This window comes from Leisingera sp. CC-HEC093 (assembly GCF_059429195.1).
This window is the reverse complement of sequence record NZ_JCAIJR010000001.1, coordinates 835074-950416: the sequence shown is the minus strand read 5'-3', so window position 1 is coordinate 950416 and position 115343 is coordinate 835074. Positions and strand designations below refer to the sequence as shown.

Genomic DNA, 115343 nt, shown 5'->3' with positions numbered 1-115343 from the left:
ACCGTATCGAGTTCGGCCCGGGCATCACAGAAGCGGACCTGACCTTTACCGCACTGGAACAGGATCTGTTGGTCACGCTGAAAGCGACTGGCGAGACGCTTGTGGTTCTGCAAGGGCTGGGAGCCGCCTCGGATCAAGTTGAAAGTTTTGTATTTGCCGACGGTTCCAGCCTGACACTTGCGGATGTGCAAACCCGGATTTTGCTGGGCCGCAGCAATGCAGGCATGGATCTGATTGATGCAACCGAACTGGATGCCAGCTTGGGGATAGAAGCCGGTACCGGGTTTGACACGCTGCGTATGGGGCCGGACACGAAGGCCATTTTCCGTGCAGGTGATGGCATCGACCGGATCATTCTTCCGCAGACCGCAGGCGAGGCTGAACTGAGCTTTGACGGGTTTGATCCTGCAGCGGTGCGGGTGCGCGTCTTGGGACTTGATGGTCAGGATCTGGCGATTACCTACCCTGAAACCGGGGACATGGTGATCCTGGAAGGCGGGCTGTCGGCCCCGCATCTGCCGGTAATCCGATTTGGCGCATCTGTCGAATGGAGCCGAGAGGATCTCCTGGCCGCTGCTGTGGCGGGGCAGGAATCCGATGGCGACGACCTGATAAACGCGACATCCTTGGCGGACACCGTCGAAGGCGGGCGCGGCGATGACGATCTTCGCGGCGGGGCTGGGGATGACGAATACGTCTTCCGCCGCGGCGACGGCCGCGATGTGATCGCCGACACTAGCGGCAGCGATACATTGCGCCTCCTGGGCTATTTGCCGGATGAAGTCAGTGTGTCCCGCCCGGTTTCTGACCGCAATGAACTAGTGCTGACCTTCGAAAACAAACAGGACGAAATCGTTTTGCGCTATGACGATGCGCTGAACGGAGTGGATATGGTCACCTTCAGCGACGGTACTAGCTGGAGCCGTGATCAGTTGTTCGCGCTGACCGCGGGCCAAGGCACCGAATTTGCCGACAGCCTGACCGGAACCAACAATGATGAGACCTTGGCAGGCGGCGCTGGCGACGACACTCTCGACGGGTCTGGAGGTGACGATCAATACATCTTCCGCAGTGGCGACGGCTACGATGTTATCGACGAGTCCGGGTCGCGCTATGACGACAACCGCCTGATCCTGCGGGATCATGTCGCTGCAGATGTATCGGTGATGCTGGCTGAAGGCAGCACCCGTGACGTTCTTCTTCGGCTCGGCAACGGCGATCAGGTCCTGCTTGAAGATGCGCTCTACCAGTACGGCGGGCGGGTGACCGAGGTCGAATTCGCTGATGGCTCGGTCTGGGCCCAAAGTGATCTGGAAGCCGCGATACAACGTTTCGCGGCGCCGGTGGAACCGTTCGTTTTGCGCGGAACGACAGGCAACGACACGCTGACCGGTACCAGCGCCTCGGAAGTTTATAACGGCACAGGCGGTTCCGACACTTTTGTCTATGCACGCGGTGGCGGTCACGACCAGATCAATGCAAAACCGGGCTTCGGAGTGGTCAACACGCTGCGGCTTGAAGGTTATGACCTAGCCGACGCGCGTTTTGCACAGTCTGCTGCCAATCCCGAGGACCTAGTGATTGCTTTCGAAGGCAGCAATGACCGGCTGGTTATTGCTGATGCCTTCTTCGATGACATGAGCGGACCGACGGGCTTGCCGCGCGCCATTCGTGACTTCGTTTTTAACGATCAAACCGTAACGGTTGAGGAAATTGCTTCTGATCTCCTAGCTGAGAGAGTTTCCAGCGGAGACGATGTCATTGAAAGCACTCCGTTTGAAGAAACAATCGCAGGCGGCGAAGGCAACGACGTTCTGATTGGTGGCGACTACCCACGTGCCTACCACTCCGACCGATTCGTGTTTGCCCGTGGCGATGGGCAGGATCTGATACTGAATCCGCATTACCGCTCTGATAATGTGTTGGAGATCCAGGGCTACACGCCTGAGCAGGTCACCATCCTACGGCATCCAATTGATGCGCAAGGGTATACCCTTACATTTGAAGGTACAGAAGACCGGATCGAGGTGCGCGGATACCAGCGGTCTGGCGAGACAGCTGTAAATCAAATTCTGTTTGAGGGAGGAACCGCTTGGAGCCGTTCCTGGATCAACTCCCGCATTCCAGACTTGTCCGCATCTGCACCCGAACCAACTGAACAGAATGATGTCGTTTTGGGCACTGATGGCCAGGATACCCTTGAAGGGTTGGGCGGGGATGACCTGCTGCACCCCGAGGACGGGCTGGACACAATCGTTTATTCGCGTGGTGATGGCGTCGACTCGATCCTGGAGCGTCCGACGCTGGTCGGAAACCTTGACTACCGGCTGAAGCTCGAGGACCTCAATTCGGCGGATGTTGTTCTTGTGCGCTCCCCGCTGCCAAAGGAATTCAGCGACAACCCGGCTGAAGGCGAACTGCGTGTCATCGGCAGCACCGACCGGATTTGGTTGGGTTCAGCTGAACAGGCGCTCCAGGAAATTGAGTTTGCCAACGGCGAGGTCTGGAGCAAGACCGATATCGACGCAGCCTGGCAAAGCTACGCGCCGCCTGTCGGAGGCGTAGTCGAAGTCGAGGTGGATCCGTACAACGGTATCGCCACATCGACCGAAGCCAATGAAGCCTTTGTCATCCGCGGCGAGGTCGAAGGTGCTCCTAATGTAGTCTATAACTATTCCCGCGGAGGCGGTCATGATCAAATACTTACTTGGGGCGAAAACCGCTTGGTGTTCGACGACATCGCCTCGACCGATCTGACAGTCCGGCAATTGCCCTTTACGATCCGGGGCGGATGGGACGATTCTGACTTGCTGCTGACTTTCGGAACAGAAAGCGACAGTGTCCGCCTGACCGTTTCCGACTTCGGGCCAGAACCACCAGTTTTCGAGGCGGAATTCTCGGATGGGGTCACTTTGACGCTCGACGACCTGCTGGCATCCGCCGCGGCCGCCGAACTGGCTGATCCGCGCAGTTTCGAAGGTAGCTTCACCTTCGAGCGAGGGATCCACATGGGCGCCTACGCTGTCGGACCGGAGCCGTTTGACGGGCCGTTCCCGTTTCCGGATGAAGAGAACACAAACTATGCGGCCGCTGACTTCCCCTGGTCCGAGAACCTTTTCGATCAGGGATTGCTAGAGTTCAGCAATGGCCAGTTGTTCATGGTTTATCCGGAATCCGCGCCGGGAACCGGGGACGCCAAGCAAATCCTGGTGGGCGGGGAACCGGACATCCGGGACTTCCGGATTGAGTTCAGCAACGGGCAGACCATCTTCTTCAACTTGCCTTTCCAACTGCTTTTGGCATGGGAGCAAGGCACCGTTTCGCAACAGGACTTTGACTACCTCTTCGAAACCTACGATCTCGAGCTTCTGACCTTTCCCGGCGAAAAGACACTGACATTGAGCGGTGTTCAGGCTGATGATATTTCTTTCGAAATCCGGGCTGGCGAAGCGATCCTGCATATTGCAGCCGAACAGTCTGACGGATCCGGCGCAGCAGAGATTTGGCTTGGCGATCAGAACAACCTGATCCGGACCACCATCATTCTGGATACCGAACTGCTGACCGGTCCTGAACTTGTCGATCTGGTGGGCCCGGTCAGCGGCACGGCGGGCGACGACCTGCTCGACATGTCCGACACTGACAAGCCGGTGACAATTCAGGGCCATGAAGGCGATGATGCTATCATCGGCCGGGAAGAGGTGACGCTTGTCTACAGCCGCGGCGATGGCAATGACGTCATCAGCCTGGTGAATGAGGAGTTTCTTGAGCCGCGGTCGGTGCTGGACCTACGGGGCATTGCACCCGAAGACGTAACGGTGTTTTCGCACTCCCGCGATTTGCTGGTGCGGATCGCCGAAAGCAGCCCTGGCGCCGGCGATGGCGGTGTCTTGCGGTTCGTCAACGGCTTCCAGATGCGGTGGACGAGCGAGGCATCCGGTCAACGGCCGGTTCTAAATCAGATTGTGTTCGACAACGGCCAGGTCTGGGATCACGGCGAAATCTCGGCGCAGGCGGCGCCGCGGATCGCCACAGACGGCGATGACTATGTCGGCAGTGCCAATGCCAGCGGCGAATACGATATGGGCCGTGGCGACGACGTCGTGGTGATCGACGATGCTCCCGGCTTCTTTGAGTACAGCAACGGTGATGGCCACGACACCTATGTCAAAACCGGTTCTGTTGCTGAGGGAGCACCGCAAGGGGCCATCAGCTTCACCGGGCTTGCGGAAGCGGATCTGACCTATGAACGCCTGCGTCAGGATCTGGTGATTGTCATTGCAGAAAACACTGAAACCGGTGTGCAGGTGGGCAGCATCACCATTGCCGATGCTTTCCTGCACACCGCAGCAAACCAGACTCTGATTCCGGTGCTGAACTTTGAAACCGGCGATCCTGTGCAACTGGCTGATGTTGTTGCGGCATTGGTGGCCGATGCCGCAACGGACCTGAACGATGTTCTGGAGGGCAGCAATTCTGCCGATACCCTGAGGGGCGGTCTTGGCGATGATATTCTGCGAGGCGGCGACGGGAATGACCGTTACGTCTATGCGCGCGGTGACGGCAACGACGAGATCCTTGAAGAAGGCAGCAGCGAAACCCGCGACGAGGTCGATGAAATCTTCCTCGAGGACATTGACGCTGGAGACGTCACCTACGAGGTGACGCCGGCGGGCCTGATCTTGCGCATCACCGAAAGCACCTCAGGCGCAGGGGATGGCGGCTCGCTTCTGATCCACGGCCTGATGGCCGAAGGTCGCGGCGCGTATAACGGTGATGACGATGGTGTGGGCATCGAGCGGATCATTTTTGGTGACGGCTCGGAAATTGCTCTTGGTGCGGTAACAACGCAGCTGCTCGCATCCCGTTCCACGGTTTTTGATGATCTTCTGGCTGGCGCCCATGGCAACGACACCATTGAAGGCCACGGTGGCGACGACCTGATGCAGGGCCGGGCGGGGGCCGATACCTATGTCTACAGCCGCGGCGACGGGTTCGACCGGATTGCGGATGACGCTTTCGAACAGGGCGATATCTTGCTGTTGCGCGGCATCGACCCGGCAGATGTGATCCTGCGGAAGGGCTTTGAAGACGATCTGGAAATTCTGATTTCGGAATCCGCCCCTGGGGCAGGAGACAGTGGCCGTGTCACAGCGCGTTGGAGCGCCCATAGCACATCAACCCGCGGGATCGAGCTTATCCGCTTTGATGACGGTATCGAGTGGAACCGGACTGAAATGGTTGCACTGACCACGGCTTCGGCAGCCACCGCTTCGGATGACTACATTCAGGGCACTGATGCCGCGGACACACTGGAAGGACAGGCCGGCGATGACCGGCTGGAAGGCGGGCGAGGTGACGACGCCTATCATTACACCCGCGGTGATGGCGCCGATGTGATCTATGATCCTTGGTCCGGCACAAACAGTCTGGTGATCAGCGGCTATTCGCTTGATGAAGTAAGCTTTGACCGCCGCGGCATCGAGGGCCGGGACTTGATAATCCGCCTGGCACGTGATGGAGACCAGATCACCATTCTGGACGGAGCACTCAGCGGCAGCAGTGCCATAGATGAGATCGAACTGGCAGATTCTGGCGATCTCCTGACCGCCGCGGATGTCATGGCGGCCTTGGTTTCTGGGCAGGCAAGCGGCGGTGACAATGTCATCGTTGGAACCGACGGTGCTGACACGCTGACGGGCGGTGAAGGCAGCGATCTGCTAAGCGGCGAGCGGGGCAATGACACCTATGTCTACCATGCCGATGACGGCGACGACCGCATAGTAGATGACGGCTACTCCTGGAATGATGTTCTGAAGCTGCCAGACTATACTCCGACCGATGTAGCCTATGCATTGCGCGCCGGTGCTGACAGCGATGATCTGGTGCTGTTGTTCAAAGACGGCCAGAACCGCCTGATCATTGAAAACGCTCTGACAATTGACTCGTATTTCGAGGGTGTTGAATCAATTGAGTTTGGTGACGGAACTATCTGGACCAAAGCTGACATGCGGGCTCAGGTGCTATCCTATGCCCAAACTGAATATTCCGAGCCTGTAATCGGCTTTGATGGCAACGATACCTTCACCGGGTCGGCCGGGGATGATGAGTTGGCCGGTCTCGGTGGCAGCGACACCTATTTCGTTACTCGCGGAACGGGGCACGACACAATTTCCGAAGGTGCCACTGAAGAGTTGGATGTTGACCGGATTGAGTTCACCGATTTTGTCTCATCTGAAGTCTCGGTCAGCCGCCTGCATCGCGGTTCCAGCAGCATCAAGCTGGAGTTTGTTACCTCGCCGGGGGACAGTGTAACGATCTTGAACGCGCTTGACGGCAACCGCGCTGGTATTGAGCAATATGTGTTCTCTGATGGGGCTATCTGGTCATCTGACCATTTGGAGACACTGTTGGCCAACAATGCACCTGATGCTGTGGATGACGGGTATTTCAGCGCGGTGAGCGGCGAAGCGCTGACCCTTTCGGCCGAGCGGTTGCTGGCAAACGACTTTGACACTGACGGCGACCCTCTGATGATCATCGCCGTGGATGGCGGAGAATACGGCACTGCCGAGCTGGATCAAAACGGCAATGTCGTCTTTACAGCAAATCCGGATTACACCGGCCCGGCGCAGCTGACCTATACTGTTTCCGACGGTCGCAATGGGATATCGACTGCACAGGTAAACATGCGTGTGCGTCCGGTTGCGGAGGCGGTTGCCGATACAGATTTTGAAACCGCGGAAGATACGCCGCTACAAATCGAGGCTGTCCGACTGCTATCGAATGACGTCAATGGAGAACAGCTGATCGTCTCGCAGGTTCACAGCCCTGAAAATGGTACTGTTTCGCTCAACAGCAGCGGCCAGATCACTTTTACACCTGATGCAAACTTCAATGGGCTTGCTGCCTTTACCTATGTTGTAAATGCACCCGATGGCGGTGTTGACGAGGCGCGGGTAGAAATCAATGTCACCGCTGTAAACGATGCGCCAGTGTCGGTTACCGATACCGGTTTTGTCACCGACGAAGAGGTGCCGTTCCAGATCCTGGCCGCCAGCCTGGCGGTTAATGATCAGGACGCCGACGGCGATCGGCTGACCGTGACGGCCGTGCAGGGCAATCAATATCTGGACGTCACCCTTACAGATGACGGCGTGGTCATTGTGACACCTGCGGCGTCTTTCTTTGGCTCTGCCAGCTTTACCTATACGGTTACCGATGAAGGCGGCCTTAGCACCCAAGGCACCGCCGAAGTGACCGTGAACCCGGTGAATGATGCGCCGCAAACAAGTGTTAGCACTTTCAGTACCGACGAAGACGTGCCGATGATCATCCAGCCCGCGGATATCCTGCCCAACGTGTATGACCCCGATGGCGACACGCTGACGATCATTGATGTGAACGAGGTGAGGGACGTCGGCGGCAATGTGAAGCTGCTTGATAATGGCACCATCCAGTTCGACCCTTCCGCCAACTTCTCGGGGACTGCGTCCTTCGAGTATCTGGTAGACGACGGTCAGGGCGCCTCGGTTTGGGGGCGGGTTGAAATCAATGTGGCCGAGATCAACGACCGGCCGGTTGCTGCGGACGACGTCTATTTGGCTTCAGGACTGTCCAACTATCTGCGCGGTCAAGAGGACACGCCGCTGGTCATCCCAATTGCCCAACTGCTGGCAAATGATGCCGACCCCGAAGGACTGTATCTAACATTCCAGGGTGTTTCCGATCCGGCCGATGGTTCGATTACCATCGAAAACGGCAATCTGATCTTTACACCGGACGCGGACTTCTGGGGTGCCACGACCTTCAGCTATCTGGTAAGCGATCCAGAAGGGCTGGTGGATGACGCCAGTGTCACCCTCTACTTTGAGAACGTGGGTGACGCACCGCCTGTGGCGGTAACCGATGTCATCACCGTTTATGAAGACACACCAATTGTCATTCCGGCGGCGGTTCTGTTGGGCAATGACACCGATATCGACGGCGACCCTCTGGAAATCACTGGGTTCCGGTTGCCGAGAATCACCGATTCATCCATCCCGTACCTGCAAGGCACGGTCATTCGCAACGAAGACGGCGATTTCCTGTTCACACCGGACCTCAACGTCACCGAAGTTTCAGGCTTCTTCTACTTTGTCACAGACAATGCAGAGGGCACGTCCGAAGGCTACGTGGATCTGCGGATCATCGCGGTCAACGACCAGCCAACAGTGGTAGCAGACGACTTGCCGGATACCCCGCTGGACGTCCCGGTGGTGATCCGAATCGCCGACCTGATGGCAAATGATTTTGACGTCGACGAAGAGGCTGTCTTCTTTGCGGGCCTTGACAGCGTCTCGGCAGGCACTGCCGAAATTGTCGGGGATCACATTGTCCTGCGTCTGCCGGAAGGCACGTCCGGGCCGGTCAGTCTCACATACCGTATCCGCGATGCGGCAGGTGTCGAGGATACCGGCCAGGCAAGCTTCTCTGTGCAGGGCAGCTATTCGGGGCAGCAGACCGGAACAGCTGAAAATGATCTGATCTACGGCAACGGTTTGAGCGAAACCCTGTCCGGAATGGCCGGAGACGATACGATCATAGCTGGTGCTGGTGATGACTTGATTGACGCAGGCGACGGGCGCGACTCGATCACCGGTGGCGCGGGCCAGGACACCGTGACATTCGCCGGGTCGAACACTGGTGTGCGGGCTGATCTAGCCGCACGGATCGGACAAGGCGGATATGCCGCTGGAGATATCTATTTTGATATCGAGGCTCTTGTTGGTTCGGACTGGAACGACACGCTGCAGGGCAGCTCGATTGACAACCGCCTGGAAGGTGGTCTGGGCCGAGACCTGCTGGTAGGCCGCGATGGCGCCGACACTCTGATCGGCGGTGAAGGGGACGACACTCTGTCCGGCGGTGAAGGCGCTGACGTTCTGCAAGGTGGTTCCGGCAGCGATATGGCAGACTACGGGACGTCAGAGGAGGCTGTACAAATAGACCTGCAGACCGGGATCGCCAGCGGGGGTTACGCCGCGGGTGATGTCCTGTCCGGTATCGAGAACCTCAAGGGAGGTTCCGGCAGTGATGTCCTGACGGGCGATGGTGCGGACAACCTGCTCCACGGCAGCGCTGGCGAAGACACGCTGGTGGGCGGCGATGGCAACGATATCCTGATTGGTGGCCAGGGCGCTGATGAGTTGCGCGGCGGCGACGGTGTGGACACTGTTCGCTACACGACATCGCAGGCTGGCGTTCTGGTCGATATGGCCGACAGCAGCGCTGGCGGCGGTGATGCACAGGGGGATACCTTCACCAGCATTGAGGTGGTCGAAGGCTCGTATCACGCGGATACTTTGCGAGGCGACGCTGGTGACAACACCCTGCGCGGCGGGCGCGGCGCGGATGTGCTGGATGGGCGCGACGGTTTCGACACTGCAGATTATTCTGCAGCCGATGAAGCCGTGCATGTGGATCTTGGCCTGGGCCAGGGGCTGGCAGGCGAGGCAGCAGGCGACAGCTTGTCTGGCATCGAGGCGCTGCGCGGTTCGGTTCACAACGACACGCTGGCAGGGTCCGCAGCGGATGAAATTCTCGACGGCGGATGGGGTGACGATGCGCTGGCAGGTGCCGGAGGAAGCGATACCTATCTGTTTGGTCACGACAGCGGGAACGATACCGTGTCCGAGCTCGGCGCGGCGTCGGATACCGACCGGATTACCATTACGGACGGCATTGCGCCCAAGGATATCTCGCTGATCCAGGAGGGCGACGACCTGCTAATCGAGCTGGAGCGCGATGAGGGCATCCAGATCGACACCCTGCGCGTCACTGGCCATTTCCTGGATGCTGAGCGGGGTGTCGAGGAAATCGCGTTTGCTGATGGGATCACTTGGACACGTGCGCAGATCGAAGCTCTGACCCGCACCGACCGCTTCAATGCGGCGGATGACATCTTCCTGTTCGGGCAAGAGGACGAAGCGGTGATCTTGGATCCGCTGACACTGTTCCAGAACGATGCTTTGTCAGGGCTGGACCAACTGGAGCTGGTGTCAGTCGGCAACGCTGTAAACGGCACAGTGGAAATCCTGCAAGACGGCACGATTAGTTTCCTGGGTGACCAGGACTATAATGGCGATGCGTTCTTTGATTATACGGTCCGCGACCAGTTCGGGCGCGAAAGCACGGCCACGGTCGAGGTCAATCTTGCGCCGATTAATGACGCACCGGTTGGCGTTAATGACGGTGTTTTCACACTTGCCGAAGACACGATGCTACAGATCCGGGCGGCGGACCTGTTGGCTAACGACATTGACATTGATGGCGATCCGCTGACACTTGTCAGCATTTCAGTTCTGATTGGTGATAACGGTGAAGAATTGTCACCTCTGCAGGCGACCATTTCCGACTACCCGTTTAATTCGAGTTTGACCAATGGGATTGGCCGAGTCTTCGAAGGTGGTTCTGTCCTGACGCCGGAAACGCTGATCGAATTCCTGCCCCGGGCAGACTTCTTTGGCTTTGCCGGTTTTACCTACACGCTGATGGACGACAGCGGTGCCACATCAACTGCCACGGTCGAAATCCAGGTGACGCCGGTCAATGACGGCGCGCGCAGCGGCGATGACGGGCGCGACATACGCCTTGGTCTGACCGAGACGTTCACAGTGGCTGATCTGCTCGCCAACGATTACGATATCGAAGGGGACGGCTTCAGCTTCGATGGGGTGCATTCCGCGGTTGGCGGTACGCTCTCAGTGGATCCGGATACAGGGGATATCTCCTTCACCCCGGACGCGCTGGGTGACGCCCGGTTCAGCTATGATCTGGTTGATGACCGTGGTGCAAGAAGCATTGTGGTTGTCGAACTGAATGTCATTCCTCTGAACGATGCACCAGTTGCCCGCGACGACGGCGGTTTCACCATCCTCGAGGATGAGATGCTGGTCATTGATCCGGCAGAGCTGCTGGCCAACGACACCGACGACACCGACCCATTGAACGAGGTGCTGACGATTACTGCTCTCAGCAGATTTGCTGAAAATGGCGAAGTGCGGATGGGGGAAGACGGATTGATCCGCTTCACACCGCGAAGCGATTATAATGGTCAGGCGAGCTTCGTCTACGAGGTGTCGGACGGCAACGGTGGCTTCGATACCGCAACAGTATCAATCACCATTCTGCCCGACAACGATGCACCGGTGCTGCGCGACGATCTGATCAGCGGGGACGAAGATACAGTCATTACGGTTGTTCCTGGAGAAATCTTTGGCAACGACGCGGATTTCGAGGGCGACCTGATCACCTTTGATCAAGTGACACTGTTGGGTGCTGTCACAAGCGATCTGAGCAACCGCTCGGAGTTCACCGCTGGTTTCAGCTTTGATCCCGACGCATTGAATGCGGTGGCACAGGCGACGCTGCAGGACGGTTCTCCTCTGCCAGCCGGTCTGGCCTTCGATCCGGCTACGCTTTCGGTCAGCGGCACTTGGCCGGAAGGCCAGAGCGAGCCGCTCGACATTCTGGTAACCCTGAGCCATGGGGCCGGGGAGGACGCTGTTGCGCACCAGGGCAGTTTGCAACTGACTGCAGGTTCGGATCTTGCGGCGGGTGTGGGATATGAGCCTGCAATCAGCCTGTTCGAAATCTCCAACGGCAGTTTCTCGATGGAGCAGGCCAACGGGCGCCCATTGCCAAATTGGCTCAGCTTTGACGCCGAGATGCTGCAACTGAGCGTGACTGGTCCGGTTCCCGAGGGGGAAACCAGCTTGCTCCGGTTGCAGATGCGGTTCACCCCTGATGAGGCGGCTCTGGCCTCAAACCAAGTGCGGTTTGGCGAAGCCGGTTTCGCCATCGAGGTGACAATTGATCCGCAGGTGCCGCTTGATGAATCAATCAATGCGCTGCTTGCCAATGATCCCTTTTTTGCAGCGCAGGGGCTTTACGCCCTTCCGGCTGGCGGGACATCGCAGGCTTTCCGTGAATCCGGTGCTCCGTTGGACAACTGGCTCGCCTTTGACGCTGAAAACCTCAGCTTCACGGGTACTCCGCCTGAAATCTTCGTCGGCACGGTTCCGGTTCGCGTGGACCACTCCGGCCAGGCCGGTATGCCTGATTTCTCGCTGATCACTGAGCTTCAGGTCGACCCGGTTGTTACAGTGGGTTCGATCCAAGATGTTAATATCACTCTGCAAGATGACCGGTTCAGCATAACGACCCCTGAAGATTTCAACGGGACAGTGCTGCTGAGCTATACAGCGGTCGATGAGATCGGAGCGGTGTCAGAAGATCCAGCGGTGATCGCTGTCAATGTACTTAATACGCCGGAAGCCCCAGTGGCTGTCTCCGACGTATTCCAATTGCAGGAAGGCGGTCAGTTGATCATACCGATTGCTGATCTTCTGGCCAACGACACTGACGCAGAGGGCAATGCCATCCGGTTGGTGGGCATCACCCAGAATGATAACCTTGAGGTGACGCGCGGGACGTTGCGTCAGATCGACCTGTCTGAACTGGCCGAAACACCCGTTGCAGCGGCAGGCACCGGATCTGGCAGCGACCCCAACGGAAACGCCAATTGGGCTTATGTGGCGTTGGATGGTTTTGCAGACGGCGGAATCAGTTTCAGCATGTCTCAGGGATTCACCACTCATGATGCCAATCTGCTCTGTCCCTGCTCAGAATGCGCGAGCCAGGCAGAACAGCACAACCAAACTGCCGACAACGGGAGTGTGCCAGGAACCGGCACATTCGAGGACCTCGGCACACTTTCTGATTTTGTGCGGGAAGGTTTCTACAATGGTGACTTCCGCTATCACAATGTCACTGATAGCGGCCATGATCCGAATGACGGAGTGATCCTGTACAACCTCTCTGGTTGGGAGGGCGACAGTGATGGTATTAGCGAGGAGCGCGCTTTCCTCGTGCGTGAAGTCTTCAAGGTCTATCAAGCGACTTTGGGCATCACCTTCCAGGAAACAACTGAGACAGACACTTCGGTCACAGACATCTTCTTCGGCGACAACGACGACGGTGCCTATGCAAACTGGGGCGGGTTGACGAATGGCGAGATCGGCCATTCCTATGTCAATATCGCAACGGATTGGTCAGGCGGAACATCCACATACAACGACTATACGCTGCAGGCGGTGTTCCATGAGATCGGACACGCGCTTGGGCTCGGTCATCAGGGTTTCTATAACGTCAGTGCTGCCTTTGGCGTGGACCAGTTCTTCAAGAACGACAGCTGGCAAACGTCGATGATGTCCTATTTCAGCCAATCGGAAAACTACCACGCGGTGGCGGACTTCGCCTTTCTGCAATCACCGATGGCTGTTGATTGGCTCGCATTGGACGCACTGTACGGCTCGCAAGGGTTTGGCGTTTCGCAGGCCTTCACGGAAGATACTGTTTGGGGCTTCAACACGACCGTGACATCAGAGGTCAGCGATATCTGGGCAACCTGGTCTGACTGGGCCGGAAGCACGGCCTCGACGCTGGTGGATGGCGGCGGCATTGATACACTGGACTTGTCCGGGTTCGCGAACAACGCAGTGATCAATCTGCGCCCATCGGTTCCCGGAGAAATTGCGCCGTCGATTTCTCACATTGGAGGGCTGTTCGGTAACCTGACAATTGCGGCTGGAACGATCATCGAGAATGCTATTGGCGGCGACGGACATGAGACGTTCTACGGCAATGATGCGGATAATGTGCTGACCGGCAATGCAGGTCAGGACACTTTCTATGACAGCGCAGGAAACGACACCTACATTGGTGGGCTGGGAACTGATGTCGTTGTTTTTGAAGGCAACTACAGCGACTACAGTTTTAGCCTGCTTAGCGGAGCAATGCAGGTTGTCAGATCCGCAGTGGACGTCGTTTGGGACACCGTCGACTTCCTGTCATTCAGTGACCGGACACTTAGCTGGCAATCCATCGCCGAAGGATTGGGACTGAGCGTGACTCCTGAAACCCCGGCAGGTGGCGGTGCTGCTCCTGTGTCGGGCGGAGTCCATGCGGCGGGCCTGCCAAGCCTGGAAGGTGGGGTGTACCTGGCCACGCTGAGTGATGGCAGCGCCCTTCCGTTCTGGATGCGGATAGATCGTGATACCGGCGAGTTGATTGGCGAAGTGCCGTTCAACGTCAAAACCCAGCTGGCTATCGATGTTACAGTTACCAACGGGGATGAGACCTACACTGAAACCATCGCTGTTGAGGCGGATGGCAACGATGGGGCGAACTTGATCTATACCCCGGCGCCTGACGCCAACGGAACTGTCAGCTTCGAGTACACAATCACGGATGACATGCATGGTGTCGGGTTGGGTTCAGTGACCTTTGAGGTGGCTGCGGTCAACGATCCGCCAGTGGCGGTCACCGACACACTGACCGCCCAGGAAGATACTCCTTTGGTCATCGACCCGCTGACGCTGCTGGCAAACGATACCGACGTGGATGGCGATGTGCTCAGCCTGGTCTCGGTGGATAACCCTGCCAACGGCACGGTGCGTATCGAAAACGGCCAAGTAATTTTCACACCTGTTCCGAACTATGACGGGCCGGCCGGGTTTGACTACACTATCACCGATGGCACAGACGGCACTGCGACGGGCCGGGTCGAGATCACTGTGGCCTCGACCAATCAGGCACCTGTGGCAGGGACCGACAGTTTCCTTGCAACCGAGGATGTGCCTCTCGAAATCACAATTGCGGAATTGCTTGCCAACGACAGTGATCCGGAAGGGGAGCCGGTCACCTTTGTAGGGATCGACAGTGAAGCCCCGGGAATCCGGGTCCAGACCCTGCCGGATGGAAGACTGCAGTTTGTGACCGACGAGGATGTGAACGGCACCTTTGAATTGGGTTACCGGGTGACCGATGGCCGCGACATTGGAACCGGGATCGTCACAATCACTGTGGCACCGGTGAATGACGGCCCCACTCTGATTGCCGACGCGCCGGTTGCGGGACAGGAGGATACTCCGGTTGTCATCGATATGGCTGCGATCCTGGCCAATGATGTCGACGTTGAGGGCGATGCATTTGCGGTCACTTCGGTGTTCGATCCGGAGAACGGAGCGGTTTCCCTTGCGGATGGCATCGCCACGTTCACTCCGCGTGCCGACTATTTCGGGAACGCCGGGTTCCACTATACTGTAACTGATGAGCACGGCGCAGAGAGTAGCGGTTTCGTCCAGATCACTCTGTCTCCGGAAAATGATCTGCCCTTTGCAGTGGATGATGTTCTGGACGCAACCGAAGACACCCCGATTGTGATCAGCGCTGCTGAGCTGCTGGCCAATGACATCGATCCGGACGGCGGCTCGTTGTCTGTTCTGCGGGTCTTTGAACGGCTTTCGGATCCCTATGGCGGCCCCGCCACAGAAATTGAGGTGGCGGATCAGGGCGATGGAACATTCCTCTACCAGCCTGGGCCGGACTACTTCGGCACCGAGATCCTTTATTACGAAGTTACTGACGGGTCAGGTGATGTCGCCGAAGGGCGGATCACACTGAACATCTCCAATACCCAGGATGCTCCGGAGGCGCAGGACGACAGCTTTGCCGGTGTCGAGGATACGGTTCTGACTCTGCTGGTTTCGGACCTGCTGGCTAATGACAGCGATCCTGATGGAGATGCACTAACCCTGACCGGCATTACGGCGGAAGCCGGCGTGACCGTTGCCTTCGACGGTGAAGGACGGCTGATCGTTACACCTGCCGCTCATGTCTACGGGCAAGTCGGGTTTGACTACACCGTGGAAGATACGCAGGGAGCGCAATCCACGGCGCATGTCACCATCACACTGGAGGCGCGCAACGATGTGCCTGAGGTCGGTGATTTCACCTTGTCGGGTGAAGAGGGCGTGGCGATGAACACTGTTCTGGACCCGGCCTTGTTCACTGATCCGGACGGAGACCCGCTGGCGGTCGGCGTCCGGCTTGCGGACGGCGGGGAACTGCCAGGATGGCTGACTTTCAATATCGCAACCCTGACATTGTCGGGCGAGCCTCCAGCGGGATCAGCAGGGGACATCGCCCTGGAGTTCAGCGCCTTTGACGGCTCTGATACGGGCTCCCGGACGATCCTGCTGACGATCACGGGCGCGGATGACCGCATTCAGCTGCCCGGCACGGATGGCACAGATTTGGTGACCGGCAGCTCGGAAAACGAACTTCTGGAAGGGTTTTCTGGCAATGACACTCTGAACGCAGGCTCTGGTGACGACGTGATTAAGGGCGGTTCCGGTGACGACAGCATCGTCGGTGGCCCGGGCAACGACACGATTGTCTACGAGACTGGCAATGACGTGATCAACCGGGGCAATAGCGGTTTTGACACGCTGGATCTGAGCAAATACCGCTCCGACCAAGTAACCTTCCGGATCAACGGCCATGATACTTTCATCCTGACCCCGGATGGTGAGATCAAGCTGGAGTACCAAGTACGCTATGAGCCGGACGATTCTCGATTGAATATCGAGCTGATCACGTTCTCCGACATCACTCTGGACGAGCAGGCCATCCGGACCCGGGCGCTGGATGACCAGTCGACCGCAGGCGACGATGAGATCCGCGGCAGTACTACCGCTGATGTGATCAATGGCAACGCAGGAAGCGACACTATAATCGCTGGGGGTGGCGACGACCTGATTGTCTACGAAGCTGGTGATGACTTTATTGACCGTTACAACAGCGGTTTTGACACACTGGATCTGAGCAAATACCGCTCGGATGAGGTGACCTTCCGGATCAATGGCCATGATACTTTCATCTTGACCCCGGATGGTGAGATCGAGCTGGAGTACCAAGTGCGCTATGAGCCGGGCGATTCACGGCTGAACATCGAGCAGATCACTTTCTCCGACATCACTCTGGACGAGCAGGCCATCCGGACCCGGGCGCTGGACGATCAGTCGACCGCTGGAGATGACGAAATCCGCGGCAGCATTAACGCTGATGTGATCAATGGCAGCGCGGGCAGCGATACGATTATCGCAGGCGGCGGCGATGACCTGATTGTCTATGACGCAGGTGATGATTTCGTCGACCGCGGCAATAGCGGTTTTGACACCCTGGATCTGAGCAAGTACCGCTCGGATGAGGTGAGCTTCCGGATCTATGGCCACGACACTTATATCCTGACCCCGGACGGCGAGATCAGGTTGGAGTATCAGGTGCGCTATGAAAGCGGTCACGCCAGCACCAATATTGACCGGATCATTTTCTCGGACATCACAATGAATGAGCCAGAAATGCGGTCCCGGGCGTTGGAGGATCAGTCGACCGCCGGTGACGACGTCGTTCGTGCAACCATCAATGGAGAAGTGATCACTGATGGCGCTGGCAACGATACGATTATCGCTGGCGGTGGTGATGATGTTATTGTCTATGAAGCCGGGAACGACGTCATCGACCGCAGTAACACCGGCTTTGACACGCTGGATCTGAGCAAGTACCGCGCTGATCAGATCTCCTTCCGTATTTCGGGGTCTGACGCTGTTGTCTTGACCCCGGATGGTGAGATCACGCTGAAAAGCCAGCTGAGCTACGAGCTAGGAAGCGGTAAGCTCAATATTGACCGCATCCTGCTTTCGGATATGGTCATGGAAGAGGCCGATATCCGGGCGCGGACGCTTGCAGAATTCGAACTGCAGGCAACCGAGGACCAGAGCTTTGACCTGTTGGTGCCTGCCGGGGTGGTCAGCAATCCGGGCGGTGACGAACTGGCCTATAGCGCGGCACGGGCCGGGGGCACGGCACTGCCTGCCTGGTTGGTCTTTAATGCGGAAACGCGGCGGTTCACCGGCACGCCCCCGGCGGATTTCACCGGCACGCTGGATCTGGAGCTGACCGTCATCAATGGCACAACCAGCACTGTCCTGCCCTTTGCCTTTGTTGTTGCCGGGGTCAATGACGCACCGTTGCTGTTGGCACCGCTGTCAGACCGTCACACCGATGAAGAAGAGGCTTTCTCGATCACCCTGCAGCAGGGGATCTACAGCGATCCGGACGGTGATGCTCTGAGCTTTGCGCTGGTGCAAAGGGACGGGTCTGCTTTGCCGGATTGGATTAGCTTTGATGCCGACACGCTGACACTCAGCGGCACACCGCCGCAAAACTACTCCGGAGAATTCGGTCTGCGCCTGCAGATCAGTGATGGAACGGCAACTATTTCGGACGACTTCGATCTGGTGGTTCAGCCGATCAATGACGCACCGGTTCTGACGTCTCCGTTGGAGGACGTGAGCACGGACGACGAAGGCAATGTTCTGAGTACCGGCACCGCATTTGTCATCACGACGCCAATGGCGCAGTTCAGCGACCCGGACAGTGACGAACTGGGCTTCATGGCAACCTTGTCCGATGGTTCGGCATTGCCGGATTGGCTTACATTCAATGGCCAAGCCTTCAGCGGTCTCGCTCCGCGTTCGGCAGCTGGATCCTTGGAGATCACCTTGCGTGCCTCGGATGGTGTGCTCGAAGCATCAGATAGCTTCACCCTGACTTTCATCGAGGGGGATAACTCGCCTGTTGCCGGTGATGACAGCTTCACTTTGCCAGGGCAGAATACGCTCTTGCTGACGTCCGAAGTACTGCTGGCCAATGACAGCGATCCGGACGGTGATGACTTGACTGTGGTCGAAGTCTCCGGAGCCTCCAATGGCGATGTCACCTTCGAGAACGGTGCGGTGCGCTATGTGGCAGACTTTGGCTTCACAGGCGAGGATCAGTTCACCTACACGATCGAGGACAGCACTGGCATGCGGGACACTGCCACCGTAACCGTGACCGTGACAGCAGGGGATGGTTCGGCTGGCGAGAATTATTCACCCTCCGCATCGGGCGCTGGCAGCTATGCCGGCACCAGCGGCGCCGATTACCTGACCGGCAATTCCGGGCAGAACTACATCTATGGCGGTGATGGGGATGACACATTGTCTGGTGGCGCAGGTGCAGATTACCTGTTTGGCGGAGAGGGGTCGGATGTATTCACCTATGAGACCGGAGACGGGCGGGATACCATCTACGGTTTCCAAGCGTCTCAGGCGCAGCGCCAGTTCTTCATCGCCGGCGACCAGTTGAAGCTGAACATTGAAGGGATCGGCAGTTTCGAGGACTTGCTCGGCGCGGCGACCGAAACCTCTGACGGGGTGCTGTTCGACTTTGGCAACGGGGATGAAATCTTCCTTGCCGGCACGCGGCTTGCATCGCTCGACAGCGATCAGTTCACCTTCTACTGAGCCGGGCTACAATGCAGACTGTCAAGACGAACTCCTACGAAACTGCCACAAGGCGGCTGCAGCGCAGCTTCCTTGCGGCTGCGCTGTTCAGTGCTATTGTCAACGTGCTGATGCTGACAGGCCCGATGTTCATGCTGCAGGTCTATGACCGGGTGCTCAGCTCTGGCTCGGTAGCCACATTGCAGGGCCTCCTTGCCATTGTGGTCGTGTGTTATGGCTTTCTGGCGCTTTACGATTTCCTGCGCACGCGGCTGCTCAGCCGGGCGGCCTACAGGCTCGATCAAACCGTGGGCCCGGCCGCCTACCGCATCTGGGTGCAGTCCGGCCTGTCCGGCGCGCAAACGCTGTCCAGGCCGCTGTCGGATCTGGCCGTGGTCCGCGGCTTCCTGCCCAGCCCGGCCATGCTGGGGCTGTTCGACGCGCCTTGGATCCCGCTTTACCTTGTGATCGTGTTCCTGGTGCATCCCTGGCTAGGCTTTCTGACCCTGGCTGGTGTGGGCGTGGCCGTTGCGCTGGCGCTTCTGAACCAGCTGACTACGCGCCAGTATCATGCCAAGGCGATGGCAATGGACGGCACTGAGAGCTTCTTTATTGAACAGGTGCGGCGCAATGCCGACGCTATCCTGCCATTGGGAATGCATGAGCGTCTAGCCGGGCGCTGGTCGCAGATGCATGCCGCTGGCCTAGCCACCGGTCAGGTTGGCGGTGACAGGGCTGAGGGCTTTGCCGCGTCGTCTAAGGCTTTCAGGATGCTGCTGCAAAGTTCCCTTCTGGCAATGGGCGGATATCTTGCTCTGCAACAGGAAATTTCTGCTGGCATGATCGTCGCGGCTTCAATTATCTCAGGCCGGGCTCTGGCGCCGGTTGATCAGGTGATCGGCCAATGGCGCAACGTGGTGCGTGCGCGTGAAGCCCACAGGCGCCTCAAGGCGCTGTTCGCGCAAGTGCCTGAAAGCCAGGTGCAGCCAGTGCAACTGCCCGATCCCGAAGGACATCTCACGGTCCAGAACGTGACTGCATATGCCCCGGACCAAGCCCGTGCCGGGGAGCGGCCGCCGATTCTGGACTGTGTGAGCTTTGCTCTGGCTCCAGGTGACGCGGTGGGCGTGATTGGACCGTCGGCTTCCGGGAAATCGACCCTGGCCCGCATCCTGGTAGGGGCCTGGAAACCCAGCGCCGGCGAGGTGCGCCTGGATGGTGCAACCCTGGATCAATGGCCGCCGGAGGCCCTGGGCCGGCACATCGGTTACTTGCCGCAGCATCTGGAGCTTATGGCCGGAACGATCCGCGACAACATTGCCCGCTTCGACCCGCAGGCCGAAGATGAGGACGTAATCGCCGCCGCCAAGATCGCCGGTGTGCATGAAATGGTGCTGCAACTTCCGGAGGGTTACTCGACCGAGCTCGGCTATGGCGCGCAGCCGCTCTCGGGCGGGCAATTGCAGCGCCTCGGCCTGGCGCGGGCGGTGTTCGGCATGCCGCGTTATGTCGTGCTGGATGAGCCGAACTCCAACCTCGACACAAACGGCGACGAAGCCCTGAGCCGGGCCATCATGACCCTGCGCGAAGCCGGCTCTACCGTCATCGTCATGGCACACCGGCCCAGTGCCATTGCGGCTGTCAACAAGGTGCTGGTGCTGCATTCCGGCCGCGTGGCGGAATTCGGCGACAAGAAGGATGTGCTGCAGAAAGCCACTTCCAGCCGCAGGCCGGCAGTACAGGAACCGGTGGAATGACGACGATGGAACCCCAACTGAAAACCGGCCTGTCCCGGACCGCAAAGACGGGCGCACTAGCCGCCATTCTTTTCTTCTCTGTTGTCATTGCCTGGGCTCAGCTTACCTGGATCAGTGGCGCCGTCATCGCCGTCGGTTCGGTCGAAGTCGAGGGCAAGCCCAAGTCCGTGCAGCATCTGGACGGCGGTATTGTCGAGGAAATTCTGGTCAGCGACGGGCAGAATGTGGCGCAGGGCGATGTGCTGATGCGGCTGGACGATACCCTGCTGAAGGCAAACCTGCTGATCTATAGAACCCGGTTGTCCGAAGCCCTGGCTAGCCGTGACCGGCTGGTTGCAGAACAGAGCGGGGCCAAGTCAATTGCGTTTGGTGAAGCGGATCCGCTGACCGCCGGCCTTGAAGCGCAGGTCCACCGGATTGGGCAGTCCCGCATTTTCGAAGCCCGCCGCGAGCTGGAAACCGGACGCAAGGAACAGTTGAACGAGAAAATCCGCCAGTTCCATAACCAGACAACCGGGGTCAATGGCCTGATCCAGGCCAAACAGGAGCAGCATGAGCTGCTGGAGCAGGAGCGCAGCGGACTGTTCCAGCTAACCGAAAAGGGGCTGGCCAGGACACCGCAGGTGCTGGCGTTGCAACGCCAGCAGGCGGACCTTTTAGGGCAGATTTCCGAGCACCGCTCCGAGCTGGCGCGGATCCAAAACTCGATCCGCGACACCGAGCTGGAAATGCTTCAGGGCGAGCGGCAGCTGCGCGAGGAAGTGGTTACGGGCTTGCGTGAGGTGACCACCCAAATTCAGGAGCTTCGCCAGCAGATCATCTCAACCGAGAAGCAGCTTGAACGCGTGGCCATCCGTGCGCCCAAGTCCGGGCGGGTGCATGAAATGCAGATCACCACTATCGGTGGTGTGGTGCCGCCTGGCGGAACCATTATGGAGATTGTTCCCCGGGACGAAGGCCTGGGCTTCCGCACCCGGATCGATCCGGCTGCCGTTGACCAGGTTTACGTCGGCCAGCCTGCCAAGCTGCGCTTCTCCGCCTTCAATCAGCGCAGTACTCCGGAGCTGCTAGGTCAGGTCGCAGATGTATCGCCAACCTCAGTTCTGGATGAAGTCACAGGGCAAAGCTTTTACTGGGTGCGCGTCGTTGCATCGCAGGCGGAACTGGAGCGGTTGGAAGGGTTGGAACTGGTTCCCGGCATGCCTGTGGAGGCATACCTGCAGACCACAGAACGGTCTGTGCTGAGCTATTTGACCAAACCGATGACCGATCAGCTCAATCAGGCGTTTAGGGAAGAGTAGGTGATGCGTGCAAATTTCTCGCTGGAATTGGTTTTGAAATGTATGCGGTCACCTAATGCCGTGGCGTACGCAGCACGAGCAGCATCCCAGCGCCCATTCGAACGCGCAGAACGGCTCTGCCTGGCGGGCACGCTAAGAATGGAGTAGCACAGCAAGGGACTTGGGCATTTCCGCTGTTCTGGAGTACTGCGCTTGCCGCTGTCGACACTGGATTTCCGGCGACTTAGAAACACAAGAAATCCCCAGCCGCATTCGCCGCAACTAATTTTTCCAAACGCAACAATCAGCGTTACAAAAAACTCGCAAAGCAAAAATCATTGGATGAAAGATAATGACGACTTACTCCTTGGGCGGCTTCAGGATTACCCAAAACTTTGGCATGACAACCTTTGCCGGTGATGAGACTTTGGAAGTCGTAATTGCGGATCCAAAAAACGCAGGGAATTCTGGAACCCCCTCAAGCTTGTTGTCTTTTCTCGCCCCCGGGCCGCTTGCAGAGGTCCGGTTGAACGGACACTCTATCGAAGAAACGGAAGTAAACGGAAACGGTGGCGGAGCGGCCGGCGATTTGCCTCGGAAGATGCTCAATTTCCTCGGCGCAATCGGTTACGCATTAGAAGGAATAACAGGCAGTCATTCGATTGCTGCACATAAGTATACTTGGGACGGTCAAGAAACGGATGTTCTGAAAGTCACATTTGAGGCTCTGGATGTTGTTACTGAGTATTTCTTCGTCCTGGGCGGTGCGCCTCTTCCACAAATGGACTCGGCTTATGAGTATAGTGCGTTTCTGAAAAATGTTACGAATGTCGAACCCATCAGCGGCCTTCTTACGTCTGCTCCTGTAATCGACTGGGGAGCTGTTCCCGGCGTTGCAATTACTGAAGATGACCATTTTTCCGGTACCGCGGGTGCAGATGTTTTCAGTGGCGGCCTGGGCAATGACACAATAAACGGTGGCGATGGAAAAGATTATCTGAATGGCAATTCCGGCGCTGATGTTTTGAATGGTGGCAGAGGAGCGGACACCCTGCAAGGCGGCAATGGAGACGACGAGGTCAGAGGCAGCAGAGGCGCCGACAAAGTGCGGGGCGGTAAGGGCAACGACAGCGTCTACGGCGGTTCCGGAAGCGACATTGTTTACGGTGGCGGAGGTAGCGATAAACTTGCCGGCGGGAATGGCGCTGACATTTTGCAAGGCGGCAGCGGTGATGACTTGCTGTATGGCCAAAACGGCGATGACATCCTATCGGGTGGAAATGGCAGCGACACCTTTGTGTTCGCCGACGGTTTCGGCAAAGATACCATCACAGACTGGGACAAAAACGGACACAAAGACAAAATCGATCTGCGCGGCGTAAGTTCAATTGAGAGCTTTGATGATCTGATCAGACATCATGTCACGCAGTCCGTTGCAATTCCCCAAAGGGGCCTTGACTTGCCGGATGTTGTCACCACCAACATTTTCGACCATGAGGGGAACATTATCTCCCTGAACAACATCTCGATCGCCGATCTGGACGACTCGGACTTCATTTTCTGATCCCGCAAAAGCAGGCCGCAAGGGAGAGAAGTCAGTCTTGCATTTGCGTTTGGTCGCAAGTGGATGGGGTGCTGGACCAATCGCTCCATCCACGAGCGAATGAGTGAAAATAGTCTGGGGTAACAAGGCGAAACGACGGAACTGGCCAGACGACGGGATGCGGATGATCTGCGCGCAGGGGCGGGTTCCGGGTGGATCCGTCGCCGTGATCACGCTGAGCAGTGGCGTGAGTACCAGTTAGGTCCTCAATCGGGACCACCCCAAGGTGTCCTTTCAAGGGATACTGCACACCTTGAAAGGACTTTGACACAAGCCTGGGGAGGTATTGTGATCTTATCTTTCCCTTTTGGGTGTGCGGCTGCTCTTTGCCAAGATAGTTCGAAGAGCTAGATCACCCGTACCGAATGTGCAGGCAGCTTTAACGAACGCACAAATTCCGCTAAGCCTTTTTAAAAACCTGCTTGACCCTCCGGTTGTACATCAGTTACTTCTTTCCCCATGAACCTGAACTCGCATATCGCACCCTCGGCCCCGCGCCTCATAGGCTGATCCTCCCGGATCGGGCGCAGGGTACTGTTCAGTTCAACGCTACTGCTCACATCGAAGTTCGCCGAATCAGTGGCCGTGGGATACCGTTTCCAGCCACTGAATTTCGAGAAAACCAGTGAGCCGGAACGTGTAAGACAGATCATTCCCTATCCTTGAGACCGGGCCGTTTGCGAAAACACGCAGCGGCCTTTTGTTTTTCGGATTTCTGCCTGGCCGCAAGGACTGCTGAAACTTGTGCCACAGTTTGGCGCAGGCACAATTTGTACGGTGCTGATCTAGCGGCCGGGAGTGAAAACGGAACTTTGATTTGCGTTGTATCACGTTGAATCAAAACAACAAAAATTCTTCCCGGAAGGCGGTCAGGTTGTGACCTGCCCCCCGCGGGTCCCTCGCTCATGACGAGAGTCTGCGGGTTTGATTTTGGTAGTCGTCGGTTTCGGGCTTGGCAAGCGCGGCAGGCGCGGAGCCCTCAAATTGCTCAAGCGCCTGCCGCGCTTGCTTTGGCGTTCTGTTCCCCAACGAAGAGTGCGGCCTGACGTTGTTGTAATCGTAGCGCCACAGCGCCAGCTTGCGGCGGGCATCGTCCAGGGTATCGAACAGCTCTTCATTGAGAAGCTCGTCCCGCAGGCTTCCGTTGAATGACTCGATGAAGGCATTCTGCTGCGGTTTTCCGGGATCGATGTAATGCCAATCCACGCCGTTCCTGTCGGCCCATCTCAGGATTGCCCGGCTGGTGAATTCCGTGCCGTTATCACTGACAACGCAAACAGGTTTTCCGTAGATCCGGACGAGCGCGTCCAGCTCCCGGGCAACGCGCTCACCCGAAATGCTGGTGTCCGCGGCCAGGCACAGGTTTTCCCGGCAGCAGTCATCGTTTACGGCCAGGATGCGGAACTTCCGCGACGCGCCGAAGCTGTCTGCCAGGAAATCCAGGGACCAGCGCTGGTTGGGCTGTGTGGCTTCGGGCATCGGCGTTCGCGAGCCCCGGGCACGCTTGCGGCCCCGCCGCCGTTTCACCGCAAGGCCTTCTTCCCGGTAGAGGCGGTAGAGTTTTTTGTGGTTCATGATCATGCCTTTTCGCTCAAGCAGCACGCCGATCCGCCGGTAGCCGAACCGGCGGCGTTTGCCAGCGATCTCCTTCATCTCCTGGCGGATCTCGGGATGGTCGAGCGGGCGTTCGCGCCGGACCGTCTTGGGGTCGACACCGACAAGCCGACAGGCCCTGCGCTGCGAGATGTCATGATCCCGCATTGCATTGAGCGCTGCCTCTCGCCGCTCTTTCGGTGTCGTCAGCTTTTTCCCAGCAGGTCTTTCAAAACCACGTTGTCGAGCATCGTGTCCGCCAGCAGCCGCTTCAGCTTGGCGTTCTCATCTTCCAGGGCCTTCAGCCGCGCGGCCTCCGACACCTCCATGCCGCCATATTTGGACTTCAGTTTGTAAAAGGTCGCCGGGCTCAGGCCGTGCCGACGGCACACCTCCGCTGTCGGCATCCCGGCTTCCTGCTCTTTGATCATCCCGATGATTTGCGCCTCAGTGAAACGGCTCTTACGCATTCGTCTGCTCCTACATAGGTTGGGCAGACTCTACTTCATGGTGAGGGATTTTGCGGGGGGCAGGTCAGTTGTTATCGTCTCCGGGTGCCCGGTGCTGAGTTTTTCGCTCAGGATCCGGCTCGATTTGAAACTGACTGAACGAGGAGAAACGCCAATGAAGAAATGACCCCTTCAAAATGAAAGCGCCCGAACCTCGGCAAAGGAACGAGCGCGTTCATTGTAGGCAGTTCAATGTCCGCCACGTAGCAATGGTCTAATAGCAAATCCGGCTCCGGATTTCAAGGACGGCGACTGCCTCACCAATACAGCTGCATCCGGCCTGGACGCCTTGCGTCCGGGACCGATGGAGCACGCGCTGCACCGGTCAGCTCCCAGCTTTCGCATTCGGTTTTCACCGGGGCGGAGCGCCGGAAGAGCTGTGCCTGGTGACGGCCGAGAGCGATCACCGCTGCCCAGTTCCGGGCCGCGGGCCAATCAACTGTGAGACACATCAATGTCCTATCCTTTTCAGCAGGAAGGCATCCGGCTTCCTGAACCCAGCCTTGCCAACCGCGATGTCGCGGCGGCCTCCAAGGGGCACTTCACCGGCCACGCCGTCCTGGGCGATGGTCCTGGACGCATTGTCCAACTCGAAAGCCATCACGAGCTGCAGTTCTGCCTTTGCCTGGCCGCCCGGCCGGAAACCGGCGAGATCTACGAGCAGGTTAGCTTTGAATGGCACGATGCGGACGGCGAGCTCCACCCTCACTACTTCGACTTCGTGGTGGTGCAGACCGATGGAGCGGTTATCGCCTATTCCGTGCGGCCAACGTACGGCGTGAGCGACGCGTTCTTCGAGGAGATGTGCCGGATCTCGGATCAGGCGCGGAAAGCAGGCTTCGTTGCCGATGTCCGCCTGCTGACGGAAGAGGACCTGGACCCCGTCGATCTGTTCAATGCCGAACTTCTTCATTCCGTTCGCGAGGAGGACCCGGAGGCCGATGACGCGGCGCGGAAAGCCGTTCGGGACATGCAGGGCATCGAAACTCTGGAGGTTCTCAGGGACCTTGCCGGCTGCGGCGCCATGGGTTTCCGGGCGCTGATCCGGCTGATCCGGTCCCGCCATCTTCAGCTCGTCAGCCATGAGCGCATTTCCCCGAAATCCCAGGTCTTCAAAAGGGAGCAGGTCTGATGAAGCTGTCCTACGACTACCACAATGCAGCCGCACACGCGGCGTTCCAGCCGGTTCTGAACGTGCTGGACCTGCACCATCCGCACCAGCGGATTGAGATCGATGACTGGAAAATCGATCTGAAGACGCTGATGCATTCCAGCGGCCGCATCGACTTTTTCAATGAAGAGGAATGGCTCCTGTTCGGAGTGACCACCGGACCTGAAACCGGTGAGGTCTGCGAACAGGTCGGCTTCGAATGGCACGATGAGGACGGCGTCCTCCAGAACGTCAGCTACGCGCATATCTCCCCGAAATCTCAGGTCCTCAGGAAGGAGCAGGTCTGATGGGAATGATGGAGCTGTCTTACGACTATCGCAAAACCCGCATCGCAATCGGTGCCTTCGACCGCATTAACGTCAACGAGGTGTCTTACAGCTTCCTCTTCGAGAATGAAGCTGGGAAAACGCTGAAAATGGAGGATGGAACCGGCCGGGCCTATCAGTTCTCGCATGAGGAACTGAGCCGCCTGTCGTCGCTGGGCCGTCTCCGCATTGAGCCGGATTTTTTCCATCCGGAAAAGGCGGCCCGGCAGCAGCAAGCCAGCACCGGCCTTCTGTCCGCTCTGCCGTTGACCAAAAACGCCCGGGTCTCGAAGCGCAGCGCCTATGTCGAGGCGTTCCTCGAAATGGAGCGCAATGGGGAAATCAACCGCACCGATGCAGCTATCAAAGCCAACGAAAAAGCTTTGATCGGTTACGCAACGGTGTACGCGGAAAACCTCAACCCTTTGGGCGTTGCCAATCCCGGCAAGTCGGCGGACATTTCGGTCCCGCCAAGCCCCCGGACGCTGAGGACCTGGATCAAGGCGGCGGAACTTGATGGTCAGGCGGGTCTGCTGGACGCGATGCATCTGCGCGGGAACCGCAACCGGATCCTGGGGCCTGAGGCGGTTGGTCTGCTGATGAAGGAAGTGCGCGGCTACATGAGCTGTGAGAGGCCGACTATGAAGACGATCCATGAAAATGTTCAGATCGCCTTCGAGGACCGGAATGCCGAGCGGAAAGAACGCGGCCTGCCTGCCCTCAATGTACCCAGCCGAGAAACCACACGCCGTGCGATCCGGGCGCTCGACCCGTTTGCGGTGATTACGGCCCGCTACGGCGAAGCGGCTGCCCGCAAAAAGTTCAAGCCGGTTCTGAACGGGCTTAACCTGACCCGCCCGCTCCAGCGGGTCGAGATCGATGAATGGGAAATCGATCTGATGACGCTGATGCATTCCAGCGGGCTCATCGACCTGTTCAATGAAGAGGAACGCCTCCAGCTGGGCCTGGACAAGACCAAGAAGCGCTGGACGCTGACGGTGGCGATCTGCTGCACCACCCGCTGCATCGTGGGGATGGTTATTTCCACGGCACCGAAAGCACGGGCCGCGGTGCAAGTGCTCCAAATGGTTGTCTCGAACAAAGGCCAATGGGCTGATCTGGTTGGCGCGCTCGGTCATTGGGACATGTATGGTATTCCGGAACTGATCGTCACGGACTGCGGAATTGCGTTCAAGTCGCAGGCCTTCCGCTTCGCTTGTGCCGATCTCGGGATCACCAAGGAACTGGCAATCGCGGGCTGCCCGGAAGTCCGCGGCACCATTGAACGTGTGTTCAACACCGTCGCCAAGGACCTTCTTCCCCGCCTGTCCGGGCGCACGTTTTCTGACGTCGTCACCAAGGGGGACGCAAATCCGGAAGAGCGTGCGGCACTGACGCTGGACGACCTGGTCTTCGTTCTCGTGCGCTGGATTGTCGACATTTACCACAACAACCCGCACCGCGGGTTGGGCGGTGAGACGCCCGCGGCATGCTGGCGCCGTTTGATGGGGAAATGGGGCGTCCGGCCGTCTCCGGACATGCGCCGCAGCCGCCTCGTCTTCGGTCACCGGATGACGCGCGTACTCAGCAAGGAAGGTCTGACCGTTCTTGGCGTCCGCTACCATTCGGAACGGCTGGCCGACTGGATGCTGCGCAAGGACAAATGCGATGTCGACGTGCGCTGGCACCCCAAGGACATCGGCGCCATCGAAGTGCGGCTTGGCAGCAACTGGTTCACTGTTCCCGCCATCGACCATGAGCTTGATGGCGTGCCCGCGCAGATCTGGCTGTCGGCCACCCGGGACGTGCGGTCCAGGAACCCCAAGGCAAAGCGGATCAACACCGAGGTTGTTCAGCAGGCGATCAAAGCGATCTCCGAACGCAACGCCGAGGCCATGGCACTTGCCAATCTGGTGGTCGAGGACTGGTCGCCGGAGCGCATTGCGCGGGAGGAAAAACGGATCTTCCGGGGCGTCCGGTTCGGCAAGCCCAAACAGCTGCAGAAGGCCAAGGACGGCATCGGCAGTTCTTTCCCTGCCCCAGAAGCAGAAACCAGCGGAACCGAGAAAACCGCCAGCAAAAAACCGGCCTCCGCACGCCGTAACTCCAACTCCACCGACTGGACCATCGAGGACAACTGATCATGACTGAGCAAGCAAAGAAAATCGCCGACACCCTGGAAACCCTGCGCAACCTCCATGTCGGATCGCCCAGGGACGCGGAATTTGCGTCCCACCTCGACCGGCTCCTGAAACGCGATACCTCGGGCAAACTGCTGCCCGAGGCTTTGCGCTTCACCTCCACCGGAGAGACGCGCGGCATCCTGGTGATCGACGGGCCCGGCGGCGGTAAATCCACTTTGGTGGACCGGGGCCTGTCCCGGCACCCTGTGCTCTCCCAGATGCCGGAGGGGCGCCCTCTCTACCTGGATACGGTGGTGCCGAGCCCCGCGACCCTGAAGAGCGTGACGCAGGAGCTTTTGACCCGCAGCGGCTACCCCGTGAAGTCCGGCCGTAGCGAGGTCTGGAGCCAGCTCCAGGTGTTCCGTGAACGGCTCCACTTGCTCGGGATCGCCGTCCTGTGGATCGACGAGGCGCACGATCTGTTCTGTGCCGACCGGAACCTGATCCTCAGGGCGGTGAAGACGCTGATGCAGGGGGAGCACCCGGTGATCGTGATCCTGTCCGGCACCGAAAGGCTCCGGGAAATCATCCGCACCGACGCGCAGGTAAAGCGCCGGTTTTCCACCATCAACCTGAAACCGGTCGCTGTGCATACGGACAAGGAGCAGTTCGCCGCCCTGATCGAGCAATACTGCGCCCGTGCGGAACTGGAGCCGCCTCAGCAGGAGGATCTGGTCGACAGGCTGTTCCATGCCTCCCGCTACAGGTTCGGGCGCTGCATCGAGACCATCAATGCGGCAATCGAGCAGGCGCTGAACCATGGTGAGGCGGCTCTGGATATCTGGCATTTCTCGGAAGCCTGGGCGTTCGACGAGGGATGCCCGCTCGACCAGAATGTGTTCGAGGTTCCGGAGTGGTGGACGATCGACCCGGATGCGTCCGATGAGGAGGAAGAGCCCAGGAAACCGGCCAAACGCAAGCGGAAGCAGAGGACATGACCATGGACAAGATGTATCCCTCTCTTCCGTTTGCCCCCTGTGAGACGCCGCTGTCCTGGGCTGCGCGTCTTGCAGCCCTGCACACCGGTGGCAGCCTCCGGCCTTTCCTCAACGACATGGACGTGCCGTTCATGCGGCTCGCGGGCGGGCATGCAGATGCGATCCGGCGCCTCTGTGATCTGGCTAGTCAGGACCACAAGGTGGTGGAGCACAACACCATCCGCAGCCTGGACGGCAGGCGTTTTGAGCTGCGCGGCGAGGCGTTTTCCACGGAATTTCTGACCGGCTCCGTGACTCGCTTCTGCCCTGCCTGCCTGGCCGAAGATGAAGGCGGCGCCAGCCGTCCCCACGCACAGCGGCGGGGGCGGCTTGAGTGGCTGCTGGCTCCGGTCAGGGTTTGCCCGCGCCATCAGCGGCCGCTCATGGAGCGGCAGCGTGATGCCTGGGACGGCAAGGCTCGGGAACTGCAGCTGCTGGTGCCTGAAACCGGTGCTGCTCTGCAGGCGCTGGCGGAGCCGTTGCCGGCACGCGCGCCGTCGCCGCTTCAGGACTATGTGCTTGGGCGTCTTGAGGGCTCAAAGGGGCCGGACTGGCTTGATAGCCAGGGGATCGAACAGGCTGTCCGCGCAACCGAGATGCTGGGGGCCGTTCTGAGGTTCGGTGCTGGCGCCAAGGCCGGAGAAATGGGGCAGATGGACTGGGATGAAGCTGGCCGGGCGGGATGGCCGTACGCGTCCCTCGGGCAGGCAGAAATTAATAAGGCATTGGACCTGCTCCTTGCAGATGCGCAGGGCCGTTGCGACGGACGCCTGCGCCGGATCACGACTTACGGCATGCTCTACTCCTGGCTTGCCTCGTCGAAATTGTCCAAAGATCCGGGGCCGATCCGCAATATCCTGCGTGAACATATTCTGGACAATATGGATGTGCAGGCGGGGCAGCCGCTGCTCGGGGAAACCGGGATGCAACCGCGCCGGAGCAGTATCGCGTCTTTGGCGGCATCTGAGGCCGTGAATGACGTCACCCTCAAGAATGTGCTCCGGGCCAAAGGTGTGATCTCGGAGACCGAGGCGGAGTTGCCGGGGTCCCATGTGCTTGTGGATTACGAGGCAGGCAAAACAGTGGCCGCGGAGATGAAACGGGCGGTTGCGGTTACCCTGCTGCCGCAGGTTCTCAATGGCTCCCGGCCCATGGTGGCAGCTCTGATGGATGAAGGGCTTTTGACCCCGTTGCACGACGGTGGACTGAAACTGGGCAAGATCAGCCGGGCGGTCGATCGTGAGCATGTGGACGCGCTTCTTTCCAGCATCGAACGCATTGCCACTCCTGTCAGCGAGGCTCCCGGCAGCATGGTCAGCCTGGCAAAGAGCGCTGAAATCAGCCGGAAGAAGATGCAGCTGGTCCTTTCCGCTGTGTTTGGCGGCCGGCTGCAGCGGGTCATGCGGCTCGAAAATGAGCACGGCCTCAGCGGCCTCCTGGTCGATCCGCGGGAGGTGAAATCCCTCACTCCGCGCGGGCGGCCCGGCATGAGTATCGGTCTTGCGTTCATGATGCTGGGCATCGGAGCGGCTGCCGGTAAGCGGCTGGTCTCAGGCCAGTTCGGCGGGACAGTTCTGAAAACTGTTAGCGTTCCGGGCGAAGAAGACGCGTGGGTCACACCCGCCGCCATGGCCTGCTTCCGCAGCAGGTACGTGACCTTCAAAAGCCTTCTGATCGAGGCGAAATGCAAGCAGCCTCAGTTGAAACGGATGCTGGCTGCGCACGAAGTGAAGCCGGCTTTCGACCCGAAAACCCTGGGCGCGATTCTGTATCGAAGGGCTGACCTGCCGGAATCTTTGGAAATCTGACCTGCCAACGCATGCATCATCCAGATTGCCGCCTTCGGGCGGCATTTTTTTGGAACTTTCGATGGCAGATAATCCCGTGAAAAATGGCAGAAAAGCCGCCTCAGCTGGTTTTGCGCAGATTTGACCCGTTTGAAAACAATGGCTTACAGGTCGGTCGCTGGCGTCAATGGCATTTTTTCAGTGGTCCCGACAAGAGTCAGTCAGAGAAAGCAAATGAATGCGCAAACGAAAGCATAAGTCTGCGCAAGGGGTGTCAAGGGGGTAAATGAATGCCCCTTCGGCCCTCAGCTCTGGTCACCTTTTTGAACTTATTGAGCTGGCGGAGCATTGCTCCTCCAGCTCTTTGTTTCTCGGCCGGGCCGTGTTCCACCCCCAAAACAAAGGACATTTCGGAGCTTTTTGTCCGTGTTGAGGGCGACAGGCGTCGGTTGACGCAAGCGCAGGCTGGACCTGCGTGTCTCGATCGGAAGCTAGCCTTCACCGAAGCGATTGAGGCGGCAGACGTCCGTCATTGAGCATGAGCGGCGCACCACGTTTATGATCAAGGCGACAGAACGAGCAGCAAGATAGGATTAAGAGTAAACCCCATAGTCCATTCTGGCGATGTGGTCTTCAATTGCTTTGGTTCCAGCAGCTGTCCCCAGAAGGTCGATGGGCCTTCGCCGGTCGAGACCGAATGCAGGTTCCAGAAGCCACGCCTCTGCCAGCTTCTGGTCTCCCAAAACGTCCGAAGCCTTGGAAAGGATGTCGGCAAAGCGCCAGATCCGGCTGCCAAGTTCCATTGAAAGCGTCTTTCTTGGGGCTCCTGGTTTCCGCCGCATAAGCTTGCGATGACTGAGCCCCACAGCCTTGTGAAGTGCGTCACCTGTCGTAAGCACCTGCACCCCGTCTATCAAAAATAAGAGAGCCTGAAGCGGTAGCCCATCTGCGATCAGGTCGTGCGCCTCCAATGAGGTGCGGACTGGACGTTTAATGACCTTGCTTCCGCCAAGCAGATTGCAGACGCGCATAACGTCATTCTGACCCTCCGCCGGGCTCTGAGCATCCGCTTTGCGATTTATGCCGGTTGCGGCCATTCAATGCCTCCCTACACGTCGTGCTTGCCAATAATGACAAGTTTGTCAGTGGGCTTTCAATCGGGACGCCAAGATGCAGCCATTGCCCAGCCTTTTGGACGCCACTCAGGCACATGTAATGTGGGCTTGGCCGATACTGGGTCTACTTTCACGAAAAGCCGTAAGCAGATTGTTCCTAAGCTAGCTAGGCAGAGTGCGGTCATTTCTAGGGCGTTGACCGAGCGACGGCTATGCGCAGGAAGCTGCCGCTGCAAACTCGGCCGTCTGACGTAGCCGTCCGAGGTTTTGTGCTGCGGTGCAGCCCGCCGTTTCTGCCGTTCGCTGCGGCCGCGAGGTTCTGGAACCGGTGAACTTACATCTGTGGAGGCCCCCTTTAATGCAAGTTGTTTTTTGAGCGTTTGGGAATGTGAACGGATGCGGTCATCTGTCAGGCCTGTTTATGCGGCGTTTCAGACGCCGCTGGCCGGTATGGAGATACGCGGTTCAGTTCCACATCACAGTGGCGGGTTGATTATCCCGGTGTGAGTTCCTGGTTTTACTGAACCCGATCTTTCCGATCATTTGCCCTTACACTCAAAGACCTCCTCACATTCCCGACGTACCGGCCATCGCAACGCTTACGCGGCGGCGATAGCCGGGTCTCTGTAATCTTCGTGTTTCACCAACATGGCCCATAACCTGCGCGCCATCTTATTTGCGAGTGCAATTGCGACGACCATACGTGGTTTTCTTGCGAGCATCCTTTGGAGCCAAGATGCTTCAGGGGCACCCTTGTGAATCGCCATCCTCACTACGGACATGGCACCGATGACCAAGAGCCTGCGGATATCTCTCTGCCCCATCTTCGACGTTCGGCCCAATTTCTGCTTTCCCCCGGTCGAGTGTTGCTTCGGTACCAGCCCTACCCACGCAGAAAAATCCCGACCCCGACGAAAGATTTCCATAGGTGGGGCGAAGGCCGAGACAGCCATTGCAGTTATCGGACCGATGCCTGGCATGGTCTGGAGACGGCGTGCGTTATCGTCTCTTGTCGCTTCGATGCGTACCTGCTTTTCAAGCCTGCCTATTTGTTCTGTTAGTGTAGCGATCTGACCAAGGTAGATTGATCCAACATCTGTCACCACTTTTGGCAGACCGTTCTCGGGATCTTCCAAGATTTCCCTCAGACTTTTGATATTTGTCGTCGTTTTTGGTGCCACCCGGCCAAACTCGGCGAGATGAGCCCGCAGGGCGTTGATCAGCTGCGTGCGTTGCCTCAAAAGCAGGTCACGTGTCCGGAACAAAACCGCCCGACTTTGCTGCTCATGTGTTTTCACGGCGACTGTTCGCATCGTTGGACGTGACGCAGCCTCGGCAATCGCTTCTGCATCAGCCGCATCATTCTTATGCCGTTTGACGAAAGGTTTCACATAGATGGGCGGTATCAATTTCACATCATGGCCAAGTGCCTCGATCTGACGCCCCCAGTCATGCGCGGTTGCACAAGCTTCCATAGCAACTGTGCAATTCGGTTGTTGTACAAAAAATGCCAAAACTTGCGCCCGAGACAGCTTTTTGCGGAACAGAACACTGCCGTCAGCCGCTGCCCCATGCACCTGAAAACTACGCTTTGCTAAATCTACTCCTATGATCGCAACCATTTCCATTGTCGCCTCCTCTGTTTCTGGTCTGTTAAGACAGTACCAGCATGGCACATCACGATGCCGTCGGGAGGGGCATCCACTCCATCACAGTGCGGACGGTGCGGCCGTTTGATCTATCGCTATTGGGCGGCTCGAAACATCGGAAACAGGGGTGGGGCTTGGTCGGCTTTGATTAGACCCATCTCTTGAAAACCATAGCGCTTATACAGCGATAGATTTGCAGGGTTTGTCGACTCCAAGTAGGCAGGTCTTCCATCTTCGTCACAACGTTTGAGGCAGCATTCAAGCAACGCGGACCCCAACCCTTTTCCTTGGCGAATTGGATCGACCGCGGCGCTGTTGCACAAATCAGCTGATGACCGCAGTTCCCCTTTCCCGGATACACTTATCCCAGGGCCACGGTGACCGGGATACCGAGGGCAGTGAAGCTGTTCATGACCGCCGCCCGGATCTGAACTTCGGCAACCTGGCGGTCGAAGTCGCGTGACATCAGCCTCTGTCCGAGCAGCTTCACGCAGTTCATTTTCGTCTCCACCCTGCTACGTCGGTGGTAGCCGCTCCAGTTCCGCCACAGCGCCCGGCCAAGATACTTTGAAGTCCGCAGGATCTCGTTGCGCGCTCGGGCTCCTGCCGTGTCCGGCTTCCAGGGTCTCGCGTTGCGGCGGGGCGGAATGATTGCTGCTGCGCCGCGGCCGGCGACGGCGTCGTGGCAGGCGCGCGTGTCGTCGGCACCGTCTGCTGTAACGGTGGCGACCTCCTGATCCGGGGGCAGCTGGGCAAGCAGGTCCGGCAGCATCGGCGCGTCGCCGACATTGCTGGAGGTGACCTCGACCGCCCGGATCTCCAGCGTTTCCTCATCGATCCCGAGGTGGATCTTGCGCCAGACCCTTCGTTTCGAGCCGCCATGCTTGCGCGTGTGCCACTCGCCTTCGCCTTCCACCTTAATGCCGGTGCAGTCCACGAGCAGATGCAGCGGCCCCTTGGAACCGCGATACGGGATCGTCACGTTCAAGGTCTTCTGGCCCCTCTCGGCAGATTTGCCTTGCAAATCGCCTGCCGGGCAATGGGACGTGACAGAGTGCTGAAGTCCGGCACGGACCAGCCGAGCCCGGACAGTTCGAGCAGGCTCGCCACGAAACCGGTCGCTTGGCGGAGCGGCAGCCCGAGGAGTGTCTTGAAGGTGAGGCAGGCCTGGATCGCAGCATCGCTATAGGCCTGCTGACGGCCGCGGCGCCCCGACGGAATGGCCTCCCACTGCATCGAGGGATCGAACCAAAAGGTCAGTGATCCGCGCTGCCTCAGTGCCTGATTGTAGCTTTGCCAGTTGGTGGTCTTGTAGGTCGTCTTCGGAGGTCTGCTCATGACTTCCGGCTACTACATTGGATTCACGAGGTGAATCCAGCATGGTAGCTGGGTCGCATGAGCAGTTGGGCCACTACGAGATACAAGACCACGAACTGGTCGTCTTACAATGAAGCAACGCGGTTCTCTGACCATCTGGTTTGATCCGAGGATGATCTGGACGCCGCCGCCGACTGGCAAGCGCGGTCGCCGGTGCCAGTTCAGCGACGCCGCGATCCAAACCTGCCTAACCCTGAAAGTACTGTTCGGGATGCCACTGAGGCAGACGGCGGGCTTCGTGCAAAGCCTTCTGCGGCTGGTCGGTCTGGACTGGGCCGTGCCGGACTTCAGTACCCTGTGTCGCCGCCAACGAAAGCTGAACGTGGCTATCCCGTACCGTGGCGGCGTGGGTCCGCTGAATCTGCTGATCGACAGCACCGGTATCAAGGCCGAGGGTGAGGGCGAGTGGAACGCCCGTAAGCACGGTGGCCCCAGGCGGCGCATTTGGCGCAAGATACACATCGGCATCGATGAGGAAACGCTGGAGGTTCGGGCCGTCGAAGTCACCGGAAGCAACATCGGTGATGCGCCCATTCTGCCTGATCTCCTTGACCAAATCCCGGCAGACGAAGAGATCAGTTCCGTGACCGCCGACGGGGCCTACGACACTCGCAAATGACACGAGGCGATCGCCGCTCGTGGTGCCGCCGCTGTTATCCCGCCCCGCAAAAATGCCACTCCCTGGAAGCCAACGAGCCCGGGCGCGGTGGCACGAAACGAAGTCCTGCGCGCATCCAAGTATCTCGGCCGCGCCATCTGGCGACGGTGGAGCGGATATCACTGCCGGAGCCGGGTCGAGTCAAGGATGAACTGCATCAAGCTGCTCGGCCAATCCCTGATGGCAAAAGGCTTCGAACGACAGGTCGCCGAGCTGCAAGTTCGCATCGCCGTTCTGAACGGCTACACCGCTCTCGGTATTCCGAGCAGATCGGCCTGACGGGACAGGCTCAGCGTGTGATCGTGGTTGGTCATTTCTTTGCGTTCCCCAACAGACCGATCTTGGCGAACGCTCCTTCCAAAAAATCATGTTCCAGCCTAAGCTAGCCAATCTTCGCGTGCAGCGATTTGACATCGATCTCAGGTACTTTTCACGCCTTCGGCTTGTCGTCGAAGACATCCGTCACGCCGTCGAGCAGATGATCTTTCCACTGCTTGATCTGATTCGGATGGATGTCGAACTGCGTCGCCAATTCGCTCATCGTCCTGTCGCCCTTCAAAGCCGCCAAAGCGACTTTCGCCTTGAATGAAGGGTTGTGGTTCCGTCTTGGTCGTCTTGACATCTTAGCTCCTTCGTCCCGGCAACGCTGCCGGACCAGGAGCGAAAGTTCCACCTAACTCAACTGTTCGGATTTCTCGGGTCACCTCTGGCTCGCCTTCTTCGCCGCGACCTGTGTGACTTTGCGGATGAGCAGTCGTCTCGGTGGTAAATAATTCCGCAAAGAGGAATGTAATTTTACATATTGAAATTATAGATCGAAGTTGCTACTCAGAAATCCAAGCCAAGAGATACTGCGACAACGGGCGGAGGAACCGGATGGCAAACCAAGTTAATCTGACAATGGATGGAAGCGTTGCTGTTGTGCGGGTGGACAATCCGCCGGTGAACGCGCTTTCGCATGCGGTGCGCGCGGGTCTGCGGGACAGTTTGCGGTCCGCGCTGAGCCACGCGGAAACCAAGGCGGTGGTTATCTGTTGCGCGGGCCGCAGCTTCTTTTCCGGAGCAGATATCCGGGAATTCGGCGCGCCACCCCAGGCGCCGGTTCTGCCGGATCTCGTAAATGAAATTGAGGCGGTGCCGGTGCCGGTTGTTGCGGCGATGCATGGGAATGTGCTGGGCGGCGGGCTGGAGGTGGCCCTGGGCGCGCATTACCGGATTGCTGTTAAGGGCACCCGTTTCGGCCTGCCGGAGGTGTCGTTGGGTCTGCTGCCCGGCGCAGGCGGCACCCAGCGTCTGCCCCGGCTGATCCCTGCAGCGGATGCGGTCCGGATGATCACCGGCGGCAAGCCTGTCGACGCCGGTGTGGCGCTTTCCCTGGGAATGATTGACCGGATCGCGGACGGCGCCGATGCCCGCGCCGAAGGTATTGCATTTGCCAGGGAGCTGATCGCTGCGGGCAAGCGGCCGCGCCCGGCGGGGAGCCTGCCGTGCAACAAACTGGAGCCGGCAGAACTGGAGGGCGTCCGCGCCAAGGTTGCCAAGGACGCACGCGGGGCGATTGCGCCAATGGCCTGCGTCGATGCAGTGGAGGCGGCGATGTCGCTGCCGTTCAAGGAAGGGCAGAAGAAAGAGCGCGCCTTGTTCCAAGAGCTGATGGCCTCGGACCAGAGCGCCGCGCTGATCCACGCCTTCTTTGCCGAGCGCCAGGTTGGGAAGCTGCCGGAAATCCAAGGTGTTGAACCGCGCGCAATCCATCGGATGGGCGTTGTTGGCGGTGGCACCATGGGTGCGGGGATTGCTGTCAGCGCGCTGCTGAGCGGGTTGGATGTGACCCTGGCAGAGCGCGACGAAGCTGCGGCCGACAGGTCGGCGGAAAGCGTCGGCAGGATGCTGGACGGTGCGGTGAAACGCGGCAAGCTGGCAGGGGTGCGGCGGGATACCATGCTGGCGCAAATGTTCCGCACCACCACCAGCTACGAGGATTTCGCGCAAGCAGATCTGGTGATCGAAGCTGTCTTTGAAAGCATGGACGTCAAGAAGGACGTGTTCACCCGGCTGGACGAGGTCTGCAAGCCGGGCGCCATTCTAGCCTCGAACACTTCTTATCTGGATCTGGACCGGATTGCGGCAATGACCCGCCGCCCGCAAGATGTGATTGGGCTGCATTTCTTCTCGCCTGCGCACGTGATGCAGCTTCTGGAAGTTGTGGTGGGTAAAGATACTGCTCCGGATGCGGTGGCGTCGGGCTTTGCGCTGGCCAAACGGCTGAAGAAAGTAGCGGTGCGCGCGGGCGTCTGCGACGGCTTTATCGGTAACCGGATCCTGTCTTATTACAGCAAGGCGGTCTACGGCATGGTGCTGGCTGGGGCCAGCCCCTATGCGGTGGACAAGGCACTGACCGCGTTCGGCCTGGCGATGGGGCCGTTTGCCGTTGGCGATCTGGCCGGGCTGGATATCGGCTGGGCCAACCGCAAGCGCCTCGCGGCTGAGCGCGATCCGCTCGAAACCTACCCCCAGTTTGCCGACCGCCTGTGCGAATTGGGCCGGTTTGGGCGCAAGACAGGGCGCGGGTTTTACATCTATGAAGAAGGCGTCGGCGGGCCGCAGCCTGATCCCGAGGTGGAAGAGATCATCGCAGCAGAGCGTGCCGCCAAGGGCATTACGCCACGGGTGATTAGCGAAGATGAGATCATTGGCCGCTACATGGCTGCCATGGTGAACGAAGCTGCGCGAGTGGTCGGAGACGGCATCGCTCTGCGGCCGCTGGATGTGGATGTGACCTTGCTGAACGGATACGGCTTTCCGCGCTGGCGCGGCGGCCCCATGCATTACGCCGACACATTAGGGCTGGACAAAATCCTGAAGGATATCTGCCGCTTCCACGAGGAGGACCCGATGCTTTGGCAACCAGCGCCTCTGTTGGAGCAACTGGCCGCTGAAGGCCGGACTTTTGCCAGCCTAAACACCTGAAGGAGAAACAAATGAGACAGGCGGTAATCGTCTCCACCGCGCGAACGGGTCTGGCCAAATCCTACCGTGGCGCATTCAACGAAACCCACGGCGCAACTATGGCAGGCCATGCCATCAGCCATGCAGTCCAGCGGGCGGGAATTGCCCCGGATCTGATTGAGGATGCGTTGGTTGGCTGCGGCTATCCCGAGGGGTGGACGGGTTCCAATATTGCCCGACATTCCGTGATCCGCGCAGGGCTGCCGGTTTCTGTTTCCGCGGCCACTGTGAACCGTTTCTGTTCTTCGGGACTGCAAGCGGTTGCGATGGCGGCGCATTCGATTGTGATGGAGGGCGCGCCGGCCGCCATCGGCGCTGGGGTGGAAAGCATCAGCCAGATGCCGCCCGCACGCCCGCCGCAGGCGCGGGAGGCATGGATCCTAGAGAATAAGCCGGAGCTGTATCTGTCGATGATCCAGACCGCCGATATCGTGGCCGAACGCTATGGTATCAGCCGCGAGGCGCAGGACGAACTGGCGCTCGCAAGCCAGAAACGCACTGCAGCGGCGCAGGCCGAGGGCAGGCTGGACGATGAAATCGTGCCCATCACCGTGACCCAGGCTTTCAAGGACAAGGAAAGCGGCGAGATCACCCGCAAGGAGGTGACGTTCGGCATGGATGACTGCAACCGGCCCAATACCACGCTCGAAGGACTCGCGGGGCTCGCGCCGGTGCAGGGCGATGGCCATTTCGTGACCGCGGGCAATGCCTCGCAGCTCAGCGACGGCGCTGCGGCTCTGGTGCTGATGGACAGCGCGGTGGCCGAGCGCGAAGGCGCTGAACCGCTGGGCGCTTTCAAGGGCTTTGCCGTGGCGGGCTGCGAGCCGGACGAAATGGGCATCGGCCCGGTCTATGCGGTGCCGCGCCTGCTGCAGCGGCACGGGCTGACGGTCAGCGACATTGATCTGTGGGAGCTGAACGAGGCCTTCGCCTCCCAGGCGCTCTACTGCCGCGACCGGCTGGAGATCGACCCGGAGATTTGCAACGTCAATGGCGGCTCGATCTCGATCGGCCACCCCTTTGGCATGACCGGCGCGCGGATGACCGGGCATCTGCTGCTGGAAGGGCGTCGGCGCGGCGCCAGGCTGGGCGTTGTCACCATGTGCATCGGCGGCGGCATGGGTGCGACCGGCCTGTTTGAAATCTTCTGAGGGGCACCACGCGATGGATCTGAATTACACCAAGGAAGAACAGGCGTTCCGGACAGAGGTCCGCCAATGGCTGAAGGAAACCCTGCCGTATGAGCTGCGCGAAAAGGTGCGGCTGGGAAAGCGGCTGGCCAAGGCGGATATTGAGCAGTGGCACAGCCTGCTGAATGCGCGCGGCTGGCTGGCGCCGAATTGGCCGCGGGCCTATGGCGGCTGTGAATGGAACGCTGTGCAGCGTCACATTTTTGAGGAAGAAGCCTGTCTGGCGCACGCGCCGCGCAGCCTGCCCTTTGGCCTGTCGATGCTGGCGCCGGTGCTGCTGGCCTTTGGGTCCGAAGAACAGCGCCAGCGCTTTCTGCCGCGTATCCTGAACGGGCAGGACTGGTGGTGCCAGGGCTATTCCGAGCCGGGCGCGGGTTCCGATCTGGCGGCGGTCAAGACCCGAGCGGTGCGTGACGGCGATCACTATGTGGTCAACGGCCAGAAAACCTGGACCACGCTGGGCCAGCACGCAAACTGGATTTTCTGCCTGGCGCGGACCGATCCGGATGCCAAGAAACAGGAAGGCATCTCCTTTCTGCTGATCGACATGGACACGCCCGGTGTCACGGTCCGCCCCATCGTGCTGATTGATGGCGAGCCGGAGGTGAACGAGGTGTTCTTTGACAATGTCCGGGTGCCTGCGGAGAACCTGGTAGGCGAGGAGAACAAGGGCTGGACCTATGCCAAGTATCTGCTGACCCATGAGCGCACCAATATTGCCGGGGTTGGTTTTTCAAACGCCCTGCTGGTCACGCTGAAACATGTTGCCGGGCAGGTGCAGTCCGGTGGGCGGCCTCTGGCGGAGAACCCGCACTTCGCGGCCCGGATGGCGCAGGCGGAGATTGACCTGATGGCCATGGCGACCACCAATCTGCGGGTTGTCGCGGCTGCGGCCAAGGGGCAGGCGCCCGGTGCCGAAAGCTCGATGCTGAAGGTCAAGGGGACGGTGATCCGGCAGGAGCTGACTTCGCTGCTGCGCCGGGCGATGGGGCCGGACGCGCTGCCGTTCCAGCCTGAGTTTCTGGACGGCGGCAGTAATGCAGCAGCCCTCGGCCCTGACCATGCGGCGGCGGCGGCGCCTGGGTATTTCAACATGCGCAAGCTGTCGATCTTTGGCGGTTCGAACGAGGTGCAGCGCACCATCATCACCAAGGCCATTCTGGGGCTGTAACGGGAGCAGGCGACATGGATTTCAATCTGACCGAAGAACGGATGATGCTCCGCGATACGCTGCAGCGGTTTCTGGCGGACAAGTACTCGCATGAAAACCGCCGCGCGCTGATTGCGTCGGCTGAGCCCTATGATACCGGGGTCTATGCCGGGCTGGCAGAAATGGGCGTGCTGGGGGCCATGTTCCGCGAGGAACAGGGTGGTTTCGGCGGCGAGGGTTTTGACCTGACGGTGGTGTTCGAGGAGCTGGGCCGTGCGGGCGTAGTCGAACCGGTGCTGCCGGCCGTGCTGGCGGGCGGGCTGATTGCAGGCCTCGGCAACGAACGCCAGTGCGGGCTGGCGGATGAGATTATCGCCGGCACCCATGTGGCCGCGCTGGCGCAGGGCGAGGCTGGCGCGCGCTATGACCTGAACCATGTGGAAACCACGGCGTCTGCCGACGGCGATGATATCGTGCTGAACGGTCTCAAGACCCATGTGCTCTATGGTGCTGAGGCGCAGACGCTGGTGGTCTCGGCGCGGGAGGCTGGCGCGGTTGCGGATGCGGCAGGCATTTCGCTGTTTCTGGTGCCGGTAAACACGCCGGGCGTGACCGTCAATGGCCATCGCAACATGGACGGGATTCCTTCTGCGACGGTTACCTTGGACGGGGTGCAGCTGACGGATGCGGCCCGGCTGGGTGCTGCCGGAGAGGGGCTGGACGCGCTGGAAGCCGCTGTTGCCCGTGGCCTGACAGCCATCTGCGCAGAGGCGTTGGGGGCAATGGAGGCCGCCAAGGACCTGACCATCAGCTACCTGAAGGAGCGCAAGCAGTTCGGTATGCCGATCGGTAAGTTTCAGGCGCTGCAGCACCGTATGGCGGATATGTTGATCGAGGTGGAGCAGGCGCGCTCAGCCGTGATCAACCTGGCAGGCAACCTGAATCAGCCGCGTGATGTGCGCAAATTCCACGCCAGCGCCGCCAAGAACCTGATTGGCCGGGCCGGGGCGCTGGTGGCCGAGGAATGCATCCAGATGCATGGCGGCATCGGCATGACTGATGAATATGCGCTGTCTCATTTCGCCCGTCGGCTGACGATGATCGACCATCTGTTTGGCGACTCCGATTACCATTTGGAGCGCTTCATCGCGCTTAAGGCAGGATAAGCTATGCCGTTGGTCCGCCCTGACAGACCCCTGCTCCCGCTGTTTGAAGCGATGGGTTATGGCGTCGAACTTGACCCGGACGCGGTTGAGGCGCATTGCGCGCTGGAGATTTCTAGCCTGCATCTAAATCGCCAGGGCGGCTTGCATGGCGGAGTTGCAGCGACGCTGCTGGACACTGCCAGTGGTATAACTGCCAGCCTGTCGTGCGATCCGCGGGGCACCACCCCTTTCCTCACCCTATCGCTGAACGTCAATTACATGGCAGTGGCTCGGCATGGTCGCGTGCGGGCGACCGGACGGATCACTGGGGGCGGCGGCACAACCAAATTTGTCTCTTGCGACCTGCGGGACGAAACGGGGCGGCTGATCGCAGCCTCCACCGGTGTCTTTAAACGCGTGCGCGGACCAGCAGTAGAGGATGCGGCATGAGTGCGCTCTATCGGCATGAGGTCCGCGACAGGACCCTGGTTATCTGGAACTGCAACTCGGCAATGCGCAATGCCCTGTCTTATGAATATTACCAAGGCTTGCTGGACGGATTGGCGCGAGCGGCAGGGGACCCTGCGATTGCGGCGGTGATCTTGGCGGGCGAGGGCGGGTTCTTTTGCTCCGGCGGCAACTTGAACATGCTGAAGGAGCGCCGCGCGATGTCCTTTGAAGAACGGCAGGTGCAGATCGGGAGGCTGAACGCCTTGATCCGTGCGGTCCGGGACTGCCCCAAGCCAGTGATTGCAGCGGTCGAAGGCGGCGCGGCCGGGGCCGGGCTGTCCCTGGCGATGGCGGCGGACATGATCGTCGCGGAAGACGGGGCCAAGTTCACTCTGGCTTATGTCAAAGCGGGCCTGGTGCCAGATGGCGGCGCCACCTATGCCCTGACACAGGCACTGCCGCGGGCAACTGTGGCGCGAATGGCTATGCTGGCGGAACCGCTCAGCGCTGAGCGGATGCACCAGCTGGGTGCGGTGACGGAGCTGGCTCCCAAGGGGCGCACCTTGGCGCAGGCCGAAGCCTTGGCCGATGCGGTGGCCCGTGGCCCTGAGATTGCGATTGCGGACATCAAGAAGCTTCTCAATCAGGCCGAAACCGCCAGTTTCGAAGACCAGCTCGACCATGAACGCGATGCCATGGCCAAGGCCCTTGGCGGTGACGAGGCCCAGGCGGGCATCGGCGCCTTTCTCAGCAAAACACCCCCAGTATTCCGGTAAGGAGACCGACATGATGCATACTTCTGCTCTTCCTGCGATTTTCGACACGCCTGTGACCCGGACCTATGGCACCCGGCTGCCGGTTGTGGCGGGCGGCCTGCAATGGCTGGCCAATGCCGAATATGTATCGGCTGCGGCACGGGCGGGGATAATCTCTTTCATCACTGCGGCCAGTTTCCCTAAGATGGACGATCTGCGTACCGAGATCCGCCGCTGCCGCGAGATGTGCGATGGCAAGCCATTCGGCGTCAATGTCTCGATGATCCCCAAGTTGGTGCCGGGGGAGAAGACCGAGGAGGTGTTCAGGTTGATCGCGGACGAAGGCGTGCAGTTTGTTGAAACCTCCGGGCGCAGTCCCGAGGCGTTTATGCCCATCCTAAAGGATGCCGGGATCACCGTGCTGCATAAGGTGCCCAGCCTGCGCTATGCGGTGAAGGCCGAACAGGTGGGAGTCGATATGGTGTCGATTGTCGGCGCCGAATGTGGCGGCCATCCCGGAATGGATATGGTGGGCAGCATGGTCAATGCAGGCCTGGCTGAGGACCGGCTGACCATCCCCTGGCTGATCGGCGGCGGCATCGGGCACGGCAAGCAGATCATGGCCGCGCTGGTGATGGGTGCGGCGGGCGTGGTGATGGGCACAAGGTTCCTGGTTGCCAGCGAGCTGACCGCGCATCCGGATTACAAGCAGGCGATGGTGAATGCGAGCGAGTTGGACACGCAGCTGACCATGCACTCGGTGCGCAACACTGTGCGCAGCCTGCGCAACCAAACCACCGAGACAGTTGCCAAGCTGGAGCGCGACAATCCGGAGATAGGCATTCAGGAACTGCTGAAGCATGTGTCCGGCAAGATAGGGCGCCAAGCCTATGCCACTGGCGACGTCTCCCAGGGGCTGCTGTCGGCGGGCCATGCGCTGGGGTTTGTGGACAAGGTGGAGCCTTTTGCCGAAATCACCGCCCGGCTAGAGGCTGAGGCGCTGGCGGTTTTCGGGCGGCTGGGCCTGGCGGCGTGAGGGCGCAAGGGAGGAGAATAGACATGCAAAATCGCGTACACGGGCTTTTGCAGGCAGCCGCTGACGCCCGCCCCGATGCTTTGGCGCTGGTAGATCAGGATGGCCGCCGGCTCACCTGGATGGAAATGTCCCAAGCGGCATCCGCCGCGGCGCAGCAGTTGAAGGCCGCGGGTGTCCAGCCCGGCGACCGGGTGGTTCTGGTGTTTGAAAACTGCACCGAGGTGATCGCATTCTTCTTTGGCGCAAGCCTGCTGGACGCATCCGCGGTTGCCATCAATGCGCGGCTGACCACGGCTGAGCTGGACCGGATATTTGCCCACTCCGACCCCAGTGCCGTCGTGTTCACAGCGGCCTCATCCGCGGCGGCCCGAACCCATGCGGATCACTACGGCGCCCAGGACGTGCAGGGCGCCTTTGGCGCGGCAGCCCTGATGCAGCGCGCGGGTGCTGCGCCGGAACCGGTGTCAGGGGACGGGCGCGAACAGATCTCCCTTCTGCTTTACACCTCAGGCACAACCGGCACCCCCAAGGCCGCGATGCTGACCCATGCCAACTTGATTGCAGGGGCGGCGGCCGCAGCCGAGGTGCGGGGCATTAAAAAGTCGGATGTGACCTATCTGGCGCTGCCGCTCAGCCATATTTTCGGACTGGTCACCATGCTGTCTGTCACCCTGGCGCAATCGGCGATGCGGATGGAGGCGCAATTCTCGGCAGAGCGCCTGTACCAGGCACTGCAGGAGGATGTGACCCTGCTGCCCGCGGTGCCGCAGATGCATGCGCATCTGTTCAACTATGCCCGCTCCCACGGCAAGCCGCGCTATGATGCGGGAAAACTGCGGTTTGTCTCCTCGGGCGGTGCGCCCCTGGATCCGGCCTGGAAACGCGAGGCAGAGGCGTTTTATGGCCTGCCGTTGCAAAACGGTTATGGGCTGACTGAGGGCACGGCGGGTGTCTGCGCCACCCGCAACGCATTCGGCGATCCTGACATCAGTGTCGGCCTGCCGATGGGCGATTGCATCCTTAAGCTCGACTTGGAGGCGCCGGGCGCTACTCCGGAGGAAGGTATAGGAGAGATCCTGGTGGGCGGCCCGCAAGTCATGAAGGGCTACTTCCGCGATCCGGAGCAATCTTCGGTGGCATTGACCGAGGACGGGTTTTTCCGCACCGGTGATCTGGGCCGCTTCGACGATGAAGGGCGGCTGCATATTGCCGGGCGCACCAAGGAGCTGATCATCAGGTCCGGCTTCAATGTCTATCCGGTGGAGATTGAGGCGGCGCTGACCGAGCATCCCGATGTAGTAGTGGCAAGTGTCGTGGGCCGTGCCGTTGAAGGCAACGAGGAAGTCCTGGCCTTTGTCAGCGCCGCCACCGGCAGCAATGTAAAGGAAGCTGAGCTGAAATCCTTTCTTCATGACAGGCTTGCGCCCTACAAACGGCCGGCACGTATTATTGTGGCTGCTGCCCTGCCTGCCGCGCCGACAGGTAAGATCCTTAAAGCGAAGCTGATCGAATCCTTTGCCAGCGAACTGGCTGAAAGCGTGTGATCTGCTGCGCCAATTTTGTGTCCTGCAGAGGAGCAGAAGAGGGAGGCCTGTTCTGTTACGTGTCAAATGCAGGTAGCTTTTTAAAATTCCAATATGTGAAATAAAATTCTGGACATGAGTTTAAAATTCTACATAGTGAAATTAAGAGAGTGGCTTTTGAGGAGGAGATGCCAGCCATGGGGATGATTAGGAATATTCTGGGAGGGCTGACCATTGCGGCCGGTCTTGGTGCGACGGCGGTCTCTGCGGAGACCGTGATTTACTACGGCCACAGCGGCCCGGATCGGGGCACGGTTCCTGCCGCGCTGAAATGGTACAACAGCCGTATCGGTGAGCTGTCGGAAGGCGATCTGAAGATGGACATCCAATGGGGCGGCGCGCTGTTCAAGGCAAGCGCGGCAGTGCAGGGGATCGGCGACGGGGTGGCGGATGCCGGGTCGATCATTGCGGCCTATTTCCAGAAGGAAATGGCAGCCTATTCGCTGGCGGACTTTCCCATCGGCGGGCCGAATGCCTGGGTCGCCATGCGTGCAGCCGACCGTCTGATGCGGTCGGAACCGCAGATTACCGAGCATCTGGCCCGCCAAAACCTGGTCTATATCGGCACCTTCACCGCCTCGGCTGTGAATGTTGCCTGCGCCGGAGAGCCGATCCGTTCGGTTGAGGACATCAAGGGCAAGAAGGTTCGCGGCGCCGGCGTTTACGGCAAGGTCTTTGGCGAAATGGGCGCAACCCGTGTGAACCTGTCAGTCTATGAAGCCTATCAGGGGCTGGACACCGGGCTGATCGACTGCAGCCAGGGCTATGACTACATCGTTCCCTCGCTGAAATGGGACGAGGTGATCGACAGCTATACTGTGCTGAACTGGGGACAGATCGGCGGCTATGGCATGTTCATGAACAAGCAGGTTTTTGACAGCCTGGAGGCTGGGCAGCAGCAGGTGCTGATGCAAGCGGGCGAGGAACTGGCGGATCAGTTTGCCAAGATTGTGACCGGTGCCAACAGCAAGGCGATGAAGGCGATGACCGCAGGCGAAACCGCCCGCAAGATCGAGGTCATCGAGCTGAGCGATACTGACAAGGCTGCCCTGAATGAGGCGGCGGAACCCTTTATTGCGGATTGGATGGAAAATGCCCGCAGCGTTGGTCTGGATGCGGACCGGCTGATGGCCACCTACACCGCAGCAGTGGCTGAATTCACGTCTGAGTTCGAAGCCAAGGGCTACCCTTGGACGCGCAGCAACTGATCAAGGTGGAACAGGGGTCGGGTGGTGGCAGCGCCGCTGGCAAATGTGAGGGAGGACAAGATGCTCCACAGGCTGGAACGGGTTTTTGTAGATATATCGGCGGCGGCCATCATTCTGCTGGCGCTGTTGATCTTTGCCGATGTGGTGGCGTTGAACCTGTTCAACAGCTCGGTGCCGGACACCATCGTCATCGTGCGCGAGCTGATGGTTCTGGCGATCGTGATGCCCCTGGCCGCCGCAACCGCGCAGCGGGCGCATATCGCGGTGGAGTTTCTGACCAATCTGCTGCCGCCGCGCGTGTCGGGTTGGCTGACCGTATTCGGCACCTTGTTCGGCCTCTTTGCGCTGACGCCGATCCTGTATTCCGGCGGCCGGGAGTTTTTGCATCAGTGGCAGACCGGCAGTGTGTTTTATGGCGATCTGAACCTGCCGCAATGGCCGGGGCGGCTGGCCTTTACCCTTGGGATTGCGCTGGGATGGCTGCGGCTTGCGGTGATGGCTGCCGGTGATGTGCTGACCCTGCTGCGCGGCGACGAAATCGCGCTGCACAAAACCTGACATGCATCTGACATTCAACAGACCTGCCGAGGAGACTGCCCGTGGATCCCGCCTTGATTGGCCTTGTGGCCTTCGCCGTTATGCTTGTGCTTCTAGCCGTTCGTGTGCCGATTGCCTTTGCCCTGATCGGCGTGGCGACGCTAGCGGCCTTTACAATATTTGCGTTCCGCACTGGCACCTTCATGCCGGAACGTGCCTTCCGGGCGACCTCGTCGCTGGTCTTCAATAACTCATTCGATCTGCTGCATTCCTTTGATTTGTCGATGATCCCGCTGTTCATCGCGCTTGGCAACATTGCCTATCGTGCCGGTATCACCACGGCGGTTTATGACGCGGCCAAGGTCTGGTTGCTGCGCTTGCGCGGCGGCATCGCGGTGGCCTCAGTGATGGGCTGCGGCGGGTTTTCCGCAATCACCGGCTCCAGCCTAGCCTGCGCCTCGACCATGGGCAAAATCTGCACTCCGGAGATGCTGCGCCTTGGCTATGACCCAAGGCTGGCAACCGCCAGCGTCGCGGCCGGGGGTACACTCGGCTCTCTGATCCCCCCGAGCATTTTGTTTATCATCTATGCGATCTTTACAGAGACCTCGGTGAACAAGCTGTTCATTGCCGGCATTCTGCCGGGGCTGCTGACGCTGGCGGGGTTTGTCCTGGTCATTGCGATGTGGATCAGGGCGGATCCGAAGGCGGTGCCAGCTTGCGGCGAGGCCGCCAGCTTCGCCGACAAGCTGGCAGCGTTCCGAAGAGCATGGCCCGCAGCGGTGATCTTTGCAGTTATCGTGATCGGGATTTACGGCGGATACTTTACCGCCACCGCGGCAGCCGCGGTGAGCGTTGTGCTGACTGTGCTGATCGGCCTGGTGCAGCGTCAGCTTGATATGGCAGGCATCTGGCAGGCGGTCCGGGAAACCTGTTTGCAGACCGGCGCGATCTTCTTTGTTGCGGCGGGTGCCAAGATATTTGTCGCGGCGATTGCGCTGACGGGCATGGCGCCCGCGCTGGTGGATTGGGTAGCTCAGGCGCAGCTGTCTACGGGCACGCTGCTGTTTGCGATCTGCGTCGTCTACCTGATGCTGGGCATGTTCCTCGACCCGATCGGAATCATGGTCCTGACCCTGCCGCTGGTGGTGCCGCTGGTGGAATCCTACGGGCTGAACCTGATCTGGTTCGGCGTTGTTGTTGTGAAACTGCTGGAGATCAGCCTGATCACCCCGCCGGTGGGGCTGAATGTCTTTGTGCTGTCTAATGTTGTCGGCAAGGACGCCCCGGTGGGCATGGTCTTTTCCGGCATCTGGCGGTTCCTGAGCGTTGATGTGGTCGTGCTGCTTCTGCTGGTGGCGTTTCCGTCGATCTCTCTGGTGCTGTCAAATGCGGTTCAGTAGTATCGGGGGCCAGCGGACAGCGAATACCCCGCTCGGGCCGGGTGCCCGCATAGATACAGGGAATACCATGCCAGCCGATGCATCGGACAAGAGATTTGCAAATACACTGGCGCGGGGCCTGACCATCCTGCGGGCCTTCCGCCCGACGGATGACGGTCTGGGCAACCTTGAAATCTCAGAGCGCACCGGCATTCCGCGGCCGACGGTTTCCAGGCTGACCTTCACCTTATGCGCGCTTGGATACCTGACTCATGGGCGGCGGCACGACAAATACCGGCTCGGTCCGGCGGCGCTTGCACTGGGGAACATCGCGGCCGCTTCATTTGCCTTTGTCGAGATTGCTTCACCGGTAATGCAGCGGCTGGCAGATGCAACCGGCACTCTGACAGCGATCAGCATCAAAGATGACCAGCGGATGCTGCTGACCAGGGCCTGGCGGCCGGTGAACTCATCTGCGATCTGGCTGGATGTCGGCTACCGGATGCCGCTGCTTACGTCTTCCAGCGGTAAGGCGTATCTGGGGGCGCTCAGCGATGAGGAATTTGCCCGCTTCCTTGAAAGCCGAAGCGATGAGCCAGAAGAATTGCTGGCGGAATTCGCGGCAATCAGACTTGCCGCGCATGACGAGATCCTGGCTGACGGCTACACTCTGGTGCGAGGCGGAAGCCGGTTTTCCGAGACCATTAACGCCGCGGCGGTGCCCTACCGTCCGTCTGACTTGGGTGAGCCGGTGGCTTTTCTGGCAAGCTCGACCTCAAAGCAGCTTACCGATCAGCGCATCTTTGACGAGGTTGGACCGGCACTTGCCGAGGCTGTGTCTGAGGTCCGCAGGATGACAGGTCAGCAATCGGCGCTGGTAATGAATGAATAGGGAAACGCGGTCGCTACCGCCGCTGCCGACGGATTGACGGTGTTCTGTCATCCCTCGCGGCGCGTCAGGAGCCATCGTTTGATGGCAGCTTCTCAGGTCGTTTAAGACATTTTTGAGTTTTGCAGCATTCGCCTGGTCGGGCTCATGCCGCAGGTTCACTGCGCCCAGCCCGAATGGCGGATCTCCGAGGCAGAGGCCGTTCGCTTGGTCGGGCTTGGACTAGCAGTGAGGCGGACAAAACCGCCGTTGCCCTTCCGGGTGTTTGCTGACGCAGCATGCGCTCGCGGGTGCGGCGTGGTTTTCGCTGTGAATCAGCATGTGTCGCCAAACCGGCCGTTGAAAGTCAGTCCGAGGGGCCAAATTCATTCCCGCTTTCGCAGCAACGCGGACCGACCAACAAGGAGCCGGACAAAGAGTGAATTCGCCGCCAAAAAACCAATGGCTGCTAGCGACGCTTCGCACACGTTCATACCTCGCACAGCATCCTGTGACTTGGGCTCGAAACCCGATTTCGCCGCGCGCGGCATGAAAGTCTGCCCCCGCGAATGAAAAACCTACGTGTCGCCCGAAACCTCCGCTGGGGATGTTTTTGCCATTGTGTCGAAGTTAAACCAGTTCTTAAGCCGCCGCATGAGCTTTGGCGCAGCATCGACCGTCATCCGTCCGTCTTCTATGGCGGCAGCCAGGGAGACATCTCCGCGATATAACCGGATCAAATCCGCCAATGTGGCCTCCAGAAACAAGTCGGTTCCGCCTCCGGGATCAGAAACGCAGAGATCAAGGTTTCCGCCCTCGCACACAAACCAGTAGAATCTCTTGTGATCCGGCTGGTCGGACACATCGAGCCGGAGCACATGGCGCTCGGGTCCGAACGCCGCCGGGTCTACCGAGTATTCCAATCCCCAAATCAACAGCCCCAAATCAAGTTCGCCTTCGGCAAGCTCGCGCCGCGTCCATCGTTGCCCCCAGATACCAAGCGCGCCCACCAGCGGAAGAAATTCGGCACCGGCATCTGTCAGGTGATAGGTCCAGCTCTTTCCCGTTCCGCTGCGCCGCCGCTCGACAAGGCCTTCGGCTTCCAGTTGGCGCAGTCGCTGCGTCAGGAGCGTCGCAGACATATGCGGCACGCCCCGGTGTATGTCGCTGAACCGTTGCGCGCCGGCCCCGAGGTTCCGGATGACCAGCGCTGTCCAGCGTTCACAAAAGATCTCCGCAGCCTTGGCGATGGGGCAGAATTGACCGTAACTCTTCATGGAGGCCTCCCCTGCTGTGCGCAGAATACCTTAACTTTCTCGTTCATAATACTCCAGATCGTGGAGTATCCACTGGCGAACCTGATTGGCAAACTCGAACTGAAGCTATTGAAAGGAGGCTAAGATGATGGTCGAAACCTTAAGGCCTGAAGCACGGATGTGGGGCCTGCCAGGAAGATCCTACGACGGCATTTCGTTCGGTCTGTCCGACACAATTTCACACACGGTTCAAGCCCTTTGGCCGCGACCCGGCGAACGCATACTTGATATCGGCACAGGCACGGGATGGGCCGCCAGGCTTGCTGCTTGGCGTGGGGCCAGCGTCACGGGCGTTGACATTGCGCCAAGCATGCTCGAAGCAGCCGAGACGCTGTCGGCCGGGTTTGTTCCCCGTCCAGTTTTCCAACAGGCGGCAGCAGAGGAGCTTCCTTTCCGGGATAAAAGCTTCGACGGCGTGATCTCAACTTACGGCGTCATCTTCTCCCGCGAACCATCCAGGGCCGTGGCGGAGATGGCGCGTGTGCTTCGGCCTGGCGGCCGCCTTGCGCTTGCAACCTGGGCCGACGAACCTGATGGCTATATCGCCCGTTTCTTTGCTCTGGTCGGTGAATGGTCAGATGGGCCCCCGCCACCTGCCTCGCCCTTCGACTGGGGGCACTCAAGCTGGTTGAACGCGATTGTCGGCGAGCGCTTCAAGATCGACATTCGCGAACAGGTGACGACACTTTATGCACCGGATGTGGCGACGGTCTGGAATGAATACGTTACTGGCTTCGGTCCCGTCGCGGCTGCGTACGCCGCCCTGCCGCAGGATCAGCGCGACGGTTTCAGAGCGGCGTTCGAAGAATTCCACCGCCCGTTTGCAAGTAGCTTGGGGCTGGCGGTTCCCCGGCTGGCACTTGTCGTCCGCGGGGTCCGGCTTTAAACTGCGAGCCGCTGCGGTCTGGGGCGCAACCCGCTACAACAAGGCGGCCGGGCGTTTCTTGGTGCTCTCAGGCTGCGCGTTGAATCGGCAATGCAATATCCGCAAGTGTTGTCTGATTCAGATCCTCTAGGAACACCGCTTCAGCCTGGCGCAACCTGGCTTTCAAGCGGCAGCGGCCATCAATCGTGCAATCGCCTCCGTCGACGCCAAAGCATTCAACCAGCGCCTGCCCCTGCTCGAGCAACGCAACGACTTCACCAAGCCGGATGTTTTCTGCAGGCATGCACAAGAAGGCGCCGCCACCGGCACCGCGCCGGGTTTCAACAATCCCAGCGCGCGCCAACCGTTGCATGATTTTTGTCAGGTGATTCCGCGAGAGACGGAACTCCTTAGCCAGATCGGCAGTCGAGAACCCTTGCTCTGGCTGGCTCGCCATCCTCATCAGCATTCGAAGGCCGTAATCCGTGAAAGATGTTAGGCGCATGCGGCTTCCCCTCCGTATGAATAAGCATTTACTGTACCCATTAAGGTGCGTAGGCTCAATGCCAGTAGCTGGCCAGCCAAGCCTATGCCGTCACAGCATTCGCAATAGGTGTGTGGTCACCGGCAGGGGCTCGCCGGTAAACTCCCGGCACTGCCCGTTAGAAAAGGCCAGCAACTGGGTGGAGCGCCTTCCATTGAGCGTCCTATCCACCATTTGCACTAAAGGGAGCATAGTTGGAATGAGCGGCCAAAAAGGTGACAACCTGCTGCACACCTCGATTTGCACGCTGCTGGGATGCGACCACCCGGTCCTCCTAGCTGGCATGGGCGGAGTATCCCGCTGGGAACTGGTTGCCGCCGTCTCCCAAGCCGGCGGCTTTGGCATGCTTGGAATGGTGCGCGAAAGCCCGGACCTGATCACCGAAGAAGTCACAAAACTCAGGGCCGCAACTGACCGTCCCTTTGCGGTGAATGTCATCCCCGCAGCCACCGAGCCTGGATTGCTTGATGCCCAGATCAGCTGCTGCCTGGAACTCGGTGTTCCGGCCTTCACATTCTTTTGGGATGTCGTGCCCGATGCCGTTTTCCGGGTGAAGGCGGCAGGCTGTCTCGTCTTGCACCAGGTCGGCACAGTTGAGGCCGCCCGCGCGGCAGGGGCGGCCGGCGCGGATGTGATCATCGCGCAAGGGATCGAGGCAGGCGGTCATGTCCATGGCCGCCGCCCGGTCCGCGACCTTACCGAAGCAATTCTGGAAGCCGTGTCTGTACCAGTGGTTGCCTCAGGGGGTCTTTCTTCCGGCGAAGATCTGGCCCGGTTTCTGTCAATTGGCGCCTCCGGCATACAATGCGGGACCGCCTTCCTAGCCACAGATGAATCCTTTGCTCACCCTTACCATAAGGAACGCGTCGCAGCCTCCACCGGCGGCGATACTGTCCTGACCGATGTCTTCGTCTTGAACTGGCCAATGGGGGCGGCGGTGCGTGTGCTGGAAAACAGCGTGACCAAAGCACTCAGCGGCACCTACCTGGGCCACGACCCGGATGCCCTGCCGCGCGAGGCGATCGCCTGGGACGGATCCCAGCCGCGCCTGCGGTTCAGCACGGATTCTCCTCTGCGGACAACAACTGGAGACCTTGAGGCAATGGCTCTGTTTGCAGGACAAGGCGCGGCGGCCATCAGCCGGATTGTACCGGCAGCAAGCCGTATCGGGAATATTGTCAACGAAGCAGAGCAGATCCTCGGATACTCCCTTTCGCACCGCAGCGGAGCAGGACTATGAGCCGAAGTTCTGATGGTCCGCCCGATCAGAAACGATACGCTTCCTCACCCTGCATGGCTGCGGAGGCCGGACATTACGACCCGCAGGCGGTTTCTCCGCAGCAGACTTCAGACGTCGCCCGCTGGCGCAAGGCAGAACGGAACCGGCTGCGGGCGGAGCGCTTGGCATTGCCGGTTGCTATCCGTCAGTCCGCTGGAGATGTGCTGGCCGGACATCTGCGCGAATTGATCCGGAACCGGTTCTCCGGCGCAAACGGGTGTGTTATTTCCTTCTACTGGCCGATCAAGGGCGAACCCGATCTGCGCCTCCTAATGGCAGAGATGCACGCGCAGGGCGCCGCCATTGCCCTGCCGATCGTCGAGACCAAGGCTGCGCCGCTGGTTTTCCGGCTGTGGACACCAGAGACGCAGCTGGTGCGCGGCGACTGGAATATTCCGGTTCCGCCGCCCAGTTCGCCCGAGCTTATTCCCGGCATCGTCCTTACACCGCTGGTGGGCTGGGCCGCTGGAGGTTTCCGGCTGGGTTATGGCGGGGGATATTTTGACCGTACCCTCGCGGCAATGTCGCCGCGCCCCTACTCCATTGGCATTGGCTTGGAAAGCGCACAACTTCCTTCAATCTTCCCGCAACCGCACGACATTCCTTTGGATGCTATCCTAACTGAAGCCGGCGAAAGGTACGCAAAAGAAGGTGCGTAACGAGCTCCAGCACGTCTGGCGGGCTGACTTCATTGCTATGTTATGAGCGATCTGCAGCCATCTGAGGCTTGACTTAAGTCTACAGCAATAATAGGCATTTCAGATACCAATTATGGGAATGGCGATTTCAGTTTTGGCCAAAGTAGTCCGTTGAGGACATGGCCGCATTGGTGCAGTTGCCCAACTTCCCTTCAATGATCCAAAGGAGAGCGTGATGTTTCGCACTGTTTTTTTCGTCGCATGTCTCATTTCACCTGCAGCAGTGTCTGCTGCCTCGTCTTGCGAGAAGGTCAGGGAACTGGCTGATACCGTGATGTTCACTCGGCAATACATGCCAGTCGAAATGCAGAGCCAGATGATCGCCGTTGGAACCCCGGAACGCGTGCGTATCGCTCAGGAGTTAATCCAAGAGGCATACAGCTGGCCGAAAGTGCCTTCCACTCAATGGAACGCTGCCGCCGACCAATTCGCAGAGCTTGCTTCAATCGAATGCGAAAGGGCAGACCGCACTCACTGAAGGGGCATGTCAGGTTCCTGCTTCGACAAAGCGTTCTCGGTCTGCCTTGAAGCAGCATCCGGAATGACGGGCCGTGTTTCGGCATAAGGCGGCGTGAAATTTTACGCGGTTGCAGCTATATTGGCGCTGCGAGCGCACGTAGCGCAAACTTTATTGATCCCGTGGGCTCCTAGCCGCCTTGCGGCGATGCGGCAGCGGGATAGCAGCAAAATCATCTCGCAGCCTAGGTGCCCGAAGACCGCAGGCAGCCCAAACTGGACATTCCAGTGGCACTGGCATCAACTGATGCCGCCCGCAGGTCTGGGCGGAGAGTGTGATTTCGCTTCTAACGCGAAGGCGCAGTCTGTCTGACCCAAGAGCGGACATTGAGCAACCGACCACATCGTTTTCTTCAGCGATATAAACAAGTGCCGCTAAAAAACCGCGCGCTTTCTCCGACGCCTTTGGGGTCAGGCCCACACGACATGCCAACATCAACGCAATTCGATGCCGTCGATCAGTCCGAAAAGAGCGCGCAGCGTCTCCATCTTGCGTTCGGCCGGAGCGAAGACCACCTCTGCGCTCGACGTGTCGGCGCCGAGCAGCTTAAGCTGCTTCACATCCTCATTGCGCCCCGTACCGGTCCGCCAAACGAACCCGACCCCCATACCGTTGACCACCGCCTCATAGACGCCATCTCGGTTGTCGAGGGTCAAGAACGGCACAGGTGAGACGTCGTGGCGCCGAAAGTAGCGGTCGAGAACCTTCTGCGTCGAAGACCCGGCTGTTCGAAAGATCAACCTCTGACGAAGCAGCTCGTCGCAGGTGACTGAGCCCGCACTGGCCAGCGGATGCGCGGGCGCCACTATGGCGACGACATTGTTCTTTAGAAGTTCCTTGCGGAGGAAGCGTCCGTCCTTGGGCACCTCGGGTAGAATGCCGACGTCCACAGTGTGGTTGATCACCTGCCGCATGATTTTTTCATGCGACCCGGTGGTGACCTGCAAGACCACTTGCGGATAGGCCTTGTTAAAGGCAGCGATCACCGACATGCCGGGCATCGCGTTGCCGAGACCCACCGACAACTCGCCCTTAGATAGAGCGCCATGACGGGACAGCATCTGTTCCGCCGTCCGAAACTCACTGATAACCCGCTCCGCGGCATCACAAAGACGTTCGCACAGCGGCGTCGGGCGCAGCCGCCCTGCCTCTCGAACGAAGAGCACAACCCCGTATTCCTCTTCGAGCTTGCGCACCTGCTGTGACACGCCGGGCTGCGTTACCCCGATCTGCCGCGCGGCGGCGGCAAAAGAGCCTGAATCAGCCACCGACCTCAGCGCCTCAAGCGTGCGAAGGGACAAAGACATGTGGAATCCTCAGTCGGAGTTTGAGTTTTCAAAGCATAGCTTTGCATTGTTACAGCAATGTCACGGCCAGAGCCCAGATCTTCGCCAACGCCGATAAACATTCGAATCCGAACGACCCTTCGCAACCAGACAAACTGAACCGGGGCGCCTTTGCGCCACGGACCAAGGAGCCTTTGCCCGTGGAAACTGCATTGACCGACATCGACACTCTTGCGAGCCACCTTTCACCTGAATTGGTGAAACACGACCGGCTGGTTCTCTGCGACCTGGATGGCTGCCTTGTGTCCGAAGGGCGCGCCTATTCAGATTCGGCACCCTTTCTGGACAGCTGCGGCGAGCGAATGTGGCTGGTGTCGAACAATTCGACCCACTGTGCTGCAGAGCTCAGCGCCGAATTGGCAACACTGGGCCTGAACATCCCTGCCAGAAATATCCTTTTGGCGGGCGAGCAGACGCTGATCCACCTGGCACGCCTCCACCCCGGCGCACAGCTGGCGCTTTTTGCCAGCCCGGTCATGGAAGAGGAAGCGCAGCGGCTGGGCTTTGCCTTGACGCAGGAAGCGCCCGATCTGGTGCTTCTGTGCCGTGACACGCAGATGACACTGGAACGCTTGAATGCGGCTGCGGTGCTGGTGCGGGACGGCGCGCCGCTTTGGGTTGCCAATACCGATACCGCCCATCCCGGCCTCGGCGGCCAGCCGATTGCCGAAACCGGCGCGCTTCTGGCAGCGCTGCGAGCCATGCTGAACGGTGTCCGGTTCGAAAGCATCGGCAAACCGCATCCACATCTGGCCGCTCTGGCGCTGTCGCGTACCGGTGTCAGCGCGGATGAGGCTGTTTTCGTCGGCGACAACCCCGCTACCGACGGCGCCATCGCACGCGCGACAGGAACCCGTTTCATCCAGCTTCAGCGCGTTGGAGCCCCGGCATGACCCACTATATCCTGCGAACGCTCGCCAAGATGGTGCTGACCCTTTTCGTAATCGTAACGTTGGTTTTCTTCGCCACCCGAATGTCCGGCAGCCCGCTGGACACGTTTCTGGGCGACGGCCTGTCCGAAGAGGACCGGGCGCTGATGATCGAATACTTCGGCCTGGAGCTGCCCCTTTGGCAGCAGTACCTCGCATATTTGCGTGGCATTCTCGAAGGCAATTTCGGCCTGTCCTTCATTGAACGGCGCCCGGTGGCTGACATCGTCGTGGAACGCATTGGCCCCTCTCTGCAGCTGCTGGGCAGTGCGCTGGCATTAACGCTGGCGGTGTCGGTGCCACTTGGCGTGGCGGCGGCGCTTTGGCGTGACAGTTGGATCGGCAGTGCGGTTATGGGACTTGCCTTCATCGGCTATGCCGTCCCGAATTTTGTCATCGCCACCTTCATGGTCCTGGTTTTCTCCTTTTGGCTGAATTGGCTGCCGCTGGTCGGCAACAGCACGCCCTGGCATTTCATTATGCCAACGGTGGCGATGTCGGGCGTTCTGATCGCGGCGCTCACCCGCTTTACCCGCAACGCCATGCTGGACGTTTTGGGGCAGGATTTCATGCGCACCGCACGCGCCAAGGGCCTGCCGGAAACTGTGGTGATCCTGAAACATGGGCTGCGCAATGCAGGGGTCACGGTGCTGTCGGTGCTGGGGCTGCAGATCGCCGGCATGGCGGCGGCGGGCAACGTCGTGGTCGAGGCGGTCTTCAGCTGGCCCGGAATTGGCGAGCTGCTGGTGTCATCGGCGATCACCCGGGATTATCCGGTGCTGCAATTCGGCGTGTTCGCCGTGGCCTTTGCCGTGGTCGCCATCAACGCCCTGACCGACATCGCCTATGTCTTCGCCGATCCCCGCATCCGCATGGCGAAAGGATAAGTCATGACCATTTCAACCCACTTTCCCTCCCGTCGCGTGCTCTTGCTGGCTCTCTGGCGTGAGGCGGATGCCATCCAGAAACTGGCGGCCGTAACCGGCGCCGCGCTGTTACTAATGGCCATTTTTGCCCCGGTGATCGCGCCAATGGACCCCCTGCACCAAAGCCTGATCTCGCGCCTGCGTCCGCCGCTGGGGTTCGACCGCTACCGGGACGGTTTCCTGCTGGGCACCGACGAACTGGGCCGCGATGTTCTGTCGAGAAGCCTGTACGGGCTGCAACTTTCCCTTGGACTGGCGCTGGCAGGGGCCTCCATCGGCCTGTTGATCGGCGGCACGCTGGGGCTTGTGGCGGGACTGCGGCGGGGATGGGCCGAAGACGTCATCATGGCGGCCGTCGATTTGCAGATTGCCGTGCCCTTCACCCTGCTGGCGCTCTTGATCCTCGCGCTGTTCGGATCGTCGCTGACGGTGATGATCTGTGTGTTGGGCATCGCCGGATGGGAGCAATATGCCCGCATCGTCCGCGCCGAAGTTCGCAAGATCACCCAATTGCCCTTTATCGAAGCGGCACGCGCTTCGGGCGGCGGCCTACGCTACATCGCGCTGGCCCATGTGCTGCCCAACATCGTCTCGCCGCTGGTGGTGCAGTTCACCCTGTCGCTTTCCAATATCGTGATCCTTGAATCGACAATGTCGTTCCTCGGCCTTGGCGTGCAGCCACCCACCGCGACGCTGGGCAGCATGGTGGGCTATGGCCGCGACTACATGCCGACCGCGCCCTGGATCGTGATTGCCCCCGCCGCCCTGATCATCCTTGTCACCTTTTCCGTGCAGACCCTCGGCGACTGGCTGCGTGACCGCGCCGATGTCCGCCTGCGCGCCCGATAATCAAGAGGCCGAAGACGCCCCCCTACACCCCTCAATGGAGAACACCATGAAAACCCTTCTGATGACCACCGCTGCCACGCTTCTTGCGGGCTCGGCCTTCGCCCAATCGATCACCGTCGGCGCGGCCAATATCTCGGACTACCTCGATCCCGGCCGGGACCATTCCAATGTCGGATCGCAGTTCTATTACAACAGCTTCGACACGCTGATCGACCGCGACCATTCCAAGCTGGAACCTGAATGGGTGCCTGCGCTGGCGACCGAGTGGAAGCTGGTCGATGACACCACGATGGAGCTGAAACTGCGCAGGGGCGTCAAGTTCCACAATGGCGAAGACATGACCGCCGATGACGTCGTGTTCTCGCTCAACCGTATGTATCAGGCGACCTTTGCGCCTTATGTGGTGCGGTCCAAGGATCGCCTGGCCAACTTTGCCGAAGCGGTGAAGATCGACGATTACACCGTCCAGATCAAGGTCGAACGTCCCGAGCCGCTGTGGGAGACACTGGTGTCGCTGCAGCAGGTCATGATCATCCCCGAAGACTACACCAAAGCGCTGTCGGGTGATCCCGAGGTGGCTGAGGACGGCGATTTCGAGGCGTTCTCGCTGACGCCCGTCGGCACCGGCCCCTACGCCATCTCGGAATTTGTTCCAGGCCAGAAGGTCGTCTATTCACGCTTTGACGGATTCTGGGGCGAACGCGCGCCGCTGGAACAGGCCACCGTGATCCGCATCCCCGAAACCGCCAGCCGCATCACCGCGCTGAAAACCGGTGAGGCGGATATCGTCACCAACATCGCTCCCGACCAGCTGGATCTGATCAACGCCGACCCGAATCTCAAGACCGAGGGCTCGGCCACCGCGCTGTTCCACGTCATGATCATGAACGTGAACCACCCCCACCTGACCGACCCCAAGATCCGCCAGGCCATGTCGATGGCCATTGACCGCGACCTGCTGAACGAGGCGTTGTGGCTGGGCAAGGCGGTCGTCCCCTCGACCCACACGATGGAAGAGATGGGCGAGTTGCACATGCCCGAACTCGACACCTTCGAGTACAACCCGGATAAGGCGCGCGCGCTTCTGGCGGAATCGTCCTACAACGGAGAGGAAATCGTCTTTGACGCCTATCCCGTTTACTACACCAATGGTGTTCTGGCCGCGCAGGCCATCACCGAAATGTGGGCCGAGGTAGGCATCAAAGGCCGCGTGAACGTGACCGAGGAATGGACGGGCGCAAGCCCCGACCTGATGGCGCGCAGCTGGTCAAACCCGATGTATTTTGCCGATCCCTTCGGCTCTTTCGGGGTGATGTGGGCGCCCAAAGGCCCGTCCGAGGGGTCGGGCCGCTTCAACACAGACGCGGAATATGCCGCGATCTGGGAACGCTTCCGCTTTTCCGAGGACATCGAAGCGCGCAAGGCCGCCTATGTGGAACTGATGGCGCGCATCAAGCAGGATCCGCCGGTCCTGCCGTTGTATCGCCCGTTCGAAAGCTGGGGCATGCACAGGGGAATTTCCTGGGCGCCGCAGCCGGGACACATCCCCTATGTGCTTGATTTCCGTTCTGGCGCCATCGCGCTTGCCGACAGCTGAACACCTATGGCGCGCCTCGCACAGAGGCGTGCTCCTCCCCTTGCAGGACGAAAGAAATGACACTCCGAATTGCCATCATCACCGACATCCATCACGGCGCTCCCTCTGAAACCAAACGCGGTGATACCGCGCTTGGGCTTATGGCCGAATTTGCCGATTGGGCGAACACCGTGCAACCCGACCTTGTCCTGGATCTGGGGGACCGGATTTCGGACGTGGATGAAGAAACCGACCTTCGGCTCGAAACCGAAGTGGCGGAGGCGTTCAAAGCTGTGAACGCGCCGATCCACCACATCTGCGGCAACCATGACCGCGATTACCTGACCGCTGCTCAGAACGAAGAAATCCTCGGGCAGAGCCTGCAGAGCGAACTTCTGGACTGCGGCGACTGGCAGATTGCCCTGTGGCGGGCCGATCCGAAGATTACCCGCAGCGCGGATCACTACGGTTTCTCCCTGCCTGAAAGTGATCTGCTTTGGCTGTCGCGCGCGATGCAGGCAGCTCAGAAGCCCACCCTGGTGGCCAGCCACGTACCGGTGTCGGGGCACGGACAGGTCGGCAACTATTGGTTCGAGCGCAATGAAGAGGTCTCGCGCTATCCCGAAAGCGACCGCGTGCGCCAGGCGCTGGCGCAGGCTCGGGTGCCAGTTGCCTGTATCGCGGGCCATGTGCATTGGAACACCATTGCCACGGTCAATGGCATTCCGCATCTCACCCAGCAAAGCCTGACCGAGAGCTTCACCACCCAGGGCACACCCGCCGGGGCCTGGGGCATGCTGGAATTGTCTGAGACCCTGCATTGGAAAGTGTACGGCGCCGACCCATTCGAGGTCCGGCTGACCCCGAAGCCCGGGCGCTGGACGCCCCCGATGGGACGGTTCTGAGCCATGCTTGATGCGCCTGTCCTTTCCGTCAAATCCTTGTCGATCGCCTTTGGCAACCATACTGCCGTGCGCGATCTGTCCTTCGACATTCACGCCGGTGAAACGCTCGCTTTGGTCGGTGAATCCGGCTCGGGCAAATCGGCCACCGCGCTGTCGGTGATGCGGCTGATCGAACGCGAGGGCGGGCGCATCACCGCTGGCCGGATCCGGCTGGGGGCCGACGCCCCCGTCGACCTGGCCCAGCTGTCGGACCGGGCCATGCAGCGCTATCGCGGCAACCGCGTCTCAATGATCTTCCAGGAGCCAATGACCTCGCTGAACCCGGTCATGCGGATCGGCGAGCAACTGGGCGAGGTCCTTCGCCGCCATCAGGGCATGAGCCGGGCCGAGGCGCGGATCGCCGCCAAACGCGCGCTGGACCAAGTTCGCATCCCAGATCCAGCGCGCCGGCTGGACCAATACCCGCACGAACTTTCGGGCGGGTTGCGGCAGAGGGTGATGATCGCCATCGCGCTGGCCTGCCGCCCGGATGTGCTGATCGCCGACGAACCAACAACCGCACTGGACGTAACCACGCAGGCCGAAGTCCTGAAGCTCCTGAAAAGCCTGCAACAGGAAATCGGAATGGCGATCTTGTTCATCACCCATGACATGGGCGTGATGGCTGAGGTTGCCGATCGCGTCGTGGTGATGCGCCACGGCAAAACTGAAGAGGTCGCCCATACCCAGGCGCTGTTCGAAGCGCCGCAATCGCAATATGCGCGGGACCTGATGGCCGCAACACCGAAGCTGGGCCTGTCTCCTTTGCGCCCACAGGTGCCCCCCGCGGAACCGGTGTTGAAGGTTGACGGGCTGACCAAAAGCTTTGCCCGCAGCGGCGGCTTCCTCAAGCCTAAGGTCAAGGTTTCCGCCGTGAGGGGCGTGTCCTTTGAGATCCGTCCGGGCGAAACGCTGGGCCTGGTGGGCGAGTCCGGCTGTGGCAAATCTACCCTGTCGCGCGCCCTGATGCGCCTGATCGAACCGGATGCGGGTAGCGTGACCCTTGCCGGACGCGATATCACCGGCCTTGGCCTGCAGTCGCTGCAACAAGCGCGCGCCGATGTGCAGATGGTCTTTCAGGATCCTTTCGCCAGTCTCAATCCCCGGATGAAGGTGCGCGATCTGATCACCGAACCGGCCTATCTGCATAGCGGGCTGAGCGGTCAGGCACGGGCCGATCTGGCCGCCGACCTGCTGGAGAAGGTGACGTTGGACCCGGCGGCGGCGGACCGCTACCCACACCAGTTTTCCGGGGGGCAGCGTCAGCGGCTGTGCCTTGCCCGCGCCCTGTCGGTCTCGCCCAAGGTGATTGTCGCGGATGAGGCGGTCTCGGCGCTGGACGTGTCCACCGCGGCCCGGGTCACGGCCCTGATGCAGGACATCCAGAACCGGTTGGGCATCGCCTTTCTCTTTATCTCGCATGACATCGCGGTGGTGGAACGGGTCAGCCACCGGATTGCGGTGATGTACCGGGGCGAGATTGTCGAAACCGGCGAAACCGAACAGGTGCTGCGCTCGCCCCGGCATCCCTACACCAAAAGGTTGCTTTCTGCCGTGCCCAGCCCGCTTTCCAATAGGCCCAAACGCGCCATAAGGGACTTTTCGACAAAATTTGCTCCGGTATCTTTGGAAAAAGCAACGTAACTTGAAAGCATGACAAGCCCCAAGTGAGGAACGGAGAGATGGTCAATGTTCTGCTACAAATCGGATATTGGCAGCTTTGTTTACAAAGAAAAGGCTTGCGTTCTGACCTGCCCCCCGCAAAATCCCTCACCATGAAGTAGAGTCTGCCCAACCTATGTAGGAGCAGACGAATGCGTAAGAGCCGTTTCACTGAGGCGCAAATCATCGGGATGATCAAAGAGCAGGAAGCCGGGATGCCGACAGCGGAGGTGTGCCGTCGGCACGGCCTGAGCCCGGCGACCTTTTACAAACTGAAGTCCAAATATGGCGGCATGGAGGTGTCGGAGGCCGCGCGGCTGAAGGCCCTGGAAGATGAGAACGCCAAGCTGAAGCGGCTGCTGGCGGACACGATGCTCGACAACGTGGTTTTGAAAGACCTGCTGGGAAAAAGCTGACGACACCGAAAGAGCGGCGAGAGGCAGCGCTCAATGCAATGCGGGATCATGACATCTCGCAGCGCAGGGCCTGTCGGCTTGTCGGTGTCGACCCCAAGACGGTCCGGCGCGAACGCCCGCTCGACCATCCCGAGATCCGCCAGGAGATGAAGGAGATCGCTGGCAAACGCCGCCGGTTCGGCTACCGGCGGATCGGCGTGCTGCTTGAGCGAAAAGGCATGATCATGAACCACAAAAAACTCTACCGCCTCTACCGGGAAGAAGGCCTTGCGGTGAAACGGCGGCGGGGCCGCAAGCGTGCCCGGGGCTCGCGAACGCCGATGCCCGAAGCCACACAGCCCAACCAGCGCTGGTCCCTGGATTTCCTGGCAGACAGCTTCGGCGCGTCGCGGAAGTTCCGCATCCTGGCCGTAAACGATGACTGCTGCCGGGAAAACCTGTGCCTGGCCGCGGACACCAGCATTTCGGGTGAGCGCGTTGCCCGGGAGCTGGACGCGCTCGTCCGGATCTACGGAAAACCTGTTTGCGTTGTCAGTGATAACGGCACGGAATTCACCAGCCGGGCAATCCTGAGATGGGCCGACAGGAACGGCGTGGATTGGCATTACATCGATCCCGGAAAACCGCAGCAGAATGCCTTCATCGAGTCATTCAACGGAAGCCTGCGGGACGAGCTTCTCAATGAAGAGCTGTTCGATACCCTGGACGATGCCCGCCGCAAGCTGGCGCTGTGGCGCTACGATTACAACAACGTCAGGCCGCACTCTTCGTTGGGGAACAGAACGCCAAAGCAAGCGCGGCAGGCGCTTGAGCAATTTGAGGGCTCCGCGCCTGCCGCGCTTGCCAAGCCCGAAACCGACGACTACCAAAATCAAACCCGCAGACTCTCGTCATGAGCGAGGGACCCGCGGGGGGCAGGTCACAGAGAGTAGCTTAAATTACGCCAGATCCTGTCCAACGATCGGGGAGTAGCTCACTGTGCTATCCTGCAAGGCAGTTCCAACCTCGCGGAGGACTTGTATCGCCGTTTGTTCAAGCTGCAGGCTACTGAAGCCGAGAAGATGAGAGCTGCGCGGCTGAGCGTGGTGATCATCTCCGTTCTGTCGCTTTTCGTGGCCTTCCTGATGACCGACATCATCAGCGCCTATCAATGGGCGCTCAGGATTTCGACGACCACGCTGGTGATCCCCTTCCTCGCCGTTATGTTCTGGCGTCGGGCAACGTCGAAGGGATGCGCGTCGGCCATGCTCTCGGCCATTATGGTGAAGGTTATCTGGCCCTTATTGGGAACAGGAACCAACCCGGTGATCCCCGGCATGCTGACCTGCCTGATTGTGCTGGTGATCGTCAGCATGATGACGCGGCACTCGCCCCTGGAGTGTCCGTTTGCGGTCTACTGGGAAGATCTCCCCACAGCCAAGAGCCGGGCTGAGGCTATTCCGGCAGCCGAAGAAACGGCCGCAGTGGTCTGAAGTCTCTCCAGGCGCGCCACCACTATTTTTCGGGGTGAACCTTGGTTTGCCTCGAAGAATACACTCCGCCACTTTAGGACTGTTTACGTGATGAAGCGGTCCTTCGCTGCAAGATGTTCGAACTGGTAAATCGCCGGACACAGAGGCCGTTCGCCTGGTTGGGCTTGGACTGGCAGTGAGCGGGACGGAGCCGTCGTTCGCTGCAAGTGCAGCAAGGACGATCCCGCGTGTCCGCTTTGCTTCAATAGAGACCCTTGTAAAGTGCGGCTGAGGACCCGATCTGGACCTTGGTTATGGCTTGGCAACTAGACACCGTTGGAAGCGCGCCAGGTGCTTTTGGAATTTGAGGAGTCTGAACTCGACGATGAGCCCGACTACCAGAATCAACCCCGCTGTCTCTCGTTATGAACGACAAACAGCGAGGGGCAGGTAAATCTCGAGGCCAGCTGACTCAACTTAGCTTTGAGCTCTCTTGAACGATCATGGAATCTATAGTGTTTGGAGACTGAATAATCCGTAGCGCTTCGTCACGCTTGGATTTGGTCCCAGAGTACGTTGTTTTGCCTTGGCGCCCAGTAGGTATAATGAAGTCGTGTCGAAGGAGTAAGTCAATTATTTCTGGCACCAACATTTTCGAACGTTGATCCAGCCCCCGATACAACGCGCTCTCGAGTCTAGAAGAGCCGTACTGCTTAAATATTTTCCTTAACGTTACAACAAGAACTTTTACACCTAGTGGGAGCGTAGTCTCTAGCACCTCATTGTTCACACTATAGTCATGTGTAAACTCGCTGATCTCGCATTGAATAAATTGATTCAAGTTGAGATCAGAGGCTGAAACTCGCCCCTCAACACTGCCAATCAGGCACTCTGTAAATATAATGTTTGAATTCGTTTCTTCAGGTGAGGGTAAAACTACACGGTTAATCAAGCAACCTGAGAAATCGATATGTGAACCATCAAATTCTGAACTCGACAGGTCAACATCTATGACCTCGATACCACTCAAAGTGACAAAATTCAGATTGCATTTGCGCTCCAAGCAAACTTGAAGGAGATCGTAACCCAGTTGAGCGGCTGGCATGCCAATAGCGCAGTCAAGAGCCGCGGTGATTTTTCCCGGCGGCACTCCGGCCTTGTCAATGAGCGCACAAAGAGCTTCGATGCCGACATCAGATAAGGGTTGGCTCAAGGCTTCGAAGTTAAAGGTGTCCGCGTAATCGCTGTATGGGTCGAGTACAAAGGAATAAGTCGGCAAAGAACAGCAGGCGTTCAGGAAATCATCATCAATAAAAGAGCGATTTAGTGGGCTATCTTGAGCAGCCCCTAGGCCGGGAAGGCGAAGAAGCAAGTTTCTTTCATCCTCCATGATTGTAGTTCCAGTTACTGCAACAAAAATCTTCTCCATTTGTTGAGGGGAGAAACTTGCTTGCCCAATAGTCGTATGTCTTGACCTGACACCTAGTGCCCCAAAGAACAAAATTAGCGAATCCTTATCTACACCCTCCGACTGTTCACTCTCGCGTGCAGCAATCATTTCCAGCAGCGACAGCCAAGCCGATCCGCGTGGAAAGTCGCCGCCTGAATCAGCTTCGATAGCAGACTGCAGCAAGCCCTTTGTCACCAAATAGGTCAGGAGAAGTGGGCGTGTTGGAATCCACTCAGGTAGTGACTTCGTAAAGTTTTTCTTCTCCAAGAACTCTACAGCTTGCTGAGAGTTGAACGGGTGAACACGTAGAATTTGGAATTGATTTTCAGACGCTCCCAGCGCGTCTCGCATTTCACTGAACGAATCAAAATACGCTTCTCGACCCGCTATGATTATACCACACCCTTCCGGCGTTTCTTTGATCAATCGTCGAACGACCGAGTGTGAGCTCCTGCGATACTCCCTGAGCCGTTTTACATCACCAGTCCAGCCTCTAGTTGAAAGCTCATCAAAACCGTCAATTAAAAGATCAACATAACCAGCGTTCCAAGCGGCTACTAGGTTTTGCGGATTGGCAGCATTCGCACGTGCATGCCTTTCGAGGAGTTCGATAGGGTCTGTTTGACCCAGATGATCCCTAAGGTTGATCGCAATAGGTGTTCTATAGTGTTCCTTTCGATGTACCTTCTTGACCAAGCTATGAAAAATTTGGCGGAGAAGCATACTCTTGCCAACACCATACTCTGCCACCAAAACCATTCTCTTGGACTTGCATACACTGTCGATCATTTCTTCCATTGAGGAGGGTGTGGATGGGTCCAAATCTGTTATTGTGGGCTCTACGAAGTCTCCGAGGGGAATCTCATATTTATTGGAAACATGGTCGTACACACTCCCAAAACGTTTTTTCTCCCGGTTGTTTATGTATGACAAAGCATCGAAGAGTTGGGACCGCAACTCATCAAAGCTAATGATTTTTGTCGTGCGATCAAAGTTCTTAGACTTAATAATAGCTTTTTGGTCAGGGGTGGGTTCATGTCGCGTTACGAGAAAACCCTGCGCCATATGCCCACTCTTACGTAAGTTCGCAACAAGATCATGTGTCTTCCTGCCATCCTTCTCGGCCTTGATCTTTGTCTTGTCCGTCGTTGCTTCGACGACCGTGTAAAAAGACCCATTCCAAAACACACCATCCCTCTCTTTCCCCGAAACATCAGCACTTCCCTGTCCAATGCTATTTGAGTATAGATTGCGCGCAATATTCCGAACTTCATCTTCGAACTGGAGACCTGTGCGTGAAGCTGTTGTATTCATGAGATTTTCTCCTGGAAATCGAGGGGGAGCATATATCTCTTTGAGTTGACTTCAATAGTAGGAATGCAATCTGAGTATTTATGTAGCTGACGGGGACTTCTAACCGCTTGGGTAGAACGTACTACCGGGCGCGGCACCGCAGCAGTCGGTCTGACCTTTGGGTACGTGATACAGACTGCGGAGCTGGCAATGCAAAGGGCACTTCCTGCGCCTTCGCGAATCCTGTGATTACCGTAGGCACAGTGACCGCTTTGCGCTGAAAGCGACGTGCTGCACAAGCGAAGGCCCGGCAAGCGATCAAGGTCCGCAGTGGGCTCGGAGCCGTCTTTCGCGCCGCAGACAACCCAACACTTTCTTGGCCAAACGGCAGCGACATAGACGGCCCACAAATGCCCTACAGCATTAAGCCGCATGCTGCGGTGCGGCCCGTCAAACAGGCCATTCGCTGCAGGCGTGAAATTCTGAAAACAGCGATTTCACTCTGTGCGGACATCATGGCACTGCAGCGCGGTCTGTGGCAGCATCCTGACATGATAGAATTCCGCACTCTCGCCGATGACCATCCCGACCTCGCGCATTCTCCGCTGCTTCGGGGCGCTCTACTTACTCTGCAATATACGCAGAAGCACGGATCAATCGGTTTGACCAAAACCAAGGCCTTCAAGCGCGTCTTCGTCCATTGGGCCGTCGAGCATTTCGACTGGCCGGGGAAAAGTGCAGAAGAGATGTTCCGCTGCAACAAGGTGATCAATGAGTATGAGTTTGCCCCGCTCGAGGTTTTGCATCTCCTGCTGATTTCTCTGCGCCTGGGGCGTCACTTCAAGGGTGAGTTTCGGCTGACCAAGAGTGGTACGCAACTGGTGCAAGCCCCTGGCCGCCTGTTTTCCGAGCTGATCCCAAATTTTGTGCTTCAGGTTGATCACGCATCCTATGCACGCTTCAGCGACCGCCCCATAGGAGAATGGGACGTCTGGATGAACGTGATTAACGTAGAGGCTGATCATGGCACGACCGAGGCTGCATTGTTCGAAGCCTTCTACGGTGAACCACAAGACTGGCACACCGCGGGGTGGCGAGAGATGGCCGCGTTCTCATCTTGCGTGCTGCGACCGCTCGAATGGGCGGGGTTGCTACTCGAGACCCGCGAAGACGGCCCTGCCAAGCAGGTTTGTCATGTGTTCAAGACCCCGCTCTGGCGCAGCGCACTTAACCTTGACACCGATGACATTCTGCGGCCGATGTCCGTTCAGTGAGATATTTTCCACTGCGCCCAAGATGCGACGCTGCTTGCGTGTGATCCGGCCCAAAGGAGAAGCTTAAATTACCAGTTCACGCCGCAATGCAGCATGCTTATTTCTGCCATTTGTGCATCATGCAGAAAATTTGACGTTTGCGTAATTACAGTGGAGAACAAGATCGTCTTCGGAAAAATCGGCCAAAGTTGAAGAGATTAAAGGCAAGCTCAGTCTGTAAAGTGCGACGCGCGGACTGTTCAACAAGCCGCAACCGGCATCCGCACCAAACTCAAAATTAAAGTTGTTCAACCCCAATCGCACTTCCTCCAACCTGTCACGAGAATGCACTTTGATCGATGGCCGCTCATTGGCCAATTTGGCGGCAAGCAGCACGGTCGAATACGAGAACAAGTCAAAAGTCTTGCAGCTTCGCCACCTCGTTTTTCAGCCAATCCCGGAACAGCCTGATAGAAGAATTAGAATCTGCGCGTTCCTGTTTGAAGATGAATTTGTATGAGGTTTCAGGGCGAAGGTAATTCTCCGACAGGATAAGGATCCGACCGCGGGCGACATCTTCGCGGACCAGCGAGCGTTCGGCCATACCGATCCCCTGACCTGAACGTATTGCTTCCAGAATGGTGTGCTGGTCATCGAAGATTAGGTTCTGCGTAGCCGCGCGGCCGCTGTTGCCATAGAGTTTCAGCCAGTCGTCCCAGTCGCTCATGTCGCGGTAATGAAGCCGGGGGATGCCTGTGTCAGCGATGACCTCGTCATAGGCCTTACTCTCTGCGGTCAGGGACGGGTTGCAAATCGGGACAAGCTTTTCCTTCAGGATTTCGACCGATACGGTGTTTGCGGGCGGCTGCACGCAGTACTTGATCAACACGTCCTCGGACCCCAGCGATGCTGAATCTGGCTCAAGGTTGCTCAGATGCAGCTGCAGGCCGGGATTGGCGCTTAGGAATTCGGAGATCCGTGGCGCAATGACCTTCATTGCAAAAAACGGACCCGACCGGACCCTTAGAAGCTGCGTTTCCCGGCGTTGGCTTATCAGTGACAGGGTTTCGCCAATCTCGTCAAAGCTTCTGCCGCAGACCTCTTTCAGAAACTCGCCCTCCGGTTCCAGCAAAACGCCGTTGCGCGTTCGTTTGAACAGGCGGGTCCCGAAACGCTCCTCCAGCTGTTTGATCTGATGGCTGACCGCCCCTTGGCTGACCGCCAACTCCTCTGCGGCAAGTGTGAAGCTTTGATAATGTGCCACGGCTTCAAAGGCACGCAGGCCGCGCAGGTTGGTCAACAGGCGCCGAAGGCTCCGAGTATGATCATTAGTCTTCTTCATATTTAACAATAGTTCTTTTGCTTTGATTGTTTCAACAGCTTGGGAATATTCCTGTGTTGAGTATACATGCTTTCGGCATCTTTCAAAAAAACTAATCCCTATTCCTGGATGGGATCAGGGACCGGCACAAGAAATTTTATCCAGGAGGAAAGACCATGCAGACACCCATCAAATCCCTTGCCGTCGCCGCAATGGGGCTGACACTGAGCGGGGGGCTGGCCCATGCCGAAAAAATTCGCATCGGCACCGAAGGCGCCTATGCGCCGTTCAACTTCGTGTCGGAAAGCGGCCAGGTTCAGGGGTTCGACATTGATATTGTCAATGCGATCTGCGCAGAAATGAAGGTTGAGTGCGAGTGGAGCACCCATGAATGGGGCGGCATCATCCCAGCGCTGACCGCGAATAAGTTCGATGTCATGGCCGCCTCGATGGCAATCACCGAAGCCCGCATGGAGAAGGTCAACTTCTCGAACCCCTATTACTTCAACACCATGCGTTTTGCCGCGCTGAAGGATCTGGGCCTGAAAGAGGCAACCCCGGCGTCGCTGAAAGGCATGGTGATCGGCACCCAGTCGGGATCGGTCGCCGGCAAGGTGCTACAGGAGTATTTCCCCGACAGCGAGGTCAAGCTCTACCCGAAACTGGGCGAAGCTTTCCTGGACATGGAAAGCGGGCGGCTGGACCTGGTACTGGAATCGAAGTTTACCATTGGCGACTGGATGGCGGACGGCGTCGACTGCTGTGACTTTGTCGGCCAGGAGTTCCTGCTGGACGGCACAATCGGTGCTGGTCTGGCCTTCCGCAAGGAAGACATCGATCTGCAGGCACGGGTAAACACCGCACTGGCCACGATCATTGAGAACGGCACCTATGACAAGATCCGCGCGCAGTACTTTGCCTTCGACATCATGGGCCAGCCCCAATTCGTAAGCGAGCTTTACGGTCAGTAAGCTCAGCACCTGGACGGGCATGCGCAATCTCGACGGGCTGTTATTCGCATGAACAGCCCGCCTTTTGGTTTCCTTCCTGACGCGAGGTTTGAGATGGATGTGTTTTCTCTACTTGCCTACGGCGATGCAGGATGGGGTGATGAGCTTTTGAATGGGTTGATCGTGACGCTGGTTCTGGCGATTGCGACCTTTCCCGTGGCGATCCTGCTGTCCTTTCTCATTCACTGGGCCAAGGTTTCCCCATTCCGGGCCCTCCGGATTTTTGGAAGCACCTATTCGACGGTATTCAAAAGTCTGCCCGAGATCCTGACGCTGCTAATTATCTATTTTCAGTCGCAGGTCCTGATCTCCGCGTTAGCGAACTGGATCATGCCGGGCAGTTCCTTTTCCATCAGCCCGTTTGTGGCGGGGCTTATCGCTCTCAGCCTGGTGATCAGTGCGTACGGCAGCGAAGTTGTGCGCGCAGCTTTGAACGCGGTGGGCCAGGGGCAAATGGAGGCTGCACAATCCTTGGGGCTGTCACCATTCAACGCCTTCTTCAAGGTGATCCTGCCGCAGCTCTGGAGACACGCCATTCCCGGTTTCGGAAACCTTTGGGTGATCCTGCTAAAAGACACCTCTCTGGTGTCGGTCATCGCACTCAGCGACATTACCCATGTTGCCAATCTGGCCATTAACACAACCCGCGAACCGTTCTTTTTCTACCTCTTGATCGCCTCGGTCTACATCCTGCTCGTCACGCTCTCCTCGCGTGCTCAGAAGCGGCTGGAACAACGTTCTTCCAAAGGATTTGTCAGAATGGAGATCGCCAATGATTGATCTGTGGCTCGACTACCGGGGCCTGTGGTGGAACGGTCTTGTGACCACCGCATCGCTGACGGTTCTGGCGATTTTCCTCGGCTTTTTCCTCGCTTTGCCCATTGGTCTTGCGCGCTCGAAGTCCAATGGTCTCATCGGCGTATTGGCAATGGGGTACACCAATCTGTTCCGCGGTATGCCACTGCTGGTGCTACTGTTTCTTGTCTATTACGGCGTTGGCCAGTTCAACCGGGAGCTGCGTGCGGCGGGCCTGTGGTGGTTCTTCCGTGATGCTTGGTACTGTGGTCTGCTGGCGCTGGTATTGAACACCGCCGCCTATCAGGCTGAAATCATCCGCGGCAGTCTTGATACCATCTCCACCTCCATTCTGGAGACCAATCAGGCGTTGAACCTAACGCGCTGGACCGCCTTCCGCCGGGTGCTGCTGCCGATCGCCTTTGCCAAGGCGCTCCCCGCCATCGGGAACGAGTTCATTCTGCTGATGAAGGCGACCTCGTTGCTGGCGATCATCACCGTTTTCGATCTGATGGGGCAGGCCCGCTATATATTCTCAGAAACCTTTGATTTGAAGGTATATTACGTCGCCGCCGTGCAGTATCTTCTGCTGGTTCTGGCAATCGAATGGGTCCTGCGCCGGATGGAAGCGCGCATCAAATGGATGGCCTAACATGCTGCAAAATGTTGAAAAAATGCCCTCTTCTGACATCGCTATTAAGTTCAACAACCTGAACAAGTACTACGGTGCCTACCATGCGTTGAATACCATCAGCCTGGATGTCTTTCGCGGCGAAAAAGTCGTGATCTGCGGCCCCTCCGGTTCCGGTAAATCGACTCTGATCCGTTGCGTCAACGGGCTGGAGCTGCATCAGTCCGGCCAACTGACCGTGGACGGGATTGTCCTAGACAACAGCAAGGGTGCAGTCCGCAGTATCCGCGACCATGTTGGCATGTGTTTCCAGCACTTCAACCTGTTCCCCCATCTGAGCGCACTGGACAATTGCACCCTGTCTCCGGTTTTCACCCGCAAAACGCCCAAAGCCGAGGCCGAAGCCACCGCCATGGAGTTTCTGGCCAAAGTGCGGATGGACCAGCACGCGAATAAATACCCCTCGCAGCTTTCTGGCGGGCAGCAGCAGCGCGTCGCCATTGCCCGCAGCCTGTGCATGAAGCCCGACATCATGCTCTTTGATGAGCCAACCTCGGCGCTGGACCCGGAATCCATCTCCGAGGTGCTGGAGGTCATGAGCGATCTGGCAGAAGCCGGAATGACCATGATGTGCGTCACCCATGAAATGGGCTTTGCCCGCAAGGTGGCGGATCGGATCGTCTTCATGGACGCCGGAGAGATCGTTGAAATTGCTGACCCTGAAAGCTTCTTCACTAATCCGCAGAACGCGCGGTCGCGCAAGTTCCTCGAACAAGTAATCAACCACTAAGGCCAGAAACATGAAAATTCAGAGCGATACTCTTTCCTTCGGGGAAGAGGGTGTCTTTTCGCGCGCAACCGGTCCCGATGGCAGCCATGTGGAAATGCCCTATTCCGGCATCCGCACCTTCCTGCGCCGCCGCCCGACTGTGAATTTAGAAGGCGTGGATATCGGCATCTACGGCATCCCCTTTGACCTCACGACTTCCGGCCGGCCCGGCGCGCGGTTTGGCCCCAGTGCGTTGCGCGAAGCCTCCACCCAGCTGGCCTGGGGCGAGGTCTGGCCCTGGGGGTTTGACCCCTTTGATATTTTGTCGGTGGTGGACTGCGGCGATGTGCCGTTCCGCCGTGGTCAGGTGGAGCAGATGCGCAACAGCGCCATTGCCATGGCCCGCCATATTGCAGGCTCCGGGGCCAGCACGCTGATGCTGGGCGGAGATCACTGCACTACATACACAGCGTTGAAGGTCCATGCTGAAAAACACGGGCCATTGGCGCTGGTGCAGTTTGATGCTCACCGCGACACTCAGAAAAGCGACTGGTTCGATCACGGCACCTTTGTGCATCACGCGATGCATGACGGGCTGATCGATCCGGAGCACTCTGTCCAGATTGGCGTCCGCACCTTCTATGATGATGACGACCCGATTACTGTGCTCTACCGCGACTGGCTGCACGATCACGGCTGGCGCGGTGCGCTGGCCAAAGTGCGCGAAGTGGTGGGGGATCGCCCAGCCTATTTGTCCATTGACATCGACAGCCTGGACCCAGCCTATGCACCGGGCACAGGCACGCCGGTGGTGGACGGGCTCACTCCCAATGACATCATACAATTCCTGCGGAGCAGCGTGGAAATGAATTTTGTAGGCATGGATATTGTTGAGGTTTCGCCTCCCTATGACCACGCCGATGTGACGGCGCTGCTCGGGGCGTCGCTGGCGTTGGAATACATCTGCGCGCGCGCAGCCCAGCGAAAGGCCGTGGCATGACCTACCGTGTGGCTATTATAGAATTTATCAACGAAAGCAATACGTTCACCGTCATGCGCACCAGGATGGAGGATTTCCACGCTTCGCATTACTTCAAAGGAGAAGAGATCCCAGCCAATTTCCGCGGCACCGGGTCGGAAGTGGGCGGTGCCATCGACGTGGCGGAGGGGCGCGGCTGGACACCGGTCTATATCACCGCCGCCCATGCTGAACCCGGCGGGCCGGTGACTGAGGCCGCGCGTCAGGAAATCACCGCTGAATGCCTTCGACGGCTGCGCGAAGGCGGGAGCTATGACGGGGTGTTTGTGGCTCTGCACGGGGCCATGGTGACCGAAAGCGACGAGGACGGAGACTGCCAGTTTCTGCGCGCGATCCGCTCCGTCACTGGCAACGATGTCCCCCTGGCCGTTACCTTGGATCTGCATGCAAATGTCTCGGATGAGCTGGCGGAGCTGGCGCAGATCGCGGTCTCCTTCCGCACCTACCCGCATGTGGATATGCGCGAGGTCGGGGTGGAAGCCTGCACGCTGCTGCACTGTGCGATGCAAGGCATGATTACGCCGCGCCTTTCAATTGCCCGCCCGCCGATGCTGGTAGGCTGCGATGACGGGCGCACAACTGATGACGGCCCGATGTGCCGCCTACTCGAATTCGCGGCGACCGAAATGGAAGCCCCTGGCATCCTGAATGTGGCCATCAACGCCGGCTTCACCGATGCTGATGTCTGGGCTTCCGGTCCCTCCGTTCTAGTGACCTATGATACACAGACAGCGGACGCCCCGGCGGCAACGGCTGTTGCAGACCGGGTCTGCGCGCAGATCTGGTCGCACAGGGACAAATGGGACCGGCCCGTTCCGTTGGCTGACGGCATTGCTCGGCTGACGCAAGCGGCTCCCGGCAACGGTCCGATTGTGGTCGCCGATTTTTCCGACAACCCTGGGTCAGGCGCATACAGCGACTGCACTGCGCTGATTGCCGCAATGCTGAACGCCGGGATTGAAAACGCAGCAGCCGGGGCACTTTATGACCCGTCAGCTGCGGCCGAACTTGCCGCCCGCGGGGTTGGCGCTGATGTCACGCTTTCCATCGGCGGCAAAACCGACCCAAACGTGGGTGGAGGGCCCCTGCGGGTCACCGGCCGGGTCATGACCGTCAGCGAAGGCCGTTTCACTTTTGAAGGGCCTATGTTCACCGGTTTGCCTGGCTCTACCGGGCTTTCGGTTTGCTTGCGGGTGCAGGGTATCGACATCATGATCGTTTCCGACCGGATGCAGATGCTGGACAAGAACGTGTTTCGTACCGCCGGGATCGAACCGGCTGAAAAATCCGTTCTGGCGGTGAAGTCCATGCAGCACTTCAAAGGGGCCTTTGCGCCCATTGCCTCGGAAATCATTGTCACGGACGCGGGCGGGCTCTGCACGCCTGACGTTAGGCGGCGGCGCTATGCACGGCTGCGGCGACCTGTTTTTCCACTGGATCAGATTAATGACTGAAATCTATGACATCGCCATCATCGGCGGCGGTATCACCGGCGCCTCTGTTGCGCATTTCCTCGGAAAACAGCGCTCGGTTGTGCTGCTGGAACAGGAAGCCTCGCTTGGTTACCACGCAACGGGGCGTTCCGCTGCCGAGTTCACCCGCCGCTTCCATTCGGATGTTACTGGACGGCTGACGCAGGTCAGCGCAGCCTTCATGACGTCCCCGCCTGAAGGGTTTGCCGAGGTCGACCTGCTGCGCCCGCGCGGCAACTTGCTGATTGCGAATGCCGAAAAGGCGGATCATCTGCGTCAGGTTTTTGAGAAGGAACAGGCGAACACTCCAGACGGGGCTACGCCGGTTGAATTGCTGTCTGTCGAGCAAGCGCTGGAAAAAGTGCCCCTCCTCGACCCGGACTGGGTCGAGGGTGCCTTCTACGATCCCGATTGTTGGGATGTGGAGGTTGAAAACTTGCTGCAGGGCTATACGCGTTCGTCCAAGGCAGCAGGGACTGAATTCCGCCAGTCTGCCGCCTTGACCTCTGCCCGGCGCGAAGGAAGCCATTGGATCCTCGAGACCGTGGGCGGAGTGCTGCGCGCCCGCACTGTCGTCAATGCGGCCGGAGCATGGGCTGATCCGGTTGCGCAAATGTGCGGCGCATCTCCCTTGGGCATCATCCCGAACCGCCGCACTGCCATCAGCGTTAAGGTGCCAGGTTTTGACGTTGCCGCAATGCCAGAAGTAAACGAGATCGACGAAGTTTTCTATTTCAAACCTGACGCTGGCCAGCTGATGGTTAGCCCGGCGGATGAAACCCCGGTTGCTCCCCATGATGCCTGGCCTGAGGAACTCGATATTGCTTATGCAGCGCATTACCTCAGCGAATGCACCACGCTGGAAGTGAACCATGTGGCTCACAGCTGGGCCGGCCTGCGTACCTTTGCGGCCGACCGCCTGCCGGTCATCGGGTTTTCCAGCCAAGCCGAGGGGCTGTTCTGGCTGGCTGGCGTTGGCGGCTACGGCATCCAGACCTCTCCCGCCGTCGGCCAGATTGCCGCTGCCCTGCTGACTGGCGCGGATTTGCCAATTGATTTCGTCAGTGCGGGCGTGACCGCTGCGATGTTTTCTCCCTCTCGTTTCGAAAGCTGAGCTATGAAGATCCTTGATGCCCAAGCCACCACAGAGGCCCTACCGTTTGCGGACCTGATCAATCAGATGGACGCGCTGTTCGCCAGCGGTCTGGTCGCGCCGAGCAGGCACCACCATTCGATGCCGATGCAGGACGAGCCAGACGCCAGCCTTCTTCTGATGCCGGCCTGGACCAACACTGTGGGTTGCGTGAAAATTGTGACCGCCACGCCGGGAAACGCCGCGCGCCGTCTGCCAGCCATTGGCGGATCGGTCCTGCTGTTTGACCGGGCGACTGGCTCTCATCTGGCGCTGCTCGACGGCTCTGTCCTGACCGCGCGGCGCACTGCCGCTGCCTCTGCATTGGGGGCCAAATACTTGGCGCGAAAGGATGCCCGCAACCTCCTTATCCTCGGGTCCGGTAAAGTTGCGGCGCAACTGCCCGAGGCTTTCCACACCGTGCGTCCTATCGAAACAGTGCGGGTGTGGAACGTGTCCCCAGACTCGGCTGAACGTCTGTCCGAAGACCTGCGCCGCATCGGCTGGGACGCAGCCGCGGTAACCGATCTGGCGTCGGCGGTTGGGGAAGCTGACATCATCAGTGCCGCCACTCTTGCCACCGAACCACTGTTGCAGGGCGCTTGGTTGAAGGAAGGCCAGCACGTGGATCTGATCGGCGCATTCACCCCGAATATGCGTGAAGCGGACGACACCGCCTTGCAACGTTCCCGTCTGTTTGTTGATACGAAACTTGCAGCCATTGAAGCAGGAGAGTTGAAGATACCCTTAGACGCAGGCGCAGTTTCACACTCTGACATTCTGGGAGATCTTTATACACTGACGCGGGGTAAGGCTGGGCGCAACAACGCCTGGGAAATCACCTTGTTTAAATCAGTGGGGAATGCCGTCATGGACCTTGCCGCTGCAATCGCTGCTACGGAACAGCAAACGCGGGCCACGATACGAGTGTCTGCTTCATGGTCTCCAAACTAATCCGCTCGCGCCTGCAAAGAATGTCCGCTGTCCGCCCATCATACCTTTCGAGGCATCGGGTAATTGTCTTGGTGCATGTCGGTGAGCACTACGGCCATGCCTGAATACAGAGGAATATTGATCGGATGGCTGATCGCACTCATGAAATGGGCTTTGCCTCAGGCTGATTTCCCTAATTACAGCGAATAGCGCTTCAGGAGCGCGACTTCAGAAGGCGGTTGGCGCAATCATCACAGGTGGTTGTCAGCCACCCGCCCAGGCTTTTGAGCTCACCGTGTTGCTTTCCACAGTGTTCGCATTTGCTAGCGGCCTCAGATTCAGCTTGAAGTATGCGGTCAGCAGTGCGTTCGTTTCCGCCCTTTGAATAGAACCGCAACTTGCCCAGCTTTTGCTTGACCTGCCGTGCCTGGAAACGGCTTAAACCATCCTGTTGGACTATCGCTGTCAGATCCGCGCTCAGGCTTTCGATCAGGGGATACCAACCCTTGCCACAGCTGAAGCCCCAGGCCAGATTCGTCTCCTCAATCCTCCAAGGCGGCTTCCCAAAAACCTCGGGAAACGCTTCCATGATGCGCAGGGCTTCATCATCAATTCTGCGCTCTTGGTCTTGCATAGCGGCCTCCTGTTAATGCGGCTTGGACTGCTGGAGCGAGAAAGTCGTTCGGCATCCGAGCCCGTCATATCCGCGCATACTTAGATGATAATGTCTAGTCTGTTGAAACTAATTGATTTTTCGCATTTTTCTAAGGCTGCCCGCGGGCAGCGCCGTTCCGCTGCCCTTCGGGCGAGTTGAAAGGGGTTAGCCTCGGCCTGCTGTTCGGAGGACACAGGGGCATACATCTTGAAACCCGTTTACCGCAGTCCGGCTGCAACGCCACCAGCCCACGTGCGCGGGGCCAAATTCGCTCGTTTTCAGGGCGTTACGTCAGAGTACGCTTGAGTACTCCAAGCAGGAGTACTTTTCACCCTAATGTGGATTGGATTGCTATTTTTTCCTCAAATAGTTGATTTGCTCAGTTTGCTGGATTGTCGAGCAAACCGGCATGGGCGCCAGAGCGCAGTGCTCTGAGAATTGCTGAAAAGTTTGCGGCGAGGTTTGCAGTCTTGTGAATCTGTTCCACGGCAGGGCGCAGATTTATGAAAGTGCAAACCCAGTGTCAGCGGGCGTTCAACCGGCTCCTCAGTTCGAACCGGACGCGCAGCCTCGGAGACTCGGGATTGCGCTAGCTGCGCCCAAATCTCCTAGGGTGCGTCGCTGGTATCTTACTTGCGTTAAAAGTGTTGCAGCCAAAGCGGGTCTTGAATTTTCCCGTGGGCGTCGCTCAGCGTAGAGCTTGCGAAAAGCTGCCTGGGGTGACTGCGCAGGCCTTGCAAAGACATGAAGGCTACCACTTCTGGAGCCGCTTGAATTTTTCTCGATGGTCTTTTTTTCGCAAATTCAATGAGTTGACACGGCTTCTATGGCGGTCTTGAAGGCCGGGCGCATTTTTCTGTTTTGGATTTTCAGCGGATTCGCGGACCTTCTCAATGTGCAAGGTCGGTGGTCCATGAGGGCCATGTCCTGCGCAAAAGAAAACGCGCACCCGAGGGCGCGCGTCAAGAAGTTGGGGCAAAGATCGCCCGTGTATCACTTGTCACGCTAGAGGCCCAAAAGGGTCCGGGCAAGCGCGGTCTGAGTTCCAGGATGAAAATTTGACTACCCCGGACCCACAGTGCGCAAGCAAACCCAACCCTTTTCCGTCTGGATTTCAGCAGGAACACGATCTTCGAGGCAAACCAGGGTTGTCTCGTCATCCGAATAGATAGCAGCCTTGAATCCTGGCCCACTAAACCACTCGGGAATGTCAGCATCGGTGGCAAGTTGCGAGACGGCATAACGTCCAGGAACGAAATTCACATTTAGGGTATGGTTCAAAAAAGACGCCCTCCACAGTTTGACTGAAGAAGGACATTCCTGGCTGCGACTTCTGGAGTCACGCGGGAGCTTCATCTTCCAAGATGATAGTTCCGCGCAGATTAGGTTATCGGATCACTATAGCCAAGCCAGCATTCGCGCAGGGTGCAGCTATCGCGCAGTTTGGGCTCAAAGCGATGGATCGCTGCTCCTTGCCGGATAGCCACCCTTCTTCCTCAGCCATGCCGCCCAAACGGCAAACGCCATTGCCAATCCCGACGCAGCCAGCATCAACATAAGTAGTGTTTGGCCTCCGTTCGTCTGTGGCACAAGGTTGCCCGTCACCGACGTCAAAACGGCACCACCAGCAACGATGAGAGCGCCGCTCAGTCCGGCAGCGCTTCCGGCGAGATCAGGTCGAACCGACATGGCACCGGCATTGCATCCGGGCATTGTAATCCCATTCCCTAAACCAACGAAGAGGGTGCTCGCAAAGAAAAACTCCGCTGACCTGATACCCGATGCGAGCAGCAGCAAACCTCCCAAAAGACCAGTGCAAGCCACAACCCGGCCCGCAATCATGATGGTTGTCGGTTCGAAGTGTTGCCCAACGCGACCGGCCAGGAAACCGCCAATTAAAAAGCCAACAGTAATGGTCCCGATGTAGAGCCCAAGTTCGGCGGTTGTGACATTGAAAGTGGACCGCGCAACAAGGGGTGCGCCCGTCAGAAAGATGTAGAATGCGCCGACGGAAAGCGTGCCGCAGAGTGCGTAGGCCCAGAAAAGGGGCTCACGGATGAGCGCCGTCGTGTCAGGCACAGGAGTGCTGGTATCTGTTGCCCTTTGAGGCCTCGTCTCTCCGAGGTCGAACCAGCAAAGCAGCAGCAATCCGAAGCCCGCTGCAGCGTAGAAGCCAAAGACGGAGCGCCACCCAAAGAAGGTATCCAGCACCCCTCCCAGCATGGGGCCGATCATCGGGGCGATTGCCATCGCCATTCCGATATAGCCGATCAGGCTCACGGCCTCCCGCTCCGTTCTCATGTCCCGAACTATCGCGAGAGAAAGCGCATACCCGCCGATGATGCCGCCTTGGAGCATTCGACAGAACAGAAATGCCTCGATGTTCGGAGCAAAGGTGCAACCCACAGAGGCAAATGCGAAAACAAGCAAAGCCCCCAGAAGCACCCTCCGCCTGCCGGTCCGGTCTGACAAGGGACCGATGATGAGCTGGATGATCGCTGTTAAGGCCAGGTACCCAGAAACAGCCCAGCTCACAGTGCTGTAGTCAGTTTTAAGATCGACAGCGATATTGGCCAGCGAGGGTAGGAACATGTTGAGCGACATCAGCGAAAACCCCGTCAACAGGATCAATGTTATCAAATGCGGAGGTGTTCTCGTGCGGTTCATCTTGGCGATCTGATCTTTAGAAACAAAAAAAGCCCCCGAGAATGTCGGGGGCGCATGGAAACGGATATGGAAAACCTTATCGGACCATGCACCTTTTGCTTACTACGACGACGAAATTGAAGGGCATGGATTCACTCCTTTGAAAGCGAGCGTAGTCAGCTTGATCAGTGGTGGCAACACGTAAAGCCGTCGTTCGTACAAGCCACAGCAACCGGTAAACTGGGCTCAGAGCTAGGTTTCTCCGCTTACCGCGCCAAAGTTCGCTCCTGGCATGCGAACGACAGCACATCGACCGTGACAGTGGAATATTAGCGGCTTGACCTATTCTGCCGATGACTGGTTCCGTTCCATCTTCGTCAAATTGCCTGCTGCATTGGCATTCGGCGGCTGAGAGCCCCTTTTTGCCGAATTCTGCATGCGTCATAAATGTCAGCTTTTGCACTTTCACCACTTTGAATGCTGCGGATGGCTGCTGCGCCCCAGTCAAATTCAAACCGCAGACTGGAAACGGCCTCTCCAGGGCGCTGGCGTCTTGCAAACCCGCCGCAAACCACGGTAACACCTCACGCATTGGTTGTTTGGTGGATTTATGGACACGCATTTTTCTCAGCAGGACCGGCAGGGCCGCCTGTCGACCGTGCTTGGCGCGGACAGTCTGGTGCTATTGCGCATGGATGGCAGCGAAGAGCTGTCAGGGGATTTTGAATGGCGCGTTGAGGCGCTGGCGGCGCAGGACGGGCTGGATCTGACCGCACTTCTGGGCACCCATGCCACGGTGGAGATCGGCCACGGAAAGGGCTCCCGCGCCTTTGACGGGATTGTCTGCGAGGCGCGCCAGCGCGGCGCTTATGAGAATGGCTTCCGCTATGATCTGCTGCTGCGGCCCTGGCTGCATGTCGCCTCCCTTCGACGCAACATGCGGATTTTCCACAGCAAAACTGTGATCGAAATAGTTGAGGAGGTGCTGGGCGCCTATGCGGGGCTGGGCAATCCGCATCTGGAGGTGCAGGTCTCCGAGGACTACCCTGTGCTGGAGTACACCGTGCAATACGGCGAGGCGGATGCGGATTTCGTGCGCCGCCAGCTGGAGCGCCACGGCATCACCTGGTCCTGGCGCCATGAGGCTGGGTCGCACACGATGCTGCTGACGGACGCAGCCTTCAGCCTGCCGCTGGTGCCGGGCGGTTCACGGCCCTATTACGGTGTCGTGGGTTATCACCGCCATGAGGACGAGCATTTCCGCAGCTGGTCCCCGGCGCAGCGCATCACAACCGGGGCGGTGCGGCTGACCGAATACAACTTCAAGATCCCCAATGCCGCGCAAGAGGCCGAACATCTCAGCGAGGCCGCCCACCCCAGCAGCGATATCGAGAGCTATGACTGGCCCGGTGACTACCTGACCCAGGGCGAGGGGCGCGGTGTGGCGGACCGCCGCCTGCAGGAAGAGCGCGGCCATGCCCTGCGCCACCACGCCGAGGGGGATGCCGTGTCCCTCGGCGCGGGCTGGCGGGTGACCCTGGCAGGCGATGCCGTGCCCGGCGCGACGGGTGAGACATTCGTCTGCCTCAAGGCGAGCCACCGTTTCCGCGCACAGGCCTATGGCTCAGGCGATGCAGGCGGCGATGAGGCGCCATACGAAGGCTCATACGTTCTGACGCCGGAAACCGCCCCTTTCCGCCCCGAGCGCCGCACCAAAGGCCCGCGGGTGCAGGGGCCGGAAACGGCTGTGGTGGTGGGCGACGGCGAGATCGACTGCGACGAACACGGCCGCATTCTGGTGCGCTTTCACTGGGACTGGGAAAAGGCGTATACCATGCGGGTTCGCGTGAGCCAGAATTGGGCCTCCCAGGGCTGGGGCGGCATGGTGATCCCCCGCATCGGCATGGAGGTCATCGTCGAACACCTGCGCGGAGATCCCGACAAGCCTATTGTCACCGGCTGCGTCTACAACGGCAAAAACAAACCGCCCTATGAGCTACCAAAGCATAAGACACGATCGACCTTTAAGTCGGATACCCACAAAGGGCGGGGTTTCAATGAAATGAGGTTTGAGGATGAGGCCGGCGAAGAAGAAATTTTTGTTCATGCTGAAAAAGATAGAAACGAAAAAGTTCGCAACAATCACACCGAGCGAATAGATAACAATTGGGTTCAATCTGTTGGACGCAGCAAGGTTACAGAGGTCTCTCACGATGCGGTTCAGCAAATTGGTGGCTCGGCGCAGATTACGATAGGCGAGATTAGTAAGGGGAAGTTGGTTGGACCTGAGTTCGCGAAAAACCCAGAGGGGATAAAGGATGTCGCTAACCAGTTGAATGCTGCGGATAAATTATCAACTGAGCCTGGACGGTTCACGCTAAAAGTGGAGAAATCCATAAATATTTCCGCAGGAGGCTCTTCTGTTGAAACCGTCGGAACTGAAAAACGTATAACTTCTAAGGATAGGATCGCAATCAACTCCGAGAACCTAACTGAAATAAGCTCCACGGATGTGGTATCCATCTATGCCGGAAAAGAGTTTGCCGTTGTCTGCGGAGCCGCCAACCTTCGCTTCACAAACGACGGCAGGATTACAATAAACGGCACGGAAATATGCCTATCCGCTCTGAAAGATATTAAAGCAAAAGCCGGTAGAATTGACTTAAACTAGGATTGCGATTTTGAGTGTACTACGAACCATCAACCACTTGTTCGTAAGCTTCGGCTGGGAGGCTGTAGTATCGACACGCGGCATGTTAACACATTACCAGCCATGGAGCGGAAATGCGCAAATCAGCCCACGAGCGATGTCAGAAGCGGCAAGCGGCGCAGATGATAGTCCTTCAGCAAACGTTGACGATGGCCTGACGAATATCATCCCAAATGGTATGGGTTCTATTGCCCCGGCATCCAATCCGATGGCGGCACTAATCAGCAAGTATGGACGCTGGGGTGTCAAGGCCCTGGAACAGGAGGGGCACTCTAAGAGAACGATCAATCGTGCGGCAAGTCTGGCCCGACGCTTAGGGCGTAACTCAGGGGGCATGGGCGAAGTGCTGAATGTGTGGGATCAGATCACGACCTCTGCTGCCTTTGAGTACAGGAAATCCCAGGAAATATCCAGATTCAGTCACCGCCTTACTAGTTCGGCTATGCTGCAAGCCTGTTCCGATATCAATCATTATGTCTCTAAAGCGCAGCCATTCTATAGGGATGTAGAGAAGTTCACGATTTCTCTTTCCATGTCCATATCCGGCATGCCCGAACGGGAAAGCGGAAAATTTGCGATCGCGTTTGCTTTTGATCAGAATGCCATACCCATTTTGGAAGAAACTGAGAGATATTTCAACTCATGATGCAGATAAAAGTCAGCATACCCGCGGCAATTGCGTTTGCTGTTGCGGTGCTCGCTTTTTCTTCTCCTTGTAATGCGGGTGGAGATGTTTTGTCACCTGAGCAGCATCTATATGCTGCTAACAATGATGCAGGGTACTTAGAAGAACATATGGCGAGTATACAGTCTTTCATTTCGGGTTACCATCCCGTGAATGGAGCGAATGACCTGACGATTACATACTACGCTTTCGGAGTTTCTGATTTGCCTAGCGCCGAATCGTTTTGTGCCAACTTTGGAGTTCTGAACGAAACTTCCAATGGGTTTGGCGATGAGGATTTGCTCAACTGCTTTAGTGAGATTTATAAGGAGATGATTAATAAGGGGAAACTGGGCGTGATCTCATTTTCGGAAATGGAATTAGCCCTTCTTCATGATGCGGCCTATATCTTAAATGGTGATCCAGCACTTCTGAATGTTCAAACCTTACAACCCTTTTCCTTTACGCGAGCGTCTGAGATGGCCTTGTCGAACCCTAGTCTCATCGGCAATGAGCGCGTGATGAATGCGTTTGCCAACTCGAATGTTTGCAATGGTCGTGATCTTAACGGCTCGGAAAAGCATAGGGTATTCTCTCTTTGTTTTGATCCTGTGCAGTATGAGGCAGAACTGAGCTCTAGTGAATTTGATGGTTTTCCGTTTGTATATGAGGCTCTTAAGGCCTGCAGCACCCTGCCGGAATTGCAGGGGTATCGCTGTGTGCCGAGACTGCAGGAGCATTTTCAGGTTTATGGAAAATGTACGATTCCCGCCCACCTGCTAGGCGGAAAAAAAGAGGACGCTTTGAAAAATCTGCATCGAGAAATTTCCACCTGCTATGCACGGAAGTTACGGGAAGACTAGGTCGTTCACATGAAACCTATCTATCAATCAGCGCTGTTTGATGACGGTGAAAGTTCAGCGCCAATGATATGGTGCAGCATTCACAATAACGCCGCAGTTCAATTCGCATCCCAAGGGCTGGGGCCGAAAATAACAAATGGAGGAGTTCTCGATGTTTTCGATAGAAAAACATTGGTAAAATTGGGTGGGTTCGACGCCCCAAAATGGCAGTCCTTTTGCATGGCCGTTGGCATAACAGTCTATGGGGCGGTGGCTCTGTCTTGGTGTAAGGGCGCAGAGATCCTTAACGTATGGGAGGGATGGCGTGCTTCTAATTTCCCTCTCAAGCCTCGTCCAGAGTTTGAACGACCTGCCCAGTTCATCAATCCTGACCTGCTTCCAAAGACTAATAGCCTTGCTGAAATAGTTGAGGCGGGAGGAAACAAAAGCCTTCCTATCTGTGCCATGATCGCAGCCCTGAATGAACCTTTGAAGTTTGACCTGCCTCATGATCTGTTAAGAACATCCCCTCCGCAAATTGCGAGCTTTCTCAGATCGCGTATGCTTCGAAAGGACGAACGGGAATATGGAGAAAATGCCTTGATTGAGATCTGGAGCGAGACCGTCAAGGGGACTGAATATGATGTTTGATAGCTCTCAAATTTCATATGCCCGGTTTCGGTCTTGTCTGGGCGGAGAGCGTCACTGGAATTGCTGTCGTGAGGCAGGGGAGATACATCGCGTATCTTATATTTGGAAGACTTCGTAGTGCCAGCAGCAGCACGAAAGGGCGACACCGGGTCTGAACACGATGGCTTCCCGCCAACACCGGCCACAGAAGGCAGCGATGATGTCGGTATCAATGGGAAACCGGCGTTGCGCGAGGGAGATGCTTTTGCGCCGCACTCAAAGCCCAAGCATCCTCCGCACGGGCGGGCGCTGGCGGTTGGGTCAGGCAGCGTCTTCATCAATGGCAAACCCGCTGGCCGTGTTGGCGACGCTATTGATTGCGGCGGGACCGTTGAAAGCGGCTCCGGCGATGTGTTTATTGGTTGATGATCCTGCAACGCAGATCCTCCTATTGGATCGCCTGCAAAATAGTTACCCCTCTGCAGCTATTGCACGGTCTCGGGTGGACGAAAGCCGCCTTTGGAGCAATCGCAGCCAAGGTTCACTTCGTCTAAGATTTTTCGATGCGGGCCAGTTGGTTAGGTTGGGCTTGGCGGGGTGGCCCGCGTTGACAAATCTGACAAGGTGGAAGCCGCGGGATGTGTGTGCTGCGCTATGGGGAAAGCGCAGGCATCCGCCATGGATATTGGTGGAATTTTCGCGGGGTTTGCTGAGCTTGGGCGATTGGCGGCACGGCCTTTGGGGCAGTGTCTGGAAACTTCGCGGGTCTTGCTGGGGCGGTTTTCATCGTCTTGAGGCGCGAGCACGAGCGTAGGCCAAAGCGCACCGTTGACCAGCATGGGAAGTTTCTGATCTCAGAGTGGTTGTGAGACGGGCTTTTCATCATGCGGCCTGCAATCTTGGTGGTGCCCGGGATCGCGGAACCTCGCCGCGCCGGAAGGTTTCGATGATGCGCATGGGTCCGCCGCAATCGGGGCATGGTTCGCGCAGGGTCAGGGGTTCTTTGAGGTCGTCTTCTGGCTGGTCCGGTTCGCCAGAGCCCGCCGTTCCGAGAACCGCGCGGACCCGGGCGACTTTCTCTTTGCGACTACTGCCCGCGAGGAAGCCATAGTGTCGGATGCGGTGGAACCGGTCGGGGAGGACATGGATCAGAAAGCGGCGGATGAACTCGTCGGTTGCAAGTCGCATCACCTTCATCCGGTCCCCGCGCTTGATCCGGTAATCCTTCCAGCGGAACGCTACGGTGTCGGCGTCAGCGCTGACCAGGCGATGGTTTGAGATTGCCACGCGGTGTGTGTACCGGCTCAAATAGGCAAGCACCGCCTCCGGACCACCGAAGGGCGGTTTGGCATAAACAACCCAGTCGATCTTGCGCAGCGGGGCCGACCATTCAGCGAAGGCGGGTGCGTCTGCCAATCCCACAAGATCTCCGAAGAGTCTCAAGTGCCCGGCACCGTGCAGCGCCATCAACCCGTCCAGAAACAACCGCCGGAACAGCCGCGACAGCACGCGTACATGCAGAAAGAATCCGGGCTTGAGCGAGGCGCGGGCGTCCCGCGCTCGAGCTTCTGGCTTCTTCCCGGATTCTCGTGACCCTTCGAGCTATCAGACACTCGCGCAGCTGGAGTATCGCGCGAGCAAACTGCTTCAGGTCGAAACCCGGCCCGCCGCCTACGCCGGTGCCACTGCTGCGCCCGGGCATCTCATGAGCAGGGGCCGCACCTCGGGCGTGGTGCCGACGCGCCCGGCCGGTTCGGCTCCGTCCAGCCTCCAATCATCTTCGTCGCCTCTTAAGGCAAGCCCACCACCGCCGTCCGCTGGGCAGAAGCATGCGCCGCCAGAGAACGCGGCCACTTCGGCGCCAGACACTGACGACATCAAGACAATGACCTTCGGGTCGATCAAGGAAAGCAAACTGTGACCAACCCCTTCGTCATCCCCTCGTTGGCAAACCTCAATTCGGATCTGGCGCAGCGGCACTTCCCGCTCGCCAGGGGTGAGGCGCTCCAGCAGACCTTCGCGCAGCTCTTCAGCCGCCACCTGGGGCGCCTGAAGTCCGGGAAGGGTTTCGAGGCGCGCAGCCTCCTGGTCACAGGGCTGTCTGGTTCTGGCAAGACTGCAGAGATCTCGGACATGCTGGGCCGCTTCAACAAGAGCGCTGTTCCCATGCCGGACGGCACGGCCGCGAAGTTTGCGCGCTGTGTGCTAGAGGCGAAGGGGACATGGAAGGATCTTGGCCGCAAGACCCTGCACGCCTTGGGATACCCGATTACGAACAAGACGCGCCGGACACAGTTCGAGATCTGGGATCTGGTCATAAAGCAGGCCAAGCTCCAGGGCGTCATCGGGATCCACTATGACGAGGCCCAGCATATCATGCGTGGCAAGTCGGATGCCGAGGTTCTGAGCGTCCTGGACGCCTTCAAGACCCTCATGAAGTCACACGACTGGCCTCTCATGTTGATCCTTTCGGGTGTTCCGGAACTGGGAGACTATGTGCAGCGCGAGCCGCAGCTTGATCGGTTGATGACCAGGATCGAGTTCGGGGAAATCGATCTGAGTAGCGCCCTGGGCCATCCGGCACCGGACTACGAAATCCTGAACGAGATCGTTGGAAGCTACGCGATCAGCGGGGGGCTTGATGTCGACGCCAGCCTGCCCACGGGCGATTTCCTGCACCGCCTTGCGACCGCCGGGGCATTCCGGTGGGGCCTAGTCATCGACCTGGTTGTCGATGCCGTGGCGCTCGCCGTTGCCAGGAGGGAAGGGGTGGTTGAGCGGTCGGATTTCGTGACTGCCTGGTGCGAGAAAACCGGAATGAACCAGCTGGCGACGCCCTTCACCCATGACAGCTACGAACGGATGTTCCGGAGGGACAAGCCGTTCCGTGCCGCCATCGGCACCTGATTTTCCAGGAGAATTCAGACTTCGAGAAACCCGCGCCTAGGCGCGGGTTTTTTCTTGCCCGAATATCGCAGCTCAATGGGCCTCATGAACTAAGTCTCTGAAGTTGCGCAGGTTTTTGGTTTCTGCGCAGGCTTATGCTTTCAGTCTGGAATTCGCGCCCTGCAAGTATTTGAAATTATTTATGGATTCTTGCCTCCGAATCGGAAGTGATTGATCTTGCGCATTCATTTGCTTTCTCTGACTTTTAGAGTTGTTGACGTCCGACAGCGGAACTGCGTCTTGGGGATCAGCTATGGTGCCGGGCTGCGCGCATCCGAAGTCTGCAATCTCAAGGTCTCAGATATCGACAGCGGCCGGATGCTGATCCATGTCGACGAGGGCAAAAATGACAAAGACCGCAAGGCCATGCTGTCACCTGCCTTGCTCGATCTGCTCCGGGATTACTGGCGCGAGGCGCGCCCCGAAGGTTGGCTGTTTCCGGGCAAACCCAAGATCATGGCGCTTTCATGTGTCCGGCTGAGGCCCGCGTATCGGAACCATGTCTGGAGCTACGACTTCGTGCATTGTCGGACAGATGACGGAAAGGTCTTCCGGACGCTGAACATCATTGATGAGCACAGCCGGGAATGTCTGGCGATCAAGGTGAAGCGCAAGCTGAACTCGACAGACGTGATTGATGTTCTGACAGACCTGTTCATCCTGCGTGGCGCTCCCGCCTTCATCCGCTCGGACAATGGCCCTGAGTTCGTTGCACAGGCGGTTCGGGACTGGATCACTGCCGTCGGCGCCAAGACCGCCTACATCGAGCCAGGGTCGCCGAAAGCCTCCTGCGGCTGGTCGGGCTGGACTGGCCGGTCCCGGGCTTCAGCACCTTGTGCTGTCGCCAACGAAAGCTGAACGTGGCCATCCCCTACCGTGGAGGGGAAGGCCCGCTGAACCTTCTGATCGACAGCACCGGTATCAAGGCCGAGGGCGAAGGTGAGTGGAGTGCCCGAAAGCCCCCTCTCGCACATGCCATGCATGTGCTGCCGGGCAGCGGGTGGCCCGAAACGCCGGATATGGCGCAAGATACACATCCCTTGCCCGTCAGGGTCATGCACAGCATGATCCCGAGAGGGGAATTGACGAGGAAACGCTGGAGGTCAGAGCCCTGGAGATCACCGGCAGCAATATCGGTGACGCGCCCATACTCCCGGAACTGCTGGACCAGATCGAAGCGGATCAGGGCATCGCATCGGTCACCGCCGGCGGTGCTTGCGATACCCGAACGTGCCACGAGGCAATCGCTGCCCGAAATGCCGCCGCTGTCATACCGCCACGCAAGAACGCAAAGCCCTGGAAACCAACGAGTCCCGGCGCCGTCGCCCGCAACGAAGCGCTGCGAGCCTCGAAGTACTTGGGCCGCGCCATCTGGCGACGGTGGAGCGGCTACCACCGTCGGAGCCGTGTCGAAAGCAAGATGAACTGCATCAAGCTGCTCGGCCAATCCCTGATGGCCCGAGACTTCGAGCGCCAGGTCGCCGAGCTGCAGGTTCGTATCGCCGTGCTGAACGGCTACACGGCGCTTGGCATGCCTGTTACGCGACCCGTGGAATAAGTCTATCCGGGGAAAGGGGAGCTGCGTTCAGCCCCCGATTTGTGCAACAAGGCCGCGTGCATTGGTCAAAGCATGTCGATAGCCAAGCCGCCTTCGCCAATCGCGTTGATACATGACTAAATCAACCCGCGCTCCTCATGGAACGCGGGCACACCATTCCCAGCGGTTGAGCAGAACCTCTGCTTTCCGGCGTTTGCCAGTCTATTTGAGCTTGGGGCTGTCTGCCAATTTCAGCCAAATCACACCGGCAATAATGACCGCCAGCCAGAACGATTGCGCGAGGGTCAGGGATTGATCCAGCAGCACGGCACCCAAAACTGCCGCGCCGATCGATCCGATCCCGGCCCAAACAGCGTAACCGATGCCGACGTCGATGGATTTGAGTGCAACGCTTAGGAAGTAGAGGGTCAGTAAAAAGAACACGATAGCCGAGGCAGACCAAGTCAGGACGGTGAAGGCTTGGCTGCCGCCGACACTCAGGGCGTAGCCAACCTCGAAAGCCCCCGCCAGCAGCAGTGCGCCCCAGGCACCCTTGTTGCCGGTCTCCGCTTCGGGGAACGCAGAAGTTCGTGTGTCAGTCATGGTCTTATTCCTTTGTGTCTGTTCAGGGAATTAGGAAGTGGCTTGGTTCACGCGGCACCGCTCATCCGCAGGCCGACAACGCCGCCGATGACGATCAGGATGCCGACACCTTTGGAGAAGCTCAGGCGCTGGTTGAAGAACATCGCGCCAAGTGCCACGATCCCGACCCCTGCCAGCGCGGTCCACATCGAGTAGCCGACGCCCACGTCAAAGGTCAGCAAGGCGAGGCTGAGAAAAATGGTCGCAATCACACCGCTGATAAGCGTGATCGTGGTCCATTTGACGTTCTTGAAACCTTCTGATTTTCCGGCGGCGATGGCCACGGTGATTTCGAAAACAACTGCGATCATCAGATAAACCCAGTGCATAACTTTTCCTTTCAGATTGAACCCGTTCGTGCAGGACGTGGGAAATTGGGGTGGCCCTTCCGGAGGTTTGGAAGGTGTTTATTTACTTGCGCATGCAACATAATAAGAGGCATTTACGCCTGTCAATAAGATTATTTGTGCATGCATTTATTATATTGGGAAGGTTTTCAGTTTAGCCCCGGCGGAGGCGGACCTCCGCCGAAGTTTCGTCAGGCCTCTGTCAGGACGCAAAGAGCGCGGGCGGACTCGCGGGCTTCCCTTTGTTCAAAGGTTTTCTTCAGCACGCGTTCCAAGCAGTCTTGGAACACCGGCGCGACCTCCTCGATGTACTTTTTGCCGTGCTCATTCAGGACGCAGTACTTGCCCCGTTTGTCGCTGGGGCAGCTATCACGGAATACAAACCCCCTTTTCTCCAGCCGCTCGACCACACGTGTGGTCGAACTCTGGGTCAGCATCAGGGTTTCCGCCAGTTCCTGCATGCGAAGCTCCAGGTCGGGCTGTTCTGACAGATGTTTGAGGGTCCGGAACTCGCTGAGACCAAGATCGCTGGATCTGCGCAGCTCTTCTGTAAGCTGGTTTTCGATCCCGTAGAACAAGGCCGTTACCTGATCCCAAACATCTAGCTTCATTGCATGGCTCCTTTGTCCTGCAAGTGGTGCGCAGTACACGTTTGCTTTTGCAAGCAAAGATATGATTTCTGCGCGCCACTTGCCAGACTTAGAAGTCACATAGGCGTTACATTATTGGAAAAAAGCGCCCCATACCCTTCAATTGACGGCTGAACGCCGGCAGCTTGCAGAGCGCCCCAAAATAGAACCTGGTTGGCCGTCAGTATTTTGATGCCCAGCTGACTTTCAACGGCATTAATGACGCCAATGGCCCGCTGACCGTTGCCGCCCACAAAAACGGCGTCAGCGCCGGAAGGGGCCACCGTGGTCTTGATCCAGTCGTAGAGTGCTGGAGGAGACACATACTTCTGACCGCTTTTCAGGCCGCAAGGCGCGTGGTGAACAACGTCAAACCCGGCAGCCTCAAAATACTTCGCGCCGAGAGCATCGAGGTCTTTGTCAAACCAGGCAGGGTTCACGATGGCCAGCCGCTTGATACCGAGGCTGTGCAGGGCGGTTTCGGTGGCAAGACACGTGGTCACCACCGGGATCCCCCGCAGACGGGGGCGCAGACGCTCCACCAAGGCACGCTCGCCCGCCGGGCCGTGCTTGTAGGCGGAACTCGTAAATGCCAGACCCAAGGCCGTGAGCGGCGAGTCACTGAGAGAGGCCGCGATGTCATCAATATATGGGGGCTTGGTGAAGCTCTCCACCGGGTCGTGTGGGATCTTCGGATCCATTTCACCGCCAGCGCGCATCGCGCTGAAATCGATGCGGGCGCCGTGGACGGAGACCTGAGTGCCGCCGAGCGCGGCACATTCGGCTTCCGGGCCCACGTCGGCATGGGGAAGGACCAGCTCTGCCTTTCAATCATAAAAGCCCCGGTGGAATGCGCCGGGGCTTTTACTGATTGAGGCGCGCTGTCAGCTATCCGGTGATGGGTACGCAGCTGAAAAAGCCGGGTGTGCGGCGCACACCGCCTCCACGGCGCAGATCCGCGGCAAGTCTGAGAAATCAGCCTCCCACCGGCGGGCATTGTAAAGTTGCGGCATCAGGCAGATATCCGCGAGACCGGGATTTTCTCCGGTGCAAAAGGGCGCTTGGCTGAAGCCGGCGAGCAGAGCTTCAAATGCCTGCAGGCCGGGCCGTATGAAATGCTGCATCCAGGCCTTGGGCATGTCTTCCGCACCGCCGCACAGGGCTGTGGCGTGTTTGGCGACCTGCAGATTGCAGACTGGATGCACATCGACTGCTATGGAATGCGCCAGCGCCCTCGCCTTGGCGCGCTGGCCGGGGTTCTTGGGCAGCAGCCCGAGGCTCCGCGTTTCGTCCAAATAGTCAAGGATTGCCAGCGACTGCGTGAGGCGCAGCCCGTCGATCTCCAGCACCGGAACAAAACCTTGAGGGTTCCGGGCCAGATGTTCAGGACTCTTGTGGTCGCCCTTGACCAGATCGACGGTAAAAGAGGTGTAGCCGATGCCAGCCAGGTTCAGCGCGATGCGCAGCCGGTAGCTGGCCGATGACCGCCAGTAGTCGTATAGAACCGCGCCGCCCATCGGCGTCCCTCCGTGCTGAGAAGGCAGCCCGCCAGGCTGCCCTCAAGGTTCAGGTGATACTCAGGCCTTGTTCAATTCCTTGGCGTGCAACCACTCGGCATGCTTGGGAGCTCTCTTGGTCTTCGACCATTCCTCCAGCATTTCCCATTTCACCGAGTCCAGTTTTTGCAGCAGCGCCTCTTCCTCCGGATCCGGGCAGGCCAGTTCGACCCGGTGGCCGTTCGGGTCGAAGAAGTAGATCGAGTGGAAGATCGAATGGTCGGTGACGCCCAGAACCTCGACACCGTTGGCCTCCAGATGGTCCTTGAACTGGAGCAGCGTCTCGCGGTCCTTCACCTTGAAGGCGATGTGCTGCACCCAGACCGGCGTGTTGCGGTCGCGGTCCATCTCCGGCTTGGTCGGCAGCTCAAAGAAGGCCAGAACGTTGCCGCTGCCTGCATCCATGAAGATATGCATGTAGGGATCGGGTTCATGGGTTGAGGGAACATGGTCTTCGGCAATCGCCAGGACAAAGTCCATGTTCAGCATCTTGTTGTACCACTCCACCGTCTGCTTGGCGTCCTTGCAGCGGTAGGCGACGTGGTGGATCTGTTCGATTTTCAAGCGGAGTCCTCCCCGGTTTTCAGCGCGGCGGCCGCCAGCGCTTGTTTCAGGATCGCGCGTTTCCCAATATGGTTGGCCAGCACCAGCACCAGACGCGCGTTCAGCGCATCGCTTTCGGCCTTGCTCAGATCTTCATGCGCGGCCAGCAGATCGGCATAGAAATCGTCGGCGCGCTCGAGGTTGGCGGTCAGGATCAGTTGGTCTTCGGTCATCTTGATCACTCCTTGCCGATGGCCCGGCGGATCGCGTGCCGGAACTGATTGTCGTCATAGCTGGGGCGGCGGGCGGCGACATGCTGGTCCGGGCGGACCAAATACACCCCGCTTTCCGCACTGCCGAGGTAACGGTCTTTCAGTGCAAGCGTTTTGTCATCCTTGATGGACAGCGCCAGCCGGGTGACCGCGATGCCGGATTCCTCGATCTCATCGGGGGCATCGGCGTCGATGGTCAGCAGGGTGAACTTGCCGCCCAGCTTGTCCAGCAGGAACCCGTCGCCAAGCGGCACATCGGGGCAGGAAGAACCCGGGCGGGTACGTTCCGGCCCGTCCAGCGCGTCCGCCGAGTTCAGCGGCGAGCCGTCATAGGTGCAAGGCACCGATAGGCGGCCGGAGTTCACCAAGGGGCGTGCGAATTCATACTGTTCGGACAGGTCCAGAACTGCATCGCGCAGCACCCGGCTCATCTCTGACTTCGGCGTGATGAAATCGGTGGAGCGGGAGGAGTTCAGGATGTTCTCATCTGCGCCGTAGATACGTTCCACGTCGTAGCTGTTCAGCAGGCTTTCCGGCGCCTTGCCATCCAGCACCAGCTGCAGCTTCCAGCACAGGTTGTCGGTGTCCTGCAGGCCTGAGTTGGCGCCGCGGGCGCCGAACGGGGAAACCTGATGCGCAGCGTCGCCGGCAAACAGTACCCGGCCATGGCGGAACTGCTCCATCCGGCGGCACTGGAAGGTGTAGATCGAGACCCATTCCAGCTCGAATTTCACGTCTTCGCCCAGCATGGCCTGCAACCGCGGGATCACATTCTCTGGGCGCTTCTCGCGTTCCTTGTCGATGTCCCAGCCCAGCTGCAGGTCGATCCGCCAGACGCCATCGGGCTGTTTGTGCAGCAATGCCGACTGACCCTTGTTAAAGGGCGGATCGAACCAGAACCAGCGCTCGGTCGGGAAATCCGCTTCCATAATCACGTCGGCAATCAGGAAGTTGTCCTCGAACACCCGGCCGACAAAGTCCAGGCCCAGCATCTGCCGGGTGGGGGAGCCGGCGCCGTCGCAGGCGATCAGCCATTCGGCTTCCAGATTGTAAGACCCTTCAGGAGTGTCGACTTCCAGCGTCACATGGCCGGGGTGGGTGCCGATGGCCGAGACCTTATTGCGGCCGCGGATTTCGATCGGTGCGCCTTGCTCCTGCAGTTCGCGGACCCGGTTCACCAGGTATTCCTCGAAATAATACTGCTGCAGATTGATGAAGGCGGGGCGTTTGTGGCCTTCTTCCGGCAGCAGGTTGAAGTCATAGACCTGACGGTCGTCAAAGAACACCTTGCCGGCATTCCATTGCACACCCTTGTCCACCATCGGCTGGCCGCAGCCGAGCCGGTCGAGGATTTCCAAAGGCCGCTTGGCAAAGCAGATCGCGCGGGAGCCGAAGCTAACCTTGTCGTTGTCATCCAGCACCACCACTTCAGTGCCCTGCTGCGCCAGGTCGATGGCGGCAGCCAGGCCGATGGGGCCAGCGCCGATCACCACCACTTTGCGGCGCATAGGGGCAGGGGCATCCTGATCCGCGTGGCGCAGGTAGGGGTACAACGGGACTTCAAAGATCTTGTTCATCAGGTCTCCTCCCAATTTCCGGGTGCCGTCAGGCACAGCTTCACCGTTTCCCGGCAAGGGGTGCCGGGAGGATGGTCTAGCGTCTCACAGGTTCTGCCGGGGCGACACGATCTGGATCAAACCGCCCCGGTTGCAAATCAGCCCTGAAGGGCCTCCCACATTTCCAGATCGCGCTGTGCGGTCCAGATGCGCGGGGTGTCGATGCCGCGGGCCTCGTCATAGGCGCGGGCGACGTTGAAAGGCAGGCAGTGCTCGTAGATCGCATAGTCTGCAAACTTCGGATCGCATTCAGCGCGCACCGCGTCCCAGGCCTCTTTCAAGGTGCCGTTGCGGGCGGCAACCTTGGCTGCCGGGCGGTAGGTGCTTTCGACGAAATCACGGGTGTTTGCGATGGCGGCGTTGACCATCTCTTTGCCCACCAGCGCATCGCCGCGGCCCGGCGCGATGGCGTCCACATCATAGGCCTTGATGTTGTTCAGGGTCTGACCCCAGTCGCCGAAATGCCCGTCGCCGCAGTAGCAGGCAGAGTGGTATTCGACGATGTCGCCGGTGAACATCACGTTCTGGTCCGGCACGTGGATCACCGCATCGCCCGCGGTATGGGCACGGCCTACGTGTTTGATATCTACCCGGCGGTTGCCAAGGTAGACGGTCATCGAGTCGCTGAAGGTGGTGGTCGGCCAAGTCAGGCCGGGAATGCTCTCATGGCCTTCGAACAAGCGCGGGAAACGCTGGAATTCGCTGTCCCAGTCCTCTTGGCCGCGTTCGGCAACCATCGAACGGGCCTTGTCCGACATGATGATGTTCTGAGCGCCAAAGGCGGAGGCGCCCAGCACCCGCACCGCGTGGTAATGCGTCAGCACCACATGGGTGATCGGCTTGTCTGTCACCGAGCGCACGCATTCGATCACCTTGTTCGCCAGCCGCGGGGTTGCCTGCGCCTCCACGATCATCACAGAGTCATCGCCGATGATCACGCCGGAGTTCGGGTCGCCTTCGGCAGTGAAGGCATAGAGCCCTTCGCCGATTTCATCGAAGGTGATCTTCTTTTCGCTCATGTCGCCTTGCGATGCGAAAGCCTTGGCCATGATGGTCTTCCTTATCTTGCGTAGGGGTCTTCAAGCGCGGGCAGGACGGTGCCGGTGCAGTCGCCGAACCCGATGGTGTAGCCATCGCCCTTGGCCGCGCCCTTCAGGGTCAGCGTGTCGCCATCGGCAATGAAGGAGCGTTCCTCGCCGCTGTCCAGCGTCAGCGGCTCCTTGCCGCCCCAGCTGAGTTCCAGAAGCGAGCCGCGGCTTTCCTTGACCGGGCCGGAAATGGTGCCAGACCCCAACAGGTCGCCCGCGTTCATAGGGCAGCCCGAAGTGCTGTGATGCGCCAGCTGCTGCGCAGCGGAATAGTACATCTCCTTATAGTTGGTCCGCGCAATGGTGGTCGCGTCCTTGCCTTCCGGCGCCATGGTAACCTCCAAGCCGATGTCATAAAGCATCGGCCCGCAGTCTTTCAGGTGGTCCAGCAGCTCCACCTCGCGCTCCGGCGTGTCGCAGCGGAAGGGCTCCAGTGCCGCTTTGGTCACAATCCAGGGGGAAATCGTGTTGGCTGTGGCTTTGGCCTGGAACGGTCCCAGCGGCTGGTATTCCCAGGCTTGGATGTCGCGCGCCGACCAATCGTTCAGCAGCACGTAGCCGAAGATGTTGTCGTCCGCTTCCTGCACGGTGATCGGGCCATCGGAGGGGGTGCCGACAATCGCACCCATCTCCAGCTCGATGTCGAACCGCGCGCAAGGTGCCCACCGCGGCGCGTCATCATCCGGGCCCTTCAGCTGGCCCCAGGGGCGGCGCACATCGGTGCCGGAAACCACGACAGAAGATGCGCGCCCGTTATAGCCGATCGGAATGTGCAGCCAATTCGGCGGCAAGGCGTTTTCTGGGCCGCGGAACATGGTGCCGACGTTGAAGGCGTGGTTCTTGCCCGCGTAGAAGTCGGTGTACTCGCTGACCGCAAAGGGCATGTGCAGCTCGGCGTCTGCGGCGGCAACCAGCAGAGGTTCCACCTTCTCTTGCTCGGCAGCGCCTTCGGACAGCAGCGCAGTCAGACGCGCGCGCAGCGCGGCCCAAACCGCCGGGCCTTCCTCCATCAGGTCGTTCCAATAAGGCACGTCGAACAGCGGTGCATCGCCCAGCTGGACCAGCCCGGCTTCTTCGGCGGCCTGCATGTCCAGGATCATGTCGCCGATAGCCACACCGCAGCGCGGATCGTCGCCATCAACGGAAAACACGCCATAAGGCAGGTTGTTCAGCGGGAAGGGGTGGGTCGCATCATTGGCCGCGGCCACCCAGGATTTCAGCAGAGGCATTGTGTCTCCAGTTTCCGGGTCCGCAGACCCTTTTCATCTTTCCGGAAAATACTCCGGGGGTGAATGGGCCGTTTGAGGCCCAGAGGGGGCAGCGCCCCCTCACCATTTTCATTTCAGTCCGGGTGAGCCGTCGAACTTTTTCTCGATGTCGCTCCAGCAGTCGATGTAGTCATCCTGCAGCGGTGCGCCCTTGGCTGCAAATGCGGTCAGATGCTGCGGGAAGCGGGTTTCGAACATGAAGGACATGGTGTTCTCCAGCTTCTCGGGTCCAAGGTTGGAGTTCGACGCGCCCTCGAACGCATTCTTGTCCGGCCCGTGCGGCAGCATCATGTTGTGGAGGGACATGCCGCCCGGCACAAATCCTTGCGGTTTGGCGTCGTACTGGCCATAGATATTGCCCATCAGCTCCGACATGATGTTCTTGTGGTACCACGGCGGGCGGAAGGTATTCTCGGCCACCATCCAACGCTCTCGGAACAGCACAAAATCGATGTTGGCGGTGCCCGGCACACCCGACGGCGCGGTCAGTACGGTAAAAATCGACGGGTCCGGGTGGTCGAACAGGATCGCCCCCACCGGGCAGTAGGTGGTCAAGTCGTACTTGTAAGGCGCGTAGTTGCCGTGCCAGGCGACAACATCCAGCGGCGAATGTCCGATTTTGGTCTCGTGGAACTGGCCGCACCATTTGATGGTCACGGTAGAGTGCGTCTCGCGGTCCTCGAACGCCGCCACCGGCGCCTTGAAGTCGCGCGGGTTGGCCATGCAGTTGGCGCCGATCGGGCCGCGGCCCGGAAGTTCGAACTTCTGGCCGTAGTTTTCGCAGACAAAACCGCGGCAGGGGCCTTCGAGCACTTCAACACGATAAACCAGCCCGCGCGGGATGATGGCAATTTCCTGCGGTGCCAGGTCGATGATGCCCAACTCGGTCGCAAAGCGCAGCCGGCCCTCCTGCGGCACCACCAGCAGTTCGGAGTCGGCGGAGAAGAAGTAGCTGTCCACCATCGACTCTGTGACCAGATAGATGTGGCTGGCCATGCCGACCTGAGTGTTCACGTCGCCTGCGGTGGTCATGGTGCGCATGCCGGTGAGCCAGGTGAGGCCTTCATCAGAATGCGGCACCGGGTCCCAGCGGTACTGGCCAAGTGAGATCACGTCCGGATCGACGCAAGGTGCCGACTTCCAATGCGGCATGTCGATTTTTTCGTAGCGGTGCGAATGCTTGACCGACGGGCGGATGCGGTAGCACCAGGTCCGCTCCGGCACATCGGCTGTAAAGGCGGTGCCGCTCAGCTGTTCGCCGTAAAGGCCATAGTTGCACTTCTGCGGGCTGTTCATGCCCTGCGGCAGCGCGCCGGGCAGCGCCTCACTTTCAAAGTCGTTTGCAAAGCCGGGCATATAGCCCTCGTGCGGCCCCTGAAGAGAGGGGGCCTGGATCATTTTGTGGGGATCGGCTGGCCGATTCATCGCGCGTTTCTCCTCTTGCTGCTTGCGGGATATTAGTTGGTTTTGTAACTAACAAGGGAGAGGGGACAAAAATGGACGAAAAAGATGATTTTGCATTGCAGGATTTCCTGCCGTATCTGCTGAACCGCGCCGCGGAGGAAAGCTCGCTAGGGTTCCAGAAGCACTACAAGAACCGATATGGTATGCTGCGCACTGAATGGCGGGTGCTGTTTCACCTGGGCAACTACGGCCAGATGACCGCCAAGGAAATCGGCAGCCGCGCCAAGATTCACAAGACCAAGATCAGCCGTGCCGTGGCCAAGCTGGCAGAGAAGCGTTTTGTGACGCGAACCCGCGACGAGAATGACCGCCGGTCCGAGCATCTGGCGCTGACGCCCGCCGGGGAAGCGGCCTACAAGGATCTGCGGCAGCATGCGCTGGAGTTCGACACCAGAATCTGCGCCCGGTTCACCACTGGCGAGGTTGCAATTTTGCGGTATATGCTGCGCAATTTAGCAGGGATCGAGCCATAGACATTCTGCAGTTCAGCCCCCAGATAAGGCGGCGGAATTGAAGGTGAAGCGATGATACAGATTGATGTCAATTCAGGGCCGCTGATTGCTTGGCTGATGGAGCAGGGCCTGCACGGGGCGCCGCAGCAGGAGCTTTTGCAAGGGTATTGCCAGCGACTGGTTGATGCTGGTGTTCCGCTGTGGCGTTTCCATATGGCGCAGCGGGCGTTTCACCCCAAGTTCGGCGGCATCGGCTTCAACTGGACCCGGGCCGACGGCATCAGCCACGAGCATTACGAATACCGCGAATCCCCGCGGGAGGAATGGCTGCGCAGCCCGTTCTTCCACATTCTGGAGCATAATCTGGAAGAGTTCCGCGAACGGCTGGAAGATGGCGCGCCGGAACAGTTTCCCTTGCTGCCGGAACTCCGTGAACGCGGTGCAACTGACTACTTTGCCAAAGGCGTGCGCTTTGCGCCGCCGGATGGCGAACCGAATGATCCGCGCCATCCGCGCGAGGGCATGCTGGTCTCCTGGGCGTCTGACCGGCCGGGCGGATTTTCCGGCCGCGAGCTGGATCTGATCCGCATCACCCTGCCGCATTTGGGGCTGGCGCTGAAATCCTCCTCCAACCGGCAAATGGCCAGCGATCTGTTGCAAGTTTATCTGGGGCGTGATGCCGGCCGCCGGGTGCTGTCAGGCGAAATCCAGCGTGGCTCCTCGCAGCAGATCGACGCGGTGATCTGCCTGTTCGACCTCAAAGGCTTTACCCAGCTGGCGGAGCGGCTGCCGGGCACCGAGCTGATCGAGATGCTGAACGGCTATTTCGGACTGGCGGTGGAGACCATTCAGGCGCATGGCGGCAATATCCTCAAGTTCATGGGCGACGGCATGCTGACCATGTTCAACCTCGGCACCATCGAGGAAGACGCCCACGCAGCGCTGGCCGCGGCAAATGAGCTGTGCGGCAAGGTGCGGGCCTTCAATACCGAACGCGAAGAGCAGGGCCTGCCGACCGCGGGCTTTACCCTGGCGCTGCACGCGGGCGATATCCTCTATGGCAACATCGGGGCCGAGAACCGCCTGGACTTCACCGTGATCGGCCAGGCGGTGAACCAGACCGCCCGGATTGCCGGCATGCACCGCTCGGTCGGCCAGAACATCATCATGTCCGAGGATGTGAAAACCGCGGCCAGGGGCACCAATCATGATCTGGTGTCCCTGGGCCGCTATATGCTGCGCGGTGTGGCGGAGCCGATGGAGCTGTATACGATCTACCGCGGCAACTGCGGCTGCGATAGCTGAACCATCCTCAGCCCGGGGTCAGATGCTGATCTCGACCCCCGGCAGGTTTACCTCCTTCATCATGTCGCGCAGTTCCTGCCGCGCTGCGATGTTGGAGATATTCAGCTGCTTGACGCCGATATCCTTGAGATCCAGCAGCGTCAAACCACGCGGGAACAGCTCGCGGAAGATCACCCGTTCGGAAAAGCCCGGCGCGACACGGAAACCGATCCGCTTGGACAGCATGTTGATGGCGCGTTCCATCTTTTCCTTGTTGACCATGCGCTGGGTGCCGACCCGGTTGCGGATCACAATCCAGTCGATCGGCTTCAGCCCCGCCTGCGCCCGCAGCTGACGGGCATTCCAAACCATCTCGGAATAGACCGATGGGCCGGTGATGCTTTCGCCCTTCTGGTCCACATGGGCCAACAGGTCAAAGTCGACAAAGCTGTCGTTCAGCGGCGTTATCAGCGTGTCAGCCAGCGAATGCGCCACCTGGCTGAGGCGTGTGTGCGAGCCGGGGCAGTCGATCAGGATGAAATCATGTCCCGGTTCCAGCGCCGAAACCGCCGCCGACAGCCGGTGGTCATAGATGTTTTCGCCCGGCTGCAGACTGGCTGCGTCGATCTCCGGCAGCTCATGCATGTCCACCATCGGCAGATCCAGCCCGGCCTTTGCGCAGAAATCTTTGCGGTTTTCCAGATAACGCCCCATTGAGCGCTGCCGCAGGTCCAGATCCAGCGCCGCAACCTTGTGGCCCAGACGGGCCAGGGTGGTTGCGACATGCATGGAGACAGTGGATTTTCCCGCGCCGCCCTTCTCGTTGCCGACGACAATGATATGCGCCATGTACAGGTCCCTTCGCTCGTGCTTTCTTGCACGTCTTTCGCTTTGGCCCCTGTATAGGCTCAGGATTCCGCCAAGAAAAGCGGTGCGGGCAGGCTGGTAAACTTAGTGTATCACCTGTGTTTTGCAGGACCCGCCGGCTTGCGCTTGGGGCGGGCATCGCCGCCCTTGACCGGCTTGCCGGTCTTGACCGTTGCAGCACGCGCCTTGTTCTTCTTGCTGTTCGGCTTGCCAACCGGCGGCTTGGGGCCTTTCGCCTTGAAAGACTGGCCTGCAGGGGCGCCGGGCCTTGCCATCCGCTTGGATGGATCCGAGGCGCCCTTGGGCTTGGCGGTCACTGCCGGGTCGGGTTTGCGCGGACGGGGCTTGCTCTCGGCAGGCGCCTTGTCAAAGCCGCGTTTTTCCTGCCAGTCCTTGCGCGGCGGGCGGCTGTCGCGGCTGTCCTCGGATTTTGCGCGATAGGGTTTCGGGCCATCCTGCTTGCCGCGGTGCGGTTTAGGACCGCGATCGCGGTCGCCCTTGAAACCGCCCTTCGGCCCGCCAGGCCCGCGGCGCGGGGCAGGGGCCAGTTCGGGTGCTTCGCTCAGCTGCGTCAGCACTGCGCCCGGCTCCAGCTCGGTCTTGCCACCCAGCGCGTTCAGGAAGCCCTCAACCGCGCCTTCGCTGATCTCTGCAAAGGTTTCGTTGTCCTGTACCCGGATCGCGCCGATGGCATCGCGGTCGATATTACCGGCCTTACACAGCATCGGCAGCACCTTGCGCGGGTCGGCACCGGCTTCGCGGCCGCCAGAAAGCGAGAACCAGACGGAGGGGCCGAAGGCTTTGCGTTCCTTGCGCTCCTTGCGCGGTTCTTCCGCACCGGCCGGGCGCAGGTCCTCGGGTGCGGAATGGCGGCTGCGGAACAGGCGCAGGTAAGTTGCAGCAATCTGTTCGGCAGAGAACGCGTCCAGCAGGGTCTGAACGCCGGCCTGCTCGTTTTCTGCGACCGGCTCCTGCCAGACCGGATCGGCCAGCATCCGTTCTTCGTCGCGCGCCAGCACATCATCGGCCGAAGGTGCTTCGCAATGCTCAGCGGTCAGTTTGGCCCATTTCAGCAGGCGCAGCGCCTTGCTGCGCGCCTTGGGCGGCGCGATCAGCGCGCTGACGCCCTTGCGGCCCGCACGGCCGGTGCGGCCGGAACGGTGCAGCAGGGTTTCGTGGTTCGAAGGCAGCTCCGCATGGACCACCAGCTCCAGCCCCGGCAGGTCGATGCCGCGTGCCGCCACGTCCGTGGCCACGCAGACCCGGGCGCGCCCGTCGCGCATCGCCTGCAGCGCGTGGCTGCGTTCGGTCTGGCTCAGCTCGCCCGACAGCGTCACCACTGGCAGCCCGCGGTTGGACAGGCGCGCTGCCAGGCGGTTCACGGCGGCGCGGGTGTTGGCAAAGACGATGGCGCTGGGCGCCTCATAGTAGCGCAGCACGTTGATGATGGCGTTTTCCGCGTCTGCCTGCGCCACGCTCATCAGCCGGTATTCGATATCTGCATGCTGCTTGGTCTCGCCCGCGGTCTTGATCCGCATCGCATCGCGCTGGAAGGTCTCGGCCAGGCTGGCAATCGCCGGCGGCACGGTGGCAGAGAACAAGAGGGTGCGGCGGTCTTCGGGGGCTTCGCCCAGGATGAACTCCAGATCTTCGCGGAAGCCGAGGTCCAGCATCTCGTCGGCCTCATCCAGCACCACACCGCGAACCTGGCTGAGGTCGATGGAGCCGCGCGCGATATGGTCGCGCAGGCGGCCCGGGGTTGCCGCCACGATATGGGCGCCGCGCTCCAGCGCCCGGCGCTCGTCGCGCATATCCATGCCGCCGACGCAGGAGGCAATTCGTGCGCCTGCCTCGCGGTAGAGCCAGCCCAGTTCGTGCTTCACCTGCAGCGCCAGCTCGCGGGTCGGGGCGATCACCAGCGCCAGCGGCGCCGCGGCGTCGCCAAACGCCTCGTTGTCACCCAGCAGATCCTGAGCCAGCGCCAGACCAAAGCCGACGGTTTTGCCCGAACCGGTCTGCGCAGACACCAGCAGGTCGCGCCCTTCCACGTCGGGCTGGGTCACAGCCTCCTGCACTTGGGTCAGGGTTTCATATCCGCGCTCTTGCAGTGCGTTGGCCAGGGCTTGTTTCACGAGGGGGCTTTCTTTCCCGCGGGGCGATGATCCGGCCCCAGCGTCAGGAGAAATGAAAGAAGGCTGCCCGTCCGGGGCAGCCTTCGGGAGTTTGGCAAAATACGGCAGGCGGCTTAGAAGCCCAGGCCTTCGTATTTCTTCTTGAACTTGGACACGCGGCCGCCGGCATCCAGCAGGCGCGAGGTGCCGCCGGTCCAGGCCGGGTGCACGGTCGGGTCGATGTCCAGAGCCAGCTGATCACCTTCGCTGCCCCAGGTGGAGCGCATCTTGATGATGGTGCCGTCGGTCATTTTGACGTCGATAAAGTGGTACTCGGGATGGGTGTCTTTTTTCATGATACCGCTCCTCAGGCTTTCTTGGGCTTGTAGTTCGCGTCTTCTGCGATACGGGCCGACTTACCGCGGCGCGCGCGCAGGTAGTACAGCTTGGCGCGGCGGACGCGGCCGCGGCGCACCACTTCGATCGAGTCGATGTTGGTCGAGAACAGCGGGAACACACGCTCCACGCCTTCGCCGAACGAAATCTTGCGGACGGTGAACGAACCGGCAATGCCCGAGCCGTTTTTACGGCTGATGCAAACGCCTTCGTACATCTGCACGCGCGAACGCGAGCCTTCGGTCACCTTGTAGCCGACACGGATGGTGTCACCGGCTTTGAAGTCGGGGATCTCTTTCCCCAGGGCGGCGATCTGTTCCGCCTCCAGCTGTGCGATCAGGTCCATCGCAACTCTCCTAAATCTGCCTGCGGTTCTGTCCGCAGAGGTTTGTGCCGTCATGAGAGCTCCTGGTCTTCACCGGGTCCCGCCAAAGGCAGCCCGCCAGAGATCACGCCGTCTGTTCCTTGCAGCTGGCAGGCAGATCCCGGGGAAAACCGAAGAAGATTTTCAGGTGGAATGATCCAACAGCCAGCAGCCCGGAGCCGCAAATGCGAATCCAGACCGGCGGACGTATAGGCCGGAATGCCGCGCCGATCAAGCAAAAGAAGCGGCAGCAAAGCCCAGGGGCAGAGGCCCCGCGTGCGGATGCAGGGAACTTGCCGGGCTGTCATGCGTTTTGCAAGAGCGGAGTTTCGGAGTATGGCAAATGGATCAAGTGGATGCGGACGTTGGCAATGTCTTTGAGAAGATCGACAGCTGGATAGACGGTTTCTTCAGGATATTGCCGAACCTCGGTATCGCGCTGGTTCTGCTTGCTGTCTTCTGGCTGGTTGCCAGGCTGCTAGCGGCGTTGGTGCGTAAGGCGGGGAAGCGCCGCGGCCGGGACAATTTGGGCGAGGTTGGCGGTGCTTTGACCAAGTGGGTGGTGCTGATTGTTGGTGTCATGCTGGCAATAACCATCATTGCGCCATCTATCACACCTGCGGATCTGTTCGCCGGGCTGGGTATCGGCTCCGTTGCCATCGGTTTTGCTTTCAAGGACATCCTGCAAAACTTGCTGGCGGGCATCCTGATCTTGCTGCGCCAGCCCTTTTCGGTCGGCGACCAGATCGTTTCAGGCGGTCATGAAGGGACCGTTGAACGGATCGAAACGCGGGCGACCCTGATCAAGACCTACGACGGCCGTCGTGTCGTCATCCCCAATTCGGACATCTATACCGATGCGGTCACGGTCAATACCGCGTTTGAGCAGCGCCGCTCGCAATATGACGTGCAGATCGGCTGCAACGACAGCTGGGACGATGCGAAAGAAATCATGCTGAAGGCAGCGAAGTCTTGCGAGGGCGTGCTGGATGATCCGGAGCCGGAGGTGCTGCCCTGGGCGATCGCTGACAGCGGTAACAATATACGGTTGCGCTGGTGGACGAAATCAGACCGGGCAAGTGTCGTGCACACATTCGCACAGGTGATTGAGGCCGTTTACAAGGAACTGGACGAGAATGGCATCGATATGCCCTATCCAACTCAGGTGATGCTGTTTCACGACCAGACCGAGGAGACCGATGGCGACCGCAGCCGGCATCGCGAGGGATGGCCAGCGCGGCCTGACGGGGAAAACCCCAGGCCGCGCCGGATTGCGGATGCACTGGCAGAGCGGCGGCAACTGGACGGTGAAAGCCCTGACAGGCAAGGGGCCTGATTGTGCCTCTCAGCACACGCCTTGCAGGGTCTTGTCGGCCCTGACCTGGACGCTTATCCGGTTTGGTCGTCCACTGCGGCGTCCGGCGCGTTCTTCTTGACTGACTCGATGCCGCCATCGCGGCCCGACGCACTGGCGTAGCTTTGCGAGGTGCCGATCACCTGGCCGTTGGTGGCCTTGAGGTTGAACATGTGCTTGCCGGCGGCAGTCTCTTTGCGCTCATAACGCGCGTCATCGCCGGCGTTCTTCTTGACCGACTCGATGCCGTTCTCGGCGCTGGCTTTTTGCTTGTAGCCTTCGCTGGCCAGAATGTTTTCGCCGTTGCCAGCCTTCAGACGGAAGCGGAATTCGCCCGCGTTGTCGGTGTAGAGTTCAAATTTCGCAGCCACCCTGCTGTCTCCTGTCATTTAACTTATGCAGGAAGAGTAAAACACGGGTTCGCCATTGCGGCAACGGCTTCCAGCGGGGGAAAAGGCAGGCAGCCGCATCACTTGCGTCAAGAATTGCCGCTGTCCTTCGCGCGGCTGTAGGCCTCCCACAGATCGGGACGGCGGGCCTTGGTGATCTCTTCGCTCATTTCGTGCCGCCATTCGGCGATCTTGCCATGATGACCGGACATCAGCACATCCGGGATTTCAAGGCCCTTCCATTCGGCGGGGCGGGTGTACTGCGGATGTTCCAGCAGGCCGGAGGAAAAGCTCTCCTCCTCGGTCGAGGCGTGGTTGCCCAGCACCCCGGGGAGCAGCCGCACGGTGGCGTCGATCAGCGCTTGCGCTGCCAGTTCGCCGCCGGTCATCACGAAGTCCCCCAGCGAGACCTCCTGGATGCCGTAATGCTCCAGCACCCGTTCATCGACGCCCTCGAACCGCCCGCAGAGCAGGGTGATGCCGTCGCATTGGGCGAAATTGTGCATCATCTGCTGGTTCATCGGCCGTCCGCGCGGGGTCAGGTAGACCAGGGGCCAGTTGCCGCGGGTGCCCGACATTGTGTGCTCGATCGCCTCGCCCAGCACATCAGCGCGCAGCACCATGCCGGCCCCGCCGCCTGCAGGCGTGTCATCCACATTGCGGTGCTTGCCGATGCCAAATTCGCGCAAATCGGTGGTTTCCAGCTGCCACAACCCCTCCTGCAACGCCTTGCCTGTCAGGCTTTCGCCCAGCACACCGGGAAAGGCCTCCGGGAACAGCGTGATGATCTTGGCTTTCCACACGCCGGCCAGATCCGGCGTCGGGGTCATCAGCTCACGCGGCTTCAGGGTCGGGCGGATGGCCTTGCGGCCATGGGATTTGCTTGGTGCTGTCATAATGATGCTGTTTAGTTCAGTCAGATTTTCACGCAATACAAAGCTTGGGTGTTTGGATGAATTCAGAAAGGCCGCCAGCGGCACCGGACAGCGGTCCTTATGCGGCGATTGACGAGGTGCAGGCCCGGACCCGGGCGCTGTGGCCGCGTATCGCATCGGACCTCGGTCTGCCCGCCGCCGGGGTCCGTTTCCGCCGGATGCAGGTGCATAGCAGCAAGCAGGATTGCCGGAGCGTTCTGGAAGTCACGACCGCGGCGGGAGAGAGATTTGTTCTGCGCGCGGAATTCCGCGACAACCAGCCGGGGCGGTTCTTGCGGGATCTGGAGCGGCACAAGGCAGCCTCAGAAGACCTGAGGCAGGTGCCGGGTGTCTCCGTGCCCGCAATCTTGTGGCAGGATCGGGACAAACCATTTGTTCTTATGGAATTTGCCCAAGGTGACACGGCCTTCCGCGAATTGGCGGTCACGGATTTCGGGATTGGCAGCAGGGGCGGTACCCTGAGGCGGATTGGATCTGCTGTCGCTGCATTGCACAGAGTGTCAGAAGCCGGGGAAAGGCAGTTTTGGCCCAAGCCGTTTCTGACCCGGGTATCCAGAACGGCCCAAGCTGTCCGGGACGGGCGGCTGGTGCTGCCTAAACCCAACAAGTTTCTTGGGCTTTGCGCCTTCTTGCACCGGGCTGGCCGCCGCGCTCGGGGGCATAGGTTCATTGGGGCTGTCGAGCACGGCGATCTGCACTTGCGCAACATTCTGATGTCGGCGGAAACGGTTTCCTTCATTGATTTTTCCAACTTCCAGGAGACCTTCCCGCAACGTGACCTCGCTAATATGTGGCTGGCGAACTGTCCGGACCATCTGGCAGCAAATGGCCGTCTCCCCGGATACGGGCTGGTCGCGCAGTCGGATTGGGACGCGTTTCAGGACGGTTACGGCGCGGACGTGACAGGTGATCCTGTGTTCCGCTTTTTCTACGCCTTGCGTCTGTTCAATGCCTGGCGGCGTCTATCCGGCAAGGCGATTCCAGCGAAGTCCAAGAACGCGCAGCTTCCAGAGGTTTTCGTGCAGGTATTCGAGGCGCTGCTGGCCGAAGAACCCGGCTGAGCCTTGCGGACGCGCGCTGGCTTAAAACAGCCCTTCGGGCGGGTCGGCGACGATGCGGCGCTGTTTCATATCCACTGTCGGCACCGCCTCCAGGGTGAAGGGCAGCAGCACCGTGGCCTTCAGGCCGGGGCCGTGGATTTCCAGCAAGTCGGCGGCGCCGTGGTTCTGCACCGACTTCACGGTGCCCAGCAGGGTGCCGCCTGTGTCATAGACCTCCAGCCCGATCAGATCGGCATGGTAGAACTCATCATCCGGCAGTTGCGGCAGCTGATCGCGGCGGGCAAACAGGCGCAGGCCCTTGATTGCGTCTGCGTCCTCTTTGGTTTCCACACCTTCCAGCAGCGCGGCAAAGCCGTTCTTGATCGGACGGGTGATGGTCAGGGAGTAGGTCCTGGACCCATCCTCATTGCTGAGCGGCGAGTAGTCCCCGATCTCTTCCGGGACCGCACAGAAGCTCTTGAGCCGTACTTCGCCGCGCACCCCGAAGGATCCGGCAATTGCGCCTACGCAGATCAGATCGCTCATGATGTCAGTCCTTTGCACAGAACCCCGCGCGCAGCCATTGGCCGCCGGATTGTTCGCAGAGTTCCACTTGGTGGTTGCGTTCAAAGAAGATGCCCGCGGTAAAGGCCACTGCAACAAAAAACACAAGCCTTATCAACCGTCCCATGGCGGGCCTCAGCGGGTTTCAAGCGGCAGGTCCGCCATCCGGCTTTCCCAGCCGGTTTCTTCCAGTTCCGGCGTGTCCGACAGGCGTTCCGGGTAGCCGATGCAGAAATAGCCGATCAGCTGCCAGCCTTGGGGGGCGTTCAGGTCGCGGTTCAGCTGCGCGGGATCCAGCACTGAAACCCAGCCCAGCCCCAGCCCTTCGGCCCGCAGGGCGAGCCAGAACAAGGTGATGGCGGTGACCACCGAGTAGCGGCGCATTTCCGGCATGGTGGCAGCGCCCAGCCCGTGGCCCTGGGCAGTTTCATCGTCGCAATAAACCGCCAGCTGCACTGGGGCGTCGCGCATGCCGGAAAGCTTCAGCCCGGCATACATCTCCGCACGGTCCCCGGAATAGCCGGCCAGCGCATCCGCATTGGCGGCTTCGAAATTTCTCAAGGCGGCTGCACGGGCGGTTTCGCTTTCCACCCGCAGGATGCGCCAGGGTTCGCTCAGCCCCACGGAGGGGGCGAGCGGAATGGCAGAGAGGCAGCGCATCAGCACTGCCTCCTCCACCGGATCGCTGCGGAACCGGCGCACATCGCGCCGGAGCCGCATCAGCAGATCAAGCTGGCTGCGGAACTCTTCGGGAAAAGCGCCCCGCAGCTCCACGGAATTATTCCGCGTCTGCAGCTGCTTCGGCGGCTTCAGCAGCCTTTGCAGCTTTCTCTTCTGCGCGCTCCTGGGCTTTCTTGCCCGGGGTGCCTTTTTTCGGGTTGCTGCGCTCGGACTTGGCGCGGACGCCTGCGGCTTCCAGCATGCGGGCGATACGGTCGGTCGGCTGCGCGCCCTGGTCCAGCCAGTGCTGCACGCGCTCCATGTTCATTTTCACGCGGTCTTCCGAATCTTTCGGCAGCAGCGGGTTGTAGGTGCCCAGCTTCTCGATGAAGCGGCCGTCGCGCGGCATGCGGCTGTCAGCAGCCACGATGCGGTAGAAGGGACGCTTTTTAGAGCCGCCGCGGGCCAAACGGATTTTCATTGCCATGGGTACATCTCCTTTGATGGCGTTGTCCGGGGTATGCCCCGGTTGTTCCTGTTGTTTGTTGTTATTCTTGGTGTTTCTTATGGTGGCGGATGACTTCATCGATGATGAAATTCAAAAATGCCTTGGCGAATTCAGGATCCAGGTCGGCCTGTTCCGCCAGGTCTTCGAGCCGTGCGATCTGCGCCGCTTCGCGGGCCGGATCGGACGGGGGAAGGTCATGTTCGGCCTTGAGCCGGCCCACCGCCTGGGTGTGCTTGAACCGTTCGCCCAGCGTGTAGACGAGGATCGCATCCAGGCGGTCGATGCTTTCGCGGTGACCCTTCAGCAGCTGGGCTGCGCGGGCAACGGGATCTTGGGTGTCTGTTGTCATCGGGGTCTCCGCAATGCAGCAGGCCGGGGGGGCATCAGGGGGGTGCCGCGCGTGCGCCGGCCGTGCACCACCTGTGCACCGCCGCAGCGCAGCATCCGGGAAATCGCGCGCATTTCAATCAATGGCCCAGCCCTCCGGCTTGAAGAGCGGATCGGCGTAGTGGCCGATTTCCATTTCGATGCCATGCGCAATCTGGCTGTCCTTCAGGGCGTCCGGTGCGGGATGGCGGTAGACGGCATCATTGCCGTCAATGGTGGCGGCGCCGTGGTCTTTTTTGGCGCCGAGCCGTTCCGCGAGCCGGATCGAGTCGAGATTCCTGGGGTCGATATAGCTGACCGCAGTCTCCCAGCCCAGAATTGAATAGAAATGCTGGCGGGCCGCCTGGACTGCCTCCAGCGCGTAGCCCTTGCCGGCCGCGCCGGGCCAGATGATCCAGGCGATTTCGCGTTCCGGCCAGCCTGCGGGCTGCCAGCCGCCGGCCATCCCGTAGGTTTCGCCGCTGGTCTTGTCGTGGATCATCCACATGCCGAAACCGCGCACCTGCCAGTGGCCGATCTCAGCGGCATAAAGCATCCACGCCTCATAGGTGTTCAGCGGCCCGCCCATGAAGCGCGAACGGTAAGAGCTGAACGTGGCCTTGAAGTCAGGGTAGTCCTGCGGCTCAGGGCCGCGCAGCACCAGGCGGCGGGTTTCGATGACCGGGATGTCAAACGGCATTAGCGCACGCCTCCCTGCGGGAGGGTGCGGCAAGGCCGGGATATGACCGCAGAAAGGCGCATCAGTGCAGCAGCCCCTGCGCGGTGCCGGGAGCGGACACGCGGGACGGGGGTATGTGGCGCCAGGCGCGGATGTTGGGCGCGGGCTGCAGGCGGAAGGACACCAGCCGTTCCGGATGCGCGCCGACGCGGCGGGCCAGCGCGACGGAGGCTTCGTTTTCCTCTGGCACATAAGAGACGATCGAGTCCCAGCCCGCCTGGGAGAACAGCCAGTCCAGCACGCACTGCGCCGCTTCGCTGGCATAGCCTTTGCCTGCGCCGGACCCCATCAGGTGCCAGGACAGCTCCGGTTCCGGCCAGCCCTGGGGGAACCAGGGGCCGACCAGGCCGACGGTCTGGCCAGTGCTGCGTTCCACGACAGCAAACAGGCCGTAGCCGTGCAGATGCCAGTGGCCGATAATGGTTGCAATCGACCACCACAGCGAATCCGGATCGTCTGCCGCGTCAATGAAAGGCGGCGTGCCCGGTGACAGAAAGGCTGCGTTGGCGTCGAACTCCGGATCGGCCGGCGACACCAGCATGAGGCGTTTGGAAGCGAGCCTCGGATACTGCCTTTGCAGATTGTTCATTTCATACCCCTTTATCCGGGCGGCGGGCCGCCCGGCGTCTTTTTCACCCATCCGGTGAAGGAGTATCGAGGAGACTGCGTAATTTTCCGTTAAACGGCGGTTTGCGGCGGTCCGGTCCGCGCGGATCAGATGGAAGGTCATGCGTAGGCCTCCATCCCGCCGTCGCCGCCGGGGGCAGCATGACGGTAGACAAAGACGGAGGTCTCAAACGCCGCCTCGGCATCATGGTCGCGCTGCGCGCCTGCGCGTTCCGCAACGCGGACAGAGCGGGTGTTGAGCGGGTCCACATAGCTGACCAGAGACGGCAGCCCCATGTCAGACAGCGCAAAGTCACGCACAGCCATCACGGCCTCAAGCGCCAGCCCCTGGCCTTCGCAGGTTTCGGCGAGCAGATAGCCCAGTTCATGCTCATGGTCGCCGCATTCCATCCCGGCAGAGACAAAGCCGGCAATTTCACCGGTCTGCCGCAGTGTGGCTGTCCACAGCCCGGTGCCGCGGAGCATCCAGCTGGCGGTATACTGGGAGAAGTCGAGCCAGGCTTGCTCGCGGTCAAACGGGCCATCCATGAAGCGTGCGCGGGCTGACATCAGAATGGCCGCATAGCCCGGGAAATCTTCTATCCGGGGCGCGCGCAGGACAAGGCGCGCGGTTTCAATGCGCGGCACAAGGCTGCCGATCCGCTCTGCCAGTGCAAGAGCGGGCCCGGTGGCCGGAGCCTCCCAGGGGTATGCAGCCTGTGCGGTCACTTCTTCTTGCCGAAGCC

90 protein-coding genes and 6 pseudogenes (2 of these 96 cut by a window edge) are annotated in these 115343 nt (G+C 59.3%); 55 read left to right on the top strand and 41 right to left on the bottom strand.

The window, feature by feature from the left end:
- From AC5STB_RS04610 to AC5STB_RS04595, 4 genes are all read left to right on the top strand, one after another.
- On the top strand, positions 1 to 19235 hold the 3' portion of the coding sequence (locus tag AC5STB_RS04610; RefSeq protein WP_495441799.1) for a tandem-95 repeat protein. Its footprint begins 7072 nt before the window's first position; 19235 of the gene's 26307 nt are visible here — the last part of the coding sequence; its start codon lies off the left edge, out of view; its stop codon occupies positions 19233 to 19235.
- Positions 19236 to 19246: 11 nt separating this feature from the next.
- Complete coding sequence (locus AC5STB_RS04605; RefSeq protein ID WP_495441798.1) at positions 19247 to 20971, top strand: type I secretion system permease/ATPase; 1725 nt, start codon at positions 19247 to 19249, stop codon at positions 20969 to 20971.
- Positions 20968 to 22272 carry an HlyD family type I secretion periplasmic adaptor subunit gene (locus AC5STB_RS04600; RefSeq protein ID WP_495441797.1) on the top strand — a complete coding sequence of 435 codons (1305 nt, stop codon included), beginning with the start codon at positions 20968 to 20970 and terminating at the stop codon, positions 22270 to 22272. The genes AC5STB_RS04605 and AC5STB_RS04600 overlap by 4 nt, the downstream gene beginning before the upstream one ends.
- Before the next feature lie 331 nt (positions 22273 to 22603).
- Positions 22604 to 23815 (top strand): calcium-binding protein, encoded by a 1212-nt coding sequence (locus AC5STB_RS04595; RefSeq protein ID WP_495441796.1) that lies wholly within the window; start codon positions 22604 to 22606, stop codon positions 23813 to 23815.
- Positions 23816 to 24757: 942 nt separating this feature from the next.
- Here AC5STB_RS04595 and AC5STB_RS04590 read toward each other — a convergent pair.
- Positions 24758 to 25917, bottom strand: a protein-coding gene (locus AC5STB_RS04590) for an IS3 family transposase (RefSeq protein ID WP_495441156.1) whose coding sequence is annotated in 2 segments (ribosomal slippage) — positions 24758 to 25659 and positions 25659 to 25917 — 1161 coding nt in all. Because the reading frame shifts where the segments join, the coding sequence is not laid out codon by codon here.
- 493 nt (positions 25918 to 26410) lie between these two features.
- On the opposite strand from AC5STB_RS04590, the gene AC5STB_RS04585 reads away from it, so the two are divergent.
- From AC5STB_RS04585 to AC5STB_RS04565, 5 genes are read left to right on the top strand one after another with little or no spacing between them, the layout of a single operon-like run.
- Positions 26411 to 27088, top strand: a complete 678-nt coding sequence (locus AC5STB_RS04585) for a hypothetical protein (protein ID WP_495441795.1) — start codon at positions 26411 to 26413, stop codon at positions 27086 to 27088.
- Positions 27088 to 27414, top strand: a complete 327-nt coding sequence (locus AC5STB_RS04580) for a hypothetical protein (RefSeq protein WP_495441794.1) — start codon at positions 27088 to 27090, stop codon at positions 27412 to 27414. Before AC5STB_RS04585 ends, AC5STB_RS04580 begins: the two co-directional genes overlap by 1 nt.
- On the top strand, positions 27414 to 29573 hold the full coding sequence (locus AC5STB_RS04575; RefSeq protein WP_495441793.1) for a TnsB C-terminal domain-containing protein: 2160 nt from the start codon (positions 27414 to 27416) through the stop codon (positions 29571 to 29573). Before AC5STB_RS04580 ends, AC5STB_RS04575 begins: the two co-directional genes overlap by 1 nt.
- Positions 29574 to 29575: 2 nt before the next feature.
- Complete coding sequence (locus tag AC5STB_RS04570; protein WP_495441792.1) at positions 29576 to 30553, top strand: TniB family NTP-binding protein; 978 nt, start codon at positions 29576 to 29578, stop codon at positions 30551 to 30553.
- Complete coding sequence (locus AC5STB_RS04565) at positions 30550 to 32400, top strand: TniQ family protein (protein ID WP_495441791.1); 1851 nt, start codon at positions 30550 to 30552, stop codon at positions 32398 to 32400. The genes AC5STB_RS04570 and AC5STB_RS04565 overlap by 4 nt, the downstream gene beginning before the upstream one ends.
- 572 nt (positions 32401 to 32972) lie before the next feature.
- Here the strand turns inward: AC5STB_RS04565 and AC5STB_RS04560 are convergent.
- The 4 genes and pseudogenes from AC5STB_RS04560 to AC5STB_RS04545 all read right to left on the bottom strand — a co-directional run bounded on the left by AC5STB_RS04560 (position 32973) and on the right by AC5STB_RS04545 (position 36481).
- Positions 32973 to 33476 (bottom strand): Xre family toxin-antitoxin system antitoxin, encoded by a 504-nt coding sequence (locus AC5STB_RS04560; RefSeq protein ID WP_495441790.1) that lies wholly within the window; start codon positions 33474 to 33476, stop codon positions 32973 to 32975.
- A 617-nt stretch (positions 33477 to 34093) separates the two neighbouring features.
- Positions 34094 to 35122, bottom strand: coding sequence for an IS110 family RNA-guided transposase (locus AC5STB_RS04555; protein ID WP_027236523.1), 1029 nt, complete (start codon positions 35120 to 35122; stop codon positions 34094 to 34096).
- A 116-nt stretch (positions 35123 to 35238) separates the two neighbouring features.
- Positions 35239 to 35466: a GNAT family N-acetyltransferase gene (locus AC5STB_RS04550; protein WP_495441789.1), complete on the bottom strand. Its 228-nt coding sequence runs from the start codon at positions 35464 to 35466 to the stop codon at positions 35239 to 35241.
- A 38-nt stretch (positions 35467 to 35504) separates the two neighbouring features.
- Positions 35505 to 36481, bottom strand: a pseudogene (locus AC5STB_RS04545) (IS5 family transposase).
- Positions 36482 to 36538: 57 nt separating this feature from the next.
- Between AC5STB_RS04545 and AC5STB_RS04540 the strand changes: the two are divergent.
- Positions 36539 to 37457 (top strand): annotated as a pseudogene (locus tag AC5STB_RS04540) (IS5 family transposase).
- Here the strand turns inward: AC5STB_RS04540 and AC5STB_RS04535 are convergent.
- A pseudogene (locus AC5STB_RS04535) lies at positions 37430 to 37800 on the bottom strand (transposase); the annotation flags it as partial. The pseudogenes AC5STB_RS04540 and AC5STB_RS04535 overlap by 28 nt on opposite strands.
- Before the next feature lie 254 nt (positions 37801 to 38054).
- Here AC5STB_RS04535 and AC5STB_RS04530 point away from each other — a divergent pair.
- From AC5STB_RS04530 to AC5STB_RS04475, 12 genes are all read left to right on the top strand, one after another.
- The gene (locus AC5STB_RS04530; RefSeq protein ID WP_495441788.1) at positions 38055 to 40148 is read left to right on the top strand and encodes an FAD-dependent oxidoreductase; all 2094 of its coding nucleotides are present in this window, start codon (positions 38055 to 38057) and stop codon (positions 40146 to 40148) included.
- Positions 40149 to 40159: 11 nt separating this feature from the next.
- Positions 40160 to 41338, top strand: a complete 1179-nt coding sequence (locus tag AC5STB_RS04525; RefSeq protein ID WP_495441787.1) for an acetyl-CoA C-acyltransferase — start codon at positions 40160 to 40162, stop codon at positions 41336 to 41338.
- Between the two features lie 13 nt (positions 41339 to 41351).
- A complete protein-coding gene (locus tag AC5STB_RS04520; RefSeq protein ID WP_495441786.1) occupies positions 41352 to 42548 on the top strand; it encodes an acyl-CoA dehydrogenase family protein in 1197 nt (398 codons plus the stop codon).
- Positions 42549 to 42562: 14 nt separating this feature from the next.
- Positions 42563 to 43693, top strand: a complete 1131-nt coding sequence (locus tag AC5STB_RS04515; protein ID WP_495441785.1) for an acyl-CoA dehydrogenase family protein — start codon at positions 42563 to 42565, stop codon at positions 43691 to 43693.
- Between the two features lie 3 nt (positions 43694 to 43696).
- Positions 43697 to 44122 carry a PaaI family thioesterase gene (locus tag AC5STB_RS04510; protein ID WP_495441784.1) on the top strand — a complete coding sequence of 142 codons (426 nt, stop codon included), beginning with the start codon at positions 43697 to 43699 and terminating at the stop codon, positions 44120 to 44122.
- Positions 44119 to 44898, top strand: a complete 780-nt coding sequence (locus tag AC5STB_RS04505; protein ID WP_495441783.1) for an oxepin-CoA hydrolase, alternative type — start codon at positions 44119 to 44121, stop codon at positions 44896 to 44898. The genes AC5STB_RS04510 and AC5STB_RS04505 overlap by 4 nt, the downstream gene beginning before the upstream one ends.
- Positions 44899 to 44908: 10 nt before the next feature.
- The gene (locus tag AC5STB_RS04500) at positions 44909 to 45913 is read left to right on the top strand and encodes an NAD(P)H-dependent flavin oxidoreductase (protein WP_495441782.1); all 1005 of its coding nucleotides are present in this window, start codon (positions 44909 to 44911) and stop codon (positions 45911 to 45913) included.
- 23 nt (positions 45914 to 45936) lie between these two features.
- Positions 45937 to 47457 (top strand): class I adenylate-forming enzyme family protein, encoded by a 1521-nt coding sequence (locus AC5STB_RS04495; protein WP_495441780.1) that lies wholly within the window; start codon positions 45937 to 45939, stop codon positions 47455 to 47457.
- A gap of 176 nt (positions 47458 to 47633) precedes the next feature.
- On the top strand, positions 47634 to 48704 hold the full coding sequence (locus tag AC5STB_RS04490; RefSeq protein ID WP_495441779.1) for a C4-dicarboxylate TRAP transporter substrate-binding protein: 1071 nt from the start codon (positions 47634 to 47636) through the stop codon (positions 48702 to 48704).
- 60 nt (positions 48705 to 48764) lie between these two features.
- The gene (locus AC5STB_RS04485; protein ID WP_495441778.1) at positions 48765 to 49262 is read left to right on the top strand and encodes a TRAP transporter small permease; all 498 of its coding nucleotides are present in this window, start codon (positions 48765 to 48767) and stop codon (positions 49260 to 49262) included.
- A gap of 41 nt (positions 49263 to 49303) precedes the next feature.
- Positions 49304 to 50644, top strand: coding sequence for a TRAP transporter large permease (locus AC5STB_RS04480; protein WP_495441777.1), 1341 nt, complete (start codon positions 49304 to 49306; stop codon positions 50642 to 50644).
- A gap of 67 nt (positions 50645 to 50711) precedes the next feature.
- Positions 50712 to 51515: an IclR family transcriptional regulator gene (locus AC5STB_RS04475; protein WP_495441776.1), complete on the top strand. Its 804-nt coding sequence runs from the start codon at positions 50712 to 50714 to the stop codon at positions 51513 to 51515.
- Positions 51516 to 52069: 554 nt separating this feature from the next.
- On the opposite strand, the gene AC5STB_RS04470 is transcribed toward AC5STB_RS04475, so the two are convergent.
- Positions 52070 to 52768 carry a winged helix-turn-helix transcriptional regulator gene (locus AC5STB_RS04470; RefSeq protein ID WP_495441775.1) on the bottom strand — a complete coding sequence of 233 codons (699 nt, stop codon included), beginning with the start codon at positions 52766 to 52768 and terminating at the stop codon, positions 52070 to 52072.
- Positions 52769 to 52892: 124 nt separating this feature from the next.
- Between AC5STB_RS04470 and AC5STB_RS04465 the strand changes: the two genes are divergently transcribed.
- On the top strand, positions 52893 to 53693 hold the full coding sequence (locus AC5STB_RS04465) for a class I SAM-dependent methyltransferase (RefSeq protein ID WP_495441774.1): 801 nt from the start codon (positions 52893 to 52895) through the stop codon (positions 53691 to 53693).
- Positions 53694 to 53760: 67 nt separating this feature from the next.
- On the opposite strand, the gene AC5STB_RS04460 is transcribed toward AC5STB_RS04465, so the two are convergent.
- Positions 53761 to 54177: an RrF2 family transcriptional regulator gene (locus AC5STB_RS04460; RefSeq protein WP_495441773.1), complete on the bottom strand. Its 417-nt coding sequence runs from the start codon at positions 54175 to 54177 to the stop codon at positions 53761 to 53763.
- A gap of 238 nt (positions 54178 to 54415) precedes the next feature.
- Here AC5STB_RS04460 and AC5STB_RS04455 point away from each other — a divergent pair, with 238 nt between their 5' ends.
- The 3 genes from AC5STB_RS04455 (at position 54416) to AC5STB_RS04445 (ending at position 56671) form a co-directional block, all read left to right on the top strand.
- Complete coding sequence (locus AC5STB_RS04455; protein ID WP_495441772.1) at positions 54416 to 55456, top strand: NAD(P)H-dependent flavin oxidoreductase; 1041 nt, start codon at positions 54416 to 54418, stop codon at positions 55454 to 55456.
- Positions 55453 to 56154, top strand: coding sequence for a 5-formyltetrahydrofolate cyclo-ligase (locus AC5STB_RS04450; RefSeq protein WP_495441771.1), 702 nt, complete (start codon positions 55453 to 55455; stop codon positions 56152 to 56154). The genes AC5STB_RS04455 and AC5STB_RS04450 overlap by 4 nt, the downstream gene beginning before the upstream one ends.
- Before the next feature lie 214 nt (positions 56155 to 56368).
- Positions 56369 to 56671 (top strand): hypothetical protein, encoded by a 303-nt coding sequence (locus AC5STB_RS04445; protein ID WP_495441770.1) that lies wholly within the window; start codon positions 56369 to 56371, stop codon positions 56669 to 56671.
- Between the two features lie 473 nt (positions 56672 to 57144).
- Here the strand turns inward: AC5STB_RS04445 and AC5STB_RS04440 are convergent, their stop codons facing one another.
- Positions 57145 to 58017: a LysR substrate-binding domain-containing protein gene (locus AC5STB_RS04440; RefSeq protein WP_495441769.1), complete on the bottom strand. Its 873-nt coding sequence runs from the start codon at positions 58015 to 58017 to the stop codon at positions 57145 to 57147.
- 179 nt (positions 58018 to 58196) lie between these two features.
- Between AC5STB_RS04440 and AC5STB_RS04435 the strand changes: the two genes are divergently transcribed.
- From AC5STB_RS04435 to AC5STB_RS04400, 8 genes are all read left to right on the top strand, one after another.
- Positions 58197 to 58949, top strand: a complete 753-nt coding sequence (locus tag AC5STB_RS04435; protein WP_495441768.1) for an HAD family hydrolase — start codon at positions 58197 to 58199, stop codon at positions 58947 to 58949.
- Entirely contained in the window at positions 58946 to 59872 is a 927-nt protein-coding gene (locus AC5STB_RS04430; RefSeq protein WP_495441767.1) for an ABC transporter permease, read from the top strand. The genes AC5STB_RS04435 and AC5STB_RS04430 overlap by 4 nt, the downstream gene beginning before the upstream one ends.
- 3 nt (positions 59873 to 59875) lie before the next feature.
- The gene (locus tag AC5STB_RS04425; protein WP_495441766.1) at positions 59876 to 60760 is read left to right on the top strand and encodes an ABC transporter permease; all 885 of its coding nucleotides are present in this window, start codon (positions 59876 to 59878) and stop codon (positions 60758 to 60760) included.
- Between the two features lie 46 nt (positions 60761 to 60806).
- Entirely contained in the window at positions 60807 to 62357 is a 1551-nt protein-coding gene (locus tag AC5STB_RS04420) for an ABC transporter substrate-binding protein (protein ID WP_495441765.1), read from the top strand.
- 56 nt (positions 62358 to 62413) lie between these two features.
- The gene (locus AC5STB_RS04415) at positions 62414 to 63241 is read left to right on the top strand and encodes a metallophosphoesterase family protein (protein WP_495441764.1); all 828 of its coding nucleotides are present in this window, start codon (positions 62414 to 62416) and stop codon (positions 63239 to 63241) included.
- Positions 63242 to 63244: 3 nt separating this feature from the next.
- Entirely contained in the window at positions 63245 to 64924 is a 1680-nt protein-coding gene (locus AC5STB_RS04410; RefSeq protein WP_495441763.1) for an ABC transporter ATP-binding protein, read from the top strand.
- Positions 64925 to 65094: 170 nt separating this feature from the next.
- Positions 65095 to 66254 (top strand): IS3 family transposase gene (locus AC5STB_RS04405; RefSeq protein ID WP_495441156.1). Its coding sequence is split into 2 segments (ribosomal slippage): positions 65095 to 65353 and positions 65353 to 66254, totalling 1161 coding nucleotides; the frame shifts between segments, so codons are not numbered across the junction.
- 51 nt (positions 66255 to 66305) lie between these two features.
- A complete protein-coding gene (locus AC5STB_RS04400) occupies positions 66306 to 66830 on the top strand; it encodes a sodium:solute symporter family transporter (protein ID WP_495444557.1) in 525 nt (174 codons plus the stop codon).
- 451 nt (positions 66831 to 67281) lie between these two features.
- On the opposite strand, the gene AC5STB_RS04395 is transcribed toward AC5STB_RS04400, so the two are convergent.
- Complete coding sequence (locus AC5STB_RS04395; protein ID WP_495441762.1) at positions 67282 to 69573, bottom strand: NACHT domain-containing protein; 2292 nt, start codon at positions 69571 to 69573, stop codon at positions 67282 to 67284.
- Between the two features lie 530 nt (positions 69574 to 70103).
- Between AC5STB_RS04395 and AC5STB_RS04390 the strand changes: the two genes are divergently transcribed.
- The gene (locus tag AC5STB_RS04390) at positions 70104 to 70826 is read left to right on the top strand and encodes a hypothetical protein (protein ID WP_495444556.1); all 723 of its coding nucleotides are present in this window, start codon (positions 70104 to 70106) and stop codon (positions 70824 to 70826) included.
- Positions 70827 to 70943: 117 nt separating this feature from the next.
- Here AC5STB_RS04390 and AC5STB_RS04385 read toward each other — a convergent pair whose 3' ends face one another.
- Complete coding sequence (locus AC5STB_RS04385) at positions 70944 to 71201, bottom strand: hypothetical protein (RefSeq protein WP_495441761.1); 258 nt, start codon at positions 71199 to 71201, stop codon at positions 70944 to 70946.
- A gap of 19 nt (positions 71202 to 71220) precedes the next feature.
- Entirely contained in the window at positions 71221 to 72147 is a 927-nt protein-coding gene (locus AC5STB_RS04380; protein WP_495441760.1) for a LysR family transcriptional regulator, read from the bottom strand.
- Between the two features lie 155 nt (positions 72148 to 72302).
- Here AC5STB_RS04380 and AC5STB_RS04375 point away from each other — a divergent pair, with 155 nt between their 5' ends.
- From AC5STB_RS04375 to lhpI, 8 genes are read left to right on the top strand one after another with little or no spacing between them, the layout of a single operon-like run.
- Positions 72303 to 73097: a transporter substrate-binding domain-containing protein gene (locus AC5STB_RS04375; RefSeq protein ID WP_495441759.1), complete on the top strand. Its 795-nt coding sequence runs from the start codon at positions 72303 to 72305 to the stop codon at positions 73095 to 73097.
- 48 nt (positions 73098 to 73145) lie between these two features.
- Positions 73146 to 73916 (top strand): ABC transporter permease, encoded by a 771-nt coding sequence (locus AC5STB_RS04370; protein ID WP_495441758.1) that lies wholly within the window; start codon positions 73146 to 73148, stop codon positions 73914 to 73916.
- Positions 73909 to 74583 (top strand): ABC transporter permease subunit, encoded by a 675-nt coding sequence (locus tag AC5STB_RS04365; protein ID WP_495441757.1) that lies wholly within the window; start codon positions 73909 to 73911, stop codon positions 74581 to 74583. Before AC5STB_RS04370 ends, AC5STB_RS04365 begins: the two co-directional genes overlap by 8 nt.
- Positions 74584 to 74605: 22 nt before the next feature.
- Positions 74606 to 75352 (top strand): amino acid ABC transporter ATP-binding protein, encoded by a 747-nt coding sequence (locus AC5STB_RS04360; RefSeq protein ID WP_495441756.1) that lies wholly within the window; start codon positions 74606 to 74608, stop codon positions 75350 to 75352.
- A gap of 10 nt (positions 75353 to 75362) precedes the next feature.
- On the top strand, positions 75363 to 76331 hold the full coding sequence (gene speB, locus AC5STB_RS04355; protein WP_495441755.1) for an agmatinase: 969 nt from the start codon (positions 75363 to 75365) through the stop codon (positions 76329 to 76331).
- Positions 76328 to 77824, top strand: coding sequence for a M81 family metallopeptidase (locus AC5STB_RS04350; protein ID WP_495441754.1), 1497 nt, complete (start codon positions 76328 to 76330; stop codon positions 77822 to 77824). The genes speB and AC5STB_RS04350 overlap by 4 nt, the downstream gene beginning before the upstream one ends.
- The gene (locus AC5STB_RS04345; protein ID WP_495441753.1) at positions 77817 to 78956 is read left to right on the top strand and encodes an NAD(P)/FAD-dependent oxidoreductase; all 1140 of its coding nucleotides are present in this window, start codon (positions 77817 to 77819) and stop codon (positions 78954 to 78956) included. The genes AC5STB_RS04350 and AC5STB_RS04345 overlap by 8 nt, the downstream gene beginning before the upstream one ends.
- 3 nt (positions 78957 to 78959) lie before the next feature.
- Positions 78960 to 79928, top strand: coding sequence for a bifunctional Delta(1)-pyrroline-2-carboxylate/Delta(1)-piperideine-2-carboxylate reductase (gene lhpI / locus AC5STB_RS04340; RefSeq protein ID WP_495441752.1), 969 nt, complete (start codon positions 78960 to 78962; stop codon positions 79926 to 79928).
- Positions 79929 to 80121: 193 nt separating this feature from the next.
- Here the strand turns inward: lhpI and AC5STB_RS04335 are convergent, their stop codons facing one another.
- The 3 genes from AC5STB_RS04335 to AC5STB_RS04325 form a co-directional block, all read right to left on the bottom strand.
- Positions 80122 to 80541: a hypothetical protein gene (locus AC5STB_RS04335; RefSeq protein ID WP_495441751.1), complete on the bottom strand. Its 420-nt coding sequence runs from the start codon at positions 80539 to 80541 to the stop codon at positions 80122 to 80124.
- A gap of 1083 nt (positions 80542 to 81624) precedes the next feature.
- Positions 81625 to 81918 (bottom strand): hypothetical protein, encoded by a 294-nt coding sequence (locus tag AC5STB_RS04330; protein ID WP_495441750.1) that lies wholly within the window; start codon positions 81916 to 81918, stop codon positions 81625 to 81627.
- 93 nt (positions 81919 to 82011) lie between these two features.
- On the bottom strand, positions 82012 to 83193 hold the full coding sequence (locus tag AC5STB_RS04325; protein WP_495441749.1) for a multidrug effflux MFS transporter: 1182 nt from the start codon (positions 83191 to 83193) through the stop codon (positions 82012 to 82014).
- 625 nt (positions 83194 to 83818) lie between these two features.
- Here AC5STB_RS04325 and AC5STB_RS04320 point away from each other — a divergent pair.
- The 5 genes from AC5STB_RS04320 (at position 83819) to AC5STB_RS04300 (ending at position 88480) form a co-directional block, all read left to right on the top strand.
- On the top strand, positions 83819 to 85879 hold the full coding sequence (locus AC5STB_RS04320) for a type VI secretion system Vgr family protein (RefSeq protein WP_495441748.1): 2061 nt from the start codon (positions 83819 to 83821) through the stop codon (positions 85877 to 85879).
- A 37-nt stretch (positions 85880 to 85916) separates the two neighbouring features.
- Entirely contained in the window at positions 85917 to 86564 is a 648-nt protein-coding gene (locus tag AC5STB_RS04315; RefSeq protein WP_495441747.1) for a hypothetical protein, read from the top strand.
- A complete protein-coding gene (locus AC5STB_RS04310) occupies positions 86564 to 87445 on the top strand; it encodes a hypothetical protein (RefSeq protein WP_495441746.1) in 882 nt (293 codons plus the stop codon). Before AC5STB_RS04315 ends, AC5STB_RS04310 begins: the two co-directional genes overlap by 1 nt.
- Before the next feature lie 9 nt (positions 87446 to 87454).
- The gene (locus AC5STB_RS04305) at positions 87455 to 88075 is read left to right on the top strand and encodes a hypothetical protein (RefSeq protein ID WP_495441745.1); all 621 of its coding nucleotides are present in this window, start codon (positions 87455 to 87457) and stop codon (positions 88073 to 88075) included.
- Between the two features lie 117 nt (positions 88076 to 88192).
- The gene (locus AC5STB_RS04300; protein WP_495441744.1) at positions 88193 to 88480 is read left to right on the top strand and encodes a type VI secretion system PAAR protein; all 288 of its coding nucleotides are present in this window, start codon (positions 88193 to 88195) and stop codon (positions 88478 to 88480) included.
- Between the two features lie 456 nt (positions 88481 to 88936).
- Here AC5STB_RS04300 and AC5STB_RS04295 read toward each other — a convergent pair.
- Positions 88937 to 89590, bottom strand: a pseudogene (locus AC5STB_RS04295) (IS91 family transposase); the annotation flags it as partial.
- 381 nt (positions 89591 to 89971) lie between these two features.
- On the opposite strand from AC5STB_RS04295, the gene AC5STB_RS04290 reads away from it, so the two are divergent.
- The 3 genes and pseudogenes from AC5STB_RS04290 to AC5STB_RS04280 all read left to right on the top strand — a co-directional run.
- Entirely contained in the window at positions 89972 to 90961 is a 990-nt protein-coding gene (locus AC5STB_RS04290) for an ATP-binding protein (protein WP_495441743.1), read from the top strand.
- Positions 90962 to 91240: 279 nt separating this feature from the next.
- Positions 91241 to 91780 (top strand): annotated as a pseudogene (locus AC5STB_RS04285) (DDE-type integrase/transposase/recombinase); the annotation flags it as partial.
- Positions 91780 to 92558: pseudogene (locus AC5STB_RS04280) on the top strand (IS5 family transposase); the annotation flags it as partial. The pseudogenes AC5STB_RS04285 and AC5STB_RS04280, both read left to right, overlap by 1 nt.
- Positions 92559 to 92759: 201 nt before the next feature.
- Here AC5STB_RS04280 and AC5STB_RS04275 read toward each other — a convergent pair.
- The 11 genes from AC5STB_RS04275 to hmgA form a co-directional block, all read right to left on the bottom strand.
- Complete coding sequence (locus AC5STB_RS04275; RefSeq protein WP_495441742.1) at positions 92760 to 93140, bottom strand: DMT family transporter; 381 nt, start codon at positions 93138 to 93140, stop codon at positions 92760 to 92762.
- A gap of 47 nt (positions 93141 to 93187) precedes the next feature.
- The gene (locus AC5STB_RS04270) at positions 93188 to 93508 is read right to left on the bottom strand and encodes a DMT family transporter (protein ID WP_495441741.1); all 321 of its coding nucleotides are present in this window, start codon (positions 93506 to 93508) and stop codon (positions 93188 to 93190) included.
- Between the two features lie 209 nt (positions 93509 to 93717).
- A complete protein-coding gene (locus tag AC5STB_RS04265) occupies positions 93718 to 94137 on the bottom strand; it encodes a MarR family winged helix-turn-helix transcriptional regulator (RefSeq protein WP_495441740.1) in 420 nt (139 codons plus the stop codon).
- Between the two features lie 95 nt (positions 94138 to 94232).
- Complete coding sequence (locus AC5STB_RS04260) at positions 94233 to 94952, bottom strand: maleate cis-trans isomerase family protein (RefSeq protein WP_495441739.1); 720 nt, start codon at positions 94950 to 94952, stop codon at positions 94233 to 94235.
- An 87-nt stretch (positions 94953 to 95039) separates the two neighbouring features.
- Entirely contained in the window at positions 95040 to 95672 is a 633-nt protein-coding gene (gene maiA, locus AC5STB_RS04255; RefSeq protein ID WP_495441738.1) for a maleylacetoacetate isomerase, read from the bottom strand.
- A gap of 60 nt (positions 95673 to 95732) precedes the next feature.
- Positions 95733 to 96275: a VOC family protein gene (locus tag AC5STB_RS04250; protein WP_495441737.1), complete on the bottom strand. Its 543-nt coding sequence runs from the start codon at positions 96273 to 96275 to the stop codon at positions 95733 to 95735.
- Complete coding sequence (locus tag AC5STB_RS04245; RefSeq protein WP_261398855.1) at positions 96272 to 96487, bottom strand: DUF2783 domain-containing protein; 216 nt, start codon at positions 96485 to 96487, stop codon at positions 96272 to 96274. The genes AC5STB_RS04250 and AC5STB_RS04245 overlap by 4 nt, the downstream gene beginning before the upstream one ends.
- Positions 96488 to 96492: 5 nt before the next feature.
- Positions 96493 to 98103, bottom strand: a complete 1611-nt coding sequence (locus AC5STB_RS04240; protein ID WP_495441735.1) for an FAD-dependent oxidoreductase — start codon at positions 98101 to 98103, stop codon at positions 96493 to 96495.
- Between the two features lie 137 nt (positions 98104 to 98240).
- Complete coding sequence (locus tag AC5STB_RS04235) at positions 98241 to 99191, bottom strand: MBL fold metallo-hydrolase (protein WP_495441734.1); 951 nt, start codon at positions 99189 to 99191, stop codon at positions 98241 to 98243.
- 11 nt (positions 99192 to 99202) lie between these two features.
- Positions 99203 to 100459: a fumarylacetoacetase gene (gene fahA, locus AC5STB_RS04230; protein ID WP_495441733.1), complete on the bottom strand. Its 1257-nt coding sequence runs from the start codon at positions 100457 to 100459 to the stop codon at positions 99203 to 99205.
- Positions 100460 to 100567: 108 nt separating this feature from the next.
- Positions 100568 to 101923: a homogentisate 1,2-dioxygenase gene (hmgA, locus tag AC5STB_RS04225; protein ID WP_495441732.1), complete on the bottom strand. Its 1356-nt coding sequence runs from the start codon at positions 101921 to 101923 to the stop codon at positions 100568 to 100570.
- Positions 101924 to 101994: 71 nt separating this feature from the next.
- Here hmgA and AC5STB_RS04220 point away from each other — a divergent pair, with 71 nt between their 5' ends.
- The gene (locus AC5STB_RS04220) at positions 101995 to 102435 is read left to right on the top strand and encodes a MarR family winged helix-turn-helix transcriptional regulator (protein ID WP_495441731.1); all 441 of its coding nucleotides are present in this window, start codon (positions 101995 to 101997) and stop codon (positions 102433 to 102435) included.
- Positions 102436 to 102486: 51 nt separating this feature from the next.
- Positions 102487 to 103719, top strand: a complete 1233-nt coding sequence (locus tag AC5STB_RS04215) for an adenylate/guanylate cyclase domain-containing protein (RefSeq protein ID WP_495441730.1) — start codon at positions 102487 to 102489, stop codon at positions 103717 to 103719.
- Positions 103720 to 103737: 18 nt separating this feature from the next.
- Here the strand turns inward: AC5STB_RS04215 and AC5STB_RS04210 are convergent, their stop codons facing one another.
- The 4 genes from AC5STB_RS04210 to rplS form a co-directional block, all read right to left on the bottom strand.
- Positions 103738 to 104547 carry a division plane positioning ATPase MipZ gene (locus AC5STB_RS04210; protein ID WP_495441729.1) on the bottom strand — a complete coding sequence of 270 codons (810 nt, stop codon included), beginning with the start codon at positions 104545 to 104547 and terminating at the stop codon, positions 103738 to 103740.
- A 110-nt stretch (positions 104548 to 104657) separates the two neighbouring features.
- Positions 104658 to 106697 carry a DEAD/DEAH box helicase gene (locus AC5STB_RS04205; protein WP_495441728.1) on the bottom strand — a complete coding sequence of 680 codons (2040 nt, stop codon included), beginning with the start codon at positions 106695 to 106697 and terminating at the stop codon, positions 104658 to 104660.
- 113 nt (positions 106698 to 106810) lie between these two features.
- Positions 106811 to 107032, bottom strand: coding sequence for a 50S ribosomal protein L31 (gene rpmE, locus AC5STB_RS04200; protein ID WP_495441727.1), 222 nt, complete (start codon positions 107030 to 107032; stop codon positions 106811 to 106813).
- An 11-nt stretch (positions 107033 to 107043) separates the two neighbouring features.
- The gene (gene rplS, locus AC5STB_RS04195) at positions 107044 to 107418 is read right to left on the bottom strand and encodes a 50S ribosomal protein L19 (protein ID WP_019296661.1); all 375 of its coding nucleotides are present in this window, start codon (positions 107416 to 107418) and stop codon (positions 107044 to 107046) included.
- A gap of 361 nt (positions 107419 to 107779) precedes the next feature.
- Between rplS and AC5STB_RS04190 the strand changes: the two genes are divergently transcribed.
- Entirely contained in the window at positions 107780 to 108772 is a 993-nt protein-coding gene (locus AC5STB_RS04190; protein WP_495441726.1) for a mechanosensitive ion channel family protein, read from the top strand.
- A 53-nt stretch (positions 108773 to 108825) separates the two neighbouring features.
- Here AC5STB_RS04190 and AC5STB_RS04185 read toward each other — a convergent pair whose 3' ends face one another.
- Together AC5STB_RS04185 and trmD are read right to left on the bottom strand one after the other, a co-directional pair.
- Positions 108826 to 109161 (bottom strand): YegP family protein, encoded by a 336-nt coding sequence (locus AC5STB_RS04185; protein WP_495441725.1) that lies wholly within the window; start codon positions 109159 to 109161, stop codon positions 108826 to 108828.
- A 107-nt stretch (positions 109162 to 109268) separates the two neighbouring features.
- Entirely contained in the window at positions 109269 to 110075 is an 807-nt protein-coding gene (gene trmD, locus AC5STB_RS04180; protein ID WP_495441724.1) for a tRNA (guanosine(37)-N1)-methyltransferase TrmD, read from the bottom strand.
- A gap of 56 nt (positions 110076 to 110131) precedes the next feature.
- Between trmD and AC5STB_RS04175 the strand changes: the two genes are divergently transcribed.
- Positions 110132 to 111175: an aminoglycoside phosphotransferase family protein gene (locus AC5STB_RS04175; RefSeq protein ID WP_495441723.1), complete on the top strand. Its 1044-nt coding sequence runs from the start codon at positions 110132 to 110134 to the stop codon at positions 111173 to 111175.
- Positions 111176 to 111196: 21 nt separating this feature from the next.
- Here AC5STB_RS04175 and rimM read toward each other — a convergent pair whose 3' ends face one another.
- The 8 genes from rimM to ffh form a co-directional block, all read right to left on the bottom strand.
- Positions 111197 to 111700, bottom strand: a complete 504-nt coding sequence (gene rimM / locus AC5STB_RS04170; protein WP_495441722.1) for a ribosome maturation factor RimM — start codon at positions 111698 to 111700, stop codon at positions 111197 to 111199.
- Between the two features lie 153 nt (positions 111701 to 111853).
- Positions 111854 to 112492: a 5,6-dimethylbenzimidazole synthase gene (bluB, locus tag AC5STB_RS04165; protein WP_495441721.1), complete on the bottom strand. Its 639-nt coding sequence runs from the start codon at positions 112490 to 112492 to the stop codon at positions 111854 to 111856.
- A gap of 4 nt (positions 112493 to 112496) precedes the next feature.
- Positions 112497 to 112865, bottom strand: coding sequence for a 30S ribosomal protein S16 (gene rpsP / locus AC5STB_RS04160; RefSeq protein ID WP_495441720.1), 369 nt, complete (start codon positions 112863 to 112865; stop codon positions 112497 to 112499).
- Between the two features lie 61 nt (positions 112866 to 112926).
- Positions 112927 to 113235 carry a chorismate mutase gene (locus AC5STB_RS04155; protein WP_495441719.1) on the bottom strand — a complete coding sequence of 103 codons (309 nt, stop codon included), beginning with the start codon at positions 113233 to 113235 and terminating at the stop codon, positions 112927 to 112929.
- Positions 113236 to 113349: 114 nt separating this feature from the next.
- A complete protein-coding gene (locus AC5STB_RS04150) occupies positions 113350 to 113952 on the bottom strand; it encodes a GNAT family N-acetyltransferase (RefSeq protein ID WP_495441718.1) in 603 nt (200 codons plus the stop codon).
- 61 nt (positions 113953 to 114013) lie between these two features.
- Positions 114014 to 114721 (bottom strand): GNAT family N-acetyltransferase, encoded by a 708-nt coding sequence (locus AC5STB_RS04145; RefSeq protein ID WP_495441717.1) that lies wholly within the window; start codon positions 114719 to 114721, stop codon positions 114014 to 114016.
- Positions 114718 to 115326, bottom strand: coding sequence for a GNAT family N-acetyltransferase (locus AC5STB_RS04140; RefSeq protein ID WP_495441716.1), 609 nt, complete (start codon positions 115324 to 115326; stop codon positions 114718 to 114720). Before AC5STB_RS04140 ends, AC5STB_RS04145 begins: the two co-directional genes overlap by 4 nt.
- Positions 115323 to 115343, bottom strand: the 3' portion of a protein-coding gene (gene ffh / locus AC5STB_RS04135; RefSeq protein WP_495441715.1) for a signal recognition particle protein. It continues 1500 nt past the right edge of the window; only the last 21 of its 1521 coding nucleotides appear in the window; the start codon falls outside the window, past its right edge; the stop codon is at positions 115323 to 115325. The genes AC5STB_RS04140 and ffh overlap by 4 nt, the downstream gene beginning before the upstream one ends.

Excerpts from the sequence above, each read along its gene's own strand:
- AC5STB_RS04605 (WP_495441798.1), top strand. The coding sequence starts at position 19,247 with ATGCAGACTGTCAAGACGAACTCCTACGAAACTGCCACAAGGCGGCTG.
- AC5STB_RS04600 (WP_495441797.1), top strand. The coding sequence starts at position 20,968 with ATGACGACGATGGAACCCCAACTGAAAACCGGCCTGTCCCGGACCGCA.
- AC5STB_RS04595 (WP_495441796.1), top strand. The coding sequence starts at position 22,604 with ATGACGACTTACTCCTTGGGCGGCTTCAGGATTACCCAAAACTTTGGC.
- AC5STB_RS04585 (WP_495441795.1), top strand. The coding sequence starts at position 26,411 with ATGTCCTATCCTTTTCAGCAGGAAGGCATCCGGCTTCCTGAACCCAGC.
- AC5STB_RS04580 (WP_495441794.1), top strand. The coding sequence starts at position 27,088 with ATGAAGCTGTCCTACGACTACCACAATGCAGCCGCACACGCGGCGTTC.
- AC5STB_RS04575 (WP_495441793.1), top strand. The coding sequence starts at position 27,414 with ATGGGAATGATGGAGCTGTCTTACGACTATCGCAAAACCCGCATCGCA.
- AC5STB_RS04570 (WP_495441792.1), top strand. The coding sequence starts at position 29,576 with ATGACTGAGCAAGCAAAGAAAATCGCCGACACCCTGGAAACCCTGCGC.
- AC5STB_RS04565 (WP_495441791.1), top strand. The coding sequence starts at position 30,550 with ATGACCATGGACAAGATGTATCCCTCTCTTCCGTTTGCCCCCTGTGAG.
- AC5STB_RS04560 (WP_495441790.1), bottom strand. The coding sequence starts at position 33,476 with ATGGCCGCAACCGGCATAAATCGCAAAGCGGATGCTCAGAGCCCGGCG.
- AC5STB_RS04555 (WP_027236523.1), bottom strand. The coding sequence starts at position 35,122 with ATGGAAATGGTTGCGATCATAGGAGTAGATTTAGCAAAGCGTAGTTTT.
- AC5STB_RS04530 (WP_495441788.1), top strand. The coding sequence starts at position 38,055 with ATGGCAAACCAAGTTAATCTGACAATGGATGGAAGCGTTGCTGTTGTG.
- AC5STB_RS04525 (WP_495441787.1), top strand. The coding sequence starts at position 40,160 with ATGAGACAGGCGGTAATCGTCTCCACCGCGCGAACGGGTCTGGCCAAA.
- AC5STB_RS04520 (WP_495441786.1), top strand. The coding sequence starts at position 41,352 with ATGGATCTGAATTACACCAAGGAAGAACAGGCGTTCCGGACAGAGGTC.
- AC5STB_RS04515 (WP_495441785.1), top strand. The coding sequence starts at position 42,563 with ATGGATTTCAATCTGACCGAAGAACGGATGATGCTCCGCGATACGCTG.
- AC5STB_RS04510 (WP_495441784.1), top strand. The coding sequence starts at position 43,697 with ATGCCGTTGGTCCGCCCTGACAGACCCCTGCTCCCGCTGTTTGAAGCG.
- AC5STB_RS04505 (WP_495441783.1), top strand. The coding sequence starts at position 44,119 with ATGAGTGCGCTCTATCGGCATGAGGTCCGCGACAGGACCCTGGTTATC.
- AC5STB_RS04500 (WP_495441782.1), top strand. The coding sequence starts at position 44,909 with ATGATGCATACTTCTGCTCTTCCTGCGATTTTCGACACGCCTGTGACC.
- AC5STB_RS04495 (WP_495441780.1), top strand. The coding sequence starts at position 45,937 with ATGCAAAATCGCGTACACGGGCTTTTGCAGGCAGCCGCTGACGCCCGC.
- AC5STB_RS04490 (WP_495441779.1), top strand. The coding sequence starts at position 47,634 with ATGGGGATGATTAGGAATATTCTGGGAGGGCTGACCATTGCGGCCGGT.
- AC5STB_RS04485 (WP_495441778.1), top strand. The coding sequence starts at position 48,765 with ATGCTCCACAGGCTGGAACGGGTTTTTGTAGATATATCGGCGGCGGCC.
- AC5STB_RS04475 (WP_495441776.1), top strand. The coding sequence starts at position 50,712 with ATGCCAGCCGATGCATCGGACAAGAGATTTGCAAATACACTGGCGCGG.
- AC5STB_RS04470 (WP_495441775.1), bottom strand. The coding sequence starts at position 52,768 with ATGAAGAGTTACGGTCAATTCTGCCCCATCGCCAAGGCTGCGGAGATC.
- AC5STB_RS04465 (WP_495441774.1), top strand. The coding sequence starts at position 52,893 with ATGATGGTCGAAACCTTAAGGCCTGAAGCACGGATGTGGGGCCTGCCA.
- AC5STB_RS04460 (WP_495441773.1), bottom strand. The coding sequence starts at position 54,177 with ATGCGCCTAACATCTTTCACGGATTACGGCCTTCGAATGCTGATGAGG.
- AC5STB_RS04455 (WP_495441772.1), top strand. The coding sequence starts at position 54,416 with ATGAGCGGCCAAAAAGGTGACAACCTGCTGCACACCTCGATTTGCACG.
- AC5STB_RS04450 (WP_495441771.1), top strand. The coding sequence starts at position 55,453 with ATGAGCCGAAGTTCTGATGGTCCGCCCGATCAGAAACGATACGCTTCC.
- AC5STB_RS04445 (WP_495441770.1), top strand. The coding sequence starts at position 56,369 with ATGTTTCGCACTGTTTTTTTCGTCGCATGTCTCATTTCACCTGCAGCA.
- AC5STB_RS04440 (WP_495441769.1), bottom strand. The coding sequence starts at position 58,017 with ATGTCTTTGTCCCTTCGCACGCTTGAGGCGCTGAGGTCGGTGGCTGAT.
- AC5STB_RS04430 (WP_495441767.1), top strand. The coding sequence starts at position 58,946 with ATGACCCACTATATCCTGCGAACGCTCGCCAAGATGGTGCTGACCCTT.
- AC5STB_RS04425 (WP_495441766.1), top strand. The coding sequence starts at position 59,876 with ATGACCATTTCAACCCACTTTCCCTCCCGTCGCGTGCTCTTGCTGGCT.
- AC5STB_RS04420 (WP_495441765.1), top strand. The coding sequence starts at position 60,807 with ATGAAAACCCTTCTGATGACCACCGCTGCCACGCTTCTTGCGGGCTCG.
- AC5STB_RS04415 (WP_495441764.1), top strand. The coding sequence starts at position 62,414 with ATGACACTCCGAATTGCCATCATCACCGACATCCATCACGGCGCTCCC.
- AC5STB_RS04410 (WP_495441763.1), top strand. The coding sequence starts at position 63,245 with ATGCTTGATGCGCCTGTCCTTTCCGTCAAATCCTTGTCGATCGCCTTT.
- AC5STB_RS04395 (WP_495441762.1), bottom strand. The coding sequence starts at position 69,573 with ATGAATACAACAGCTTCACGCACAGGTCTCCAGTTCGAAGATGAAGTT.
- AC5STB_RS04390 (WP_495444556.1), top strand. The coding sequence starts at position 70,104 with ATGATAGAATTCCGCACTCTCGCCGATGACCATCCCGACCTCGCGCAT.
- AC5STB_RS04380 (WP_495441760.1), bottom strand. The coding sequence starts at position 72,147 with ATGAAGAAGACTAATGATCATACTCGGAGCCTTCGGCGCCTGTTGACC.
- AC5STB_RS04375 (WP_495441759.1), top strand. The coding sequence starts at position 72,303 with ATGCAGACACCCATCAAATCCCTTGCCGTCGCCGCAATGGGGCTGACA.
- AC5STB_RS04370 (WP_495441758.1), top strand. The coding sequence starts at position 73,146 with ATGAACAGCCCGCCTTTTGGTTTCCTTCCTGACGCGAGGTTTGAGATG.
- AC5STB_RS04365 (WP_495441757.1), top strand. The coding sequence starts at position 73,909 with ATGATTGATCTGTGGCTCGACTACCGGGGCCTGTGGTGGAACGGTCTT.
- AC5STB_RS04360 (WP_495441756.1), top strand. The coding sequence starts at position 74,606 with ATGCCCTCTTCTGACATCGCTATTAAGTTCAACAACCTGAACAAGTAC.
- speB (WP_495441755.1), top strand. The coding sequence starts at position 75,363 with ATGAAAATTCAGAGCGATACTCTTTCCTTCGGGGAAGAGGGTGTCTTT.
- AC5STB_RS04350 (WP_495441754.1), top strand. The coding sequence starts at position 76,328 with ATGACCTACCGTGTGGCTATTATAGAATTTATCAACGAAAGCAATACG.
- AC5STB_RS04345 (WP_495441753.1), top strand. The coding sequence starts at position 77,817 with ATGACTGAAATCTATGACATCGCCATCATCGGCGGCGGTATCACCGGC.
- lhpI (WP_495441752.1), top strand. The coding sequence starts at position 78,960 with ATGAAGATCCTTGATGCCCAAGCCACCACAGAGGCCCTACCGTTTGCG.
- AC5STB_RS04335 (WP_495441751.1), bottom strand. The coding sequence starts at position 80,541 with ATGCAAGACCAAGAGCGCAGAATTGATGATGAAGCCCTGCGCATCATG.
- AC5STB_RS04330 (WP_495441750.1), bottom strand. The coding sequence starts at position 81,918 with ATGAAGCTCCCGCGTGACTCCAGAAGTCGCAGCCAGGAATGTCCTTCT.
- AC5STB_RS04320 (WP_495441748.1), top strand. The coding sequence starts at position 83,819 with ATGGACACGCATTTTTCTCAGCAGGACCGGCAGGGCCGCCTGTCGACC.
- AC5STB_RS04310 (WP_495441746.1), top strand. The coding sequence starts at position 86,564 with ATGCAGATAAAAGTCAGCATACCCGCGGCAATTGCGTTTGCTGTTGCG.
- AC5STB_RS04305 (WP_495441745.1), top strand. The coding sequence starts at position 87,455 with ATGAAACCTATCTATCAATCAGCGCTGTTTGATGACGGTGAAAGTTCA.
- AC5STB_RS04275 (WP_495441742.1), bottom strand. The coding sequence starts at position 93,140 with ATGACTGACACACGAACTTCTGCGTTCCCCGAAGCGGAGACCGGCAAC.
- AC5STB_RS04270 (WP_495441741.1), bottom strand. The coding sequence starts at position 93,508 with ATGCACTGGGTTTATCTGATGATCGCAGTTGTTTTCGAAATCACCGTG.
- AC5STB_RS04265 (WP_495441740.1), bottom strand. The coding sequence starts at position 94,137 with ATGAAGCTAGATGTTTGGGATCAGGTAACGGCCTTGTTCTACGGGATC.
- maiA (WP_495441738.1), bottom strand. The coding sequence starts at position 95,672 with ATGGGCGGCGCGGTTCTATACGACTACTGGCGGTCATCGGCCAGCTAC.
- AC5STB_RS04245 (WP_261398855.1), bottom strand. The coding sequence starts at position 96,487 with ATGACCGAAGACCAACTGATCCTGACCGCCAACCTCGAGCGCGCCGAC.
- AC5STB_RS04240 (WP_495441735.1), bottom strand. The coding sequence starts at position 98,103 with ATGAACAAGATCTTTGAAGTCCCGTTGTACCCCTACCTGCGCCACGCG.
- AC5STB_RS04235 (WP_495441734.1), bottom strand. The coding sequence starts at position 99,191 with ATGGCCAAGGCTTTCGCATCGCAAGGCGACATGAGCGAAAAGAAGATC.
- fahA (WP_495441733.1), bottom strand. The coding sequence starts at position 100,459 with ATGCCTCTGCTGAAATCCTGGGTGGCCGCGGCCAATGATGCGACCCAC.
- hmgA (WP_495441732.1), bottom strand. The coding sequence starts at position 101,923 with ATGAATCGGCCAGCCGATCCCCACAAAATGATCCAGGCCCCCTCTCTT.
- AC5STB_RS04220 (WP_495441731.1), top strand. The coding sequence starts at position 101,995 with ATGGACGAAAAAGATGATTTTGCATTGCAGGATTTCCTGCCGTATCTG.
- AC5STB_RS04215 (WP_495441730.1), top strand. The coding sequence starts at position 102,487 with ATGATACAGATTGATGTCAATTCAGGGCCGCTGATTGCTTGGCTGATG.
- AC5STB_RS04210 (WP_495441729.1), bottom strand. The coding sequence starts at position 104,547 with ATGGCGCATATCATTGTCGTCGGCAACGAGAAGGGCGGCGCGGGAAAA.
- rpmE (WP_495441727.1), bottom strand. The coding sequence starts at position 107,032 with ATGAAAAAAGACACCCATCCCGAGTACCACTTTATCGACGTCAAAATG.
- rplS (WP_019296661.1), bottom strand. The coding sequence starts at position 107,418 with ATGGACCTGATCGCACAGCTGGAGGCGGAACAGATCGCCGCCCTGGGG.
- AC5STB_RS04190 (WP_495441726.1), top strand. The coding sequence starts at position 107,780 with ATGGATCAAGTGGATGCGGACGTTGGCAATGTCTTTGAGAAGATCGAC.
- trmD (WP_495441724.1), bottom strand. The coding sequence starts at position 110,075 with ATGACAGCACCAAGCAAATCCCATGGCCGCAAGGCCATCCGCCCGACC.
- AC5STB_RS04175 (WP_495441723.1), top strand. The coding sequence starts at position 110,132 with ATGAATTCAGAAAGGCCGCCAGCGGCACCGGACAGCGGTCCTTATGCG.
- rimM (WP_495441722.1), bottom strand. The coding sequence starts at position 111,700 with ATGAGCGATCTGATCTGCGTAGGCGCAATTGCCGGATCCTTCGGGGTG.
- rpsP (WP_495441720.1), bottom strand. The coding sequence starts at position 112,865 with ATGGCAATGAAAATCCGTTTGGCCCGCGGCGGCTCTAAAAAGCGTCCC.
- AC5STB_RS04155 (WP_495441719.1), bottom strand. The coding sequence starts at position 113,235 with ATGACAACAGACACCCAAGATCCCGTTGCCCGCGCAGCCCAGCTGCTG.
- AC5STB_RS04150 (WP_495441718.1), bottom strand. The coding sequence starts at position 113,952 with ATGCCGTTTGACATCCCGGTCATCGAAACCCGCCGCCTGGTGCTGCGC.
- AC5STB_RS04145 (WP_495441717.1), bottom strand. The coding sequence starts at position 114,721 with ATGACCTTCCATCTGATCCGCGCGGACCGGACCGCCGCAAACCGCCGT.